Annotated in this window: 104 protein-coding genes (1 of these 104 running past the window's edge); 50 read left to right on the top strand and 54 right to left on the bottom strand. The window is 38.3% G+C overall.

Annotated elements, in window-relative coordinates; all coding sequences use genetic code 11:
• From N7931_RS05180 to N7931_RS05190, 3 genes are all read right to left on the bottom strand, one after another.
• A partial coding sequence (locus tag N7931_RS05180; protein ID WP_262792433.1) for a hypothetical protein occupies nt 1-205 on the bottom strand: 205 nt, incomplete at its 3' end.
• Nucleotides 206-324: 119 nt separating this feature from the next.
• Entirely contained in the window at nt 325-1,317 is a 993-nt protein-coding gene (locus N7931_RS05185; protein WP_262792434.1) for a M56 family metallopeptidase, read from the bottom strand.
• Nucleotide 1,318: 1 nt separating this feature from the next.
• Complete coding sequence (locus tag N7931_RS05190) at nt 1,319-1,756, bottom strand: BlaI/MecI/CopY family transcriptional regulator (RefSeq protein WP_262792435.1); 438 nt, start codon at nt 1,754-1,756, stop codon at nt 1,319-1,321.
• Nucleotides 1,757-1,846: 90 nt separating this feature from the next.
• Here N7931_RS05190 and N7931_RS05195 point away from each other — a divergent pair, with 90 nt between their 5' ends.
• Complete coding sequence (locus N7931_RS05195) at nt 1,847-3,895, top strand: TonB-dependent receptor (RefSeq protein WP_262792437.1); 2,049 nt, start codon at nt 1,847-1,849, stop codon at nt 3,893-3,895.
• Between the two features lie 113 nt (nt 3,896-4,008).
• On the opposite strand, the gene glpQ is transcribed toward N7931_RS05195, so the two are convergent.
• The 10 genes from glpQ to cyaY form a co-directional block, all read right to left on the bottom strand.
• A complete protein-coding gene (gene glpQ, locus N7931_RS05200; RefSeq protein WP_262792438.1) occupies nt 4,009-4,998 on the bottom strand; it encodes a glycerophosphodiester phosphodiesterase in 990 nt (329 codons plus the stop codon).
• A gap of 138 nt (nt 4,999-5,136) precedes the next feature.
• Nucleotides 5,137-6,747, bottom strand: coding sequence for an alkaline phosphatase D family protein (locus N7931_RS05205; RefSeq protein ID WP_262792440.1), 1,611 nt, complete (start codon nt 6,745-6,747; stop codon nt 5,137-5,139).
• 8 nt (nt 6,748-6,755) lie between these two features.
• Nucleotides 6,756-9,620 carry a TonB-dependent receptor domain-containing protein gene (locus tag N7931_RS05210; protein ID WP_262792442.1) on the bottom strand — a complete coding sequence of 955 codons (2,865 nt, stop codon included), beginning with the start codon at nt 9,618-9,620 and terminating at the stop codon, nt 6,756-6,758.
• Nucleotides 9,621-9,804: 184 nt separating this feature from the next.
• Nucleotides 9,805-13,107 carry a TonB-dependent receptor gene (locus N7931_RS05215; RefSeq protein WP_262792443.1) on the bottom strand — a complete coding sequence of 1,101 codons (3,303 nt, stop codon included), beginning with the start codon at nt 13,105-13,107 and terminating at the stop codon, nt 9,805-9,807.
• A gap of 19 nt (nt 13,108-13,126) precedes the next feature.
• Nucleotides 13,127-14,110: a FecR family protein gene (locus tag N7931_RS05220; protein ID WP_262792444.1), complete on the bottom strand. Its 984-nt coding sequence runs from the start codon at nt 14,108-14,110 to the stop codon at nt 13,127-13,129.
• A complete protein-coding gene (locus N7931_RS05225) occupies nt 14,107-14,667 on the bottom strand; it encodes an RNA polymerase sigma factor (protein ID WP_262792446.1) in 561 nt (186 codons plus the stop codon). The genes N7931_RS05220 and N7931_RS05225 overlap by 4 nt, the downstream gene beginning before the upstream one ends.
• Before the next feature lie 72 nt (nt 14,668-14,739).
• The gene (locus tag N7931_RS05230; RefSeq protein ID WP_262792447.1) at nt 14,740-16,233 is read right to left on the bottom strand and encodes a glycoside hydrolase; all 1,494 of its coding nucleotides are present in this window, start codon (nt 16,231-16,233) and stop codon (nt 14,740-14,742) included.
• Nucleotides 16,234-16,513: 280 nt separating this feature from the next.
• Nucleotides 16,514-17,992, bottom strand: coding sequence for a sensor domain-containing diguanylate cyclase (locus tag N7931_RS05235; RefSeq protein WP_262792448.1), 1,479 nt, complete (start codon nt 17,990-17,992; stop codon nt 16,514-16,516).
• Between the two features lie 87 nt (nt 17,993-18,079).
• Nucleotides 18,080-18,754 (bottom strand): alpha/beta hydrolase, encoded by a 675-nt coding sequence (locus N7931_RS05240; protein ID WP_262792450.1) that lies wholly within the window; start codon nt 18,752-18,754, stop codon nt 18,080-18,082.
• 14 nt (nt 18,755-18,768) lie between these two features.
• Complete coding sequence (gene cyaY, locus N7931_RS05245; RefSeq protein WP_262792451.1) at nt 18,769-19,098, bottom strand: iron donor protein CyaY; 330 nt, start codon at nt 19,096-19,098, stop codon at nt 18,769-18,771.
• A 69-nt stretch (nt 19,099-19,167) separates the two neighbouring features.
• On the opposite strand from cyaY, the gene lptM reads away from it, so the two are divergent.
• The gene (gene lptM / locus N7931_RS05250; protein WP_410369334.1) at nt 19,168-19,299 is read left to right on the top strand and encodes an LPS translocon maturation chaperone LptM; all 132 of its coding nucleotides are present in this window, start codon (nt 19,168-19,170) and stop codon (nt 19,297-19,299) included.
• 12 nt (nt 19,300-19,311) lie between these two features.
• Nucleotides 19,312-20,565, top strand: a complete 1,254-nt coding sequence (lysA, locus tag N7931_RS05255; protein ID WP_262792452.1) for a diaminopimelate decarboxylase — start codon at nt 19,312-19,314, stop codon at nt 20,563-20,565.
• Between the two features lie 72 nt (nt 20,566-20,637).
• Here lysA and N7931_RS05260 read toward each other — a convergent pair whose 3' ends face one another.
• The gene (locus tag N7931_RS05260) at nt 20,638-21,162 is read right to left on the bottom strand and encodes a GNAT family N-acetyltransferase (RefSeq protein ID WP_262792454.1); all 525 of its coding nucleotides are present in this window, start codon (nt 21,160-21,162) and stop codon (nt 20,638-20,640) included.
• 112 nt (nt 21,163-21,274) lie between these two features.
• Here N7931_RS05260 and N7931_RS05265 point away from each other — a divergent pair, with 112 nt between their 5' ends.
• Nucleotides 21,275-21,736, top strand: a complete 462-nt coding sequence (locus N7931_RS05265) for an MgtC/SapB family protein (protein ID WP_262792456.1) — start codon at nt 21,275-21,277, stop codon at nt 21,734-21,736.
• A 51-nt stretch (nt 21,737-21,787) separates the two neighbouring features.
• Here the strand turns inward: N7931_RS05265 and N7931_RS05270 are convergent, their stop codons facing one another.
• Complete coding sequence (locus tag N7931_RS05270) at nt 21,788-23,008, bottom strand: MFS transporter (RefSeq protein WP_262792458.1); 1,221 nt, start codon at nt 23,006-23,008, stop codon at nt 21,788-21,790.
• Nucleotides 23,009-23,242: 234 nt separating this feature from the next.
• Between N7931_RS05270 and N7931_RS05275 the strand changes: the two genes are divergently transcribed.
• The 8 genes from N7931_RS05275 to ilvA all read left to right on the top strand — a co-directional run bounded on the left by N7931_RS05275 (nt 23,243) and on the right by ilvA (nt 34,248).
• The gene (locus N7931_RS05275; RefSeq protein ID WP_262792460.1) at nt 23,243-24,265 is read left to right on the top strand and encodes a hypothetical protein; all 1,023 of its coding nucleotides are present in this window, start codon (nt 23,243-23,245) and stop codon (nt 24,263-24,265) included.
• A gap of 68 nt (nt 24,266-24,333) precedes the next feature.
• Entirely contained in the window at nt 24,334-26,412 is a 2,079-nt protein-coding gene (recG, locus tag N7931_RS05280) for an ATP-dependent DNA helicase RecG (protein ID WP_262792461.1), read from the top strand.
• A gap of 257 nt (nt 26,413-26,669) precedes the next feature.
• Nucleotides 26,670-27,374, top strand: a complete 705-nt coding sequence (locus N7931_RS05285) for a TetR/AcrR family transcriptional regulator (RefSeq protein ID WP_262792462.1) — start codon at nt 26,670-26,672, stop codon at nt 27,372-27,374.
• Between the two features lie 346 nt (nt 27,375-27,720).
• Nucleotides 27,721-29,370 carry an acetolactate synthase 2 catalytic subunit gene (gene ilvG / locus N7931_RS05290; RefSeq protein WP_262792463.1) on the top strand — a complete coding sequence of 550 codons (1,650 nt, stop codon included), beginning with the start codon at nt 27,721-27,723 and terminating at the stop codon, nt 29,368-29,370.
• On the top strand, nt 29,367-29,636 hold the full coding sequence (ilvM, locus tag N7931_RS05295; RefSeq protein ID WP_262792465.1) for an acetolactate synthase 2 small subunit: 270 nt from the start codon (nt 29,367-29,369) through the stop codon (nt 29,634-29,636). Before ilvG ends, ilvM begins: the two co-directional genes overlap by 4 nt.
• Nucleotides 29,637-29,652: 16 nt before the next feature.
• Entirely contained in the window at nt 29,653-30,582 is a 930-nt protein-coding gene (locus N7931_RS05300) for a branched-chain amino acid transaminase (RefSeq protein ID WP_262792466.1), read from the top strand.
• A 184-nt stretch (nt 30,583-30,766) separates the two neighbouring features.
• Complete coding sequence (gene ilvD, locus N7931_RS05305) at nt 30,767-32,608, top strand: dihydroxy-acid dehydratase (protein ID WP_262792467.1); 1,842 nt, start codon at nt 30,767-30,769, stop codon at nt 32,606-32,608.
• An 89-nt stretch (nt 32,609-32,697) separates the two neighbouring features.
• Nucleotides 32,698-34,248: a threonine ammonia-lyase, biosynthetic gene (gene ilvA / locus N7931_RS05310; protein WP_262792468.1), complete on the top strand. Its 1,551-nt coding sequence runs from the start codon at nt 32,698-32,700 to the stop codon at nt 34,246-34,248.
• A 110-nt stretch (nt 34,249-34,358) separates the two neighbouring features.
• Here the strand turns inward: ilvA and N7931_RS05315 are convergent, their stop codons facing one another.
• The 3 genes from N7931_RS05315 to N7931_RS05325 all read right to left on the bottom strand — a co-directional run bounded on the left by N7931_RS05315 (nt 34,359) and on the right by N7931_RS05325 (nt 40,445).
• Nucleotides 34,359-36,290, bottom strand: coding sequence for an alpha/beta hydrolase family protein (locus tag N7931_RS05315; protein ID WP_262792469.1), 1,932 nt, complete (start codon nt 36,288-36,290; stop codon nt 34,359-34,361).
• Between the two features lie 69 nt (nt 36,291-36,359).
• The gene (locus N7931_RS05320) at nt 36,360-38,294 is read right to left on the bottom strand and encodes an alpha/beta hydrolase family protein (RefSeq protein ID WP_262792470.1); all 1,935 of its coding nucleotides are present in this window, start codon (nt 38,292-38,294) and stop codon (nt 36,360-36,362) included.
• 204 nt (nt 38,295-38,498) lie between these two features.
• Complete coding sequence (locus N7931_RS05325; RefSeq protein WP_262792471.1) at nt 38,499-40,445, bottom strand: alpha/beta hydrolase family protein; 1,947 nt, start codon at nt 40,443-40,445, stop codon at nt 38,499-38,501.
• 328 nt (nt 40,446-40,773) lie between these two features.
• Here N7931_RS05325 and N7931_RS05330 point away from each other — a divergent pair, with 328 nt between their 5' ends.
• The gene (locus N7931_RS05330) at nt 40,774-42,630 is read left to right on the top strand and encodes an EAL domain-containing protein (RefSeq protein WP_262792472.1); all 1,857 of its coding nucleotides are present in this window, start codon (nt 40,774-40,776) and stop codon (nt 42,628-42,630) included.
• On the opposite strand, the gene N7931_RS05335 is transcribed toward N7931_RS05330, so the two are convergent.
• The gene (locus N7931_RS05335) at nt 42,617-43,546 is read right to left on the bottom strand and encodes a 1-aminocyclopropane-1-carboxylate deaminase/D-cysteine desulfhydrase (RefSeq protein ID WP_262792473.1); all 930 of its coding nucleotides are present in this window, start codon (nt 43,544-43,546) and stop codon (nt 42,617-42,619) included. The two genes, N7931_RS05330 and N7931_RS05335, sit on opposite strands and share 14 nt — an antisense overlap.
• 153 nt (nt 43,547-43,699) lie before the next feature.
• Here N7931_RS05335 and N7931_RS05340 point away from each other — a divergent pair, with 153 nt between their 5' ends.
• From N7931_RS05340 to N7931_RS05420, 17 genes are all read left to right on the top strand, one after another.
• Entirely contained in the window at nt 43,700-44,635 is a 936-nt protein-coding gene (locus N7931_RS05340; RefSeq protein WP_262792474.1) for a hypothetical protein, read from the top strand.
• Nucleotides 44,636-45,238, top strand: a complete 603-nt coding sequence (locus N7931_RS05345; protein WP_262792475.1) for a PilN domain-containing protein — start codon at nt 44,636-44,638, stop codon at nt 45,236-45,238.
• Nucleotides 45,238-45,945 carry a type II secretion system protein M gene (locus N7931_RS05350; protein ID WP_262792476.1) on the top strand — a complete coding sequence of 236 codons (708 nt, stop codon included), beginning with the start codon at nt 45,238-45,240 and terminating at the stop codon, nt 45,943-45,945. Before N7931_RS05345 ends, N7931_RS05350 begins: the two co-directional genes overlap by 1 nt.
• Nucleotides 45,942-46,295 (top strand): general secretion pathway protein GspB, encoded by a 354-nt coding sequence (locus N7931_RS05355; RefSeq protein WP_262792478.1) that lies wholly within the window; start codon nt 45,942-45,944, stop codon nt 46,293-46,295. Before N7931_RS05350 ends, N7931_RS05355 begins: the two co-directional genes overlap by 4 nt.
• On the top strand, nt 46,296-47,969 hold the full coding sequence (gene mshL, locus N7931_RS05360) for a pilus (MSHA type) biogenesis protein MshL (protein ID WP_262792480.1): 1,674 nt from the start codon (nt 46,296-46,298) through the stop codon (nt 47,967-47,969). It begins immediately after the preceding gene.
• Nucleotides 47,970-47,978: 9 nt separating this feature from the next.
• The gene (locus N7931_RS05365) at nt 47,979-48,902 is read left to right on the top strand and encodes an ExeA family protein (protein ID WP_262792481.1); all 924 of its coding nucleotides are present in this window, start codon (nt 47,979-47,981) and stop codon (nt 48,900-48,902) included.
• Nucleotides 48,902-50,119: a tetratricopeptide repeat protein gene (locus N7931_RS05370; RefSeq protein ID WP_262792482.1), complete on the top strand. Its 1,218-nt coding sequence runs from the start codon at nt 48,902-48,904 to the stop codon at nt 50,117-50,119. Before N7931_RS05365 ends, N7931_RS05370 begins: the two co-directional genes overlap by 1 nt.
• Entirely contained in the window at nt 50,116-51,873 is a 1,758-nt protein-coding gene (locus tag N7931_RS05375; RefSeq protein ID WP_262792483.1) for a GspE/PulE family protein, read from the top strand. The genes N7931_RS05370 and N7931_RS05375 overlap by 4 nt, the downstream gene beginning before the upstream one ends.
• 3 nt (nt 51,874-51,876) lie before the next feature.
• Nucleotides 51,877-53,106: a type II secretion system F family protein gene (locus N7931_RS05380; RefSeq protein ID WP_262792484.1), complete on the top strand. Its 1,230-nt coding sequence runs from the start codon at nt 51,877-51,879 to the stop codon at nt 53,104-53,106.
• Nucleotides 53,107-53,195: 89 nt separating this feature from the next.
• On the top strand, nt 53,196-53,615 hold the full coding sequence (locus tag N7931_RS05385) for a hypothetical protein (protein ID WP_262792485.1): 420 nt from the start codon (nt 53,196-53,198) through the stop codon (nt 53,613-53,615).
• Nucleotides 53,602-54,201 (top strand): type II secretion system protein, encoded by a 600-nt coding sequence (locus N7931_RS05390; RefSeq protein WP_262792486.1) that lies wholly within the window; start codon nt 53,602-53,604, stop codon nt 54,199-54,201. The genes N7931_RS05385 and N7931_RS05390 overlap by 14 nt, the downstream gene beginning before the upstream one ends.
• 105 nt (nt 54,202-54,306) lie before the next feature.
• Nucleotides 54,307-54,747: a type II secretion system protein gene (locus N7931_RS19520; protein WP_316250566.1), complete on the top strand. Its 441-nt coding sequence runs from the start codon at nt 54,307-54,309 to the stop codon at nt 54,745-54,747.
• A 47-nt stretch (nt 54,748-54,794) separates the two neighbouring features.
• Nucleotides 54,795-55,286: a prepilin-type N-terminal cleavage/methylation domain-containing protein gene (locus tag N7931_RS19525; RefSeq protein ID WP_316250567.1), complete on the top strand. Its 492-nt coding sequence runs from the start codon at nt 54,795-54,797 to the stop codon at nt 55,284-55,286.
• Nucleotides 55,283-55,855 carry a prepilin-type N-terminal cleavage/methylation domain-containing protein gene (locus tag N7931_RS05405; RefSeq protein WP_262792487.1) on the top strand — a complete coding sequence of 191 codons (573 nt, stop codon included), beginning with the start codon at nt 55,283-55,285 and terminating at the stop codon, nt 55,853-55,855. The genes N7931_RS19525 and N7931_RS05405 overlap by 4 nt, the downstream gene beginning before the upstream one ends.
• Nucleotides 55,855-56,676: a prepilin-type N-terminal cleavage/methylation domain-containing protein gene (locus N7931_RS05410; protein WP_262792488.1), complete on the top strand. Its 822-nt coding sequence runs from the start codon at nt 55,855-55,857 to the stop codon at nt 56,674-56,676. Before N7931_RS05405 ends, N7931_RS05410 begins: the two co-directional genes overlap by 1 nt.
• Entirely contained in the window at nt 56,666-57,094 is a 429-nt protein-coding gene (locus N7931_RS05415; RefSeq protein ID WP_262792490.1) for a hypothetical protein, read from the top strand. Before N7931_RS05410 ends, N7931_RS05415 begins: the two co-directional genes overlap by 11 nt.
• The gene (locus N7931_RS05420; protein ID WP_262792491.1) at nt 57,091-60,531 is read left to right on the top strand and encodes a DUF6701 domain-containing protein; all 3,441 of its coding nucleotides are present in this window, start codon (nt 57,091-57,093) and stop codon (nt 60,529-60,531) included. Before N7931_RS05415 ends, N7931_RS05420 begins: the two co-directional genes overlap by 4 nt.
• Here N7931_RS05420 and N7931_RS05425 read toward each other — a convergent pair.
• Genes N7931_RS05425 through N7931_RS05435 form a run of 3 tightly spaced genes read right to left on the bottom strand, consistent with a single transcriptional unit; the run spans nt 60,528 to nt 62,016 of the window.
• Nucleotides 60,528-60,908 carry an ATP-binding protein gene (locus N7931_RS05425; RefSeq protein ID WP_262792492.1) on the bottom strand — a complete coding sequence of 127 codons (381 nt, stop codon included), beginning with the start codon at nt 60,906-60,908 and terminating at the stop codon, nt 60,528-60,530. The genes N7931_RS05420 and N7931_RS05425 overlap by 4 nt on opposite strands.
• Nucleotides 60,909-60,917: 9 nt before the next feature.
• A complete protein-coding gene (locus tag N7931_RS05430) occupies nt 60,918-61,604 on the bottom strand; it encodes an LrgB family protein (protein WP_262792493.1) in 687 nt (228 codons plus the stop codon).
• Nucleotides 61,597-62,016 carry a CidA/LrgA family protein gene (locus tag N7931_RS05435; protein WP_262792494.1) on the bottom strand — a complete coding sequence of 140 codons (420 nt, stop codon included), beginning with the start codon at nt 62,014-62,016 and terminating at the stop codon, nt 61,597-61,599. The genes N7931_RS05430 and N7931_RS05435 overlap by 8 nt, the downstream gene beginning before the upstream one ends.
• Before the next feature lie 107 nt (nt 62,017-62,123).
• Here N7931_RS05435 and N7931_RS05440 point away from each other — a divergent pair, with 107 nt between their 5' ends.
• Both N7931_RS05440 and N7931_RS05445 read left to right on the top strand, forming a co-directional pair.
• Nucleotides 62,124-63,011 (top strand): LysR family transcriptional regulator, encoded by an 888-nt coding sequence (locus tag N7931_RS05440; protein WP_262792495.1) that lies wholly within the window; start codon nt 62,124-62,126, stop codon nt 63,009-63,011.
• Between the two features lie 634 nt (nt 63,012-63,645).
• Entirely contained in the window at nt 63,646-64,047 is a 402-nt protein-coding gene (locus N7931_RS05445) for an MAPEG family protein (protein WP_262792496.1), read from the top strand.
• 76 nt (nt 64,048-64,123) lie between these two features.
• Here N7931_RS05445 and N7931_RS05450 read toward each other — a convergent pair whose 3' ends face one another.
• Entirely contained in the window at nt 64,124-66,934 is a 2,811-nt protein-coding gene (locus N7931_RS05450) for an insulinase family protein (RefSeq protein WP_262792498.1), read from the bottom strand.
• Between the two features lie 80 nt (nt 66,935-67,014).
• Nucleotides 67,015-67,821, bottom strand: a complete 807-nt coding sequence (locus N7931_RS05455) for a divergent polysaccharide deacetylase family protein (RefSeq protein ID WP_262792499.1) — start codon at nt 67,819-67,821, stop codon at nt 67,015-67,017.
• Between the two features lie 120 nt (nt 67,822-67,941).
• Between N7931_RS05455 and modF the strand changes: the two genes are divergently transcribed.
• A complete protein-coding gene (gene modF / locus N7931_RS05460) occupies nt 67,942-69,378 on the top strand; it encodes a molybdate ABC transporter ATP-binding protein ModF (RefSeq protein ID WP_262792500.1) in 1,437 nt (478 codons plus the stop codon).
• Between the two features lie 45 nt (nt 69,379-69,423).
• Entirely contained in the window at nt 69,424-69,906 is a 483-nt protein-coding gene (greB, locus tag N7931_RS05465) for a transcription elongation factor GreB (protein WP_262792501.1), read from the top strand.
• Nucleotides 69,907-70,005: 99 nt separating this feature from the next.
• Here the strand turns inward: greB and N7931_RS05470 are convergent, their stop codons facing one another.
• Entirely contained in the window at nt 70,006-70,836 is an 831-nt protein-coding gene (locus N7931_RS05470; RefSeq protein ID WP_262792502.1) for a DUF6279 family lipoprotein, read from the bottom strand.
• A gap of 12 nt (nt 70,837-70,848) precedes the next feature.
• A complete protein-coding gene (locus tag N7931_RS05475) occupies nt 70,849-71,355 on the bottom strand; it encodes a DUF4760 domain-containing protein (RefSeq protein WP_262792503.1) in 507 nt (168 codons plus the stop codon).
• A gap of 141 nt (nt 71,356-71,496) precedes the next feature.
• On the opposite strand from N7931_RS05475, the gene hemC reads away from it, so the two are divergent.
• Genes hemC through modC form a run of 6 tightly spaced genes read left to right on the top strand, consistent with a single transcriptional unit; the run spans nt 71,497 to nt 77,416 of the window.
• Entirely contained in the window at nt 71,497-72,426 is a 930-nt protein-coding gene (hemC, locus tag N7931_RS05480; RefSeq protein ID WP_262792504.1) for a hydroxymethylbilane synthase, read from the top strand.
• The gene (locus N7931_RS05485; protein ID WP_262792506.1) at nt 72,413-73,165 is read left to right on the top strand and encodes a uroporphyrinogen-III synthase; all 753 of its coding nucleotides are present in this window, start codon (nt 72,413-72,415) and stop codon (nt 73,163-73,165) included. Before hemC ends, N7931_RS05485 begins: the two co-directional genes overlap by 14 nt.
• Entirely contained in the window at nt 73,162-74,418 is a 1,257-nt protein-coding gene (locus N7931_RS05490) for a uroporphyrinogen-III C-methyltransferase (protein WP_262792508.1), read from the top strand. The genes N7931_RS05485 and N7931_RS05490 overlap by 4 nt, the downstream gene beginning before the upstream one ends.
• The gene (locus N7931_RS05495) at nt 74,415-75,605 is read left to right on the top strand and encodes a heme biosynthesis HemY N-terminal domain-containing protein (RefSeq protein ID WP_262792509.1); all 1,191 of its coding nucleotides are present in this window, start codon (nt 74,415-74,417) and stop codon (nt 75,603-75,605) included. The genes N7931_RS05490 and N7931_RS05495 overlap by 4 nt, the downstream gene beginning before the upstream one ends.
• Before the next feature lie 4 nt (nt 75,606-75,609).
• Nucleotides 75,610-76,302 carry a molybdate ABC transporter permease subunit gene (gene modB / locus N7931_RS05500; RefSeq protein ID WP_262792511.1) on the top strand — a complete coding sequence of 231 codons (693 nt, stop codon included), beginning with the start codon at nt 75,610-75,612 and terminating at the stop codon, nt 76,300-76,302.
• Between the two features lie 31 nt (nt 76,303-76,333).
• Nucleotides 76,334-77,416 (top strand): molybdenum ABC transporter ATP-binding protein, encoded by a 1,083-nt coding sequence (modC, locus tag N7931_RS05505; protein WP_262792513.1) that lies wholly within the window; start codon nt 76,334-76,336, stop codon nt 77,414-77,416.
• A gap of 41 nt (nt 77,417-77,457) precedes the next feature.
• Here modC and N7931_RS05510 read toward each other — a convergent pair whose 3' ends face one another.
• The 6 genes from N7931_RS05510 to N7931_RS05535 are packed head-to-tail and all read right to left on the bottom strand — an operon-like array spanning nt 77,458 to nt 84,088.
• Nucleotides 77,458-78,264 carry a symmetrical bis(5'-nucleosyl)-tetraphosphatase gene (locus tag N7931_RS05510; RefSeq protein WP_262792515.1) on the bottom strand — a complete coding sequence of 269 codons (807 nt, stop codon included), beginning with the start codon at nt 78,262-78,264 and terminating at the stop codon, nt 77,458-77,460.
• A gap of 37 nt (nt 78,265-78,301) precedes the next feature.
• Nucleotides 78,302-78,685: a Co2+/Mg2+ efflux protein ApaG gene (gene apaG, locus N7931_RS05515; RefSeq protein ID WP_262792516.1), complete on the bottom strand. Its 384-nt coding sequence runs from the start codon at nt 78,683-78,685 to the stop codon at nt 78,302-78,304.
• A 14-nt stretch (nt 78,686-78,699) separates the two neighbouring features.
• Entirely contained in the window at nt 78,700-79,494 is a 795-nt protein-coding gene (gene rsmA, locus N7931_RS05520) for a 16S rRNA (adenine(1518)-N(6)/adenine(1519)-N(6))-dimethyltransferase RsmA (protein WP_262792517.1), read from the bottom strand.
• Nucleotides 79,484-80,476, bottom strand: a complete 993-nt coding sequence (pdxA, locus tag N7931_RS05525) for a 4-hydroxythreonine-4-phosphate dehydrogenase PdxA (protein ID WP_262792518.1) — start codon at nt 80,474-80,476, stop codon at nt 79,484-79,486. The genes rsmA and pdxA overlap by 11 nt, the downstream gene beginning before the upstream one ends.
• Entirely contained in the window at nt 80,476-81,774 is a 1,299-nt protein-coding gene (surA, locus tag N7931_RS05530; RefSeq protein WP_262792519.1) for a peptidylprolyl isomerase SurA, read from the bottom strand. The genes pdxA and surA overlap by 1 nt, the downstream gene beginning before the upstream one ends.
• Nucleotides 81,775-81,781: 7 nt before the next feature.
• Entirely contained in the window at nt 81,782-84,088 is a 2,307-nt protein-coding gene (locus N7931_RS05535; protein ID WP_262792520.1) for an LPS-assembly protein LptD, read from the bottom strand.
• A gap of 192 nt (nt 84,089-84,280) precedes the next feature.
• Here N7931_RS05535 and N7931_RS05540 point away from each other — a divergent pair, with 192 nt between their 5' ends.
• Genes N7931_RS05540 through djlA form a run of 3 tightly spaced genes read left to right on the top strand, consistent with a single transcriptional unit; the run spans nt 84,281 to nt 86,829 of the window.
• Nucleotides 84,281-85,300, top strand: a complete 1,020-nt coding sequence (locus N7931_RS05540; protein WP_262792522.1) for an aminoglycoside phosphotransferase family protein — start codon at nt 84,281-84,283, stop codon at nt 85,298-85,300.
• A gap of 22 nt (nt 85,301-85,322) precedes the next feature.
• Nucleotides 85,323-86,015: an N-acetylmuramate alpha-1-phosphate uridylyltransferase MurU gene (murU, locus tag N7931_RS05545; RefSeq protein ID WP_262792523.1), complete on the top strand. Its 693-nt coding sequence runs from the start codon at nt 85,323-85,325 to the stop codon at nt 86,013-86,015.
• Nucleotides 86,002-86,829 (top strand): co-chaperone DjlA, encoded by an 828-nt coding sequence (gene djlA / locus N7931_RS05550; RefSeq protein WP_262792524.1) that lies wholly within the window; start codon nt 86,002-86,004, stop codon nt 86,827-86,829. Before murU ends, djlA begins: the two co-directional genes overlap by 14 nt.
• Nucleotides 86,830-86,846: 17 nt before the next feature.
• Here djlA and N7931_RS05555 read toward each other — a convergent pair whose 3' ends face one another.
• The 9 genes from N7931_RS05555 to N7931_RS05595 all read right to left on the bottom strand — a co-directional run bounded on the left by N7931_RS05555 (nt 86,847) and on the right by N7931_RS05595 (nt 93,097).
• Nucleotides 86,847-86,987 carry a hypothetical protein gene (locus tag N7931_RS05555; RefSeq protein ID WP_262792525.1) on the bottom strand — a complete coding sequence of 47 codons (141 nt, stop codon included), beginning with the start codon at nt 86,985-86,987 and terminating at the stop codon, nt 86,847-86,849.
• A gap of 40 nt (nt 86,988-87,027) precedes the next feature.
• Nucleotides 87,028-87,729 carry an HAD-IA family hydrolase gene (locus tag N7931_RS05560; RefSeq protein WP_262792526.1) on the bottom strand — a complete coding sequence of 234 codons (702 nt, stop codon included), beginning with the start codon at nt 87,727-87,729 and terminating at the stop codon, nt 87,028-87,030.
• 305 nt (nt 87,730-88,034) lie between these two features.
• Nucleotides 88,035-88,505, bottom strand: coding sequence for a Dps family protein (locus N7931_RS05565; protein ID WP_262792527.1), 471 nt, complete (start codon nt 88,503-88,505; stop codon nt 88,035-88,037).
• A 173-nt stretch (nt 88,506-88,678) separates the two neighbouring features.
• Nucleotides 88,679-88,960, bottom strand: coding sequence for a hypothetical protein (locus N7931_RS05570; RefSeq protein ID WP_262792528.1), 282 nt, complete (start codon nt 88,958-88,960; stop codon nt 88,679-88,681).
• A gap of 42 nt (nt 88,961-89,002) precedes the next feature.
• A complete protein-coding gene (locus N7931_RS05575; RefSeq protein ID WP_262792529.1) occupies nt 89,003-89,179 on the bottom strand; it encodes a DUF1328 domain-containing protein in 177 nt (58 codons plus the stop codon).
• Between the two features lie 244 nt (nt 89,180-89,423).
• Entirely contained in the window at nt 89,424-90,335 is a 912-nt protein-coding gene (locus tag N7931_RS05580) for a tyrosine recombinase XerC (protein WP_262792530.1), read from the bottom strand.
• A complete protein-coding gene (locus tag N7931_RS05585) occupies nt 90,332-91,036 on the bottom strand; it encodes a DUF484 family protein (RefSeq protein ID WP_262792532.1) in 705 nt (234 codons plus the stop codon). The genes N7931_RS05580 and N7931_RS05585 overlap by 4 nt, the downstream gene beginning before the upstream one ends.
• Nucleotides 91,033-91,863: a diaminopimelate epimerase gene (gene dapF, locus N7931_RS05590; RefSeq protein ID WP_262792533.1), complete on the bottom strand. Its 831-nt coding sequence runs from the start codon at nt 91,861-91,863 to the stop codon at nt 91,033-91,035. The genes N7931_RS05585 and dapF overlap by 4 nt, the downstream gene beginning before the upstream one ends.
• A gap of 112 nt (nt 91,864-91,975) precedes the next feature.
• Entirely contained in the window at nt 91,976-93,097 is a 1,122-nt protein-coding gene (locus tag N7931_RS05595) for a TIGR02281 family clan AA aspartic protease (protein ID WP_262792535.1), read from the bottom strand.
• Between the two features lie 119 nt (nt 93,098-93,216).
• On the opposite strand from N7931_RS05595, the gene cysE reads away from it, so the two are divergent.
• Nucleotides 93,217-94,026: a serine O-acetyltransferase gene (cysE, locus tag N7931_RS05600; RefSeq protein WP_410369335.1), complete on the top strand. Its 810-nt coding sequence runs from the start codon at nt 93,217-93,219 to the stop codon at nt 94,024-94,026.
• A gap of 90 nt (nt 94,027-94,116) precedes the next feature.
• Here cysE and N7931_RS05605 read toward each other — a convergent pair whose 3' ends face one another.
• The 3 genes from N7931_RS05605 to dsbD form a co-directional block, all read right to left on the bottom strand.
• Entirely contained in the window at nt 94,117-95,334 is a 1,218-nt protein-coding gene (locus tag N7931_RS05605) for a sugar efflux transporter (protein ID WP_262792538.1), read from the bottom strand.
• Nucleotides 95,335-95,502: 168 nt separating this feature from the next.
• Complete coding sequence (locus tag N7931_RS05610; RefSeq protein ID WP_262792539.1) at nt 95,503-95,787, bottom strand: hypothetical protein; 285 nt, start codon at nt 95,785-95,787, stop codon at nt 95,503-95,505.
• Nucleotides 95,772-97,559 carry a protein-disulfide reductase DsbD gene (gene dsbD, locus N7931_RS05615; protein ID WP_262792541.1) on the bottom strand — a complete coding sequence of 596 codons (1,788 nt, stop codon included), beginning with the start codon at nt 97,557-97,559 and terminating at the stop codon, nt 95,772-95,774. Before dsbD ends, N7931_RS05610 begins: the two co-directional genes overlap by 16 nt.
• 143 nt (nt 97,560-97,702) lie before the next feature.
• Here dsbD and N7931_RS05620 point away from each other — a divergent pair, with 143 nt between their 5' ends.
• Nucleotides 97,703-101,464: an AAA family ATPase gene (locus tag N7931_RS05620; protein ID WP_262792542.1), complete on the top strand. Its 3,762-nt coding sequence runs from the start codon at nt 97,703-97,705 to the stop codon at nt 101,462-101,464.
• Between the two features lie 129 nt (nt 101,465-101,593).
• Here N7931_RS05620 and N7931_RS05625 read toward each other — a convergent pair whose 3' ends face one another.
• Nucleotides 101,594-101,914 (bottom strand): hypothetical protein, encoded by a 321-nt coding sequence (locus tag N7931_RS05625; protein WP_262792543.1) that lies wholly within the window; start codon nt 101,912-101,914, stop codon nt 101,594-101,596.
• 345 nt (nt 101,915-102,259) lie between these two features.
• On the opposite strand from N7931_RS05625, the gene N7931_RS05630 reads away from it, so the two are divergent.
• Entirely contained in the window at nt 102,260-102,934 is a 675-nt protein-coding gene (locus N7931_RS05630) for a ceramidase (protein WP_262792544.1), read from the top strand.
• Here the strand turns inward: N7931_RS05630 and N7931_RS05635 are convergent.
• The 6 genes from N7931_RS05635 to gmk all read right to left on the bottom strand — a co-directional run bounded on the left by N7931_RS05635 (nt 102,931) and on the right by gmk (nt 108,735).
• Nucleotides 102,931-104,208, bottom strand: coding sequence for an O-acetylhomoserine aminocarboxypropyltransferase/cysteine synthase family protein (locus N7931_RS05635; RefSeq protein ID WP_262792546.1), 1,278 nt, complete (start codon nt 104,206-104,208; stop codon nt 102,931-102,933). The two genes, N7931_RS05630 and N7931_RS05635, sit on opposite strands and share 4 nt — an antisense overlap.
• A 22-nt stretch (nt 104,209-104,230) precedes the next feature.
• A complete protein-coding gene (gene trmH / locus N7931_RS05640; RefSeq protein WP_262792548.1) occupies nt 104,231-104,926 on the bottom strand; it encodes a tRNA (guanosine(18)-2'-O)-methyltransferase TrmH in 696 nt (231 codons plus the stop codon).
• Nucleotides 104,927-105,025: 99 nt separating this feature from the next.
• Entirely contained in the window at nt 105,026-105,418 is a 393-nt protein-coding gene (locus tag N7931_RS05645) for a RidA family protein (RefSeq protein WP_262792549.1), read from the bottom strand.
• A 26-nt stretch (nt 105,419-105,444) separates the two neighbouring features.
• The gene (spoT, locus tag N7931_RS05650; protein WP_262792550.1) at nt 105,445-107,556 is read right to left on the bottom strand and encodes a bifunctional GTP diphosphokinase/guanosine-3',5'-bis pyrophosphate 3'-pyrophosphohydrolase; all 2,112 of its coding nucleotides are present in this window, start codon (nt 107,554-107,556) and stop codon (nt 105,445-105,447) included.
• Between the two features lie 214 nt (nt 107,557-107,770).
• Nucleotides 107,771-108,049, bottom strand: coding sequence for a DNA-directed RNA polymerase subunit omega (gene rpoZ, locus N7931_RS05655; protein WP_262792551.1), 279 nt, complete (start codon nt 108,047-108,049; stop codon nt 107,771-107,773).
• A 59-nt stretch (nt 108,050-108,108) separates the two neighbouring features.
• Entirely contained in the window at nt 108,109-108,735 is a 627-nt protein-coding gene (gene gmk / locus N7931_RS05660) for a guanylate kinase (RefSeq protein ID WP_262792552.1), read from the bottom strand.
• 215 nt (nt 108,736-108,950) lie between these two features.
• Between gmk and N7931_RS05665 the strand changes: the two genes are divergently transcribed.
• From N7931_RS05665 to N7931_RS05675, 3 genes are read left to right on the top strand one after another with little or no spacing between them, the layout of a single operon-like run.
• Nucleotides 108,951-109,319, top strand: a complete 369-nt coding sequence (locus N7931_RS05665) for a DUF2750 domain-containing protein (protein WP_262792553.1) — start codon at nt 108,951-108,953, stop codon at nt 109,317-109,319.
• The gene (locus tag N7931_RS05670) at nt 109,320-110,210 is read left to right on the top strand and encodes a DUF72 domain-containing protein (protein WP_262792555.1); all 891 of its coding nucleotides are present in this window, start codon (nt 109,320-109,322) and stop codon (nt 110,208-110,210) included.
• A 49-nt stretch (nt 110,211-110,259) separates the two neighbouring features.
• Nucleotides 110,260-110,688: a tetratricopeptide repeat protein gene (locus N7931_RS05675; RefSeq protein ID WP_262792556.1), complete on the top strand. Its 429-nt coding sequence runs from the start codon at nt 110,260-110,262 to the stop codon at nt 110,686-110,688.
• A 115-nt stretch (nt 110,689-110,803) separates the two neighbouring features.
• Here the strand turns inward: N7931_RS05675 and N7931_RS05680 are convergent, their stop codons facing one another.
• Nucleotides 110,804-111,409 carry a phospholipid-binding protein MlaC gene (locus tag N7931_RS05680; RefSeq protein ID WP_262792558.1) on the bottom strand — a complete coding sequence of 202 codons (606 nt, stop codon included), beginning with the start codon at nt 111,407-111,409 and terminating at the stop codon, nt 110,804-110,806.
• A 144-nt stretch (nt 111,410-111,553) separates the two neighbouring features.
• Between N7931_RS05680 and N7931_RS05685 the strand changes: the two genes are divergently transcribed.
• Nucleotides 111,554-112,510 carry a LysR family transcriptional regulator gene (locus tag N7931_RS05685; protein ID WP_262792560.1) on the top strand — a complete coding sequence of 319 codons (957 nt, stop codon included), beginning with the start codon at nt 111,554-111,556 and terminating at the stop codon, nt 112,508-112,510.
• Nucleotides 112,511-112,930: 420 nt separating this feature from the next.
• On the opposite strand, the gene N7931_RS05690 is transcribed toward N7931_RS05685, so the two are convergent.
• The gene (locus tag N7931_RS05690; RefSeq protein ID WP_262792561.1) at nt 112,931-113,830 is read right to left on the bottom strand and encodes a tyrosine-protein phosphatase; all 900 of its coding nucleotides are present in this window, start codon (nt 113,828-113,830) and stop codon (nt 112,931-112,933) included.
• A 16-nt stretch (nt 113,831-113,846) separates the two neighbouring features.
• Nucleotides 113,847-115,343 carry the 3' portion of a TonB-dependent receptor gene (locus tag N7931_RS05695; RefSeq protein ID WP_262792563.1) on the bottom strand. The gene runs 1,038 nt beyond the window's last position, so the window shows 1,497 of its 2,535 coding nt (coding positions 1,039-2,535); the start codon falls outside the window, past its right edge; the stop codon is at nt 113,847-113,849.

The following is a 115,343-nucleotide window of genomic DNA, read 5'->3' on the forward strand; positions in this document are numbered from 1 at the left end:
GTACAAATTTTGTTCTAACTAAATGCTTTTTAATCGAGGCGCAGCATTGAAGGCCTAATGGGTTAAGTCTAAATGCTGCAACAAAGAGTAAAAAGCATTTAGGACGAACCCAAAGGGCAGCGTTTGTTTGGCATTTATTCTGCGTTGCCCCACATGGATGTGGGGTAAGGTGACTTTGCAGGAGCACAAAGTCTTTATAGCTCATTTGTGTAGCTCACTACACGTCAATCGCTATGCCTTGGATAAATACCAAACAAACTGCTGCAAAATTGCACTCAAAAGATCAACAGACCCTAGCCATTTGAGCGTGCCGGTTTCAAGCTATCACACTAACCATTCCAGAAACGGGTGGCCAAAATGCAAAGACAAAATAATCAGTATGATGTTCAGCGTAAGGTAAACCAAACTAAAACCAAACATTTTTAACTGCCAGTCAGCTTTATCTAATAATTTTATTTGCGCTGTTATGTCGGTAACTCGCACTTGCGCGGTTTTATTATTCGGCTTGATTTTGGCGTTTTTTGTTTTGTTATTCACACAATAACAACTGGCTAAATTGAGTGATTTATTTACAGAGTTTTTCAGCACTTCTACAGATTCTGCTGAGCTAGAATCCATAGCGGATAAGTCGCAGAGCAACTCGGTATTATATAAATAGTCTTGGCGAAATTGAGTTTTTACGCTGGCTGGCCAGCACCACGAACACCAGTGGATCACCCATTTTCTTAAATTATCCAACCGGCTGGCATGAATATATTCATGCTTTAATACCAAATTAAGCTCTGCTGGGGTTAATTTTTGTTTAAGCGCGCTGGAAATAAATATTTTGGGGTTAAATAATCCGGCACACCATGCCAGCGCATTCTCGGTTTCGATCACCCGATAAGCAGAATGATTGAGTGTATTTTGTTGGGTAGATGAAAACTGCTCAATTAAAGTTAAATAGCGCTTACTTACCATATATTGCTTGATTATTAGCAGTAAAATACTCAAACTTAATACAATAGCAGAAATATTAAAAATTAAACTTTCCAGATTAGAGTCATCAAAATGCAACCAGTGAGGTGAGCAATTATGGCCATGACAATGCCCCACAATCACCAATCGGGTTAAATCTGGCTGAGTGAATAAAAACAAGACTAAGCTGGCAGCAATTAACGGAAATACCGCAAAAATTAATAACACATTAAGTTTATATTTAACTGGCAGTGCATTAAGCCGTTTACCGGCAAAAGCATAACCAGCGGCGTTAATCCAGCTAAATAACAATACAAAACTAATCCAGACAAAAAGAGCGTCTGGCAAATGAGCAAGCACTTTAATCTTCCGTTTTTTGCGATTTAGCACTCAGGCTATGTTTAACCTGTTCCAATGATTCAGGTGACTCTTCACCTACATATTCAATAAAGCCAGAGATCATCGGCGCCATATCACCGCCGCTAAGCTGGCTTGCAATATCCTGCAATAAACCACTAATTATGGCACTTTGCGAAATACTGGCAGTGTATAAATAATAACGACCTGATTTTTGGCGGCTTAATAAATTTTTCCGAAATAAACGCTCCAATGTGCTTTGCATGGTGCTCAAGCTTATCTCTTCGTTTTCAATAAATTGCAAAACCTGCTGGGCAGATAACTCCCCTTCACGCCATAAAATGCGCAAAACTTCAATTTCGCGTACCCCTAAACTGGGCACTTGTGTTGTTTTTTGCCGGTTACCAAACCAGTGGCTTAATCCTTTACCCAAATTTTTCATAAAACCTAACCCTTATCGGTTTTTCTTGCATACAAGATAATGCCATTAATCACACAATCATACCAATAAATGAATACAACAGGAAAACGAATGAAAAAAATTGCAACCGCAATTATAACGGCGCTTAGTTTGCCGGCCTTGGCTGATACCCCCAAAACCGAAACAATCCAAATAGAAGGTCGTCAGGTTAATTTAATTGGCGAAGCCATTTCTGCATCGCAAGGCATTATAAGTAAACAAGAAATAGAATTAAGACCATTACTGAGAACCGGCGAAATTTTAGAGTTTGTACCCGGCATGGTTGTTACTCAACACAGCGGAACAGGCAAAGCAAATCAATATTTTTTACGCGGCTTTAATTTAGACCACGGCACTGATTTTTCTACTTTTGTGGATGGTATGCCAGTTAATATGCGCACCCACGGTCATGGCCAAGGTTATACCGATTTAAATTTTGTAATCCCTGAAGCAGTTGAAAAACTCAGCTATAAAAAAGGGGGCTATTACGCCGATGTAGGTGATTTTAGTGGCGCTGGTAGCGCCCAAATTTTTACCGCCAATAAAACGGATAAAGGCGAAGCTGAAATCACAATTGGACAAGACAATTATTTAAGGCTGGTTGGGGTGAACAGTATAAAAGCCGGACAAGGCCACTTATTTGCCGCAGCCGAATATAATCAATACGATGGCCCGTGGAAAGATATTAACGAAGATTTAGACAAAACCAATTTACTGCTTAAATTTTCTCAGCCAATGGCCGGAGGCGAATTCGCCGTTAGCTTTATGGCTTACGATAATAGCTGGAACAGTGCAGATCAAATCCCCTCTCGTGCAGTTAAACAAGACTTAATTGACGAACTTGGCTCTATTGATACTTCGCTTGGCGGTAAATCAAGCCGTTATAGTTTAAGTGCTGACTGGCAAAACAATAATTGGCATGCCTCTGCCTACGCGATTCAATACGATATGCAAATCTGGTCAAACTTCACTTATTTTTTGGACGATGACACCAATGGCGACCAGTTTGAACAAGTTGATAAACGTTCTATTTTTGGCAGCCAAATTCACTATTTAACTCAAAACAACTGGCAAGGGTTATCAGTCCAAAATAAATTGGGGATTGAAACCCGCTACGATGATATTGACGAAGTTGGCTTATATCACTCAAAACAAAGAAACCGTTTAGGTGTGGTTCGTAGTGACAAAGTTGCAGAGTTAAGTACGGCCGCTTATTGGGAAAACCGCATCGACTGGTCTGAAAACTTACGCTCTGTCTTTGGTGTTCGAGCCGACTATTACGATTTTGAAGTAACCGATTTAGCCGGAACCAATAAAAACGGTATAGATTTATCGGCAAATAATGGCGCAGCAGACGACAGTTTAACCTCAGCTAAAGCAAGCTTGATTTATACCATTAATAACGATTGGGAAAGCTATTTTTCAGCCGGACAAGGTTTTCACTCAAATGATGCCCGTGGTACAACCATAACTGTTGACCCAGTCGATGGTGCAACAGTTGAGCAAGTTGATCCTTTGGTTAGATCTTTTGGATATGAGCTTGGTTTACGCGGCTTTATTAATGAAAAACTCAATACCTCAATTGCACTTTGGTCATTAGCGCTAGACAGCGAATTATTATTTGTTGGTGATGCGGGCAATACAGAAGCTAGCCGAGGTTCTGAAAGATACGGACTGGAAGTAACCACTTACTATTATTTTTCTGAACATTTAAGCGCTGATTTTGAATATGCTTATACCGATGCTGAATTTTCAGATACAGCCCCCGAAGGAAATCATATTCCCGGAGCAATTGAGCATGTGCTGCAAGCAGGGTTAAATGCAAAATTTGATAATGGATTATTTGGCAGTTTACGCCTGCGTCATTTTGGCAAACGCCCGTTAATTGAAGATGCCTCGGTCTATTCTGGCAGCAGCTCAATTATCAATTTACGTGCGGGTTACCAATATAATAACTGGAAATTTATTGCTGATATTTTAAACCTAACCGACAGTAATGATCACGATATTGATTATTTATACGCCTCTAAACTGGCGGGAGAAACAACCGAGGTTGAAGATATTCATTACCATGTATTTGAACCAAGAAGCATTCGTTTATCGGTAAGTTATCAGCTTTAGTCCACAATTATTATTAACGCTACACTCTTTTGATATATACCCAAGCTACTGGGTATATATCATTCATTTTATTTTGAATTGTCTGGCTAAATTCAAATTCAGCATCAATTTAGCTATTTATTTTCCTGAGCGGATAAATACTTAAAAAATTTATCAGTAAAATCAGTAAACAAGCCATTTATCTCAATTTGATATACCAAAACATCAAACATATCATTTTGAGATAAATTAACAGGTAAAGTCTCTACTCTATGGGTATAAGGGTGAATTTTTAAATTGAGTGCTTTTGCGCTTTTGGCAAAATCAGTTATTTGACCTGAGTTAAAGTCAATTAAATGCTCAATACGCGGACCAATAAATTGAGTAACTTTAGCAACTTGTTTAAGTCCGGCTGGCGTTCTTAAAAAATCATAATCCGTATCTGATTCCTGCCAGCTATTTTCACCAATCAACAGGACAAGTTTTGCCTTTAGGTTTAATTCATTTTTAAGCCGCTTAACCTCATTAAAATCAAAACACTGCACATAAATTTCAGCATCAACCTTATCTAAATTATGCTGGCGTAACACCTTAATAACCGCTTTGGAAATATCTTTACCCTGCTCTTTATGCCAAAAAGGTGATTTAATTTCTGGGTATAAACCTACTTTTCTGCCTGTTTGACGATTCAGTTGGGCAATAAATGCGATTTGTTCAGCAAAAGTTGTTATTTTAAATTCGGTATTTGCCTGATAGCGATTTTTAAATACAGCTTCGCCTTTCAGGTTAGTTCTTTCATGCAGGTGTAATTGTTTGAGCTCTGCCAGCGTAAAATCTATCGCATAAAAACGCCCGTCACTTCGCCGCCTACTTGGAAAAACCTGAGCGACATTACTAACGGTATCTAAATGAATATCATGCAGCACAACTAACTGATCATCTTTAGATAAGACTAAATCCTGCTCTATATAATCTGCTCCGGCAGCATAAGCATAAGCCAGCGCAGGCAAGGTATGTTCAGGGATATAACCCGAGGCACCACGGTGAGCAATAATTAAAGGTTTAGCCAGCGCACAAACGCTAAAGCTAAGCATAAATACAAAATAAATTAGTTTTAAAAACATAAAAACTCTTATAACAGCTAATAAAAAATATGGCGGTAACCTGCGATGCAATTGAGCGTATATGCAGCAAGATTATCGGCAAATAAAACCTGCCGACAATCTTGCCTAACGCACGGGATAACTTAGTTTATATTAAGCTCAAACCTGTTTCATACCCGCTTTGCCCTGCTCTAAAACAAAACTACGGTAGGTTTGAATTGGCGAGTCAGGTGTCATTACTTTATCAACAATTTTTAAGTCTGCTTGCCAATATTCGGGGGTTACCGTACACAGTGTATAACCCCGCTTATTCACTGTCGCTTTTAAATGCGGGTTAAGCTGGTTAATTGTGTTAGTAAAGTCGTCCTGCATACTACCATCCATGCCGGAAGTAATCGAAGTCGCTAAAAACTCACTGGCAATAACTTTGTCGTCGTTATCCTGCATTAAGTCACATGCATAATGGCGATGAGAATCACCAGAAACAATAACAGTGCGGCCCAATCCATGTTTTTCTATTTGATTTAATAATCGGCGTCGGCTATGCAAATAACCAGACCAACCATCCATTCCGTACAGATCTTGTCCGGCGCTATCCTGCCCATAACTTAAATGACCGATTAACACCTGCTGAGCAAGTAAATTCCATTTGGTATCACTATTTTCAAGACCTTTAAATAACCATTTTTCCTGAGCTTCACCTAACATTGTGCGTTTATCAGAAAAAGTAGCTTTTACTTTATTTAAAGCTTTAGAGCCACCAGCAACCTGATCGCTACGATACTGTCGAGTATCTAAAATAAACGCATTAAGTAAATTACCGTATTGCGCACTTCGATATAGTTTAATTTCATTATTCATTGGCAGAGACGATAATCTCAGTGGCATATTTTCATAATATGCTTGAAACGCCATTGCTTTACGAAATTGAAAAATATGAGCTGGAGAGCCATCCTGATCAGTATCGCTTGCCCAGTTATTATCTATTTCGTGATCATCAAAACTCACAAACCAAGGCGCGGCAGCATGTGCACGCTGTAAATTAATATCTAATTTGTACAAAGCATAACGGCGGCGATAATCTTCGATACTGTAAATTTCTTGCCCGACAGTTTGGCGCATCTCCTGCCATAATTGTCCGCGGTTGGGCACGGGGCCAATGCCATGATCTTTATACTCATAAATATAATCACCATAATGAAATACAAAGTCTAAATCTTCATTCGCAATATGATTCCACGCAGTATAATAACCATGTTCAATGCTTTGACAGCCAGCAACCGCAAATTTAATTTTATCAACCGAGCTACCTGCTAAAGGCAAAGTTTTACTGCGCCCGTATAAACTTTTTTCACCGCCGCAGTTAAATCTGTACCAGTATTCACGGTTTGGTTTTAACCCTTCAACTTCAACATGCACACTATGCCCCAGTTCTGGAGCTGCGACCGTTTTACCGCTTAATACAATTTTTTTGAAATTAGGATCTTCTGCTACATCCCAGCTCACTCGAATCGGCACCATATTCATGCCCGCATGTTCAGCCAAAGGCTCTGGCGCTAAACGAGTCCAGATTACAAACCCATCAGTTGCAGGATCGCCAGAGGCGACCCCCAACTGAAAAGGATTGATCTTAAAACTCGGATATTCAAAAATACCGCGTCTTTCACCCGTTAAGGCCATCACATTAAATGGAAAAAAACTACCTATAACACCCGCACCACCTAAACCGGCGATAGCTTTTAGTAAGGTACGACGATCAATCGATTTCATACTCACTCCTAGAATGTAATAGTTGCGTTAAACTTGAATCTTTGACCGTAATCATCCACCTGTTTAACTTGATCTAATGCACCATCGGTTTGTAAATAAGTCGGCTTTTCATCCAACAAATTATACAAAGAGTATTTGAAACTAATGTTATCAGTGATGTTATGCCATAAAGACCAGTTTACGGTTGTGCGCTCGTCACGATAAACATCTTGCCAGCGACTTTCTGCTGATTGGCTATATAAATAGTTTCCGTAATAACTTGCAGTTAATCGAGTGCCACCATCAATTGCCGGAATATAATAAGTAATACCCGCATTAGCCATCCACTCTGGCTGGTCTTTGAGTCGATCTATGGTTTGGTTAATAGTTTCACCGTCATTTTCGCCATCAATTAAATAGTTCATCTCGGCTTTAATATGAGTCAGATTAAAATCTAAGTTGAATTTATGAACACCCAACTTTAATCCTTCGGTTTTAAATGCAAACTCTAAACCTTTAACCTGAGATGATTCAGCATTTCTGGGCTGTCTAACAATTAAACGGCTGTCATCTTCCAACATTTTTACGCTTTTATAATCAAAAATATCATTGCTGATTTCTTTATAAAAAGCCCCCAAGGTAACCATGGCTTTATCATCCATAAAAAACTGTCGATAAGATAAATCATAGTTAGTTGCTTCTCTTGGTTTTAAATCTGGGTTACCCATGTTAATTGAGCAAGAAGAAATGCCGTCACCTTCTTCGCCATCTTCAAAACTTTCTTCAATCTCTAACTCACCACCGGTACAACCAACAGATAATTTGGTTGCTCTGGCGATATGAGAAGGCATAGGACGCCCAATTGTCTGACTCACAGAGAATAAAACTTTCGCGTCTGAGTTTAATTTATGGGTAATATTTAACGATGGTAAAAGTTTGTCATAGCCACCGGTGAAATCACGATTTTCAGTATAATCGCCATCCAAAAACTGAGGGGTCATTGCATCATAACTCACCTCATCATATTTAGCCCCGGCTTCAACAATTGTGTTTTCATTTGCCCAGCGTAATGACGCATAAGCATCAAAAATTTGTTCATCGTATGCGTAATCATATAAAGCAGAATCATTAACCGATTTTTGAACCAAAGCATCCACTTTATTGTTTTCCATATTTGCAAACGTTGGGAAAACATCTGCCATAAAATCTTTAATGTTTAACCAAACCCACTCATGCTTACCACTTAACCACTCTGGTTTATGTCCAGAGCGCATGACATAAGGAGCAGCTAAACGTATCGCTTTACCATTTTCATCAAAATAATTGTGATGTGTTCTGTCTAAGTTCTTTTCAAGCTCTGCATCTCGGTTTTCAACCCCAACCGCAATGCCAAAGCCTTGGTCTTCATCGTCATAGTTAAATGCATAGTCCAACTTTAAATCGACCAATGTTTGCGATGAAGAGTTGCTTTGTATATAAGCTTGGCTCATTTCCCAATCTTGTAAGTTAATAACAGATTCAAACGGATCTGAACCATCAGATGCCTGCACTCCAACCGCTTTATGCGAGCCATCACTGACATAAGCATAATCGACATAAAGTGACGGATAGTCCCAGTTTGCATTTACCCGCGGGTACTTACGTATTTCAAAATAATATTGCGAGTCGTCAAAGGTTTCTTTACTCACACCTAACTTAACGTCTAACGCATGATCTCCAGTGCGATATTCAAGTGTGCTTAATAAACCTTTATTATTACGCTCCCACTGATTATGACGAGTGCGGTGATAAACACTGTTGATTAACACTGAACCTGTATCTTTGTTAATTTCAAGCGGATCATTATTTCGTGAATATAATGCATCACTGTTCATGGTACTGTCTTCCCAGTAGCGGAACTGATACGCCTGAGCAGATACATATAAATCTGCAAACCTTGGAAACCATTCTAATTTAGCAACACCGCCACTACGATGTAGTAAATTAGTATATGAACCGCCATAAAAATCGTAAGGCACTTTTGTGCCATCCCACCCCTCAGGTGGACCTTCAAGAGATGTACTCATACTTCCCATGTAGGTAGCTTCACCATTTTCAGGTAAGTTAAAATAATGGAAACGGTTCGGCCAACGTTTTTCAGCAGGACGACCACGCTCTTGATAAGTCGCTGACATTAACAAACCAAATTCTTCGTTTTCGCCAAATCGGTTACGGTATAACAAGCGGCCACCATGTCCCCATGTTGTATCTGTGCCTTTTAAAGTATTACGGCCATCACTGCCATCAAAATCAGAGTAGTTAGATTCGGTTCTAAGTTGAATGTAGTGATCATCATTTGATTTAGTTCTGCGAGTAACAATATCTAATTGACCACCAATTGCACCGGCTTCCTGACGGGCAGTAAATCTTTTATAAATATCGGTTCTGGCAGCTAAATCACTTGGGATAAGTTGCGTATTTACCCGGCGATCGCCCGAACCATTTTGACCAATTGACGCAACTGAAATACCGTCAATTGTGGTATGGTTTAAATCAGAATCCATCCCTCGAATAACTACCCAGCGAGGTTCATCTGCATCTTCAACTACACTCACCCCAACAATATTTTGCACTAACGAAGTAATGGTATCGTCAGTTAACGTAGATTCGATATCAGGAACAGAATAAGAATCAACCAAGTTAGATGTTTTAGGCGTCATCATGGTAGATTCACTACCATAAACAACCATTTCTTCTACACTGTTTGTATCTTCTGTTTGTTTTGCGCTGGCTTTAACTTTTGTTTGTTCAACTTGTGTATTCGCCTGTGCAGCATATAAATTTGCCGCCATAAAACCTGACGTTAATAACGCAAACTTTAACGCTTTAGTTAAAGGGTTTAAATTGTATCTCATGGTTATTTATTACCTTGTAAAGTTATTTAAATGTGCGCCTCAATGAGGATTCATAACCATGACGACCCGACTTTTCGATTTTTTCAGACTTTTTTAAACTTTAATAAAAGCTTAAATTAAGCTTCTGCCAAAAATAAAAATAGCTTCATTAAAATGACACAAACAAAGGGTATTTGGAGTTGAGTTAAAGCTGCTGCGAGAATTGAAGATAAAAAGTTCTGCCATCTGGATTATGCACCGCCCCAAAAAAACCATATTTCTCATCTGCCAGCGGTGCTTTTTTATCCAATAAATTTTTAATCCCTAAGGTTATTTCGGTTGATTTTTGATGGGGTGATTTTTCAAAAAAACCATTCAGATTAAATTGCGAATATAAATTTAATCTGTACCAAGGTTTTATTTGCCAATAATGTTTTTGTCCGTTTTCATCGACTCGGCTAATGCTGGATTCACTAAACTGAGCAATATAATCGAGCGATGCGCCCAATACCCAGTTATCTTTTTGCATGCTTATCAGAGCATTTCCGCGCCACTTAGGATTACCATTAATGCCAACCTGTTGAGTATTTTGAACACTGGCAATACCCAAAGCTGCAACTTTATTAAACAGCTCACCCGACTCTTGGGTGTAACTTAATAGCCGGGCTAAATTTAATCTATAGTTCACAGTCGCCAAATCATTATCTTGCCGATAGCTCAAGGTAAAATCTGCGCCTTTAATTGTTCTTAAATCTAAATTAAGGAAAGGATCATTAACATATAAAATATCACCGGCGGCTTCAATTCCTGTTCCCTGATATAAAGCTAGCTGGCTTGGTGTTGGCTCAGCCCTTTGTACATTAGGATTAAAAGACCCGTTAAGCCGGTAAACTAAATCTAAAGCGGTTTGATTACTGCCACCTAATCGCCCAACAACACTTTGCTGCTCAATTTGCCAATAGTCAGCCGTAATCGCCAACTGCTTAATATCAGCAGGTAAATAACTAAGTCCAATCGTTTTACTAATGGAGTGTTCAGGTTTGAGTTTTGCAGCCACCAGCGTAATTTCCCGTGGCGAGCCACTACACGCAGATAAATTTGCTAAACCAGAGTTAGCAGCACAAGACACATAATCAATAGTCGATGACTGACGGGCAACTCCCTGACTATTATTTTGAATTAAATTAGGTGCTTTAAATCCTTTTCCCCACATGGTTTTAATCATCCAGTCCGGTGTTAACCACCAGCTTAATGTCAGTTTAGGCACAACCACCTGACCCACATCAGATAAGCTTTCGTAGCGAAAAGCCAACTGCAAGTCTAAAGAATCAACCAAATCGAGTTTCATCTCGCTACTTAATAAAGGCACGGCTAATTCTAAATGGGCTGAAACGACATTACGTTTACCCAAAGTATCATTGGTGGCGCTGTCACCTAACGAGTCACTTTGCGAATAAAAACCGCTAACTGAATCAATAAAAGGAGACGTACCATCCAGTGCTTGCCCTCTGTTATCAAATACACTTTCGTTTCGGTATTCAGCACCAACGGCAATCCCCAAAGGCCCCGCTGGTAAACTTAAAACATTGGGGTTAGATAATTTAAAGTCGGCTAAGCTAAGTTTACTTACTCCGGTTTTATTTATCTTGGTTTTAATTGAGTCAATAATATGCACTGAATTTGGGGTTAAATCAGTTGAGAAGTCGGTAGTTTCATAATCCCAAGCACCATTAAACGGATTATAAGCATCTGGCGTAGCTAAACTTAATGCCTGCTGAAATAATGTATTAGAAACCGCATTATAAATTGTATCTTTGCTTTGCGCTCTGGAGTGCAGAATAGCGGTATCATACTCCCAGTTACCCAACCAACCACGGCTCCCCAATAACCAGCGATAACTTGAGTTTTCAACTACCCCAAAGCGATTACCGGCATCTAACACCCGGTAATGATAAAGCACTAAATCTATGCCTTCGTCTGGAATATCGACCGAGTTTAATCGATTTGGATTAACACGCCCGTCAGCAAATTTTTTTGCGCCAAACGGATTCCAATAATTGGTTTTAGGAATCACGATTCTGGCACTATCCAGTACCCGTGGTGATTCACTAAAGCGTTTTGTAATTGCTTGATAATAACTCAGTTCGGCATACAGCTCACTTTGCTCATTGAGCTGATAACTTAAATTACTAAATAAATTATAACGGGTAAGTTTTGAATATAGCTCTCGGTTGGCATCCATATCATAATACAAGCTTCTATCGGTTGCCGATGATACCAAGCCGTCATCAAAACAAAGTTGATTAATATAACTTAATCGGCAGCCATCATTTTGCTGGTGTTGAATATGCAAAATGCCATTAGCATTTGATATGTTTTGGCCATCAATGGTTGTAAGTGGCTGTTCACTTAGGGTTTGTAAACTGGCAAATCCACCAATTGGGCTTCGGTTATCAAACCCGCTTTTGCCTTCAAATAAAGTTCCGTCAACTAGCTGCATCCGGTTTGAAGAAGCCGCCTGCGCCAATTTTTTTGTCGGCACAGAGTTTCGGGTTTGCATTCCGGCAAAAAAATTAAATTTACCTTGCTCAGAGTCACCAAAATAAAGCCCTGCATTTAGCCCTAAACTGGTTTCGTTTTTATCAATTAAAGGCGCTCTGGCTCCCCTTAACGTTAAATACGCGCCTTCAACTTGCTTAGCCATATTAATATTAACCACCCCAGCTACAGCATCCGCACCATATAATGCTGATGCACTATCAGCTAAAACTTCCAGATTTTGAATCCCTAAAGCGGGGATTTCGTTAATGTTTGGTGTTAATACCGGCACTGAGTTTTCAGACTGATAGCCCGGGTGTAGCGCCATCCGTCTGCCATTAATCAGCATTAATGTATTACCACTACCGGTTGATCTTAAATTAATTGAAGCAATGTCCCCTCGCGCAGTATTAATGCCACCTTCAGTCACATTTTCATTAAATTTAACATCTCCGTTTTGTGGCAAACTCATTAAAATATCCCGTCCGTTGTTCACCCCATTAATATCTAAAATTTGACGATCCATTTTCATCACGGGTGAAGTATGGCGCTGCATAGCACCTCGGATACGGCTACCAATTACCGTTAACTGCTCAATTGTCTGCAGTGGAGTCTCTAATTTGGTATCCAGTTGATGCATTTTTTTCGCAGCAGAAAAATGCTTAGCAGTAATTAAAACAGAGTCGTTTTGCCCTTGTTTCACTTCCAGATGAGTATCAGCCAAAGCTAAAGTTAATGCAGCAAACACAGAGTCAGCCTGCGCTGCTTTTAGCTGAATATTTTGGGTAATATCAGCCGCGGCAATAATCACAACATGATACTGATTAGCGAGCTGTTGCATCGCCTGATTTAATGGTTGAGGGGATATTTTTACACTCGGCTCTGGCTTTGCATAAACCGGCAATACCCAACTAAACCAGCAACACACTAACAAGCTATAAAAATTAAGTTGAGTTAATTTTTGCTGCATAATTAGCTCTGCTGGTGATTTACATTGTCAGCCAGATAATGCCCTGACTGTCTTTGCGCCATTGAATAGAATGGGTAATCGCCAAGCCATTTAAAACTTGCTCAACCTGAGATATTGCAAATGAGGTGGTAATTTTTTGCTGGGCAATAGCCGGTGTAGCCAGTTTATATTGGGAGTCCGAATACCGGTTTAACACATCAATTAACTCACCAATAGGCCGGTTTACAAAATCAAATCTCTGCATTCGCCAAGCAGCAATTTGCTGCTGCTCAAGTTGTATAACCGGACTTAGCTGTTTCTGGCTATCTACAACAACCTGTTGCTGCTGAGTAATTTCAACCCGCTGATTTTGCGCCGTTACCGCTACCCGACCCGATTGAACATTGACCAAAGTAGCTTTGTCATGGTTTTGAATTTCAAACTCAGTACCTAATACACTAACCAGTGCATTTTGATTTTGAATATTAAAAGGTCTTAGGCTGTCATGTGCGACTTTAAAATAAGCCTCGCCAGAGCTTAAGATTAAATCTCGGCTATTTTTTGAAAAACTAACGCTTAATTGAGTGCCAGCACCTAATGTAATCACAGTTCCGTCAGCTAAATGAACTGTTTCTGTTTGTTTTCCGGCTTGATACACCATAGTTTGTGGTTGAGCTGGGGTTAACTGTGTTTGCCAGAAAAATATCACCAGTAATACACTAGCAGCAACAGCCGAAAAATAACGCCAAACATTTGATTTAACAGTTTTAGCTGCTGCTACCGCTTGTTTGGTATTGCTTTGTTCCGGCACTGGTTTTGATTTTAAATTATCAGCCAGTTTGTCAGCCATAGGCTCACTGTAGCTGGTTAGGCTTTGCGCCTGATACACCTGACGAAAAGCCTGTTCATGCTGTTTATCGGCAACTAACCACTGCTTAAATTCTGTTTTTTGTTGTTCACTGGCTTGTCCGCTTTGGATGATGCTCAGCCAGTAACTTGCCTGCTCTATATTGGCTGAGCTCATAAAGTTTTCCTGCTTAATTCCGGTTTTATTTCAACAGACGATGATTGAGATTCCCACTCCATTAACGCTTGAGTGATCACTAAGTTAGCTTTTTCTAATGTTCGGCAAATATCCGCGACCGAATAACCTAAGCTATCGCTTAACATTTGATATGTTTTGCCTTCAATTCGGGTTTCAAATAACAATTTTTGCTGTTTTGCATTCAAACCAGAAACCGCCCTGCTGACTACGTCTACTTTTTCTTGTTCAAGCACAGCTTGCTCGGTTGAGATTTGCTCAAGTGGGGCGAGTTCCAATTCGTTAAAAATATCTTCTAGCATATTATTTTGCCGCTGCATTGAACGGTGCGCGTCAATCACTAAATTACGCGCTATGGTGTAAATTAAAGCTTTCGGATTTTGAATCGGTTTATCCGTTTTATATTCAGAAAAACGAATAAAAGCCTGCTGCGCAATATCTTCAGGATCTGGCGGGCCTGAGCCAAATTTATAACGAATCTTATCGCATAATTCAGCCCAGTAGCTTTGATAAATATTATTAAAAATTGAAGGTTCCACAACATGCTCAACTCTAATACAACTCAAGCAGAATATGATATTTTAATGACAAACAAATGACAGCTCTGGAGGTTAGCTTTCAACCAACCAAAAATTAATGGTAAAAGGCTTTAACCGAGTTTCTATTGGTAGTTGAGGAAAATCGTCCAAGCTCACTTTACCTTTATTAAATTTGGCTTTTTGGCCATTTATCAGCACTTTTTTCGCATCAACACTTTTGGCGCTTAAACTATATTGTTGGTTAATTTTGCCAAATCTGCTTAATTCAATATCTGCCGGAAAGTTACCCATATTAATCAACATTAAAGTTTTTTGATGTTGATTATCCGGATTTTGCTGGCAATAAACCCGCACCCTTTTATGGCTGCTTTGCACCGCATAAACCTGCTGTCCCATTAACCTAACCCATAACCAACTTAACCAATAATCGGGTCGGGGTTTTAATGTTAAACGGTTAATTAAGCCATAGTCTCCACCAATTAGGCTTTGACGGATCATTACTTTATGGCCGGATACTGCACCGTTGCCTAATTGTTCTGCCCACCAAAAACAAGAGACAAAACGATCAGATAATTCTGGCTGACCACCGCATTGTGCAGAGCCAGTTTCGCCTGTCCAAAATTCAGCCTGAGGCTGATGTAAATGTCGCCAAAAATTTAATTTATCTGTGTATTTAGTAAAGTCCTGATATGACTTGGGTGACAACATAGCTCTGAGCGTTGCGGTTCGGGTACGCACCGGTGAGCGTTTACTTTGAAACGGATAATAGTGCCAGCTTACAATATCCAGCTCAAACGGCAGGTAAGCTAAAAATGTTTTCGTTAGGTTAGATAATGGGGTTAAAGATTCACCCAGCTTTGGCCAATAAGCACTGCCCGGCCCCATAATTTTGGTATTGGGATAATATCGCTTTAATAAATGCGCAAAAGTGGCGTAATCCTGCGCTAAGTTTTTTCCACCCGGTTGGGAGCGAATGCCATGAAATGCCCAATAAGCATTTAACTCGTTGCCCAGTTCGCACACGTCTATTTGATAATTTTGCTGCTTTGAATAATCCAGCAATTTTTGAATTTCAGAACCTTGCCAGCTACCGTGCTGACTGCGCTCAAATAATCCGTATTTAAAGGTAAATACCAGCTTTAATTGATTGCGTTGCAGAAAAGCGTGTAATTTATCCCAAATTGCCTGAGTTAAAACAATAGAATCCGGTTCATCGCTGGGTGCTTGAAAATAATGAATTTTATCCGCTTCAGAGCCGCCGATGCGTAAATAAGAGGGGCCAAGTGCTTTGACTAGCCGGTCTAGCTTTTTGGTTTGTAAATCAATTGGGGGAACACGCAAAGTACCTAAGCCACGTTTAACGCCCATGCTGCCTTCCCACCAATAGCCGCCAACTAATACAGAGATATCGATAGAAAAAGATAAATACTCAGCAGGAAGCTGACAAACCGGCTCGGCAGATATTAAAGCAACGTCAACTTGTTTAGGTTTAATTGCCCTAAAACGTAAATGTAATGCTCTGAAAGTTTTAGCGTAAATAGTCGAAAATAAACGGGAAGCGGACATAGGCCAACATAACTTTATAAAACATTAAACATTAGTGTATGACGACTTCATGGCGACTTTATGACAAATATCAGCAAATGCTTTCTATAAAGTTAAGTGTGTTTGCTTGTTCTATATCACCATTGAGATCGGCATTAATAGCGTGCAAAGCGACTACTTAAAATAGGTGTTCCTGCATTGCTCTGACACCTGCGCCCATGCAAGCAAAGCGCTATTAATAAAAAGCGCTATTAATAAAAAATAATAGCGCGTTAACCATTCATCTCTTTTTTGAAATGTACTAAGACTGGCAAACCACTTTATTACGACCTGAGCCTTTTGCTTCGTACAAAGCTAAATCGACTCGATGAATCCATGACTCTGGCGTATCCGGTTTTTCATTGTGCTGCGACAATTTAAATTCCGCCACCCCAAAACTGGCAGTTAAGGTTTCATGGTGGCTAAATTCGTAGCTACCTATATTCAGGCGAATTTGCTCAGCAATTTTAGCTGCGGCGGCTAAATTGCATTCCGGTAATAAAATCAAAAATTCTTCACCACCCCACCGGCATAATACATCCGATTCTCTAAGCTGGGTTTTAATTAGATCTACCGCCTGTTTAATCACCTGATCGCCAATTAAGTGGCCATGTTTGTCGTTGACGTTTTTAAAAAAGTCGAGATCTAATAAAATTCCGGAAAAAGTATAGCTTTTCCGCTCGGCCAAACGAATATTTTGAGCTAATAAAATATCAAAGCTATGACGGTTTAAAGCACCAGATAATCTGTCGGTTGTCGCCATGTGTTCAAGCCGCTTCTGGTAAGTTGCGATGGTAAAATAGCTCGCGGTTAATACCAAAATACTAATAATAATACTCACAACTACATTTAAAATAAGCGAATTAAACAATTTTTGAGTTTGTTCATCGTCAGTTTGTTCAATTACAACGTACCAGTTAAATTCTGGGATATATCTGGCATTAACATACACAGTATGAGGACCAGACTGGTATTGAAAAGATTTATGCTTAACCTGGGCATATTGGTGAATTAAGTCTTTAAAATCTTGTTGTAAAAGAGTTTGAGGGTTGCCAGAAAAATCACTAGTGCGTAATGTTGTTTCCCCTTCGTTATTGACAAAATACACAACTCGATTAAATTTTTGTTGGTATGTTTCAATCAACCTTTGAACTTTGTCGAGCGCTAATCCAACTCCGGTTGCACCAATAAAATTACCTTCATAATCAAACGTTTTATAATTTACAAACACAGAAAGTCTTGTAGGGTTAGCTGTATCGTGATCAATATTTATTTCATATTCATCAGGCATAGCTTTAACCCGATAATACCATTCGTTAATCGCAGGTCCTTTCTCTACGGTTCTTAATACACCGCTCGAATGGTAATAGTTAAGAGTATTATCAGACACATAAAAAGCAGTGACCGTTTGATATTTTTGTTGAATCTCAGCAAGGTAACGTACCAGCGAGCTTTGATCTTGCTCACCGGAAATAGTCCAGTCACGGACAAAAGTATCGTGCGCCATTAACGAAGATATAAAGATAGGCCGCATTAAATCGCGCTGAATTTCTGAGTAAATATTATCGCTGGTTAACGGTAATGCTGAATGAGTTATTTGTTTAGATACGGTTTGATGAGCCACTAAATAGCTCACCAAACTTGTGCTAATAAATCCGACCAAAGTTAATAAAGTAATCGATATAACAAAACGCAGTTTTTGGTTACTGCAAACACGGTTTATTAACTTGGTATTATTCATTGCTTAATTCGTAAAGTAGTGACTTATATAATTTAACAGATATTCCCTTACTCAACTCACAGCCTTGAATAAGCAAAAATCAGAATTTTAATCAGCTAAACGCTGTTGAATCCATTTTGAAATTTCTGCGATTTGTGCCGCACATACATTATGCTGCATCGGGTAATCATGCCAAGTCACATCAAAACCCGCTTGTTTAACCAGCTCGGCTGATTGTTTTCCTAACTGGCAAGGCACAATTTCATCTTGCGTGCCGTGCATAGCTAAAACCGGAGTTTGTTTGGCGGCTTCGCTCACTTCGTCCGTTAATTTATTTTGAATCGATAAATAACCGGATAAAGCCAAAATACCCGCCGCAGGATTAAGCTGACGACAACCTAAATGATAGGCCATAACAGCACCTTGAGAAAACCCGGCAATAATAAGTTTATCTGAGGTTAAGTTATCTGCTTTAAGCTGACTGTCAATTAACGCCTGCAAAGCCTGAGCTGAAGCTCTAACCCCTTTTTCATCAGCTCTTTGATTAAAATCAAAAGAGGCGATGTCGTACCATGCTCGCATAGGCAACCCATTATTAATGGTAATAGGTTGCACCGGCGCATGTGGAAATACAAAGCGGATCCCTAAATCATCACCCAGTTTAAACTCCGGCACAAGTGGCGCAAAACCATGCCCAGAGTCGCCTAAACCATGCATCCAAACCACTAAAGCTTTTACTTCGCCTTTTGGATTTACATCAATATAAGGGATTAAATCAGCCATTGTATCTCCGTTTTTTATTTAAATTTAATATCGCTTCCGGCTTGTTTGCTCGCGGCCTGATTCATAAAATGCCAGAATTCGTCGCCAAATCGTTCATCAATCCACACCCCGTTTTGATAGTTAAAATGATAACCATTAAACTTGGTCGCAACCCAAAGTTGTAATAAAGGCTCTTGTTTGTTGATGATGATTTTACTGCCGTCGGCAAATTCAATATCTAACTTTCCGCCAAAATTTTCATAATCTATATCAATTTCGTCTTCAAGTTGCTCTAAAGTTTGTTCAATTTCGAGTAAAATGTCGTCTACAAGTTGGTGATACTGAGTTTCTGTTAATTGGCTCATGAGTTTCGCTTGATTTTCCTATGATGAATGCGATTATAGTGCGCATTATTCAACAATATAAGTAGTGTTATGAGAATTCGTTTAGTTTGTTTTATGTTATTGACCATTTTTTGCCTGAATGGCTGTGGTCAAAAAGGGCCATTATATTTGCCCGAAAAACCACAAACAAGCCCAAAACAACCTTCTGATAACAATCAATAAGTGGAGTTTAGTTTGGACTTTTTTACTTATAATAACCAGCAGTTATTTGCTGAAAACGTTTCGGTTGCTGATATTGCAGAGCAATTTAACACCCCTTGCTATATTTATTCAAGAAACGCCATTGAAACGCATTGGCAAGAGTTTGACAACGCAGCGCAGTCACACCCTCATTTAGTTTGTTACGCCGTTAAAGCTAACTCTAATTTAGGGGTATTAAACGTATTGGCGCGTTTAGGCTCAGGCTTTGATATTGTATCTGGCGGCGAATTAGCACGAGTCATTGAAGCTGGCGGTGATCCGGCTAAAGTCGTTTTTTCAGGGGTTGGTAAAACTGAAGCTGAAATTGAATATGCGCTAGAAGCAGGCATTTATTGTTTTAATGTCGAATCTGAAGCTGAGCTTGATCGAATCAACAAAGTAGCGGCAGAGCTTGATAAAAAAGCACCGATTTCAATTCGGGTTAATCCAGATGTTGACGCTAAAACACATCCTTATATCTCAACTGGTTTGAAAGCAAATAAATTTGGGATTGAGCGCGAGCGTGCCATTGAAGTGTATAAACACGCGGCATCGTTAAGCAATTTAGCGGTCAAAGGCATAGATTGCCATATTGGCTCACAGCTTACCGAAGTACAGCCATTTATTGATGCATTAGATAAAGTATTAGCGCTAATTGATGAGTTAGCCGACAACGGTATTATATTATCGCATTTAGATGTAGGCGGTGGTTTAGGCGTAACTTATAACGATGAAACCCCACCAGCCGTTGAAGAGTATGTATCGGCTTTATTAGCTAAATTAACAGACAGACCTGAGCTTAAAGTCATTTTTGAGCCAGGCCGTTCAATTATGGCTAACGCAGGCATTTTGGTAACCAAAGTTGAATTTTTAAAACAAGGCGAAGAGAAAAACTTCGCGATTGTTGATGCCGCAATGAATGATTTAATTCGTCCATCTTTATACTCAGCGTGGCAAAACATTGTGAGTGTAAATACCTCGCTTGAACGCAATGCAGCAGTTTACGATGTGGTCGGCCCTATTTGTGAAACTGGCGACTTTTTAGGTAAAGACAGGGAATTAGCAATTGAATCAGGCGATTTATTAGCCGTTAAATCATCTGGCGCTTATGGTTTTACAATGGCCTCAAACTATAACTCACGTGTTCGTGCGGCTGAGATTATGGTAGATGGCGCAGACATCCATTTAGTCAGAGCCCGTGAAGAGCTAGTTGATTTATGGAAAGGCGAAGCCTTACTGCCTAAATAATTTCAACCTGTTTTATAGACCCATATCACTATAAGTCGATAAACAGACAGGTAAAATAAACAAGCCGGATTTTTAATTATAAAAATCCGGTTTAATATTTTTCTCAAGCTCTAAATCCGTTAGTACCATTTCACCCGCAGCTTCTTTATTAGTTTTTCCAGTTACACTAAACCCATGTTTTTGATAAAAATTGATCGCTTTTTGGTTGGTATCTAATACCCATAACTTAATGCGCTTGGCTTTGTGTGCACGCAGAGTTTTTTCGCAAGTTTTGTATAACTCACTGCCAATACCCGCGTTGTACCAGTTGGGTGAAATATATAATGAGCTCAGTTCATAATCAGAGGTATTTTGATAATGTTTAGGCTGACCAAAACAAATAAAACCAAGCACCTCAGTTTTATTTTCGGCAATAAACACTTGAGCTAAATTACGCTCAATAATATTAGACCAAAGTTTTATCCGCCTTTCGGCAGTATAGCTGGCGATATATTCATTAGGCATGAGCCCTTTATAGGCTGATTGCCACGAGCTTAGGTGGATCTGTGATATTGGCTCAATATCCTGTTTTTCTGCTTTTCGGATGAAGCAGCTCATAATTTATATCCTTACCGCTAACGCACTAAATCATTTCACAACAACTTTACCAAAGCCAGTGTTCTAAGCCATACTGTTATAACCTAAAAAATTAAAAATATAAAAGATAAAAATGCCGGAACTTAATATTGATTTTAATCTGATTTTTTTTCATTTCTGCCAATTAGGCATCGCTTTAGTATTATCACTACCCATCGCGCTTAACCGTGAAACTCATGACAAAGGTGCAGGGCTTAGAACATTCCCACTGGTTACCATTGCCTCATGTGCTTTTATGTTGGTTGGAATGAGTGTTTATCAGGGGTCGGATGCCGAGGCCAGAGTCATGTATGCCATAATCACAGGCATGGGGTTTATTGGTGGTGGCGCTATCTTTAAAAAGGATGATGGCGGCAGTGGTACAGCAACCGCGGCAGGTATTTGGAATACAGGTGCAATTGGGGTTTCAGTCGCTTATAGCCGCTACGAAATAGCTATTGTACTGTCTGTTATTGGATTTTTAATTTTTCAATTTTCGGGAATTGTAAAAAGTGCAGCGTGTAGAAAAGATGATTTTATTGATGGTGAAAAATAAGAGCATGAATAAACATGCTCTTACGTTATCCAGAATTTAGGTTAACTCACTTTAACAAGCATCTGGCAAAGCGTTACACTCAGCTTGTTTTGATTTAGCTTTTAATTGAAGATGGCTTAACCACCACATTAATAAACCACCGGCAAATAAAATAGCGGCCGAAGTACCGGTTTGATTTGGCAATGCACCTTGCGCAATTACAATGCCTCCAACCCAAGGGCCAATTGCATTAGCGGTATTAAACGCACATTGTACCAAAGCGCCGATCATCGCATGACCTTCAGGCGATACATCCATTAACAATGACTGGATCACAGCTCCTAAACCAACACTAAATCCAATACAAAAAATCACCGCATATAAGAGCCAAATATTATAGCTGGCATAAACATACGCAAACGAAAAAACAATACAGGCGACCAAAGCTATTCCGGTTGTTGGCATCGGGGATTTATCACCCAGTTTACCTAAAATTAAATTGCCGACAGTACAGCCAATACCAAACATAACCATAGCAATAGAAATGGTATAAGCCGGTGTACCAGTAACCGCTAAAATGGTATCGGCAACATAAGTGTATACACAAAATACCCCACCAAAACCAATTAATACTATGCCTAAAATAGACCAAACCAGTTTATTTTTAAGTACCCCAAACTCATTCATTAAGTTAGAAGGCGTTTTATTTTTTTGGTTAGGAATCACTTTAAAAACCAGCAAAAATACAACAAAAGCAATCGCTGAAGCGCCCATTAAACAATAGCGCCAGCTAAAGTTTTGGCCAATCAAAGTGACTAAAGGCACACCAATAATAGTCGCAATCGTTAAGCCCAAAAATACTTTAGAAATAAAAGTAGAGCGCTTGCCTTGCGGCGCAATATCTGACGCTAATAAAACGGCCGTACCAAAATAAGCACCGTGTGGTAAACCACTTAAAAAACGACAAAAAATAAGTTGATTTAATGATTCCGAAAATGCACTTAACCCGTTAAACACACACATCATGCCGACAAAAATAGCCAACGCATTACGCTTTTTCATATTTGCGGTTAACAGCATTAAAATTGGCGCACCTACGACTACACCAATTGCATAAGCACTAATTGCATAACCACTTTGCGATGGTGTGGTTGCAAATGTTTCACTAATCAAAGGCAACATAGGCATCATAGAAAACTCGGTTAACCCAAGAATAAAGCCACCCATTGCCAAAATGAGTAAAATAGGAAATACACTTACCTCAGCTTTCGCCGGTACAGCATTGTATGACATAAGACGCCCTAAATTGTTTGAAGTGTGCGAAGAACTCGCGGTAAATAAGTTGAGATTGAAGATTTATTACAGTAAATCTGACCATTATTATAAAGCAGCAAACAAGCGACACGCTAGCAAATCAATCTAAAAATGTGCAATAATTTCAATTATTTTGAGCTGATAACAGTTAGTTAAAATAACGATCACCTTAACTAAACAGACTGCAACTAAAGATTAAAAAACAAACAAGTTATGATTAAATTAAATTGCCCTAAATGGTTTACCAGCTACTCTTTTTTACAGTTTATCATCGCTGGTATTTTTATCTTAATCAGCCAAATAAGCTTTGCACAAAATAATACGTTAGCGTTGCAGCAACAAGCCGCTGAAACGCTGTCGACAGGAAAAATACTCGCGCTGGGTGATGTGCATGGCTCTGAATTTATTGTAAATCACTTAATCCAATTACTTGAAAACCCTCAGGTTTGGAATCAACTGGATAACCTAGTTGTCGAGGCAGGCAACTCACAATATCAACAACTGGCTGATGATTATTTTGTTAAAGGCATAGCTCACCCAAAAGCTCAAATCAGACAAATATGGCGCAACACCTTATATTTTATGGCATGGCAATATCAGGTGTATGAAGATTTATTTGATAAGCTCCATGAACTAAACCAAAAAAGAACACATAAAGTCCGCTTGGTATTAGCCGAACCGGCATTTAACTGGCAAACCATCAGCCCAGAGCAATGGCAAGCACTCACCAAAAGCCGCGAGCAAACTTATACCGATATAATAGAAGCTGAGGTTATTCACAAAAACCAAACTGCCATCTTATTATTCGGCACTTTTCATTTAATAAAAAAGCCGGTTTGCATCAGCAATAAAGCCGATATGTTCGATTCTGTAGTATCTCGTCTTGAGCAAAAATATCCAAATAAAACCCAAGTTTGGTGGCCTTATTTAAAAGCCGACCAGTTATTGCAACCGCAGCCGGTGCAACCAAAATTATTCGACTTAAAACACGCCCAATTTGGCGCTTTGCCAATTGCTAAACTTTCACCTAGATTTTGTGCCAGCAACACTAATTTATTTAATCAATTGGCTGATTTTTATATTTATTTAGGCGATGATAAAAGAAACGCAAACATCTCGCATACCGCATTAACAGATAAAAATTGGCATGCACAAATGGCTAAGCGCGCAAAAATAGTAGATAAACGCACCCAACAGCAAATTGTTAACTGGTTAAATACAGCGGCTAAAAAATAAAACTAAAGCTTGTACTTTTGCAAAAAGCCAAGCTAAGATACTGTTAATTTAAACAGTTAATTAATATTATGCAAATCAGCCGCTTAGCAAAACAACCTGTTACTAGCTTATCTGGTGTTGGCCCCAAATTGGCTGACAGGTTGGCTCATTTGCATATTCACTCAGTCGAAGATTTATTATTTCATTTGCCTTTTAGGTATCAGGATAAAACTCATATTTATCCGGTTTGTGATTTATTACCGGAGCTTCAAACCAGCATTCAGGGCGAAATTATCAGCAGCCAGATTACGTTTGGTAAAAAACGAATGCTCAATTGTGTTGTCGATGATGGCACGGGTTTAATTACGCTCAGGTTTTTTAATTTTAATGCCGGACAAAAAAATCAATTAGCCAAAGGTAAAATCATCCGTGCATTTGGGGATATAAAACGAGGCCGAACAGGTTGGGAAATTATCCATCCCGAATACAAACTTAGCAATAATCAAATCATAGAGTTAGAAGAAGCTTTTACCCCTGTTTATTCAACCACAGAGGGGCTAAAACAAAACACATTACGAAGCTTAACTGAACAAGCACTCAGCCAATTAAAAACAAGCGGTGTTGAAGAATTATTACCTTTGGTGACTGAAAACCAACAATATAGTTTACAGGCAGCTTTAGAACTGATTCATCGGCCACCGCCGGATGTCTCTTTAGAGCTACTGGAATCGGGTCAGCACCCTGCACAGCAAAGGTTAGCGCTTGAAGAGTTAATCGCTCATAACCTCAGCATGCTTAAAATACGGGAAACGGCTCAGCAAGTGCCAGCGGCAAGCATTCCGGTTGCAACAAAATTAATTGATACATTTATTGCCAGCTTGCCATTTAAGCCAACTCAAGCTCAACAAAGAGTTGTAAACAAGATCCAGCAAGATATGCAAAACCCTTATCCGATGATGCGTTTAGTTCAGGGTGATGTGGGTTCAGGTAAAACTCTGGTCGCCGCTTTAGCTGCGCTTTCGGCTTTACAACAAGGTTTTCAGGTTGCGTTAATGGCACCAACTGAAATTTTAGCAGAGCAACACGCCGTTAATTTTAGCCGCTGGTTTGAGCCTTTAGGGTATAAAACCGATTGGCTGGCTGGCAAATTATCAGCCAAATTAAAGCGCGAGGCACAACAGCGAATCGCCAGCGGTGAAAGCAAAATGATAGTTGGTACGCACGCTTTATTTCAGCAAGACGTTGAGTTTAACAACCTGACCTTAGTCATTGTTGATGAACAACACAGATTTGGCGTTCATCAAAGATTAAGCCTACGAGAAAAAGGCACTCAATCAGGCTTAGCACCGCACCAATTAATTATGACCGCCACCCCAATTCCCCGAACCTTAGCCATGACAGCCTATGCCGATTTAACCACATCAGTCATAGATGAATTACCGCCCGGCAGAACACCGGTTAGCACAGTTGTATTACCTGATACCCGCAGAGACGAAGTAATCCAACGCGTTTACCAAGCTTGCAAAAACGAAAACCGACAAGCTTATTGGGTATGCACATTAATTGAAGAGTCAGAAGCTTTACAATGCCAAGCCGCAGAAGACACAGCTTTTCAACTGCAAGCCCAATTACCGGAGCTAAGCATAGGTTTAGTACATGGCAGAATGAAAGCCGGTGAAAAGCAACAAGTCATGGATCAATTTAAACAAGGTAAAATGGACTTGCTTGTTGCCACAACCGTGATTGAAGTTGGGGTCGATGTACCCAATGCAAGTCTAATGATAATAGAAAATCCTGAACGACTCGGTTTGGCTCAACTGCATCAATTACGCGGTCGGGTTGGACGAGGCTCAACCGCCAGCCATTGTGTATTAATGTATAAAGCACCACTGTCTGATACCGGCAGTAAACGTTTGGCCGTTATGCGCGAAAGCACAGATGGTTTTTATATCGCACAAAAAGATTTAGAAATCAGAGGGCCGGGAGAATTATTAGGTACAAAACAAACCGGTGATATGAACTTTAAAATAGCTGATTTATTACGCGACAGCGAGTTAATTCCTCAAGCCAGAAACTTAGCTCGCCAAATCATTAACCAACAGCCAGAATTAACCGCTAAATTAATCAAACGTTGGGTTGGAAGCAAAGAAATTTATACTCAAGCCTAAATAAACTATAATCGCTCATAAATAACCAAAAATGTGATGGATATAACATTTTATTTTATTGGCTTCATTGACCTAACCAAAAGTAAACCACTAGAATCAATTTAATTGAATATTATTCATATTAGGCTATTTTATAAAAATCACAGGGTTAGCTGAATAATTTTAGATTTTTAGCAGTTTTTTTATAGTCTAATTTTAGGATTTTTATAAAATCAAGTTAATAAATTTTATTAACTCACCATGGAAAGGAGTTTGTTATGCCACTAAAAAAGCAAAAGCGAGCCCGCTCGGCAGCGGATAAATCACTCAAGCGGGAGCTTATACTTGAAACCGCTGCTCAACTGTTTGACTCTAAACCAGATTCATTACCAACAGCAGCTGAAATTGCAAAACAGTCTGGCATCGCAAAAGGAACAGTCTATCTATACTTTAAAAGTAAAGAAGAAATTTTTCTTGCCCTACTTGAGCAACACTACCAAAACTGGTTTCGTGATATTCGCTCAGCGATTACCGCAGATAAACCTAATGCCGACGATATTATTAATGCCATTTGCCATTATATTGAAAGCCAGCCACAATTTTTCCAACTAGCCAGTTTGAGCAGCTCAATTATTGAGCAAAATGTGAATAGTGGTGTATTGCTTGCATTTAAAGAGCGCTTGGTCAACATGGTTAACTCTACTTCACATGATTTAGCTGAAAAACTAAATTTAGAAGAGCATGATACCTGTGCTCAACTTTTAATGCGTAGCTATGCTATGCTCTTGGGTTTATGGCAAATCAGCCACAACCCAGAAAACCTCTCAGATTTATTCGACCAGCCAAGCTTATCAGTCATTCAGCCTGAGTTTGGCCTAGAAGCTCGAGATGCACTCGCTCAATTATGGCAAGGTTATGTCGGTCAAAAAGATTCAAAATCCTCTGGCCGCTTTTGGAAAATTGGTAACTTATTTACCAATTAAATTTTCATTTCAGGTGAGCTAATATCAACTTATATTATCTCACCTTTTATCAAGCCTAGGCCAAGCCTTAATATTCCTGTTTTTTAGACTAAACCCAAGTATTTTCTTGTCTCTGCTTCAATTGTATGCTATTTATACGTCCTCTAAAGCAAACCTCTTTTTGCAAGGTTAGAATTTAAGATGAATTTTCGTATTATGATTGAATTAGTCGTCGTCAGCGTGGTGGTGCAACTCACTTCACTGCGGGGGGATTATTTGGTTTAATCATAATAAAGCTGACTTAACAAACCCCCGCGTCGCAAGGCTCGGGGGTTTTTTGTTATATAAGATAGATAAAGGGTAGATTATGACCGGCGCGGAACTGGTTTTAAAAGTTTTACAACAACACGGCATAAAACACATTTTTGGTTACCCAGGCGGTGCCATCATGCCAATTTACGATGCACTTTATGACTCTGACGTAGAACACTTTTTGTGTCGTCATGAGCAAGGTGCAGCATTTTCTGCTATCGGTTACGCGCGCTCAACCGGTAAAGTAGGTGTCTGTATGGCAACTTCTGGTCCGGGAGCAACCAATTTGGTAACAGGTTTAGCCGATGCCATGATGGATTCAGTTCCTGTCGTTGCGATTACCGGTCAGGTATTCAGCAGTTTAATTGGTACTGATGCGTTTCAGGAAATGGACGTATTAGGCATGTCATTATCTATCACAAAACAAAGCTTTTTGGTTCAAAGCTTAGATGAACTTGCAGATATTTTGCATCAAGCATTTGAGGTTGCACAGTCTGGTCGTCCAGGTCCGGTTTTGGTTGATATTCCTAAAGATATTCAAGTGGGTTCAGTTGATTTTGAACCTTACCCAATAGCACAAAAACAAGTGCCTGATTTTGATGCACAAGTATTAGCCGATGCACAAGCATTAATTAAAGCAGCCAATAAGCCTTTATTTTATATTGGCGGTGGTGTGGGTATGGCTGATGCTATTGACGAGATGCAGGATTTGTTAGCAAAAACAAAAATTCCGGCTATTTCTACCTTAAAAGCTTTAGGCACTGTACCGGCTGATTATCCGTATAATTTAGGCTTAGTTGGTATGCATGGTAATCAGGCAGCTAACCATGCGGTGCAAGATTGCGATTTATTAATTTGTACCGGTGCGCGATTTGATGACAGGGTAACAGGTAAATTAGATACCTTTGCGCCAAATGCAAAAGTTATCCATTTAGATATAGATCCAGCCGAAATAAGCAAATTGCGTCAGGCGGATATTTCAATTTTAGCCGACTTTAAAAAGCTGTTACCTGAGCTGGCTGTCACAACAGAAATTAGCCCTTGGCAACAACAGGTTGCAGAGTTAAAAACGCAGTATGCATGGCGTTATGATTATCCGGGCGATAGCATTTATGCCCCTAAACTATTAAATTTATTAAGTCAGAAGTTACCGTTTGATCATGCAGTAAGCTGCGATGTTGGCCAGCACCAAATGTGGGTTGCCCAACACATGCTATTTAGCTCGCCACGCAATCATTTATCGAGCGGTGGTGCTGGTACTATGGGCTTTGGTTTGCCTGCGGCAATTGGTGTTCAGGTTGCTCGCCCAGATTGTATGTCGGTTGTGGTTTCCGGTGACGGTTCATTTATGATGAACGTTCAGGAATTAGGTACCATTCGCCGCTTTAAACTGCCAGTTAAAATTGTATTATTAGACAATCAGCGCTTAGGTATGGTTAAACAATGGCAGGAATTATTTTTTGAAGAGCGTTACTCTGAAACAAATTTAAGCGATAATCCAGATTTTGTTACACTTGCAAAAGCATTTGATATTCCGGCTTTAACAATCAGTCAGGACGATCAAATTGAAGACGGCATAAATCAATTAATTAATACTGACGGGCCGTTTTTATTGCATGTACAAATAGATGATAAAGAAAACGTATGGCCATTAGTGCCACCAGGTAAAGCAAACCACGATATGTTGGAGGGTGAAAAAGTATGACGCATACCATTAAACTAAAGGCGAACTCAAGACCAGAAGTTATGGAGCGAATTTTACGAGTCGTCCGTCACCGTGGTTTTAACCTTGAAGAAGTGTTAATGAAACAATGCCAAACCACAAACAGCACAAAAATCACGCTGAAAGTATCTGGCGATCGTCCAATTAGCAACTTAGAAACTCAATTAAATAAATTATACGATGTATCTCAGCTTGAGTTGCATCAGTCCACCGCAACCGCAGACTCTGCCGTTGCTATGAATGCGTAAACAGGATAAGCAAATAATGAGCAAGACAAACTTCCCAGAACTAATTTGGTTTAACGGCAAAATCATCCCTTGGCAAGAAGCAACAGTGCATATTGTCTGCCATGCAATCCATTACGGTTCATCAGTGTTTGAAGGTGTGCGTTGTTACAATACACCAAAAGGCCCAGCTATTTTTCGTTTAGCTGAGCATACTCGTCGTTTATTTGATTCAGCTAAAATTTACCGTTTTGACATTCCTTATAGTGCAGACGAGATTAACCAAGGCTGTAAAGATATTGTTCGTGAAAATGGTTTAAAAAGCGCTTATTTACGACCTTTCGCATTTATGGGTGCACACAACTTAGGTTTAAACCCACCAAAAATGCCACTTGAAACCTCAATTATTGCATTAGACTGGGGTTCATATTTAGGTGAAGAAAGTTTAGAACAAGGGGTTGATGCAGCTATTACTTCTTGGAATCGTTTAGCACCAAATACAATGCCAACAGGCGCAAAAGCTGGCGGTAACTATTTATCATCGATTTTAATTACCACCGAAGCTAAACGTCATGGTTATGTTGAGGGTATTGGTTTAGACCAAAATGGTTGTATTTCTGAAGGTGCAGGCGAAAACATCTTTGTCGTACGCGATGGTGTAATTAGCACACCACCAACAACCAGTGGTATTTTACCGGGTATTACCCGTAGCACTTTAATTACTTTATTTGAAGAAATGGGCTACACAGTGCGCGAACAAGCGATTCCGCGTGAAGCACTATACTTAGCAGATGAAGTATTTATGTGTGGTACTGCGGCAGAAGTTGTACCGGTACGCAGCGTAGATCAAATTAAGGTAGGTAACGGTAAACGTGGCCCTATCACTGAGATGATCCAAAAAGCTTATTTTGGTTTATTTAACGGCACTACTGAAGATAAGTGGGGCTGGTTAAGTTATATCAACGAATAATCGTTTAAAAACCATTATTCTTTTGTATGAAGTTGTGAGTATAGCTGCTAACTATGGCGATAAATTTTTGATGTGGCAATTACATTATCCACTCAATCTCACAACCTCAACCAGATGTTAATAAGCAGGCTCTCGCCTGCTTTTGCATTTAAAAATAAATGCAAAAAACGAATTGGAGATTATTATGCCAAAACTTAGATCCGCAACAACAACACAAGGCCGTAATATGGCTGGTGCCCGAGCATTATGGCGCGCAACGGGTATGAAAGATGAAGATTTTACAAAACCAATTATTGCAGTTGCCAACTCATTCACTCAGTTTGTACCAGGTCATGTGCATTTAAAAGATATGGGTCAATTAGTTGCCCGCTCAATTGAAGCAGCAGGCGGCGTAGCAAAAGAATTTAATACAATCGCCGTAGATGACGGTATCGCTATGGGTCATGGCGGTATGTTATACAGCTTACCATCTCGTGATTTAATTGCTGATTCTGTTGAATATATGGTTAATGCACACTGTGCTGACGCCATTGTATGTATCTCAAACTGTGACAAAATCACTCCAGGCATGTTAATGGCTGCGATGCGCTTAAACATTCCAGTCGTATTTGTTTCTGGCGGCCCAATGGAAGCTGGTAAAACTAAATTATCAGACCAAATCATTAAATTAGACTTAGTCGACGCGATGATTCAAGGTGCTGATCCAACCGTGTCTGACGAGCAAAGCAACGAAGTAGAACGCTCAGCCTGCCCTACTTGTGGTTCGTGTTCTGGTATGTTTACGGCTAACTCAATGAACTGTTTAACCGAAGCATTAGGTTTATCATTACCGGGTAACGGTTCATTATTAGCAACTCACGCTGATCGTGAAGGTTTATTTAAACAAGCTGGTCAACGTATTGTTGAGTTATGTACTCAATATTATACCAATGACGATGATTCGGTATTACCGCGCAACATTGCTACCCGCGAAGCGTTTGAAAATGCAATGGCGCTGGATATTGCTATGGGTGGTTCAACCAATACCGTTTTACACTTATTAGCAGCGGCTCAAGAAGGTAATGTGGATTTTGACATGGCCGCGATTGACCAAATGTCTCGTAAAGTCCCTAACTTAAGTAAAGTGGCACCGGCAACTCAAAAATACCACATGGAAGATGTTCACCGCGCTGGTGGTGTAATGGGCTTATTAGGCGAGCTAAACCGCGCCGGATTACTTAACCAAAATGTAAACCATGTTTTAGGCGGTAAATTAACTGACGTACTGGCTAAATGGGACATTATGGTAACCGAAGATGAAGCGGTTAAAACATTTTATTCAGCAGGTCCTGCCGGTATTCGTACAACTAAAGCATTTTCGCAAGACTGCCGCTGGCCAACCTTGGATGATGACCGCCAAAATGGTTGTATCCGCAGTAAAGAACATGCCTATAGCCAAGATGGCGGCTTAGCTGTACTTGAAGGTAATATCGCGCTAGATGGCTGTATTGTTAAAACCGCAGGTGTAGACGAAAGCATTTTAAAATTTAAAGGTCCAGCTGTTGTATTTGAAAGCCAAGAAGATGCTGTAGACGGCATTTTAGGTGACAAAGTAAAAGCGGGTGATGTAGTGGTTATTCGCTACGAAGGTCCTAAAGGTGGTCCGGGCATGCAAGAAATGCTTTATCCAACCACTTTCTTAAAATCAAAAGGCTTAGGTAAAGCTTGTGCGTTAATTACCGATGGCCGCTTCTCTGGCGGCACATCTGGTTTATCTATTGGTCACGTTTCTCCAGAAGCGGCCAGTGGCGGTACAATTGGTTTAGTAGAAAATGGCGATATGATCGCAATTGATATTCCAAACCGTACGATTGAACTAGACGTAGCGGAGGAAGTATTAACTGAACGCAGATTAGTACGTGATGCCAAAGGTTGGAAGCCACAAAACCGTGAGCGTGAAGTATCTTTTGCATTAAAAACTTTTGCTATGTTTGCAACCAGCGCGGATAAAGGCGCGGTACGCGATCGCAGCAAGTTAGAAGATTAATCAGCTATAAACTCCAATCATCAGGGTTAACTCAGCTTAACCCTGATGATTTAATAAATTGCTTTTCCTAAATTTTGGTAAACAAAACCATGACAGACACACAGCAGCACCTAAGCGCACAAGATTATTTGCGTAAAATACTGGTCGCGCCTGTTTACGATGTCGCAAAAAATACAGATCTCAACTATTTGAGTTCTTTATCAAATCGTTTACAGCACGACGTTTGGTTAAAACGTGAAGACCAGCAACCGGTAAAATCATTCAAACTACGTGGTGCTTACAACAAAATTGCTAATTTATCGAGCGATGCTAAAAGCCGTGGTGTAATTACCGCCTCAGCGGGTAATCATGCTCAAGGCGTCGCTTTATCTGCTAATCGCATGCAGGTAAAAGCTACCATAGTTATGCCAGAAACCACACCTGATATTAAAGTAGACGCGGTGCGAAATTTTGGTGGCGACTGGGTCGATATTATTTTAATTGGCCGCAGTTTTGATGTTGCCAGCAATCACGCCCAACAACTGGCAAAAGAGCACGGTTATACCTATGTACCACCATTTGATGACGAAGATGTTATCGCCGGACAAGGCACCATAGCTAAAGAGTTATTTGATACCAAACGCGACTTAGACATGGTTTTTGTCGCTGTGGGTGGTGGCGGTTTAGCTGCCGGTATTGCTGTATATTTAAAACAGCTAAAGCCAAATATAAAAATTATTGCAGTTGAATCTGACGAATCAGCTTGCCTTAAAAAAGCACTAGAATGTGGTGAACGCACCCCACTTGATCAAGTTGGTATTTTTGCAGACGGTGTTGCGGTAAAGATTATTGGCGAAGAAACATTCCGCCTGTGCCAGCAATATATAGATGAAGTGATCACAGTTAACAGTGATGAAATCTGCGCTGCGATTAAAGATACGTTTGACGATACCCGTGCAATTGCCGAACCGGCCGGAGCATTATCTGTTGCCGGTATCAAAAAATGGTTAAGCCAGAATAAACCAGATAAAAAACTGCAAATAGGCGGCATTTTATGTGGGGCTAATATTAATTTTCACACTTTAAGGTATGTCTCTGAACGAGCAGAACTGGGTGAAAAGAAAGAAGCCATTATCGCAGCAACCATTCCTGAACAAAAAGGGGCATTCCGCCATTTCTGCGAAACCTTAGCAGGCAGAACCATTTCTGAATTTAATTACAGATACGCACCGGCTGATAACGCCCATGTTTATGTTGGTTTAAAGCTCAGAAATAGCGAAACAGAGCTGCCTCAGGTATTGGCTGAACTCAAAAAACGCGATATTGAAGGGTTTGATTTATCAGACAATGAAGTTGCTAAACTGCATGTGCGCCACATGGTAGGTGGTCGGGTACAAAATTTAATAAACGAGCGTTTATTCAGTTTTGTTTTTCCAGAATATCCGGGCGCCTTAATGAATTTTTTAAATACATTAGGCACTCAATGGAATATCACACTGTTCCATTACCGCAATCACAGCGCAGCTAGCGGCATGGTCTTAGCCGGTTTTGATGTACCAGAAAACGAATTACCCGATTTACATAAACATTTAGACCAAATCGGTTACCAATATACAGACGAAACCGCTAACCCTGCGTATCACTTTTTCTTAAAAAGTTAATCAGCCTGCGTTTAATTAACGGTTAGATAAAACAAAATAAAAAACGAGTTTTTAAAGTGACCCCATAAAGTTGGATTCATTTTAAAACTCGCTTTTTTGTAGGCTAAGATTTACTTCATATTCTCGGCTAAAAAAGGTTCAATTTCTTGTAATAGCTTTAGTCTGGATTCAGCTAGTTCTAAATAATGCCCTTCGTCTTGTAAAGTCACAAGCTTAACTACTTTATTAGCATCTTTTAACGCACTTTCCATATCTAACGATTGTTTGTAGGGAACCACCCTGTCGTATAAACCATGCACTAATAACACTGGAGCTTGAAATTGTTTTGCAAAGTTAACTGGTGATATTTGACTTAATAAATTTTTATCATTTTTTCGGTTCAGTAAAAACCTTTCCCAATAAAAAACCGTTGAGCTTTCTTCACCATAATCACGCGTTTTATCATCTAGCATTTTAGATAAATCACTAATCCCCGCACCAGCAATAATACAGCTGTACTTTTCTGGTGTATAAGCACCACCCGCTAACGCGGCATAACCGCCATAGCTAAAACCAACAATACAGACTTTACTCTTATCGACTAAACCTGTACTGACATAATAATCTATGGCATCAGTTAAATCATTCTGCATTTTGCCGCCCCATTCTCCGTGGCCAGCAACAATATGATTCGCACCAAAACCTTGCGAGCCTCTAAATTGGGGCTGAATCACCAGGTAACCACGATTCGCAAAGTATTGAGCTAACCAGCCAAATCCGACCCGGTCATATGCTTGAGGCCCACCATGCGGAAATAAAATAGTAGGTAGATTCTTTTTAATATCTTTATTAACGGGGTAAGTTAATAAAGTAGGAATAGTTAAGCCATCTCTAGCTTTAAATTGGGTAACTTCAATTGGATTAAACGACTCTAAAGAAATTAGAGGTCTAGCGTCAGCTAAAAAAGAAAATTCATTATCTGAAAACAATAAATATTGGCTAATCGCCTCCGGTCCTTCTATTCTAAATACAACATCTTTCCAGCCCGGATGAAAGTCAACAATACTTAATGCGTGATCTGCTGGAACGGCAGCTTGAATAGCCTGATAAATCGCTTGCTGTTTTTTATCAAAAAAAGCATAACTGGGGTAAAACCCAGAATAAGACACACCATAAACAATTCGTTGCACATCGGTCAATACACCCGAAATATCAGTGCCTTTCTTAACTAGAACTGGACCTTCGATTTTGCCATCTGACAGTGACATGGTGTAATAATTATTTCGGCCTGATTTATCATAAGTTAAAAATACTAATTTTGTTCTATCAGGTGTTAACCCAGTAAACTGCTTTTTAACTAATGGCGTAGTCTCTCTAAAAATTTCAACCCATTCGTCATTACGTCTAACTTCTATTCGATGTAGATCTTTATCTTGACTGAAAAGCTCCTGTACTAAAGGATGTCCATGCTCATCTACAAAAAAATCATAAGTCCCATGACCACTTTTTGAGAGCGGTCTATGACCTTTTTTTCCAGCTAAATCCACAGCTAGTAAGTTAAGTTGTGTTGTTCCTGATTTTAACCTGTCATCTCTTTTATAAAACGCAGCCATCAAAACCCGATTATTTTTATAATCAATACCAACAATTTTCCCATAATTTCCTTGGGTGGAAACACCATTTTCTGGTTTTAATAACTGATGTAAATCTTGATTCTTAAGATCATATAAAAAAGCAGCACCAGCACGGTAATGGCGCCCAGTTTGTGCAACTTTAAAAATAAGTCTGTCATTATCAATAAAGAAAATGTGGTAAGGCTCTATATTTTTAATATCAACAGCCCGAATTAACTTTCCTAATTTAAGATCCATCACCACTAAGTAATCTTTATTAGACTGAACATAACGATAAGCAATCCGGTTTCCATCAGGTGAAATTCTAACTAAACTGGCTTCAGGCAAAGCAGCATAAGCTTCAAGCGGCAACATATCATTAGCAAATACAAAACTAGAAATGAAGGCAGCGGTAGCAAATAATGAACGAAATAAATAAATCAGCTTCATTTAATAAACTCTATATAAAGTGGCCGAAAATATTTTCGGCCACTTACTTATAAACCCTGAAAAGGTTTGTTACTTCATATTCTCGGCTAAAAAATCATCTATCGATTTTAATAACAACAATCGGGATTTTTGATAATTCAAATTGTGGCCTTCATCTTCTAACTTAACCATAGTTACTTTTTTGCCTGCTTTTTTAAGGGCACTTTCCATAGCTAAAGATTGTTTATAAGGTACCACTTGATCATACAAACCATGCACCAATAACACTGGCGCTTTAAACTGTTTAGCAAAATTAACTGGCGATATTTGTTTTAAATAGGCGTTTTCATCACCTTGCCCTTTTTGCATAAATTTTTTCCAGTAATAAACAACAGAGCTGTCTTCACCATAAGCCATAGTTTCATCATCCATCATTTCAACTAAGTCGCTAATGCCCGCACCGGCAATAATACAAGTATATTTTTCAGGCGTAAAAGCACCGCCACTCAGCGCAGCGTAACCGCCATAACTCCAACCAAAAATACAAACTTTGGCTGGGTTCACCAAACCCGCTTTGACATAATGATCCACAGAATCAGTTAAATCATCTTGCATTTTTTTAGCAAATTCACCATAACCAGCACGCAAATGCTCAGCACCAAAGCCTTCTGATCCTCTAAATTGAGGTTGAATGACTAAGTATCCACGACTGGCAAAATATTGAGCGAACCAATTATATCCAGCTCTATCGTACGACTGAGGGCCACCATGCGGCATTAAAATAGCTGGCAAGTTTTGTTTAGCTTTGCCATTTGGATAAGTTAATAAAGTAGGAATAGTTAAACCGTCTCTGGCTTTAAATTCAGTAATTTCAATTGAGTTAAACTTATCCAATGGAATTTGTGGCGCGGCATCCCCTAAAAATGAGAATTCATTATTAGCAAATAATAAATATTGGCTAACAGCCTCCGGCCCTTCTATTTTAAAGACAATATCTTCCCAGCTTGGATTGAAATCCACAATTTCTAAGGCATGCTTTTGGGGCATAGCACCTTGAATAGCTTGATAAATCACTTCTTGTTTTTTATCAAAAAAGGCATACGTAGGGTAAAATCCTGCATATTCAACACCATAAACAACCCGCTGAATATCGACTAAAGCGCTTTCTATATCAGCATTCACTTTAGCAAACAAAGGGCCTTCTATTTTGCCATCAGCTAATGACATAGTATAAAAACTGCGGTTTTCTGAATTTTGATAAGTTAAAAATACCAACTTATCTCTGTTAGGTGTAAAACCGACAAAATCTTTATAAATTTCAGGCGTTATTTCACGATAAATCTCAACCCATTCATCATTTTTACGCACTTCAACTTGATGTAGATCTTGCTCATTGCTATACAGTTCACGTACCAATAACTCGCCTTGCTCATCAACAAAAAAATCAATTGCATTATGCACACTACGTGAAAATGGTCTGGCACTTCGCTTTCCGTCTAAATCGACTGCCATTAGTGTATTTCGGTGACCGCCAGTGTATTTTCTATCGGTTTCCGGTTTTTTATATAATGCGGGCATTAAAATTTTATTATCATCCCAATGCACACCCACTATTCGACTATGGTTTGTACCGCCAACACCTTTTTCGGCTTTTAATAACTGTCTGAGCTCTTGCTGTTTAATGTCATACAAAAAAGCTGCACCTAAAGTTTCACGACGGCTGATCTGGTAAACCTGTAAAACAACCCTATTATTATCGAGAAACATTATATTATTAGGGTTAATTTCGTGAATATTGATTGCGCTAATCGCTTCACCTGATTTTAAGTCAGCAATAACCAATAAATCTTTATCCTGAGTAACATAACGATAAGCTGAGCGGCTTCCGTCTGGCGAAATTCTAACCAGACTAACTTCAGGCAAAGTCGCATAAGCAGATAAAGGTAAAGCTGCTTGGGGATTAGCTGAAGCAAACCCGCTCAAGAATAAAGTTAATAAAAATAAAAATTGAGTAAAGTAGCGCACTTAAATAATATCCTTATATTATCATATTATTAATAAACACCAGAATTAAAACACAAAATTAACAAAAAGTCATTGCAAATTAGCCAGTATTAAGAATGAGAATAGTTCGGAAAAGCTAAATAAAACTAAGGTAGGGCTTTAATCAGCACAGCCTAATTCTGTAATCGAATCGGCTGTGCCGCTAAAATAGTACGAGTATGTAAGCTACATATATTTATTTAAAAATGCATCTATCTCTTTTAACATTAATAAACGAGATTTGGCATAGATTAAGTTATGGCCATCTTCTTCCAACTCGACCAACTTTACATTTTTACCTGCATCTTCAAGCTCATCAAACATGTCATCCGATTGCTCGTAAGGTACAACCTTATCTCTTTCTGAATGAATTAATAACACAGGAGCTTTAAATTGCTTGGCAAAATTGATAGGTGAAATGCTTTCTAAAAACTCATCCGGATCTTTTTTATTTAATAAAGACTTTTCCCAATAAGATACAACCCAGTGATCGCTGCCATAGTTATATTTTTCAGTATCCAGCATTTCTTCCAGATCACTTACCCCATTAATCGAAATAACGCAGCGATATTTATTAGGGGTAAATGCACCGCCAGCCAAAGCCGCATAGCCGCCATAACTGGCACCAGCAATACACACTTTATCTTTATTCACTAAGCCTGTTTTTATATAGTGATCAACCGCATCAGTTAAATCATCCTGCATTTTACCACCCCATTCGCCGTGTCCAGCGTTAATATGAGCAGAACCAAATCCATCAGAGCCTCTAAATTGAGGTTGAATAACTAAATAACCTCGGCTGGCAAAAAACTGGGGGATCCAGTCAAACTCGACTCTATCGTAAGAGCGAGGACCGCCATGCGGTAATAAAATAGTGGGTAGCTGCTCTTTTGATTTATTTTTAGGGTAAGTTAATAGCGTTGGAATGGTTAATCCGTCTCTTGCTTTATATTGCGTAATTTCAATTTGATTATAATCTTCAATATTAATTTCTGGCCGTTTCACTTCTAACACTTGAAACTCATTATTGGCGAATAATACATAACTACCAATAACTTCAGGTCCTTGAATTAAAAACAAAATATTCTTCCAGTCAGGTGTATAATCTATTACGGTAAAAGAGTGATTAGGTAAAGCTTGTTGTATAGATTGATAGGTTTTTTGTAGTTTTTCCTCAAAAAATTGGTAAGTTGGGTGAAAACCAGAATATTGAATACCATAAACTACACGCTGAATATCAGTTAGTACATTTTCAACATCTGCATTTTTATTCGCAAATAACGGGCCTGTAATTTTGCCATCAGCTAATGACATGGTGTAATAATTTGAACGACCTTCTTCCCCATACATCAGCATTACTAAATTTTTACGATCTGGTGTTAATCCAACAAAACTGCGTTTTCTGATCGGTACAGTTTCTGAAAAAATATCTACCCACTCATCGTTTCTTCTTACCTGGACTCGGTGTAAATCACTATCATTGTTATAGCGTTCCTGAACTAATAATTCGCCTTCCTCATCGACAAAAAAATCAATCGCATCATGAGTGCCTTTTGTTGCCCTGCGAGGCTCTCTTTTTTTGTTCATATTAACTTGCATTAGGGAATACACAGGTTCAGCATACTGAACATTATCATCGCCAAAAAAAGCAGGCATAAGTAACTTTTGCTCTTTTTTATTTACACCGATAATATCGCCTAATTGAGTTTGTCCACGATAAATACCGTATCCAGGTATCAGCAGTTGCCTAATATCTTGCTCATCAATATCATAAATAAAAGCTGAACTAATATTATGACGCCCACGATATCCAATCATCCCCATATAAGAAGATACTTTCAGAACAATTTGATTATTATTAACAAAAAGAGCGCTTTTAGGATCGATTTCGGTAATATCAATTAAGCGTAACATTTTTCCGGTTTTAACCTCTTTCACCACCAATAAATCTTTATTATCTTTATTGTAGCGAAACGCATATCGACTGCCGTCAGGCGAAATACAAAACATACTGGTTTGAGGTAAAACTGCATAGGCATCTAGCGGTAAAGGTTTTAATTGCTCTGCTTCGACTGAACAAAGCAATAACACTGGTAAGGTGAGGCTTAGCAAAAATTTTAATAAGTATTTCATAATATCCTTATTCTTGTTTTATATTTTTATAATTCCATATTATAAACTGATAAATTTATTTATGTAAATTTTGTTAAATACTCAAATCCATACGTAACAATTGTTAGAATGATAGTAGGTAAATTTTATCTCTCATGGCAATAACAAGCTTTTAATATTTTTATATGTAGAATCAAACTAATTAGTATAAAAATACCAATAAGTTACTGGACTGCCTTTTGATACTTGTAAAACACAGAACTGCTTGCAATCTGATATACTTACCTGTAAAAGTCTCGTTTAGAAGCTTCAATTCAAATTAATTATAATCTTCTTTCTGGGTTAATGGATGGCCGAATTACCACTAAAAACAACAGCCCGTAGCTTATTTGCTTGGCAGCGAAAAATTGCAGTCATTATCAGTTTATTTGTTGTTTTTTGTGTTGCGGTATGGTGTTTTACCGTTTTGCATTCTGCTACAACTCAATTCGAGCAAATCATTGAGCTCTCGATACATGAAAATCCGGATATTACTCCCCCTGAATTAGATAACTTACTCTCAAAACTCGATATTGCCACTGAGATTTATTATATCGAGGAACAAAAAACGTTAACTCTAAATACTGTAATCTGGTTTGATTGGCAAAGCACTACAAGACCGTTTTACCTATCCTCAGGCCAAAGTTTCCAAGTTAAGTTTATAGTTTTATCAACATATCACTTATTTTTTATTGGGGCCTCTTTAAGCTTATTTTGGTTTATTGTGTTATCAGTTCTTTGGTCATTAGGAAAAGCTGGAGAACGTAATTTATCAGCCCTAGAGCGCAAAGCACGCAGAATGCAGATTGCGAGTCGTCATGAAATCACCAAACATCCCAGTTTATTTACCGTTTTAGATAACTTATTGGATGAATTAAATTGGGCAAGACAAGAACAAAGTAGAGTTGATAAGTTTATCCGAATTCAAACTTTTTTAGATCCAGAAACAGGTATTGGTAACAGAATTTATTTTAATAACCGACTTGAAGCATTGCTTAATATTGAGGAACAAATTGAACAAGGGGTTGTAGTTGGTATTAGGATTAATGAATTAGCAGAAATTGAAGAAGAACATGGCAATGATGCTATTATTGATGTTTTAAGCCAATTTACAAATATTACAGAGCAAGCTTTACAAAGATATAATCATGCTATTTTTGCTCGTTACTCTCATAATGACTTGGCGATTATCATTGCTAATATTTCAATCAAAGAAATAGAGCAGCTATGTAATCATTTAGTTCGTTCTTTAGCTCATGTCAGAGTACCCAAAAATACAGATGCAGATAACCTATACCATATCGGGGTTTCTACTTTTAAATCTGGGGATCATATTGCCCAAGTTTTAAGGGAAGTTGATATGGCTATTCGTTCGGCTGAATTACAAGGACCAGCTAGCTGGTTTATGTATCAAGAAGAAGACAATGTTAAAACAATGACAATGGGCTCGCTCCAATGGCGTACATTACTAGAGAATAAATTAAATAATGAAGGTTTTTTGATTAGCTTTCAGGCAGTGATGAAAATCTCACCTTATACAATTCATCATCAGGAGATAGTATTACAGCTACAAGACAATCAGGGAAAAATTTTACCTAGTAACTTATTTATGCCAATGGCTCATAAATGTGGTTTAGCCGTAAAAATAGATAAACAGATTATCTCAAAGCTTTATCAACAATTAGTCAATTCAGAAAACCCTGTATGTACTAGTATAAACATTAGTTCTGATGCTTTATTGGACAAATCGTTTAGAACCTGGTTTACCACAATACTTGCTCAAGACAAGCAATTCGCCTCTCAAATTATTATAGAAATAAGTGAATATGCAATAGTCAATTATATTGATGAGCTTAGTTATTTTATTCAGCAATTAGATAACCTCTCAACGCACGTATTAGTCGATCAAGTTGGTCAATATGTTACTGCATCTAATTACATCAAACAGTTACCAATACGTTATTTAAAATTACACCCAAGCATAGTAAAAAACATTCATAATAAAAGTGAAAACCAACTTTTTATCAGAAGCTTGCAAGGCTCATGTGCAGGTACAGGCATAAAAATATTTGCTTATGGGGTAGAAACTTTAGAAGAGTTCCAAGAAATTAAACACCTAGGGTTGGCTGGGGTACAGGGTAGTTATAATAATTTTAATCAAGATTAGTCAAAAAATAGTTATCTGGTAATAGCCCTCTTTGAGTAAACCCTCTCCAGCCTTGTAATCCTCCTGTATGTAGCGCAATAACTTTGCTGTTTTCAGGCATCCTCCCCTCATCTATCGCACTAAATAAAGCAAACATCATTTTTCCTGTATATATAGGGTCGAGAATAATTTGGTAGCGGAAATAAAATTCTTCAATAAATTTTAATAATTCAGGGGAGGTTTTGCCAAATCCGCCAAAATGATTATCTTGCCAAAGTTCCCAATAAGGTTTGATACCCGCTATTTTCTGACTTTGCTCCAAAATGGTATCAATCTCACTTACTAGATAACCGGAGTTAGCTAGAGCTGCCACACCTATTGCTATTTGTTTTGGTTTTAACTGTCTAATAATTCCGGCCAATGTCGTACCACTACCAACAGGACAGACCAAATGACTAAAATCTAAATTAATTTCATTGATTAAATCGGCTACACCTTTGAAACCGAGTTCACCATAACCCCCTTCTGAAATAATCAAACTTTCAGGGAAGCGAGACTTGAGCCAAGATAAATATTCTGGTTCATAACGTTTGCGGTAAGTTTTTCTATCAACACACTCAACCGTCATTCCGAATGCAATACAATCTGCTAACGTTTGATTAGCAGGATCAATAAAATCGGCACGAACGATAGCATGTACTTTCCGTTGAAAATAATGACAAGCATACGCTAAAGCATGTAAATGATTACTATAAGCTCCACCAAACGAGACAATTGAGGTTTGGGAATCCTCACTTAAGTAATACTTTAGCTTTCGCCATTTGTTGCCAGAAACCTGAGGGTGAATTAAATCATCTCGCTTTAACCATACTTTTATACCACGATGATGTAGGTGAGAAATATCTAACAATTCTAAAGGGCTAGGTAAAAAAAACACTTAACAACCTGTTATAAGCAAGATAAAAAATAATTAATAAAATGAGTAGCGCTAAACGCTGGCAGAATATGCAATAATATTGTAACTTGTCTAAAAACTTACATAAAATCGTCTTAAACCCAATAGCGATTAGGAAATATAAAAACAGGTGCTATGGTTGCTATTATAAAACAACTCGCTGCCAAATACAGAACGAGTAATACCACAAAATATACAGCTAGCCTAATGCTTAGCAGCGTAGGTTTTTATTTGCTTGTATATCAAAAAGGCCATAAAAAACCAGTTTATGCATCCCAACATATATTACAAGATAAACACAACTGGCAGTTAGAACTGAACCAGCTATTACAAAATGAATTTTTAAAACAATCTACGCTCAATATTATTTTACCACATGAGCATTATCAATTATTAGTCGTTGACCGCCCAGAAGTAAACGAAGAAGAACTAGCGCAAGCTATTCGCTATTCGGCAAAAGATTACCTAAATACAACTTTAGAAGAGGTAGCAATTGATTATTTTGATATCCCAATTCAAATTTTTGGTCAAAACAAAGTCAACTTAGTTGCTGCCAGACTTAAGTTTTTACAACCACTGATCAAAGTTTGTTTAGAAAATTGTCAAAAAATACATCGAATAACAGTTAGTGAACTAGCCTATCAGGATTTATTTGCAGGAGATCAAGATGCCTCTATGCTAATTATCCATCAGCCAAATGAAGAGCTATTAATTCAAATAGTAAAAAACGGGCAACTTTATTTTTTCCGTAGAATTAGAGGTTACAGTAAACTCAACGAATATACTGAATTTGAAATTAATCAAGGAGCTGTCGATAGCCTAAGTATTGAGATCCAAAGATCTCTAGATTATTTTGAAAGTCAATTACGCCAAGCCTCTGTCAAAAGAATATATATTTCTGTAAATTCTCATTTAGAATCAGTGTTAATAGATAAAATCGGTGAAAATTTTACCATGCCCGTACTGCCATTAAAAAACCGAGTTGCGGATCTGCTTCCTGAAAAGACAGAAAACGATCATGGCTATTACCCTGCTGTAGGTGCGGCACAAGAGCTTATCAGGGAGCAATAAGTGAAGCATAATATTAATTTTTACTTTGATGAGTTTAAGCCAAAAACGGAATTACTCACATTATCTAACCTACTAGTACTTGTTATATTCTTGAGCTTACTAATTGTAGGGTTTTCAATCTATAGCACATATACTAGAGTTCAAGTTGAACAAAACACAAACGAGCTGAGCTTACAGGTTAAAAACCAGCAAGCCACTGTTAAAGAGTTAGAGTTTGCATTAAGTACCCGAAAACAAGATCCAAAACTAACCAAAGTAATTGCCACACTACAAAATAAAATACAAATAAGACAAAAAATTATAGAGCAGATCGATAAAGTGACGAATAGTCAAAAAAAGGGGTATTCTAGGTTAATGGCTGATTTATCCAGTACTATTCCAGCCGGTATCTGGTTAACTCAAATCAAATTTGATGATAATCATATTGAACTAATAGGACAAAGCCAACAAGCTCACCTTTTGCCTAAATGGTTACAAGTATTGGGAGAATCAGATTACTTTCAAAATAAAGAGTTTAATAATTTAAAACTCTTAGATTTACCGACACAAAATTTAATTCAATTTTATATTATCAGTAGTCCTCAGCCTGAGGTAATACGTTAATGGCAAATAACCTTAGTTCTCAATTTAAACTTTATAGTGAAAAGTTTTCAAATCTCAATCAAAGAGAAAAAAGCTTTATTAGCTTTGCCAGCCTTTTTGCAATTGTTTTTATCAGTTATACCATTTTTATTGAACCAAACTTGATAAAAATTGAGCAAGCTCAGTTGAAGACTCAAGCTCTACAAACTGATTTGGCTCAATTATCCCAAACTGCTGATGACTTTCGTAATGCTCTACAAGTTGATATAAACCTACCTTTAAATAAGAAAATTCAAGAACTTGAGCAGAGACTAATGCAGACTAATTCGAATATTGCAAAAGTCAGTGATCAATTAGTAACAGCAAAACAAATGAGCGAAATGCTAGAAGCTATGCTCAGTCAAACTGACTCATTAAAACTTGTTCAGCTAAAATCTTTACCAACAGAGAATCTACTTGAGCAAGTTTATAATAATTCAAACAGTGGAATTGCAACTTCCCCTGATAGTGACTTTAGACCTGAAAATATCAGCTTATATCAGCAAGGTATTAGCTTAACGATTGAAGGGGATTATCAATCCATTTATCAATTTTTGCAGCAAGCAGAGCAACTACCATGGCATTTTTATTGGCGAAAATTTAATTATAAAGTCACCCAGTATCCATTAGCCAGACTCGAGGTAGAACTCATCACCTTAAGTTTAACTCAAGGGTTTGTCGGTCTATGAAAAAAAAATACAAGCTGTTAATTTTTTTATTAAGTCACTTCACTATCAGTATACAAGCTGCTGATATTATAAAAGACCCAACACAGCCAGCAGGGGCTATCCCCCACAATATAAAACTTGATGAGTTAACAGATACACAATGGCAACTTCAAGCTGTGACTTATACAGATAAAACGAGAAGAGCCATAATTAATGGTAAATTTTATCAGACAGGGCAAAACTTAACTGAGCAAGTTAGTGTTTATCAAATTTTACCTAATTCAGTCATCTTATTGGTTAACGAACGAAAACATACTTTAACCTTACGCAATACAAATATAAAAACTGAAGTGAACGGAGCATTTAATTAAATGCAAAGATTATCTAAAAAAATTCAACAAACACCTTTAAAAACTTATCTAGCTTTCAGTTTGCTAACTGGTTTAATTGGCTGCCAATCAACCCAACTGGAACCTCAAATAGAACAAAGTTTAAATGAGCCAGCTCCTGTAGCTGAACAAGCTGTACCGGCAGCCGTTTTGGCCGATCTAGTTCCGAAATTTGATGAGTTGGCTAATCAGCCTCAATTACAGGAAAAAAGGTACGATATAGATACTAATGAAGTTCCTGTAGGAGCTTTCTTTCAAAGTTTAGTACAAGACACTCCGCTTAATGTGGTTGTTCATCCTAATGTTGGTGGGCAGATCAGTTTAAGTTTAAAAGGTGTCACACTTGCAGAAGTAATCGATGTTGTCACAGATATGTATGGCTACGATATCAAACTAAAAGGCCGCTTATTACAAATCTATCCTACAGGCATGCGAACCGAAACATTTTCAGTTAACTATTTAGCCATGCAACGTAACGGAATTTCGTATACGTCAATTCAATCTGGTGGCGTAACCAATCCTGCCAATAATCAAAATGGTAGTGGTTATGGTGCAAACAATCGCTATTCTGATTCACCATCCACTTTAGGATTAGCTGGGCAAGAATACCAAAATTCTAGTCAGTATGAATCTGGTAATACCTTAAATAACGGTACAAGAATTGTTTCTTCCAATAAAAATAATTTTTGGGATGATTTAACAACAGCATTAAGAACCTTAATTGGCGAAGGCGAAAATCGTAATATTATTGTAAATCCACAAGCAGGTTTGGTCACAGTTAAAGCTTTACCTGAAGAACTCAGGAGTGTTAAAGCTTTTTTACAGTCAACCGAACAGCAAATGCAGCGTCAAGTTATTCTTGAAGCCAAAGTAATTGAAGTTAGCTTAAGTGATGCCTATCAGCAAGGTATTCAGTGGGAAGCCATTTTAGGTCGCATTGATTCTACAGAGGTAGGAACAAGTAGATCAGGAGCCACCTTAGGGAACACAATAACCAATACGCTTGCTGGTGTAACTAGCTTAACTTTTAACAATGGCGATTTTACTGGTTTATTACAACTTTTAAAAACACAAGGTAATGTACAAGTTCTGTCCAGCCCAAGGTTAACAGCCGCTAATAATCAAAAAGCAGTTATTAAGGTTGGTACTGACGAGTACTTTGTAACGAATGTATCCACTACAACAGTTACAGGCACAGCAACGACCTCATCGCCAAATATAGAGCTAGAGCCATTTTTTAGTGGGATAGCTTTAGATGTTACACCTCAAATTGATTCTGCTGGCAGCGTTATTTTACATGTACACCCCTCGGTTATTGATACAACAGAGCAAGTGAAAGTAGTCACCTTAAACGAACAGGATTTCACTTTACCTCTGGCACAAAGCAACGTGAGAGAATCAGATACAATTATTAAAGCAAATTCAGGCGAAATTGTAGTAATTGGAGGGTTAATGCAGACTATCACTTCTGATAAAAACTCAAAGGTTCCTCTATTAGGAGATATTCCTGGGTTAGGATCATTATTTACCTCTCTATCTCAAGAAACCAAAAAGAAAGAGTTAATTATTATGATTAAACCTACCGTTGTAGGTCAAACCACATGGCAAGAGCAGAGACAGCGCTCTTCAGAACTGCTAGAGCAGTGGTATAAATAGAGAAAATTTATGTATTTATACCATTTTGGTTTACGTGAACTCCCTTTTACACTTACACCAAATACCCAATTTTTTTTAGGTTTACCAAGTCATCATGAGGCTTTACAAACTTTGTTAACCGCATTAAAAATGGGTGAAGGGTTTATTAAAGTCACAGGTGAAGTGGGTACAGGTAAAACCTTATTATGCCGAAAATTAATGAATGATATCCCTAAGGAATTTGTCACGGCTTATATTCCAAATCCTTATCTACAACCAGATGAATTAAGACTCGCCGTTGCGCACGAATTAGGAATCAGTAGCGAACAGGCGAACCCGGCAGCTTTAACCCAACTTATTCAGCAGGCATTGCTTGATATTTCAGCTCAAGGTAAAACATTAATTTTAATTCTTGATGAAGCACAAGTTCTGCCAGATGAGAGTTTAGAGGTACTAAGGCTATTTACTAATTTAGAAACCGAAAGCCGTAAACTCATTCAAATTGTATTATTTGCTCAACCGGAATTAGATGAACGTTTAGCCCAACATAATATGCGTCAAATAAAACAAAGGGTCACATTTTCATTTACGTTAGAAGCCTTAACAGAGACACAAGTGCAGCCATACTTGCAACATAGGATGACGATTGCCGGATTCAAAGGAATGCCTGTTTTTTCAACTGCAGTATCGAAGGTTTTATATAGTGCTTGCAATGGGACACCAAGAATATTAAATATCTTAGCTCATAAATGTTTAATGTTAGCTTATGGCGAAGGTAAACGAGAAGTTGAACTCAAACATGTTCACCTGGCTATCAAAGACTCTGAAATTCGTCAATCTCAACACCAGATAAACAATCAAAAACTACTGAATAAAATGAGTAAATTAGCTCTAGCCAGTATCTCACTAATTGTAATAATTTTAATGATAAGCAAGTTCTTTGGAGCACTTTGATGAGTGTAATTAATCAAATGCTAAAAGATCTGGATAAACGCCAGCAACCACCAGAAGTAATCAATACAGATTACCCAACTATCGATAGCGAAAAACAACAACTATCTTCTAAAAATATAAATTTAAAGTGGTTACTATTTGCATTATTAATTCTAATATCTGCATTTGTGTATTGGTATTTAATCCACACCTCCAATCATGTGCTGCCACCAAAAACTCACCAAGTTATTGAGACTGTATCTGCTCCACTTGAAGATAAACCTCTCCAACAATCAGTACCGAGTACTAAAGATAATGCCAATCCAACGCAGGAGCCACAATCGATATTGAGTCAGCCAACCGTTTCTAGAATAAATCAAGATATAGAGCAACCGGTTGCAACAACTTCACAAAAATTACCAACTTTAGGAGAACTCCACTCTCAAAAAGCGCACACAGTTCAAAAGCAAACAGTAGCTCAAAAAAGTAATCATCAAAGAGCAACTCAACAAATTAAAGAGCAGCACTCAACCCCTGTTGAACAGTCTCCAGTGCAAATTGAAAAAACAACTCAAAAAGTACAAACCACCAGCACTCAAACAGCACCTGTTGAAAATACTCAAAATTCAAGCCCTTATCTTGCGATTAAACCGACACAAACCTCAAATATTGATATTGCAACAAATCAACTCAACCAGGCTATTGCACTGTTGGATAAAGGGCAATTTATAAAAGCTGAACAGTTACTTCACTCTGCGTTAAATTTAAACCCAGAGTTACACCAAGCAAGAATAACATTAATGAGTATTCGCTATGGTGAAAAAAATTACCCATCCGCCTTAGCGATTTTACAGCAAGGTATTGAGTCCTTTCCTGAGTATTTAGCTTACCGTTTATTAGCCGCCAACATTTTGCTAGAAATAGATAAGCCACAAGTAGCATGGAGCTTAATTAAAGATCAAACTCCCAATCCACAGCAGGAACATACTTTTTACCAATTCAAAGCGAGTTTAGCCCAGCAGTTACAACACTGGCCCATCGCATTAACAAGTTGGCAACAGCTTCTAGTTGTTAATCCACAAAATGCTAAGTGGCAATTGGGGGCTGCGATAGCAGCTGAACAGACTAAAAATCAAACATTAGCAGCTAAACATTATCAACTTGCACTTGAGTTACCTGGTTTAAGTCAGGCATCAAGAGAATTTGCTCAACAAAAAATAACGAGACTCAGCCAATGATGAAACCTAAATTAAAAAAACGACTGGGTGATTTATTAGTTGAAGAAGGCATTATCACCGAAGGCCAGCTAACTGAAGCTTTATCTCAGCAACAGCAATCAGGGAGAAAACTCGGCACCACATTAATTGAGTCAGGAGCCATTTCCGAGCGTCAGCTATTAACGTTTTTAGCTCAGCAATTACATGTCCCTTATTGGGATATTTCACAAAAACGTATTCAGCCTGAACTCGTTCAAAAAATCCCAGAAGTTCAAGCAAGACGTAATCGAACTCTACTCGTTGAAGAAACAGATAACACTTATACAATTGGAATGAGTGATCCGGCAGATATAAATGCTATAGATGCGATTGCGGCTATCTTAACAGATAAAGAAATACAAATCGTAGCTGTACGAGAAAGCCAGATATTAGAAGCATTTGACAGCTTATATCGGCGTACAGCAGACATAAAATCATTTGCTTCTCAATTAGAAGATGAATACAACGAAACAGAAGATTTTGACTTTGCCGGATTTGCGAATGCAGGCGACGAAGAAGAAGCTACGGTTGCTAAATTATTAAATACCATTTTTGAAGATGCGGTTCAGGTAAAAGCATCTGATATTCATATTGAACCTGATGAGAAAGTATTAAGAATTCGTCAACGAGTTGATGGTGTCCTACAAGAATCAGTTTTAAACGAAGCACGCATTGCGCAAGCATTAGTTTTACGTTTAAAGCTAATGGCTGGGTTAGACATTTCAGAAAGGCGCTTACCCCAAGATGGACGATTTAATATTCGTATCCGTGGTAAAAATATAGATATACGTATGTCAACTATGCCAATACAACATGGCGAGTCCGTTGTAATGCGTTTATTAGATCAATCCGGTGGCGTTTTATCATTAGAACAAACTGGTATGCCGTTAGAAATTTTAAAACGGGTCAGAAATGTCATTCAGCGTCCACACGGTATGATTTTAGTCACGGGTCCAACTGGTTCAGGTAAAACAACTACTCTTTATGGGGTTTTGAGCGAATTAAATCAGTCGAGCCATAAAATTATCACAGTAGAAGACCCTGTGGAGTATCGCCTTCCTCGCATAAACCAAGTGCAAGTAAGTCCAAAAATCAACCTGACCTTTGCGAGTGTACTAAGAACAGCTCTGCGTCAGGATCCTGATATTTTAATGGTTGGTGAGATGCGAGATACGGAAACAGCTGAGATAGGGCTAAGAGGTGCATTGACTGGCCATTTAGTATTATCAACTTTACATACCAACGATGCTATCAGCAGTGCAATACGTTTAATCGACATGGGGGCTCCCGGATACTTAGTCGCGAGTTCATTACGAGCAATTATTGCACAAAGGTTGATAAGAAAAATTTGTCCAGACTGTAAAGCAGAGCATCACCCTGAATCACACGAAAGAGTTTGGCTCACAGGAATAGGCAAAACAGATATGAGCCAGCAAGTGTTTTTTGAGGGCAAAGGTTGTCAAGCATGCAACTATGTAGGTTACCGTGGTCGTATCGGGGTATTTGAGTTTCTGGAAATAGATGAAAATATGATGAATGCGTTAAAACGCGATGATACTGAAAGTTTTTCTCATTATGCTAAATTGAGCCCCAGCTTTAAAAACTTAGCAGCCAGTGCACTGGATTATGCAATCTCTGGGACAACTTCAGTAGCAGAAGTTTTAAAACTGGTTGAAAATATTGCAGAGCTAGATAAATACGCCAAAGAAGTTGCTCAACAGGAAGAGGACAGTTAATTCATGGCAACTTTTTCTTATCAGGGTAAATCTTCAGGGGAGACAGTATCTGGGAAAATTGAAGCTGCGAATGAAGCGGCGGCAGCAGATAATTTACTCAAGCGTAATATTACCCCATTACAAATTAGACAACTCAAAGCGGATAACAGCAACAAAAGTAACTCGATAAACTTATCTGACTTATTTATTCCCAGAGTTAAATTGGATGACTTAGTTATTTTTTCTCGCCAGATGTATTCACTGACAAAAGCAGGAATTCCAATCATTAGGGCCATAGGTGGGCTAGCAGATACCACCAGCTCAGTCAGGTTAAAACAGACATTAGAGCAAGTAAATAATGATCTTGAAAAGGGTCGCTCCTTATCTGCCTCAATGTCGGCACACCAAAAAGTATTCTCAAAGCTCTTTGTCAGTATGATTAATGTCGGAGAAAGCACTGGTAAACTTGAAGAGGCATTCTTACTTTTGGCTCAATATTATGAACAGGAGCAGGCAACCAGAAAACAAATAGCTTCGGCGATGCGTTATCCTATGTTTGTTATTTTGGCTATTGTTGTCGCTATATTTTTAATGAACTTATTTGTTATCCCTACTTTTGCCGCCATGTTCAATAAGTTCAATGCAGAACTTCCATGGACAACTCAATTTTTAATTAACAGTTCCAATTTTTTTGTAAACTTCTGGCCGTTTATTATTGCAGCTATAATTGCCAGTATATTTATGCTAAAACGATATATAAATTCAAAAGCAGGCCGTTACAAATGGGATAAGTTAAAACTCAAACTCCCAGTAATAGGTTCTATTATTGAACGCTCTACTTTATCTAGATTTGCTCGTTCATTTTCGATGATGCTGCAATCAGGAGTGCCCCTCACCCAGTCACTTAATTTAGTATCTGAATCTGTAGATAATGCTTTTATGGGTGACAAGATTTTAAATATGCGTAAAGGTGTTGAACGAGGTGAAAGTTTATTAAGAACAGCCCATGCCAGCCGCTTATTTACGCCTTTGGTTATGCAGATGATAGCGGTTGGAGAGGAAACTGGACAAGTTGATATAATGCTAAACGAGGTCGCTGACTTTTATGAACGGGAAGTCGATTTTGATTTAAAAAGTTTAACAGCCAAGATAGAGCCTATTTTAATTGCAATTGTCGCTGTTATGGTTTTAATTTTAGCTTTGGGTATATTTATGCCAATGTGGAATATGATGGGCGCAATTAAAGGGCGTTAACTTTGAACCGGAATGATTCAAAAAAAGCTAAACAAAACCATTACTTGCTATATAAAATAGTGCTAGCTTTTTGTATTAGTTTTAGTTTAATGATGCTCTGGATAGCTGAATTTGAAGATACGGAAGAGCAAGCAACCAGTACCAGTTTTAAATTAATTGTTAATGAGTTTAAAAACGCTGTAAATTTAACTCATGTTGAGTGGCTCAGATTAGCCAGAGCCGATTCAATTAAATTTTACAGCGATTTAAGCAACCCTGACGATTTTACTGAAATAGCTATGACCCAAAAAGGCTGGCCAAAAGTAGTACCATCAAACATCCAGGGTTGCAATTTGTTATGGCAAAAATTATTAAAACAGCCATTGCAGGTGATACATAAAAATATCATTGTTAAATATCAAAATAATACCTGTATATTTCAGCTAAATAGTCAGCAACAATTGAGCTATCAGGTAAATAACGGACAAGTGGATTATATAAATTCAGGAGTAAAAGATGCATTCCAATAAAAAAAGACAAGCTGGCTTCTCATTAGTTGAACTAGTTATTGTAATTATTATTTTAGGTTTATTGGCAGCAACGGCATTGCCTAGATTATTAAGTGTTACTGACGATGCAGAAGATGCGACAGTTGAAGGTGTTGCTGGAGGCTTTGCCACTGCAGTTGGTTTAGTACGTTCTCAATGGGAATTAGAAGGCCGTCCAGGCTCAAGTACAGGAGCCAGCTCTGCAACTGTTGATTTAGATGGTGTAACAGTAGCCGTTGATCCAAGTAGGGGTTACCCAACTGGCGGCTCGGACGATGCAAACTCAAGTGCAAATGCATTAACCTCTGCCGATTGCCAAGCTATTTTTATTAGTATTTTACAAAGTTCACCTAAGATAACATCTAGCTTTGCTGGTAATAATTCCGCTGCGTTTTCAGAAAATGATTACTATACAACAACAGGAACCAGTGGTGGCCAAAGTACTTGTTTGTATTATTTAGTGCAAACAATAAAAAGTAATAGCTCAGCGCCTAGCGGAACAACTACAGGTAATGGATTTGAGTATTTACCGCAAACCGGGCAAGTGAGTGTCTTTAGTAATAATTAATCCAACAAAAGTATCTATACTAAACTTATTGTATTTTAAAACTTTAATGGCTATTTTTAGCCATATAATTTAAATTAGTTTCAATGAATTAATACGAGGTGTTTTATGAAAAGCAGTAAAGGTTTTACCTTAATTGAATTGATCGTAGTTATTGTAGTATTAGGCATTTTAGCAGTGACTGCAGCCCCTAAATTTATTAATATTCAAGATGATGCACAGGAAGCTGTTGCTAACGGTATTTCCGCGTCTTTAACAAGTGCTGCGACTATGGCTCATGGAAAAGCTTTAATTGCCTCTCAGACGGGTGCAGAGGGAAGTGTATCAATAAATGGCGTGAGTGTTGCGCTTGTGAATGGTTATCCGTCCGAAAGTAGTATTGGTAGTTTAATTGAAGCGGTTAATGGTTGGCCAGGCACAGCTGACGCTACAGCAAATACTTACACGCTTGCACATAGTAGTGGGACCTGTGTAGTTTATACAGAAACTTCAAGCTCAAATACTGCACCTGAGGTCACTGTTGAGACTTGTCCTGACGAAGACGAATAATAATTTTCATACCGGAAAGATTAGTCTTTCCGGTAATACCTCAAAAAATGACTCGCACGCAAGGCTTTACCTTAGTCGAACTTATCCTTGTCATTATTATTATTGGCATTATTTCTGTTACTGCTTTACCTAAAATATCAATTATTGATCGCAGTTCTCACTTAATTGATGCCAGAGACCGACTTTTATTTATTTTACGTCATACCCAACTGCAATCTATGCAAGACTCGCAAAGTAGCCAATGTTATAAAGTTTTGGTTTACCGAAGCCAGCGTTTTGGTCAACATAATATCTGTTCGAGTTATACTCTTCCGGCTAGTTTTGCTCAACCTTATTTAGGCTATAGCCAAGCAGAGTACAATAATTACCGCCTATTTATTACGGTTAATGACCGACGTGTAACCAGCTATTCACAAATTTCATTTAATTCTTTGGGGATCCCTGAATTTGCCTGCACTGGAGGCTGCAGCATATCTTTAACAGCCAATGACCAGACAGAAACAATTTATATTGAACCCCAAGGTTATATTCATCTATGAAAATATCGCTCAATAAACCCCAAGAGAATGGTTTTACTCTAATTGAGCTAGTTGTTGGTATTATGCTAATAGCGATTGCTATGGTATTTTTTATTAATATGCTTCAAAACAGCAATAAATTTGTTGCTGATCCTTGGCATCAAATCCGGGCAACCGAGTTAGCATCAGCTTTGATGAGCGAAATAACAGCTAAATCTTTTGATGAAAATTCAGATCGCAGTGGTGGATTAACTCGCTGTAGCAGTAACGATGCCGGCGCACAAAGCTGTTCTGCAGCCAACAACTTACAGCCGGATACTGACGAATCCAATCAAACCGAATTTGATGATATTGACGACTATAATGCCTTTGAAAAAAGTGGCAATGAAATTGTTAGCTTAAATATACCACTAAACTCAGAATTAGAAGCTGCTTATGCTCAATTTAAAGTAAGTGTTAAAGTATTTTACGATTCAAACTTTGATGGAGTTGCAGATTCAACAATTGGCCAGTTTAAACTAATTATAATTACTGTCACTGATCCCCTCGGCAATCAAACTGAGTTTGCTAGTTACAAGGGGAATTATTAATGTATTCCTCTATAAAAATCAAAGGATTCACCCTAATTGAATTGGTCATTGTTATTGTTGTTTTAGCTATTATTAGTTTATTCTCCACCCGGTTTTTAGGTTGGGGAGCACAACATTATGTGGATGTAACAGAAAGGCAGCAAGTATTAGACGATAGCCGCTTTATTGTTGAACGATTAACTCGTGAGTTCAAGCAAGCTATTCCATATAGTATCAGAGTGCTAAACTCTGCTAGCTTTTCCTGTATTGAATTTATACCAATAAAAACCAGTGGACGATATTTATCTATCCCTATATCAGAAAGCAAAAATTATTTATCTGTTGTTGCCCCTAGTTCTAGCTTTATAGAAGCAGGAAACATAATCACTATTTATCCAACTAGCCCAGCTAAAGTATATGATTCTACCCAGCAGCAAAGCTTCCTAATTGATTCTGTTGATTCCGTCGTAGATGACTCTCAACTCGTCTATTTCACTTCTAATATTAGCTTTGCTGCCGGTTCACCTGCAAAACGCTACTATATTTGGAGTAACCCTGTAAGCTTTTGTCTTGAAGACCAAAAGATTTATCGTTATCAAAATTATGCAACCTCAGTAAATCAATTAACGCCAACCCAATTAAAGACCCAGTTAGGTGTTAATTACGCTTTAATGGCACAAAATGTAAATAATCAATTGCCGGAAGAACAACCATTTAGAATAGGGACAGCAGATTTAGTGCGTCATGCTCAAGTCGCGTTATACTTAAAGTTTTCACGCTTAACAGCAAATAGTGACAACATGTTCATGTACCATTTAGTTCAGGTTCCCAATGCACCTTAAATATAAGTCTATACATACAGGTTCAACACTGGTTACAAGCTTATTTATTATTGTTTTTATGGCAGTGTTATTAGCTGGTATTTTACGTACAATCAGTATTGGGGGCAGCAATATCAGTTATGAAGTAATAGGGCAAAGAGCACTTTTATCAGCCAAAGCGGGTTTAGAAGTTGGTTTATCACGTTTATATCCATTGGACTCAACAGCATCAACTGATTGCGCAACAATAACAGCTAGCACGGTTAACCTACCTCAACAAAAAAGTTTTTTTAGCGGTTGTACTGTTAGCTTATCTTGTGAAACTCGCTCTGGTGTAAATAATGGTGGTGATCTCTTTATTATTTCAGCTATAGGGCAATGCACAGCTGCAGAGTTAACAACATCTCGCAGACTCATAATTGAGGCCGTTGGTTTATGAAATTAAGCAAGCTCATTATTTTTTGGATTAGTATCTTTTTCCCCTCTTTTTTATTGGCAGCGCCAAGTTGTGACCAAGTATTTAGTGGTGCAATTGCTTCTAATACTAAACAAGGTACTTTAACAATGTGGAATAACGCAAAAATAATTAATGACCCTGCACCTCAAGCTTTGCCTTTTAAGTCAATTAACGATTACAGTCCAATAAATGGTTGTGGTGATAATATTCAATGTAATGTTAGCGGTAAAGCAAATCCAGAAATGGCTTTACCAACATTTTTAGCCTCAACCGCTAGTAACTGGATTCAATACGAACATGATGTAACATTCACCAATAGCAGTAATGGTAATGTCACTTTAAATGGCAATATTTCGGGAAGAATAGAGCACCCTAATAGCGTATATCGCTTTAAATCACTAACGTTTCACAATCATGCCAAGCTATTTTTGCCCCCCGGTGATTATTATACTGACTCACTAAATATGAGTAATGGTTATATTATTGTTGATACAAGTAGAGGCTCAGGCCCTGTGCGTTTACATGTAAAAAATAATTTAGTGCTAAATAATTATAGTCAAATCAATGCAGGTACTTCTCCAAATAATATGATCGTCTATGTGCATGGGCAAGATACCTATAATAGTGTAAACATGACCAGCGAAACCAAAATGTCTGCTTTTTTATATGTAGATAGTGCTGCAAATGACGGTCGTGTCACATTAGATAACTATGCAAGTTTTTATGGCAGAATGTCAGTTGGTTATTTAACTCTAACGAGTAATACTACAATTGAATATGCAGGTGATCCTAATCAAATAGACTTTGGTGATGCTTGTGAAACAACACCTATAGTATCTAGCTGCCCTGTTGCTGGAGATAATAAAGCTAAAGTCACAATAAACGAATTTCATGTCGAGAATAGAAATAGTTGGATTGAACTTTATATTCGAGATGCTAGCCGGAAAATTAATTTAAAAAACTGGAAAGTTAAAATGCATGGTAGTGATAAAAGCAGCCAGTTTGAGTTTACTTTGTTTAATAGCAATAAGTTTTTTAATCAAGGTGACTTTCTTGTTTTTGCGAAAGATCCTGATAATGAGCAGCTTTCGGGTGTTCCGACTAACTATCTTTTTGATAAAAGCGGTATAGATTGGCACAACAACTTCCAAGAAATATTATTAGTCGATGATAGGGACCAACTCGTTCATTATTTAAAATATCAACAAGGAGAAGGAGATAACAGTGAATGGAGTGACTGCTTAACAGATTACCCAGAAGCATCAACGTTAATCGAGCCCCCAGGAAATAAAGACAATGCATGTGCCACTGTTGATGGCAGTGCAGATAAAAATGAATGGGACAGTAACTGTGATCCTTCACCTGGTAAAACTAATGAAGAAGAAACAATAGATCATTTTGAAATCATTCATCCAACAACGGCTATCAGTTGCTTGGGAGCTCAGGTAACTGTAAAAGCTTGTTTAGATTCAAGCTGCTCACAACTGGCAACAACGCAAGCTTTCGCCACGTTAAATAAAACGATTTCAGGTAATACTAGCGCATTAGATAACAACGCTTTTATTGGTAGTAAAGTGGTACAATTCACCCAAGCTGGTACTTTAACCGCCCATTTAACTCTATCGGGATTATCACAAACAGCCCTAACTCAATGTAAAGATGAAAGTGGGAGTTTAAGCAATTGCGAAATTTTATTTAGTGATTCAGGATTGTTTATTAGCAACGCTTCCACAAGAAGTTGTGAGAATACCCAGTTAACAATAAAAGCACTAAAAACAGATCAAAATTTAAGTTGCTCTCCAGCTTGGCAAGGAGATAAAAGTATAAATTTAAGCTTCAGCTATGTAACGCCTAGCGCTCCTAATCCAGCTAATCCTGCTAACATAAATGGTGTATCTTTTACTCATAATCAAGAACAAAATACAATATTAAACTTTAATGAAAATGCTACCGCAACTGTAGATGTTAATTACCCAGATGCAGGCATTATCAGCATTGCGGCTGAAGACCCTAATCAAATACTTGCCAGCGGATATGGTCAGGTTATTGCGGTTCCGGCCAAATTCAATCTAGTCACTAGTGAAACAGCAGAACAAGTAGCTGCTACTAACTTCAGTTTTAGTATTACAGCTCAATGTAGTGATGATTCCATAACCCCAAACTTTGTAGCTGATAAACTACAATTTCAGTTTTTTAGAGACATCCCCTCAAGTGCAAGCTATACCGGGAAAGAAGCTAAACTAACTTATAATCAGGATGCTAATACAATAGACTCATCTTTAGTCAGTAGCTTTACGGGGGTTTCTGGTATTCACTTTAGTGATGGTATTTATCAGTTTAATAGTGCAAAAATTAACGAGGTTGGTAGCTACCGGCTTACAGTTCAAGAACCTAATTATTTAAACTCTGGTTTATCTATTTTATCAAATACAAAAAGCTTAGGCGTGTTCATTCCTAGTAATCTATTAATTTATCAATCAATAGATACTTTACCTAACGGGTTTACCGATAGTCGAATACAAGGTCAATATAAAGAAGTCATCAACTCATTTACATATCTAGGTCAGGATTTTGGTTACCAAACTCAACCTAAAGTTATGATTTTAGCTGAAAATGCCCAAGGAGAGATTGTCTATAACTATTCGCCTGCATTAAACACGGCTAATTTGAAACCCAACTACAACCAAATATCAGCTAGTAGTGTAAGTGGCCGCCCTATCACTTCTAGTTTTACTGATGGATTACTAACTGATAATAACAATGGTAGCTATAGTTATGAATTTTCAACTAGTGATGAATTTAGCTATACCAAAAATGCAGCGAATATGGAGCAAGTCCCATTTGAAAGTGATATTAGATTACAATTTAACAGTAACTTTTTTCTTGATAGCACTTATAACCAAATATCTAACAATCAAACGAAAACCATTTCGCCATATTCAGCCACAATTCGCTCTGCTCGATTGGTAACAGACAACAATTATGGACCAGAAACCGATCCACTTAACTTACCAATTTATATTGAATATTACACTGCATTAGGTTGGCAATCATTAACTGATGACAATATCACTCAGCTAACGTCTAATACTTTCACCATTGGCAGCACGACCCATGGAGTGAATGAGAATTGGCATTCATCTTACTCGATCAGTAGCGGTAACAATGTTAACTTGTTGTCGCCATCCACTGCGGGCAGCTTATTAACAAGCCAAAATGGTCAATTACATTTGAACTTTTCAGCCCCTGGTTCTGGTAACTCTGGCACATTAAATAACCGGATCAATTTGTTTGATTACCCTTATCTGCAATATGACTGGAATGCAGACGGGTCTTTAGATACCTATATAAATTCTGAATTGATTTGGGGTCTATATCGAGGTAAAGATAGAGTTATTTTTTGGCGGGAAGCTTATTAACTATCCTGCCAGTTTTTTTTCATTTTTTGAATGACATCTGGCGCTACATTGTGAATATTAGCCCACTCCCCTTTGCAAGTTATGATCTCTAGCTTAACCTGATACTTTTCAGCTAGCTTTCGATAAGCCCTCATTTCCCAGTAGCGAACAAAGGTATTGGCGACAACCACATTTTCTTTACGTAACAATGCTAATTCGGTTTGTTTTAAACACCAGTTATGTGCCTGCTCAAGCAAACTGCTATCAAAGCGATACTCACCTTGTTTGTTAATAAAAAACTGATCTGCCTCCAAATGCGTCGCATCCAGTGTTTTAGCTAAAGTAGATTTACCTGATCCGGGTAATCCACGAATTAGGGTGAGTATTTGTTGTGTCATAAAATGGTGTCATAAAAAAGTAGCGAATAAAGGTGCGCCTAATACCATAGCCACACCGGTAAAAATCATAGTTAAACTGGCGATAACGCCTTCCTCTTGTCCAATTTCATACGCTTTGGCAGTCCCAGAACCATGTGATGCAGCACCTAAAGCTGCGCCTTTGGCCAATGAAGTTTTAACACCAATCATTTTAAAAACCGGCTCACAAATAACCATACCAATAACACCTGTCATTAATACCAGCATAGCGGTTAAATCAGGGATCCCGCCAAATTTAACCGTTGCTTGCATCGCAAATGGGGTAGAAACTGAGCGAGTTAACATACTATTTGCCAATTCGTCCGGCATTGGAAATAGTTGCACCAAAATCCATGAAGACAATAAACCCAAAGTTAATCCGGTAATCATACCTAAGGTTAAGGTAATTGGGTAACGACTGATAATTTTTCTTTGCTGATAAATCGGCAAAGCAAATGCAATCGTTGCAGGGCCAAGCATCATCACTAAAAAATGGGTATATTTAAAGTAACTGTCTAGTGGAATATCCATTGCCAAAACAAAAATAATAACCGCAAAAGGGGCTGCTAAAATAGGCGCTAGCCAAAATACCTTTTTGTATAAATAAGCCCATTTACTTAAATAATAAAACCCAATGGTTGCCAACAAGCTCATGATTGCCAGAGCAGTATCAGACATGGGCTGCTCCCTTTATTAAACGATCAAGACGCTGATTTAATTGTTTTTCAAGCTTAAAAACTTTATCAACCACCCATGCAGTGCCAACCAGCGCAATTACAGTGCCGATAATAACCGTAGCAACAATGGTCAAACCATCCTGACGCAAAAGCACCTGATACTTTAAAACAGAAATAACCGGCGGCACAAAAAACAATAATAATTCGCCAATTAACCAGTTTGCGCCGGTTTTAATTGCGCTTTCCGGTATAACTTTAGTCGCCAGCAAGATAACCAAAATAGCTAACCCTAAAATACTACCCGGCACCGGAAAATTGACTATTCCAACCAGCCAATTGCATAATAACAACAAGCCACAAATAGCAGCGAGCTGAACTAAACAACGCAATACAGAGTTAATTTTGCTGGTCATAATTGCTCCAACTGATCAGTTTAAATAATGATGTGACCAGTATAAATCTCAACAAAATATAGTTAAAATGAATGTTAAATATGAAATCAATAACTTTTGGTTAATTAATGGATTTACGTGTTCTCAATTATTTTACTGCGATTGTTGAAACTGGCAGCTTTGGTAAAGCGGCTGAGCAAGTTCATATTTCACAACCGGCATTAAGCAAAGCAATTAAACTGCTTGAAGATGAACTGTCTGTAATTTTGCTGGAGCGGGGGAAACGCGGTAGCCAAATAAAACTCACACCAGCGGGCAGTTTAGTGTATCAACACGCCCAAACACTGCTCGACAATAAACACAAAATGCTCACCGAGCTAAAAATGCTTAAACGGCTAGAATACGGCCATTTAAAAATAGGGTTATCGCCGCTTGGCAGTGCTGAGTTATTTGCCCCAATAATTGCCAAATTCAGAGCCAACTACCCTCAAATTGAAATTGAATTATTAGAGCGTGGTGGCGCAGCGCAGGAAAACGCACTGCGTAATAGTGAAATTGAACTGGCAATGAGCTTAATACCGGATGATCAGGATTTTGAATGGCTGCAAGTGTGTAATGATCCTATGATGGTTGCTTTGCCAAACAGTCACCCGTTAACCCAATTACAAGAATTAAGTTTATTAGACTTAGCTGATGTTGCTTTAGTCACTTATGAAGAATCTTTTATGTTACACAAAGTGATTTTAAGTGAGTACGACAAAACTGGCATAAAACCGAAAGAAATAACTAATGTATCACAAACCGATTTTGGTTTGGCGCTAGTGGCGGCTGGTGCAGGCGTTATGCTCTTGCCTAAATTAATTGCGGAAAGACATATCACTCAAGGGGTTACATTAAAGCCTTTAAAAAGCTCAAGCCTACGCTGGCAACTGTGTGTAATATGGCGGAAAAAAGCCGTGCTATCGTTTGCGGCTGAAGCAATTCTTGGACTAATTAAAGCTAAATTTTCAACTTAACTAGGGCCTGTTAACGTTTGATATACAAATTTTGTTCTAACTAAATGCTTTTTAATAGAGGCGCAGCGTTGAAGGCCTAATGGATTAAGTCAAACGGCTGCAAAATTGTGCTCAAAAGATCAACAGGCCTTAGGTAATGGCATTATTGATTATACTACAAACTTGGAGTCGACTTGATTCGAGAATAGAATCAATTAATAATGGGTCTTCTAGTGTCCTAAAAATAGCAATAGCGCTAATGACTAAAGAAGTAAAGACAAGGCTCACTATTGCATTATCTCCGGTTCCTAACTCTAAATCATCACAAATAAACTCATTCATTTTTTTCAAATGATCGAGTATAAATATTTTTGGTTTGGCTTTCCTTAAAAACGATATCATTGACCAAAAATGCTAGCGGACAAGGTTTTACACCTTTCACATGACCTTGTCTCAAATACTAATTTAATAATTTTTCTATCCAGGCTCTATTTGAAAGACCCTGTGGCTTTTACTGCATTAACATATTATTTCTGCGCCGTAACTAACGGCACTTTTAAAATATGTTCTTTATCATATTTTAAATCTCATTAAGATGAAGTTTTGAATGAAACTCAAAATGTATGACTATTAACTATCTAAGTAAGGACTAAATATGATTATAGCTATGTTTGCAATGACACTGCTTACAATTATTGTTGGCTTGATAGCATTAAAAGCAAGGTTTGCCAGTGTAAAAAATGGCTCTTTGCCGATTAAATATTTTCGTCTAATGCAAGGTGAAAATACACCTGAAATAGTAATAAAAACAACTCGCTGCTTTAATAATTTATTTGAAGTACCTATTTTATTTTATGTTATTTGCCTGTTATATTTGGTGACAAACTCAGAAACTATTAGTGCACAAATTATTGCTTGGCTATTTGTTGGTTTTAGAGTGTTACAAGCTTATATTCATCTTTCTTATAATAATGTTAGACATAGGATGCTTAGCTTTTTTGCCGCAATAATATGTATTTTATTATTATGGATAATACTACTGGTTAAGATTATTTAATCGATGCCACCCATAGTTGATATTTAAATAGGGTATTCTAGATAAAGCCGCCAGATCAGCGGCTTTATCATAAATTTTAGTTCAGCCCAGTCCCTTTTAGCTGAATTAACAATTCCATTTGCTGTTTACCCAATAACATCTTCTGGTAAACCGGCATTAAATCGCCAAGCTGAATTGACTCTAACGCCTCAATCGCTTTTTGCTTGCTATCAAATGTCAGCTTATCGTCGACAAAGTCATTAAAATAAGGCTGAGCTTCGCCAATTAAATTATCCGGCTTTTGGGTATATTCAGCCAATAAGCTCTGTTTAGTTTGTAAAAAGTCTTGTTCACTCAAATTAGCTAAACTGGCTTGGTACTCGGTTAAAAACCGGTCAAAGCGGGCTTTTAAGGCATCGGTATCTGTATTGTTACTTTGCACCAGCATGAGAAAAATTGGATGATCTGACCAAGCAAAACTCATGCTTTGCACTTGATAACCCAATTGCTCTTCGGTTCTTAACTGACGGAAAAATTCACTGCGTAAGTGAGTATTAATCAAATTCAGAATCTGATTCACTTTTTCTGACTTTTCAGGATAAATATAAGCATTAAGCACAGCTTGATCGCTATGCTCTACTTTTTGCTGATAAACCAATTTCTCCCCCGCCATAATGTCAATAAGCGGACGGCGATAACGTTTAATCGCTTCTCGGTTTTGGGCTAAATAAGGTTTAATTTGCTCAACCATTTCACTGACAGTTGCCGTGCTGTAGGCACCATAAGCGAACAACATAATATGGTTACGTTGTAATAAATCCTGTTTGTATTGATTAACCATATTAAGAGAGACATATTCGCTGGCTTGCAATAATTGCTCATCCGTTAACGTTTGATACATTAACTGAACTAATAAACGATTGGTTTGCTGCGCTGGCGTTTGTTTAGCCTGATTGCGCAAGCTTTCCTGATATTGAGCTAAAGCCTGTTTAAATTTATCTGGCTGCGCGGTAAATTCAGCTAACTCGCGCATTATTTTTTCAATCAATAAACTTTGATTACCCGCTTTACCTCGCATTCTAATCCGCAGGCTACCACCAGAATATTGTAAAACTTCAACCTGAGTTCCGGCTCTGCCCGCTTTATCTAACAAAGCAATTAAATGTTGCTCAAATAAATTTTTAAATAGATTAGAGGCAACTTTATATTGTCCGTCTCTGTCGCCAATATATGTATTAATAATTAGCTCAAGCCAACCTTTATTGGTTTGAAACTCTGGGCTATGAAACGCCCATGCTTCAATGCCTTGCGTTTCAACCACCAAAGTAGGCTTATCTAAAGTAGCCGGTACATTTATGTCTAACTCAGGATTAAATAAATCGTTAGTGGCGGGTAATTCCAGTTTAATTTGCGCAGCCAGTTGTTGCCAAAGTGTTTGTTCGGCAGGTGAAATCGGTGCCGTTGCATATTGTCCTAAATAATAAGGGATTGGTGTATCAACCTGAGCCGTGGGATAAATGTGCCAAAGTCGCATATTATTCACATTTAATTGTGCAAACAATTTGGCTATTTCTGCTTTATCAAATTCGGCAAAAGTTGCGGTGTAATCCAATAAATGCGCGGGCGGATATTCATACATAGCTCTGGCTAGATAAGTAGAGGTTTGCACCAATGGGCTTTTACTACGGGTATCAAAAGCGTCCACCGATAATGCTTTTAATTCATCATAATATTTTTGCTGAATACCCTGATTTTTTAACAAGTTAATGTAAGATAAAGTCGCTGCAATAATTTGGTTTTGTGCCTCAATTCCCTTGTCTGTTAATTGCACTCTAAACTGCACAAAACCATCTTGACCATAAAACTTTTCATCAACATTAACTGTACTAGAAACCGCTAAATCATTATTACGCAAATATTCGCCAAGCGTATTTGGCTCTTCCGAGCTTAATAAATAACTTAAATAGCTGTTTGCTTTTTTCTGCCATTGTTTACTGTTATTGCCAATCGGAAATTCAATTAACAATAACTTTTGCTCTTTTTGTGGTTGATAATAAATATGTTGATTGATTTGCTCTGGCAAAATTCCGGCAACATTAACTTGTGGCCGTTCAATATTTTTATTTTCGATTGAACTGAAGTGTTTTTCAGCCAGCGCTTTTAGCTCAGGCAAACTTTGTTTACCGGCTAAAACTAAATTCATAATATTGGCTGAATAGTAAGTTTGATAAAACTGTTTCATTTCCGCCAATAAATTGGAGTCTGGCTTATCTGATAAAGTTTCTAAATTGCCGACACTCATCTGACTTAAAGGGTGGGCCGGATTACCAGTTTCCCCTCTCACTCGGCGTAAAATCCAACCATCTTCACCACGGCCTTTACTCCACTCGTTATCAACCGCAGTGCGCTCTTTATCGGTATAGGTTGGATCAAATGTCGGTGTTTTAAAATAGTCACTAAACCTATCTAATGCTGAATCAAAATATTCCTGATTAATCGTAAAATAATAGTTTGTATGATCTGTGCTGGTATAAGCATTGGTATAACCACCTTTAGATTCAACAAATTTAAAAAAGCCAGATGGCTGCGGGTATTTTTCAGTGCCTAAAAACAGCATGTGCTCTAAAAAGTGGGCAAGTCCAGGTTGGCTAGCCGGATTTTGATTACTACCAACGCCAACAGCCAGCGAAGCAACCGTTTGTTCACTATCAGGATCAGAAATCAGCACCACCTGCATGCCGTTATTTAAAGTCAGGTACTGATAACTACGATTATCTAGTGCATTGGTGCGAATATCTGTATTTTCGACCACTTTAGGCTTTTCAGCCGTTGTTTGTGTTGCTGCACAATTAACCAAAATAAAACCTACACAACAATAAATCAGAGAACGAACTATCCCAACAGACACTTTTAATTCCTCTTAACAAATCAGCAGTCCAACCAACCGCTGTAAATAATTTTAAAACAGAGACAAAATAAACCTGCATTTTAGTCAGCTTTATAGTCGTTTGAGTTCAATTTAGCATAACGACTGCTGGCAGGTTCAAGTGATGACACTTTAGTTAACTCAATATTTTTAGCCGAGTTTTCTGCAAAAAAAGCGTGTAACGCGGCAATTGTTTGTGGATGCGGATGACCTATGGCGATCACCGTTTGTTTTTTTTCAGCTAATTTTAAAACCAAATCCAGCTGCTTTCTAATTGCTTGCTCGTCTAATACATTATCCAAAAAAACATGGCGACGATAAGCGGTTACACCTTGCTTTTGTGCAACTTCTAATGCAATTGAGTGGCTGGTTGTTCGGCTATCAACAAAATATAAATTTCGCATTTTAAGCGCCTGCATAATCACATTCATCGGCTCATATAACTGAGTTAAACGACTGCCCATGTGGTTATTAACCCCGGTTGCATACGGAAATTCAGCTAAAGCCGAATCTAATGTATTTAAAATTTCGGCTTTATCCATGTTTGCTTCAATTGTACCCGGCTCTAAAACTCGGCCAGATATAGATTCCATCGGCAAATGCAGCATAATTTCTTGCCCCCGACGATAAGCTTGTTCAGCTATTTTTTTGCTAAACGGGGTATGGGGTAAAACAGATAAAGTAACTTCGGCAGGTAAAGTTAATAGCTCAAAATCGCGCTGATTATAGCCAACATCGTCAATAATAATCGCAATTTCAGCATGAGCTAACACACTGTAAAAAAATAAGTTTAAACCTAAAAAAAGCGAGAGCAAGACAGCAACAAGCTGTTGATTAGCGCGATTTATTCTTGTTATTAGTAAATTCAAAAACGTGATCCCTGATAAATTCTAAAGGCAGTTTAACAAACCTTAAATAGCCATCCAAATATATTTAACCCGCTTTTTTTATCAGGTAAACTCATCTTTTTAGCAATCACTTAATTGAACATGACTCAGCCTCTAATTTCCCTAAATCAACTTGATGCCACTTTATTTAAAACATACAAAATGCATAACCTTAACTGGCAAGTCAATGCCGGTGAACACTGGGTTTTGCTGGGGAAAAACGGCTCGGGGAAATCAGCCCTAACTCAAATAATTGCAGATGACGCTCAAATAACGGCTGGTCAATTAACAATAAAAGCTCAGCATATTGAGCATATCTCTTTTGAGCTACAAAAAAAATTAATTGAAGCAGAACTCAAAAAAGATGATGCCGATATTTTAGATGTAATTGCAGAAGGCACAGACGTTAAAGACATTTTATATAGCGCTGAACTTAAACAAGACTTAACACTTGCTCATTCATTAATTGAACAATTTGATTTTGCTAAATTATTAGATAAAAAATTCAGAGACTTATCGACCGGAGAAACCCGCAAACTGCTATTAATTAAAGCGTTAATTAATCAGCCGGATTTATTAATTTTAGATGAACCTTATGACGGCTTAGATGTAAAATCATGCGCCCAACTCACGCAGGTATTAGCCAATTTAAGCGATAAAATAACCATGGTTTTTGTCTTAAACCGGTTTGATGAGATACCTGAGTTTATCAGTCATTACGCTTACCTGAATCAAGGTCAAATTGAATTTAACTTTGAAAAATCGGAGACCGAAAAATTAACCACGCTTGAAAAATTACTGCATTTAGACCATTCAGATTTACAAACCCCACCGGCAGGGGCTGAACCATCTTACCAACCTCAAGCTGATCAAGCTTTAGTTAAACTGAATCAGGCTAAAGTCGCATTTGGTGATAAAGTTATTTTTCATAACTTAACCTGGAATATTATGCCGCAACAACACTGGCAACTCACAGGTAAAAATGGTTCAGGCAAAACATGCCTGTTAAATTTAATCACCGGCGATAACCCACAGTGTTATCGCAACGACATTTGGTTATTTGGGTTTCAGCGTGGCAGCGGCGAAAGCATTTGGCAAATAAAACAACACATTGGGTTTATTTCAAATAAATTGCATTTAGATTATCGAGTTGGAGTAAGTGCGCTTAATACCATTATTTCTGGTTTTTTCGACAGCATAGGTTTATACCAGCAACCTAGCCCAAACCAACAAAAAATAGCCAAACAATGGCTTGAGTTATTAGGGCTAAGCGATAAACAAACAACGCCTTTTACACAACTTTCATTTGGTGATCAGCGTTTATTGCTTATTGCCCGAGCTATGGTAAAACACCCGCCACTACTCATTTTAGATGAACCTTGTCTAGGGCTAGACGAATTAAATCGGCAACGGGTACTGGCGCTTATTGAAAAAATTTGCCAAAGCCAAACAACTACTGTGATTTATGTAAACCATCATGCGGGCGATAAAATTAATGGCATTAATAACCATCTCGCAATGGAAGGTTATCAAGCATAAAAACGACAACAAGCTAAACAAATAACACACTGAATAACCTAAAAGATGAAAACAAACTTAATTACCCGCGAAGGCTTTAACCAATTACAACAAGAACTGGATCAACTCTGGCGGGTTGAACGCCCAGAAATTACCAAAAAAGTAGCTTGGGCAGCTAGTCTCGGAGACCGCAGTGAGAACGCAGATTACAAATATAATAAAGCTAAATTAAGAGAAATTGACAGACGAGTCAGATACTTACGAAAACGCTTAGAAGTATTAAAAATTGTAGACTACAACCCACAGCAAGCCGGAAAAGTCTATTTTGGCGCTTGGGTTGAAATAGAAAATGATGATGGCAAAACCTTAAAATTCAGAATCGTCGGCCCAGATGAAATTTACGGCCGCAAAGATTATTCATCAATCGACTCCCCAATGTCCCGCGCCCTACTCGGCAAACAAATAGATGATGAAGCCATAGTACAAACACCCGAAGGCAAAAAAGTCTGGTATATCAATGCAATTAGTTACGATATAGAGATTAAATAATTTTGTAGAACCCATTTTCAGGAGGCTTAAACAACATTCAAATATAGGCTGAACTTTATATAAGTAGTAACGCGTAAACCACATATTATATTAAAGTGATTACCGAACTAACTCTGCTAACTCAGTTTTATAATCCGCAATTTTTTCTAATAAATGTTGTTTTTGTTTATCGCTGCAACCAGCAATAAAACGGGGTAAAAATTCTGCGTACAAAGCTTGGTTATATTTAAGCGTTTGCTGTAAAGCTGCGCTACGCATTTGTTCTGGCTGGGCTAATAAGTTGTTCAATTTAACCGTTTGTACAGGATCATCATTGGCAAATAATAAGCTTTCAAATTGCTTAATATAAGCAAGCCGGTATTCAAACCAAAGTGTACGATCAGCCTGATAACGCAATAATTGTTGTTTCAACTCCGCAATTTGTTTATCTGTTAAGCGGCCAAACCAGTTTTCATAATCTTCAATGTGATGCTCTTGGGCATCTTCCCGTCTTTCAGCATCGGTTTTATCGGCAAATTTCTGGTATTTTTCTTCTATATTTTGTTTTAAGTTTTCAATTAATGACTGTTTTTGCGCTGCTGACAAGGTTAATAACTGGCGTGTCACATCCGGTGCTATATGTGCCAATAAATTATGCCAATGCAATCTTGCCGCATTAGAGTGCTGAGTGACATCTTCGGCAGATATGCCCTGTTTAATATCTGCTTCTATTTCGGTTAATAATTGTTGATAAAGTGGTAGCTGGGTTTGTCTGTGCCAGTTATGCCAGCGCTCAAAATGCTGCTCAAAAATCTCGGCCTGCTGGCTATGTAATTCAACATAATCATCTAAATACCATTTAGCGAACCAATCTAATTTGTTGTAATAAAAAGATAAACTACAGCCGGTTAATAAAGGCCAGCAAAGTATTAACCAGCAAATTCGTTTCATAGGTACATCCTTTTATTTTGGTTGATTAATCGGTTTATTTTGTTGCCAGAGTTTAACCACCTGCTCTGTTTTTTTATACAAATTAGGACTTAAATCGGTTCGCCTTTGTTCAATATAATCTTTAAAAAATTCAAAAGCATAACTAATTGTATTGCCCATGCTATCTTTTATTAGTTTTTCTTCATATACCCCATTTAACATGCCTGCACATAAAATTTCTATTTGATTCAAATACATGTGGGCATCGGCTCTGAGTTCTGAGTCTTTATCAAATGCTTCATTTATTTTGCTTAAATCGGTTGAATGAGTTTGTGATAAATAATCCAGCTTAGTGCTGATGGTTTTTAAGCTCTGATTTTTGCGAAAATCGACAATCGCATTTTGGGTTAACATCATTCTTTCCCATTCATGTGAACGGGCATGTAAGTTAAATTGTTTACGGGCATAAATAAAACCTAAACTAATGATTAGGATCATTAAAGCCTGCACTAAAATATTTAAAAATTCATAAATGGTCATAACAATACCCGAGTTTAAAAACTTGAGTATACCTTAATCTCGTATTTGGGGATTAATCGCTTTTAAGCTAAGATAGCGTTTATCTAATCCTGAAATCCGTTTTCACCCTTTCAGGCAAGCAATTAAAGGTTATAAGTCTATATGAAACAACATCTTCGCATTGCAACACGCGATAGTTTATTAGCCCTCTGGCAAGCAGAATACGTTCAGCAGGAACTACAAAAACATCACCCTGAGTTAACGGTTGAGCTGGTAAAAATTAAAACCAAAGGCGATAAAATTTTAGATACCCCTTTAGCAAAAATAGGTGGAAAAGGCTTATTTGTTAAAGAGCTTGAAGTAGCTATGTTAGAAGGCGAAGCAGATATTGCCGTGCATTCAATGAAAGATGTACCAATGGAGTTTCCACAAGGTTTAGGTTTATCAGTTATTTGTGAAGGTGAAGACCCAAGAGATGCATTTGTATCTAACCAATACAATAGCTTAGATGAGTTACCGCAAGGCGCAGTAGTTGGTACATCTAGCTTACGCCGCCAATGCCAATTACTCAGTATTCGTCCAGATTTACAAATCAAAAGCCTGCGCGGAAATGTCCAAACCCGCTTACGTAAATTAGACGATGGCGAATTTGATGCAATTATTTTAGCTTGTGCCGGATTAATTCGTCTTAAATTAACTGACAGAATAAAACAATCAATTGCCCCAGAAACTATTTTACCTGCGGTTGGTCAAGGTGCTGTTGGCATTGAGTGCAGAACAGACGATACTCAAACCCAAGCTTTATTAGCCTGTTTGGGCGATCAATTAACAACAACCCGCTTAACCGCAGAGCGAGCCTTTAATACTAAGTTAAATGGCGGCTGTCAGGTACCTATTGCGGGTTATGCAACCATTAACAATGGGGAAATGTTTTTACGTGGTTTAGTCACATCATTAGATGGCAAACAAAGATTTTATACCGAAAAAACCGGTCCGGTAGAAAATGCCCATGCAATGGGTGAAGCTGCTGCAACTGATTTATTAAATGCTGGTGCAAAAGCTGTACTTGACGAAGTATATGGCAACCAATAAGCATTATGTATTTCATACCCGCCAAGGAGAACGAGCTGAGCAGTTAAATTTACTGCTCAGTCAGGCTGGTTTTATTTCGCTAAACCCTGAGCTTTATAAAATTAGTCAGGGCATAGATTTACCACTTATCCAATCAAACTTGTCTGTCACCCAAAGCGATTGTTTAATTTTTACCAGCCAGTATGCCGTACAATTTTTATTGGCAAATCTTACAGACCAGCAACTTTATGCTCTAAAGCAATTAGCGTGTGTAGCTGTTGGACAAGCAACCGCAGATTATTTAACACAACACGGTTTTAATCAGGTAGCCGTGCCGCAGCAACATACCTCTGAAGGCATTTTAGCTTTAGCTCAAATACAAGCTTGTAAACGCGCCTTATTATTTAAAGGAGAACAAGGCCGGGATCACATTCTGCAAAGTTTTAAACTAGCAAACAAAGACTTAAAAACCTACAATGTATATAAACGTGACTGGCAGACCCTTACAAACATAGAGCTGGAAAATATAACTCAAGCAGATTATTTTGTATTTACCAGCGCAGAAGCCGGACTCACTTTAATCAAACAAGCACCAGAAAAGCTACTGAAAAAACTAAAAACAGCCCCTTGTTTAGTTCCGTCAGAGCGTGTAAAAAACCAAGTTGAGCAGTATGGTTTAACTCAGGTTAACAATATTCACAGTGCCAATAACCAAAGTATTTTAAAAGCACTGAACATAATAAATGGTAATCAATTATGACAGATAAAGCCGACAGCAATAACACCATTGAAATGGCAGCCAATAAAGAATCAGACAAAGTTTCAGCTCAGCCTTCGGCTCATTCAACCTCTGCCAATAAAGAATCAGAGCAAACTCATTCAAGTAGCGCGAAAGCAGAGCCAAGCGCCGATAAAATAACGGCCAGCAAAACTGAAAAATCAACCCCACCACCAATAAATCCACCAAAGGTTAAAACTAAATCGAATGCTATAGCCTGGCTGGCTTTGTTAATTGCTTTGGCTGGTTTAGCTCTAGCAGGCTGGCAGTATTGGTTAACTTATCAAAAAGGTGAACAAAAAGATTTACTCAGCGAGCAATTAAAACAGCAGCAAAACCAGTTTATTCAGTCTGCGAACCAACAACAAAACACCAATACTCAGACATTAAAAAATGAGCTAAACCAGTCGCTTAGTCAATTTAAAAATCAGTTTGAACAAACATTAAATCAACGACAAACTCAACTTCAGCAAAGTATCGACAATGTCACCGCTAGCCTAAATAAAAGCCAAAGCCAAGCTGCATTGGCTGATATTCATCATCTTATTCAACTAGCCTCACGTAAACTTTATATTGAGCAGGATAAGACAGGTGCGGTTACCGTGTTAAAATTAGCTCAGGCTGATTTAGCGCAACAAAATAACAGCCAGTGGTTTAATTTAAGTAATCAAATATCGACCGACATCGCCAATATCGAAGCATTAAAAGAGGTCGATGTACAAACTTTGTATTTACGGCTCACAGAATTAAATCAAAAAGTAATTCAACAACCGCTAAATCAGGCATATATCCCAAAAGCGACAGAGCAAAGCCAAAACCAAACAGCCAGCTCAACCATTGGTTGGGATAATCTTTATATCATTTGGCGCGAATTTTTAGATTTGTTTTTACCAAAACAGCGCGACGGCAGTGTCGAAGCTTTGTTATCACCGGCTCAGGTAACTAACTTGCAGCAAAACTTAACCAGTAAATTTAATCAGGCGCAGTGGGCTTTGCTTAACAAGCAAGCGAATGTATATCAAACTGCAATCAGCCAGATTCAAACTTGGGTAGCGCAATATTATCAGGTTGATTCTGAACAAATTGGTCAAATCCAACAAACGCTGGACAATTTAAAACAGCAGGATTTATCTCAGGACTTTTCAGCATTAGAGCTAAATTCATTATCAACTGCCAAAGCCTTGCTACAGCAAGCTTCTCAAACGTCATCAACAAATGATCAGGTGGCATTATGATAAAAATAATCCTGTTTTTTTGTTTTGCCTGCGCCTTAATTGCATTGGGGGCGGTGGTAGTTGAAGAAAAAGGTTATGTGCTAATCTCAGTTGCTAACTGGACTTGGGAAACCAGTCTGTTTGGTTTTGTTTTAATGCTGGTTGCGCTTTATATTGCTTTTGTGATTATAAAACTAATCATCCGCTCGGTATTTAATGTACGCAAAAACTGGCGAGAGTGGCGCACCGACAGAAAACACAGCCGTAGTTTAAAAACCTTACAAGGCGCGATTGAAGCTTTATTAAATAACCAATGGCAAAAAGCGGAGCAACTCAGTTTAAAACACGCAAAACATAGTCCAATTGCCAGCAGCCACTATTTAATTGCGGCGGAGGCAGCTCGTCAACAAAATCATAATGATGACAGCAGCGTTTATTTATTACGCGCCCAACAAACAGGCTCTGAAACCGATAAACAATTTGCCCTGTGTAAAAGTTTAATGCAGGAAGGAAAAGCAGAACAGGCGATTGAAAAGTGCGAAGTTTTATTAACAGCAGAACCTAAACACAGCGAAAATTTATTACTGCTTGCCCGCCTTTATCATCAGACCGGACAATTTGAAAAACAAAGGGAGTTATTAAGCAGAGTTAAACGCTATACAGACATTAGCCAAGCCGAGTTTAATCAATTAACTTTAGCAGCATTCGCCCCGTTATTTAAAGCCGCAAGCGAACAAAAAGATTTAAAATCGCTTCAGCTCTATTATAAAGCAATGCACAAATTGATTGAGCCAATTCCACAAAGCACCCAGCTTTATTTATTAGCGTTACACAATGCTGGTTTTGAAAAAGAAGTTGAATCCAATTTAATAAAATTGTTTGAGCAAAATATTAGCGACTCTAATCTAGCGTTGTTGCACCAGCTAGAATTGAATCAACCGCTTAAACTAACCGCGTGGATTGAAAAACAAATTAAACGCCAGCCTGACAACGCTCAATTAAAAGTTTTGTTAGCGATTACAGCCTGTAAAAATAATGATTTACAACTGGCTCAACAAGCTATGGAAAGTGCTCTACAGCAGTCAGAGCAAACGGCTAATCCACAAAATTATGGTATTTTAGCCGATATTTATCAGCAACAGAACAATACGACAAAAGCAATAGCCTGTTATCAAAAGGCTTTAGCTTTAACTAGCCAAAAAGCATAAACTCATGTTGGAACTCAATCAGGCTGATTATTCTGCGATAATATTAACGCTTAAATTAGCCGGTTTGGTTACCCTGATTTTATTGGTGCTTGGCACTCCACTAGCTTATTGGCTGGCAACTAGCCGATCCCGGTTAACCCCGGTAATTAATGCAATTGTGGCTTTGCCTTTAGTTTTACCCCCCACGGTTTTAGGGTTTTATTTATTAATTGCAATGGGGCCAAATGGCCCGTTAGGGCAATTAACGCAAATGCTTGGTATAAGCGGACTCGCTTTTAGTTTTGGTGGTTTGGTTGTTGGCTCGGTTTTTTATTCTTTACCTTTTGTTGTCCAGCCTATTAAAAATGCCATTCAAGCAATGGGCTCCCGTCCGCTAGAAGTAGCAGCAACGTTAGGCGCATCCCCGCTTGATCGCTTTTTCAGTGTAGTTTTGCCAAATGCTAAACCGGGGTTTTTAACGGCGGCTGTACTGGGGTTTGCGCATACCGTAGGCGAATTTGGTGTTATTTTAATGATCGGCGGTAATATTCCCGGTGAAACCAGAGTGGTTTCGGTACAAATTTATGATCATGTAGAAAGCTTAGAATATGCACAGGCACACCAATTGTCTGCATTAATGATGATATTTGCATTTGTTGTGCTCTTACTGGTATTTCAACTTAATCGTAAACAAAGCCGTGTAAATCATGTTTTTTAACTCTCTCCACAAACACCAAGATGCAGATTCAATGCGTTATTTATCTGTGAATGTACGGATAAACCGCCCACAATTTAATTTAAATCTGAATACTAAAATTTTATTAAGCGGAGTAACCGCAATTTTTGGTCATTCGGGTTCAGGGAAAACCAGCTTATTAAGATGCATAGCTGGATTAGAAAAACACAGCCAAAGCAGCATCCAATTTGGCCAAACATATTGGCAAAACAAACATACTTTTTTACCGACTCATAAAAGACAAATTGGTTATGTTTTTCAAGAACCGAGTTTATTAGCGCATTTAACCGTTCGTGATAACTTAAATTACGCCATAAAACGAGCCGGAAAAAACAGACATATCAGCGAATCTCAGGTTGTTGAACTTTTAAAACTAACACCTTTATTAGCTCAGTTTCCGGCAACTTTATCTGGCGGTGAAAAACAACGGGTTGCGATAGGCCGAGCGTTATTGGCTCAACCTCAACTATTATTAATGGACGAGCCACTTGCTTCGCTCGATTTAAAACATAAATACGAAATACTGACTTATCTTGAGCAATTAAAACAGCAATTAAATATTCCGATTATTTACATCAGCCATAGCCCGGAAGAAGTTGCCAGATTAGCAGATCAGCTGATTATGCTGGAAAAAGGGCAAATTATTTCACACCAATCTATCGAGCAATCTTTTGATTTATTAAATCAGGCTAATCGCCAACTTAATGAACAAGCTGTATTTTTAAGTGCAGAGTTAATTGAAACGGCACAGCAATGGCAACAAATGAAAGTAGCGTTAAAGTCGGCCGGAAAAAAAAGTACAACTTACCTTTGGTTAAGCCAAATAAATGTCCAGCCAGAACAAGAACTCAGACTCAAAATTATGGCGAAAGATGTGAGTATTAGTTTACAGCAAGCTCAAGGCTCCAGCATTCAAAATATTTTGCCTGTGGTCATCGAAAAAATAGAGACTTTAGATTCCGGCATGCAGTTAATTACCTTAAATGCAGGTGAGCATCTGTTATATGCCAAAATTTCTAATAAAGCTGTGCATGATTTAAAACTGTATGCGGGCATGCCGGTTTATGCACAAATTAAAGCGGCGGCGTTAATTTAAAGTGTGACCGCTTTATAAGCTTGCAGGTTGCTTAATTTGTATTAACTCAAACTTTGTTGAATAAAAAACTCTCTGGTTTCTGCTTTATACAAAGTTAAATGATTTCCCCACACACACCCTGTATCTAAACCAATAAATTGGCTATTGCGGGTATGGCCTAATAAAGCAGCCCAATGGCCAAATACAAAAGTTTGTGGATTATACGTTTCAACATCAAACCATGGCGATAAATCCAACGGAGCTTGTTCTGGCGGTAGCTTACATTTAAAATCTAAACCGCCTTCGGCATCTATATAACGCATTCTAGTTGTTGTATTGATAATAAAACGAAAAGCTTCTTCTTCGGTCAAATGCGCACGCCATTTTCTCGGCTCATTGCCATACATCCGCTCAAGCCATATTTTATAATCTTTTGAATTAATTTTTTGTTCCGCATGAGCGGCTAAAACGAGCTGCTCAGAAACCGGTAAACTCGGGTGCATACCCGCATGGCTCATCACAATATCAAATTGAGGGTATTGTCTAATTAACGGTTGTTTACGCAGCCATTTAGCATATTTTTCAAGGTAGCTCGCATTCAGGAGCTTTTTAAGTTTATCGTTTTTTTTAGGTTCAAAAAAACCAGCATAAATCGATAATAAATGTAAATCGTGATTACCTAAAACTGGCTCTACAGCCGAGTCCAGCTCCAGCATTAACTTAGCAACCTTTTCAGAGGCGGGACCACGAGCCACTAAGTCACCAACCGGGCATAAAATATCTTGTTTAGGATCAAACTTCACTTTGTCCAACAAGCGCATTAGCTCATCGTAACAACCTTGAATATCACCAACAAAATAATGTGCCATTTACCTCGACCTGACTCTGCTTAAACTTAAAATTGGATTAATTTAGAATATTAGGCTGCGCTAATCTAAATACATTAATTGGCGCTTTAAATGATTGCTCGTTTTCAACTTCAATCATATCGTAGTGGCCTTCCATAGTTGCAACTGGCGTATCTACCACGGCTCCACTGGTATACTGGAATTTACCATTGGGTTTGATCACTGGCTGCTGACCAATAACCCCATCGCCCTGCACTTCGACTTTTTTGCCATTACTGTCCGTAATTAGCCAATAACGGCTTTTAAGTTGAACAGCTTGATTTCCTTTGTTGTGAATCGTAATTGTATAGGCAAATACGTAGCGGTCTTCTTTAGGATCGGACTGCTCATCAACATAATAGGTTTCAGTTTGAATTTGAATAGCATCTTGCGGATTGATCATTTTTGAATTCTTAACTACTTTTGGCTGACAAATTGAGCAATAGCGATAAACTCATCCAGAGTTAAAGACTCTGCCCGTAAAGTTGGATTTAACCCCAGAGTTTCAAAATCTGCAACGTCTAATACATCTTTTAAGCTATTACGAATGGTTTTACGTCTTTGATTAAAGGCGGCACTGGCGACTTTTTCTAAAGTTTTAGTATCAACATCAGCGCGAACTTGTTTTGGCATTAATCGCACAACGGCAGACTCCACCTTAGGCGCTGGCGTAAAACAATTAGGGTCAACTGCCACAACCGGCTCTGCATCACAATAATATTGTGTCATCACACTGAGTTTGCCAAACGCTTTACTACCAGGTTCAGCACACATGCGATCAACTACTTCTTTTTGCAACATAAAATGCATGTCCGAAATTTGGTCACAAAACTCAAATAAATGAAACAGCAAAGGAGTTGAAATATTGTACGGCAGGTTGCCAAACAACTTCATTTTTTTATCGCCAGTTATCAACTGAGCAAAATCAAATTTCATTGCATCAGCCTGATAAACCGTTAGTTTACGTTTAAGTAATTGATCTTCTTCAAAACGCTGCACTAAGTCTCGGTCAAGCTCAACAACATTTAAGTGTTCAACTTGCTCCATTACCGGAAACGTTAACGCCCCTAAACCCGGCCCAATTTCAACCATTACAAAGTTATCATCCGGTGCAATTGCATCAACAATTTCACCAATAATATAGTCATCGGTTAAAAAGTTCTGACCAAAACGTTTTCTGGCTCTGTGCCCTAAATGTACTTTATCTGTCATGTTTTGAACGTTCCGCCAGCGTAATTGCTTCGTTTAATGCCACTAAAAAGCTACCCTCTTCTGCCAATCCTGTACCGGCTAAATCTAAAGCGGTACCGTGATCAACCGAAGTTCGGATAAAAGGCAAACCTAAAGTAATATTAACCGCTTTGCCAAACCCTTTATATTTCAACACAGTTAAACCCTGATCATGATACATAGATAATACTGCATCAGCATGTTGCAGGTATTTATCTTGAAATAAGGTATCTGCCGGCAGCGGGCCAACAATATTCATACCGCGGCTACGCAATTCATCTAATGCGGGGGTGATGGTTGTTAGTTCTTCTGTACCTAAGTGACCATCTTCGCCCGCGTGGGGATTTAACCCACATACATAAATAGTTGGTTTATCAAGACCAAATTTAGACTGGAGTTCACTGTGCAATATTTCAGTGACTTTTATTACTCTGTCATAAGTAATTGCTTTAGATACATAAGCCAGCGGGATATGAGTTGTCATTAGTGCAACTCGCAATCCTTCGGTTGCCAGCATCATAACAACATCAGCCGTATTCGACTCACTAGCAAAAAACTCGGTATGCCCGCTAAAAGAAATCCCTGATTTGTTAATAATGCCTTTGTTGACCGGCCCGGTCACAATAGCAGCAAACTCACCATCCATATTCTTTTGACAAGCAATGCGCATGGTTTCAACAACATACTGGCCATTTTTAGCATTCAACTCGCCACAAACAACAGGCGCTTTTAGCTCCACTGGTAAAATGGTTAGAGTGCCTTTTTTCTGTGGCAAGGCTGCTTGATTTGGATCATAAGTAATTAGCTCAATATCCAAACCTAATTTTTCTGCCCGTTCACGTAAAAGCTGCTCAGAACAAACAGCAATAAGCTGAGCAGGCCAGTCGTACTGGGCTATTTTTAATACTAAATCAGGGCCAATACCAGCAGGTTCACCCGGTGTAATTGCAATTCTAAAAGTCATTAATTGTTGTTACCTAAAATCTCGATATAAGCCTGATCGCGAATTTCTCTAATCCATGCTTCGGCTTCTTCATTAAATTTACGGTTAAACAGCATACGGTAAGCATTATCCTGATAAGCAGATTCTGTCGCGTCTTGCGTTCGGCGATCAAGTAATTGCACTATGTGCCAGCCATGTGCTGTTTTAAATGGTTTTGAATATTCGCCCGGCTCTAATTCAGCCAAAGCATTTTTAAATTCAGGAACATACATTGACGGATCAGCCCAGCCCAGTTCACCACCTTTTACCGCTGAACCAGGGTCTTCTGAGTATTCTTTAGCGAGTTCGGCAAAATCTGCGTCACCGGCTTTTACGTCAATTAAAAATTTGCTCAGCATATTTTTAGCTTTTTCATCACTCACAATAATCGATGGTTTAACTAAGATATGACGGGCGCTTACTTCTTTAACTTCAACAGATTGGCGACCACGGATGTCAAAGATTTTCAAAATATGGAAACCCGCACCACTTCTAATCGGACCAATAATCGCGTCTTTTTTCTGATCTACGACCGCTTCGGCAAATAAGGTTGGCATTTCGTTTACGTTCATCCAACCTAAATCACCACCATCTAAAGCTCTCGCACCAGATGACGCACCAATCGCAACTTTTTTAAAGTCGCTGTCTTCTTCTTTTAACAGCGCTAATACTTTTTCAGCGCGAGTTTTGCTGTTTTCAATTTCATCGGCAGTCGCATCTGACGGTAAACCAATTAAGATATGGCCTAGATTATATTCTTCGTTTTTCTGCCCACGCTCTTTTAATAAAGTAACTAAACCTTCAATTTCCTGCGGTGATACATAAATACGTCTTGATACCATAGCGCGGCGAACTTCGCTTGCGGTTAATTCCTGACGAACCTGCTCTAAATAAGATTCATAGTCGCCGCCATTATTAATGATTTGTTGGCGTAAGTTTTCAACTGAAGTATTTTGTTTGGCTGCAATTTCCTGCACAGTTTGTTGCACCTGTGCATCACTGATTTCTAAACCAATACGCTGGGCAAATTGCTGCTGTAACTCATTGGTAATCAAACGTTCAGTTACCTGTACTCGCAAAGCCTGATCTGACGGTAATTCCTGACCGGACTGACTTGCCTGAACTTTTAGCTCTGCCGTCATGGTTTTAATTTCGTTTTCTAAAATTACCCCTTGATTTACAATCACTGCAACTTTATCTAATAACTCTACCGCCTGCGCATTGGTTATGATTATCAAGCTAGCGCATAACATGGTTATCATTTTTTTAATTTGTTTCATGAATCACTCACTGGTTTAAAAAATTAGGAGTTCGGTAGCCGAAAATCCCCGAGTTTAGCACTTTTAGGCCTTGATTGTTACTTTGTCCAAAACCGGTAATGGTAAAGGTAAACATTAGACCTGAATCTCTTTCATCTGTTGGTACTGATGTTTGGCTATCTATCGCAGCTAAATTAGATTTAACTTTAGTTTGCCAGCCAAATTGTAACTGCCAACAACAAGATTCGTATAATAGACCGACTCTGGCTTCAACAGTTCGATCTAGCTTTAAATCTTGATGCATACTAGCAAAGGTTTGCCACTGCGGCGTAATTTCCCACAAGCTGGTTACACCTAATTGCTGAATAGGGTTACCTGAAATATCTTTTACGTACCTGTGGCTTAACTGCAACAGGTGAGTTTCGTTTCTGTGATAATCCACTGTTAACTGGCTTTTTCGGGTTTCTCCCTGCTGGGTGTCAAACTGCAACCCATAATGCAAAAACCAAGTTTTACGAATATCAAAGTCCAGCTCTGCCGCTAATGCAGATTCACCTTTTTCGGTCGTTTGTTTAAAATCAACAAAATCGGTTCGGGACTCTTTTAAATAAAAAATTTGGCCGACACTAAATCTAAACTTTTCCCTGTTTTCGTCACTTAATAAACGGGTTGTCATCCCCAGCGTAACTTGATTCGACTCAGGTATTCTGTCAATGCCGCTAAAACGATTTTCTCTAAACAGGCCAAAATAGTCATCCTGCAATAGCGCGGTATCGTATAACCCAATATTAGATTGATCTGTGTATGGCACTCGTAAATATTGCGCTCTGGGCTCAAGCGTTTGTTTCATTGCGCTGCCAAACCAGTCCAGCGGTCTTTCTAAAATTAAACGTCCACTGATTCTGAATCTCGGTAAAACACGGCCAATTTGCTCATATTCATCTTGCAGAAGTTGACCGTTTTGTGTTTTTTCCTGAACATATAAAGTAGAGGCGAGTGAACCTTGTGCAATAACTTCCCATGCTGGCCGATAAATTGACCAAGTGACTTTAGGTTCGCTATGAAATCTAAATGCCTCAGTTAACTGGCTATCATCAGACTGAAACCAAGCAAATTCAGCCGGTAAATCCACCGACCAATATTCGTCATCAACTAAACCACCGTACCAAAACTGCATTTCAGGCAAAGTACGGTATGGCTGGGTATGCTGACCAAATACCTCAAAATCTCTTACCGTTAAATCAAACGACCAATCTTCATGTTGCTGGTAGAGTTTAATATATCGCTCAACATGCGTATCAACCTGACTATAATCCTGAAATCCCAAATCGCTGATATAACCATCATCGCTTAGCAACATAATATCAATGTCGCTTTTCCAGCTTTGGTAAACATCTGCTTGATGTAGCCAGCGAATTGCGCTTCGGGTTTTGCTATTGTTATTACCGCTATCCTGATCAGGCTCAAAGGCTTTATCGTAAGACATCCATTCCATATAAAATTCGCCCTGATAATTAGGTTGCAAGTATCTGAACTCAGTTCCTAATTGGCCGCCACGCTCTGTCATCATCCGAGGCGATAAAGTTAAATCAAAATTTTCAGCGATATTCCAATAATATGGCGTGGTTAAGTCAAATCCTCTTTGACTCGACGTTGATACACTTGGATATAACAAGCCAGATTTACGTTTATCACTTAACGGGAAAGAAAAATAAGGCAAATATAAAACCGGCACTTCAAATACTTCAATCCGACTGTGCCATGCCTCACCCCATTCTTCATCCATAGATAATTTAATTTCGCTAGAAATAAGTTGCCAGTCTGGCGCATTTTGAGGAGGGCAATTGGTAAAGTCTGCATTTTTTAATTCAATGCTTTTATTTTTTTGATCAACTCGAAAAATTTCAGCCTGCCCGTGGCCTAAAAAGTTAGCTAACTGATATTTTGATTGATTCAGTTGCACAGCGGAGGCATCAATTTCTGCTTGTAAAGATTCACTATAAACTTTGGTGCCGCCGCTTGAAAATACAATGCCGCCAGAAGCTGTCATGGTATTTCTATCATTGGAAATTTGGGCGGAATCTGCCGTAATTGAATTGGTTCCCTGAATAATACTGACTTCACCAAAAAACTGAGCTGAGCTATCTAAACCAACTTCGGTTCTGTCAGATACAATCATCAAAGATTGATCATTTGTTTTAAATGATGACCATAATCCCGGCACATCATCATGCTCAGATTCGTCACCCAACTCAACAGCTTGATAGCATTGCAACTGGGCCGCAACTAACGGCGGGCAAAATAAAAAAATAAAAGTGGCTAAAATACGGATCACAAAAATAAAAACCAAATTCAAAAAATTGAGGAATTGTCCTAAAACCGACTCACGCAACTTACTTAAAACCATTCAAAGCGGTATGATAAAACAAAATACCTCGCTCGGCTATTTTTAAACCCGCTTATATTGGGCTTAAATAGCGATAAAATGAGAAAATAAAACAATATTTCACAAATTTGAAAAAACTATATGGAACAAAAAAGCTTACGCGAGCAATGCCTTTATCAATGGGTAAACCAGCAGCTCAACAATTATGAACAAGCTTGTCAATTTGAGTTGATTTCCGGTGATGCCAGTTTCAGGCGTTATTATAGAGTCACTCAGAATAATCAATATTTTATTGCAGTAGATGCTCCTCCTGCTACAGAAAACAATCCATTATTTATTGAGTTAGCTCAAATTCTGCACCAGCATGATATTGCGACACCAGAGATAATAGCCGCAGATTTAACTCAAGGGTTTATGTTGCAATCTGATTTAGGTGATTTGCATCTTGCCAATATTATTAATGCAGGCAACTATTCCAGCTTATACCCTTTACTTTGGTCTAGCATTTATAAAATACAAAACATAAGTAAAAACTTACTTACTTCAATAGACAAATATAACAAAGCTTTTGTATTAACTGAACTCGCTATATTTTCAGACTGGTTTGTTGAGCACTATTTGGCTCATTCACTCACCAACGATGAAAAAAAGTTACTGGAAGAAACCAATTTATTTTTAACCCAACAATTTTTAAGCCAACCTCAAGTTGCCGTACACAGAGATTTTCATTCTCGTAATATTATGCTCAAAGCAGGCGATATTAATCAGCCATTAATCATTGATTTTCAAGGTATGTTAATTGGCCCAATCTGCTATGACTTAGTATCACTGCTAAAAGATTGTTATTTGGTCTGGCCACAACAGGTTGTAAACCAATTGAGTGAAGATTACAGAAGCCAATATTACCCTAATATTGAAGCTCAACAATGGCAAACTTGGTTTGATTTAACCGGCCTTCAGCGACATTTAAAATGTGCAGGTATTTTTACCCGTTTAGCGCTAAGAGACAACAAAACTGGTTATTTAAAACACTTAGCCGATGTGGTTAATTATATCAGGCAAGCTGCGGGACAATATCCAGAACTTAAAGCTTTTTCTGATTGGTTTGATGAAGTGATATACCCTGAATTTATTGCCAAACAAGCGGCTGAAAATAACTAAAAAAGATAAAAGAAGATAACAAATGAAAGCGATGATTCTGGCAGCAGGCAAAGGCACAAGAATGCAGCCGCTCACCCTGAGCCGCCCTAAGCCTTTGCTTGAGGTAAACCACAAAAGCTTAATTGAATATCAAATCGAAGCGCTTGTTAAAGCGGGTATTAGCGATATTATTATTAATCATGCTTATTTGGGTGAACAGATACCAGCAAAATTAGGCAACGGATCAAACTACAATTGCCGGATTCAGTACAGTCCCGAAAAAGTAGATGAGTTTGAAACCGCGGGCGGCATTATCAATGCGCTTCCTTTGTTAGGTAACCAGCCATTTGTTGTCGTTAATGCTGATATTTGGTGTGATTTTAATTATGCCAAATTAACTCAAATAACACTGCATGATAAATTGGCGCATATTGTATTGGTAGATAATCCTGAACATAATTTATCTGGTGACTTTGGCTACCAAAACTATCTTGCCACCCAGCTAAACCAAACTAATAAGAGTTATACATTTTCAGGTATTGCTGTTTACCACCCAGATTTTTTTAATGGTGAACACGAAATGCCATTAGCCTTGGGTAAATTATTGCGAAAAGCGATAAGTTTAGGCAAAGTAAGCGCCGAAATACACAATGGTCAATGGTCAGATATTGGCACACCAGAAAGGTTAGCACAGATAAAACAAAGAGTTGAAAAGGGTTTAAATGAGAAAAAGTAATTGGGGCAAAATTCTGGGGTTAATTTTTGGCTCTATGATGTTTAATATTCCTGGTGCCATTATCGGGTTTATAATCGGCTATTATTTTGACAAAGGCTATGCCCAAGCTTTATCTGACAGCGGTGGTTTTTCAAGCTTAATGCGCCGTAAAGTCAGTTTAAAAAACAGAGCGATTTTCTTTCATAGTTTGTTCTCAATTATGGGGCATATCGCCAAGTCATCCGGCAGAGTAACCGAAAATGATATTGCACTGGCCTCTGTTTTAATGGATAGAATGGGGTTAAATGGTGAATTAAGAAAAGAAGCGCAAACCGCTTATCGAGAAGGTAAACAAGCTCATTTTCCAGTAGAAGAAACCGTTATTGAGTTTAAAAACTATTGTTATGCCCGCCGCGATTTTATGCTGATTTATTTAGAGATCCAAATTCAGGCCGCATTAGCAAATGGCCAGTTGCATCCTAAAGCCCGTGATATTTTATATTCTATTGGGGCTATTCTCGGGTTTAATAAATTAACTATAGATGGCATTATAAAACAAAACGAAGCAAGCACTCACTATCACCAAAAAGGTCGACAAAAAACAGCTCAACCAACTGGCATGAGCTTAAATTATGCCTATCAAATATTAGGTATCAAAGAATCAGATGATGCTAAAACAATCAAAAAAGCTTATAAAAAATTAATGGCTCAACATCACCCAGACAAACTCAGCGCTCAGGGGTTACCGGAACAAGCATTAAAGTTAGCGAAGGAAAAAGCGCAAGATATTCAAGCTGCTTATGAAGCAATTAAACAGCATAAAGGGATAAAATAACCTGAGGGGAATTTATTTTAAGCCAGCGAAAGTGGCATAGCAGCCATTACTTTTTCTGTTTCTATATTGGCTATCTGAGCGGCTTGCTCAACATCTTTCAGTTCGATACAAAGCGTTTTGTAAACAGCCTGATGAAGTAAAGTTGAAAGATATACCATCAGGCGCTAACCTAACTACATTCATAAAATAAGTTTTAACTTAAATTAAACTTAACAAATCCTGCGTATTTGTATATTCAAAGCTAGGTAAAGTTTGTCCTTGAAGTAATTCACCATGCGGATTAAACCAGCCTGCAATCATTTTACTATGCACCGCGCCTTTTACATCTGTGATATGGCTATCGCCCACATGAGCAATATTCTGGGCTGGTAAATTTAATAACTCACACGCTTTTAAAAAAATGCCTTGATCCGGCTTCATTAATAATTCATCTTGCGGGCGAATCACATAATCAAAAATACCACCCAAACCAATTAATTCTGGTTCAGCATTACCATTGGTAATAGCTATTAATGGAATATGTTTTTTGAGTTCCAGTAAAATATCAATACAGTTTTGAGACACCATAAAGTTATTTCTGTGTTGATGAAAATATTCATACGCTTGCAGCGCTTTGCTATTTGCACCACCTACCCCTGAGTTGGTCAATAAATCGGCTAAAAAACGTTTTCTTAACAAAGATACATCATGAGCAATTAATTGGTTTTTAGCGATAAAGTCTGCTTTTTTCTGCTGCCATACTTCAGCATCTAAGTTCAGATAGGCTGAATATTTAGAGTTAAGATAAGCTAACAGGCTAGATTCGGCTTTATTAATAATAGGGACATTATCGTATAAAGTATCATCCAAATCGAAACTGATTGCGCGAATAGCTGGCGGGCGTTTATAAAACTTTAGCATTTGAATACATAGGTTGTTTTACACTAAATCCAGCATAAAGCAGTTTACTCAAAAGCAAAACTAAATTTTTTAAAAAGTTAGGGCCGATTGACATTCGGGGTATAAATTTTGTCCTAACTAAATGCTTGTTAAGCGAGGTGTAGAGTGAAGGCATAATGGATTAAGTCAAACTGCTGCAAAACTGCCCTCAAAAGAGCAGCAGGCCCTAAAATACGGAGTTTAAATTTTGATTTAATTAATATAAAAATTGCCAATAAAAAAGGCAGCTAATTTGCTGCCTTAGTCATCAACTTTAAAATGCGAAATTATTTACGAGTTGCACGTAGCATCCAAGCTGTTTTTTCATGTATACGCATACGGTCTGATACTAATGCCGCAGTTGATTCATCATCACCATCTTGAGCCAATTTTAAAACTTCTCTAGATGTACGAACAACTTGCTCATGGCCTTTAGTTAAAATATCGACCATTTCTTCTGCAGCCGGAACACCGTCAACTTCTTTTACTGAGCTTAATTTTGCAAATTCTTTGTAAGTGCCCGGAGCAACTACATCCAATGTACGAATACGCTCAGCAATATCATCTACAGCTGTCGCTAGCTCTGTATAATGTTCTTCAAACATCAAATGTAATTCACGGAAAGAAGGACCACTCACATTCCAATGGAAGTTATGCGTTTGCAAATAAAGTGTATAAGAATCAGCTAATAAACGTTTTAAACCTTCTGCAATCTGATTACGATTTTCAGTGCTAATACCAATGTTGATATCTGTCATAACTCTTCTATCCTTTTTATTTAAAATCTGAATATATACTTGGGATGCCGATAAAAAGATCAACCCTAGCTAATAAAATAAATAGTTAAATTAAACTCGCTAATTTAAATCAAAAACGTGAATGTACAATTTAACACCCACGTTTTATTAAAAGCTAATTTAACTTACAGATATTAGCAATCTGTATCTTTAGCATTGGCAGACTCTTTTGCATCCTCACATAAGTCTTCAATTTCATTACCAGTATCTTGCATAGCGTCTGCCGCATCATCTTTGAGATCTTCTGCCGCATCTTTAGCATCTTCTGCTGCATCTTTTGTTGCATCAACAGAATCATTCCATGCATCTTTAACATTCTCTTGAGCTGATTCTTTGTCTGAATCTGAGCAGGCAGCTACACCAAGAGTCAGTAAAGTAGATAAAATTAATATTTTTAAATTTGATAACATTTTCATTTTTTAGTCTCCTTGTTAAATTGAATACCGAATCCTTAAAATTTATGGTCTCGGTGCACGCCCTCTAATTGCATTAGCAACCAATGAGATTAGTAATAATACAATAAATACAAAAAACAGAATTTTAGCAATGCCTGCTGCTGCACCAGCTATACCTGAAAAACCTAATACACCAGCAATCAATGCAATAATTAAAAATACAAGACTCCAACCTAACATAATATTTCTCCTTTAAAAATTAGCATAATTAACTGGAACCATTACTGCTTTAAGTTCGAGTTAAATAGGTTAATGCCAGACTTGTGCCAACTTAAAAATAAAATTGCAACCAAATGAAATTTATATAAAAAATAAAATTCACTAAAAGAAAAATTAAGAAAAAGTATAAAACTCATTGTAAAAAATTCAGTAATACTTTCACGTATACTCTGTAATTATTACCACTTAAAGTATTTGTAAGTGACTATTTATCAGATTTGCGTTTTGCTCTGGGATGAGCCTGATCATACACTTTAGCTAAGTGTTCAAAATCAAGGTGGGTATAAATTTGCGTCGTTGATAAATTTTGATGGCCTAATAATTCTTGTACCGCGCGAAGATCTTGACTGCTTTCAAGCATGTGAGTTGCAAAAGAGTGGCGCATTTTATGCGGATTTAAATGCACATTGAGCCCGGTTTTAACTCCGGCTTGTCGAATCCGTTCACGTACGTATCGCGCGCTTAAACGGCTACCTCTGGTACTAATAAATAAAGCTTGGTCGGTATTTGGCTTAATATAGTTTGGGCGAATCGCCAGCCAGTCACTAATTTTATCCAGTGCGGTTTGGGTAACAGGGACAACTCTGTCATTACCACCCTTACCAAATTTTACTTCAAAGGTTTTAGTATCAAATTTAACATGCTTAATATCAGCATTGATGAGTTCTGATAAACGTAACCCTGAGCTGTACAACAGCTCCAACATTGCGTTATCGCGCAAATTAAGCGCCACCTCATTATTGCTGTTGTCTAATAATTGATTAACCTGATCAACATCTAAGTTTTTTGGCAGACGTTTATCTTTTTTAGGTGCACTCACCGCATCCGCCGGATTTAGTGGTAAAGCTTCTTTTTTAACTAAATATTGGCAAAATGAGCGCAATGCAGACAAACGTAGATGAATACTGGCAGATTTAAGTTGAGCCAGCTTAGCCTGACTCAATATTAAACGCACAAACTGAACATCTAATTGGCTCAGTTTTAATTTGGGGTGTTTGCTAAAGATAGCGGTAAGCTGTCGCCGATAAGCATCTAAAGAGTTTTCAGATAACCTTTTTTCGTTATTTAAATAATTGTAAAACGCATCTAAATAATCGACGACTAAAGCTTGGCTCATACCGGCTCAGGTTTTGGCTCTTCAATCGAAAAGTCTAACAATAAACGATTAATCAACTTAACCATAGGTGCTAAAAATAAAGTATCCATATCGCCCTGGAAATGCAGCTCATCAATGCTGCCAAAGGCTAAAATACCCATATCTTTTTGCCCGCCTAACCGAATTAACGCCACTGATTTAATGGCTTGTTCATCGGTAAAAAACAAATCCATTTCCTGTTTTTTTAAGCGACCAAAATAATAATCATCACGCGCCAGCCTTTGCTGCAAAATATCCTGATAAATATTGCGTGGTTCAACTAAATTAGCCGCGTGTTCATCGCTACTGGCAATAAATAAAACGAGTTTCATGCCATCTAACTGAATTTGCTCAAGCAAAATAGCACGCAACAAATAAATCATTTGTTTGCTGTTAGGACACTCCAGCAAAGCCATATATAAATTAATAAATGCTTTGTAGATATGCTCATTTTGTTTAGCGGTTGAAATTAAACGGCTAATGTCTTTTTCTTGCAAAGAAACTTTTTCGCGTAAAACCTGTAGCTGACGTTCCACCAGCGAAACCGTCCCCTGACTGCTATGCGGTAAAACCATCTGGCTTAATAAGTCTGGATGGTTTTTAAAAAAGTCAGGATTCTCTGTTAAATAAGCGACAATATCCGCTTCATTTAAATTAATCAGTGGAATTTGCTGCTCACTCATAAATTAATTTGTCCATCAAAAACATGCTCTGCCGGACCGGTCATTTTGACTGGTGTGCCTTCGCCCTGCCAGCTAATATTCAGTTTGCCGCCCGGTAATTCAACTTCCACCTGATTGGCTAATTTGCCCTGTAAAATACCCACCACAACCGCAGCACAAGCACCAGTACCACAAGCCAACGTTTCACCTGCGCCACGCTCATAAACTCTCAGTTTAATGGCGTTAGGATTTAAAATTTGCATAAAGCCAATATTAGCGCGCTCAGGAAAACGCTCATGGCTTTCAAGCTGCGGACCTAATGTTTCAACCGGAGCAGTAATCACATCATCAACCAATAACACACAATGCGGATTACCCATAGATACTGCCCCAGCTAACACATTATGTTCGCCGGCTTGTAAAAGGTAAGTTTTTTCAGCGCTATTTGCTTTAAACGGAATTTTTTGCGGTTCAAGTTGTGGAACACCCATATTCACAGTGACCTGACCATTGTTTTCAATATATAAAACAATGTTGCCGCTTTGAGTGCTCACCGCAATTTTATTTTTGTTGGTAAGCCCTTTTAAGCGCACAAAGCGGGCAAAGCAACGTGCGCCATTACCACATTGTTGAACTTCGCTGCCATCGGCATTAAAAATCCGGTAGTGAAAATCGATCTCTGGATCATACGGCGCTTCAACCACTAATAATTGGTCAAAACCAATACCAAAGTTTCTGTCGGCTAATTTAGTAATTTGCTCAGGTGAAAAATAAATATTCTGAGTGATGTTATCCACCACCATAAAATCATTGCCTAAGCCGTGCATTTTTGTGAAATTGAGCTGCATTTAGCTTTATTCTTAATCTTAAACTTTCAATCCGTACAAAATACAAATTAATGCGCTAACAGTCGAGCGCTAATCGCAAATATCTCTATTTTTTTGTCATTTTTAATGCGACTTAGTGTTTGGTAAATCTTAAAATGTTTTTTTGCTGATCAATCACAAAAGGGAATTGAGATAAAAAGTTCATCCCAAGTAAACCATCGCTCCCACCAAAAGAGGGTACATCCAGCACCGCCAACTGAAAATCTGCTAATACTTTATTGCCCACCGAAAAATTCTCTATTTCAACTAACTCAGCCTGAGTTAAACCACCGGCAGTCGCCAGCGTTTTATAACCTAACGAGCGATACAATAAAGCAAGGCTGTCAAACTTTGTCCTGCTAATACTGGTAATAGACGCGCCGGTATCTATCATCAACGCGACTCGTTTATTTTGGTTTAAGTTCGCCTGCACAATAAAATGCTCCCCCACTTTAGCCACTGGCACTTGTTCATCTGGCTTTTGCTGCATGTTTGCTAATAATTGATTCGCTTGATGCTGATAATCGGGATCGGCCAACAGATAAATTAATTGCTGCTCAGCTAATTGGAACTCTTTTAACTGAATATAACACTGGCTAATAGCTAACAAATATTCAGGCTGAGTATTGTCGTACCAAACCAGCATTTCTAGGGTTTCGATAAATTGCTGGCACGCCTGCTGAGCTAACACATCCGGCATTAATTTAGCTAATAACTGATAAAGCTTATTTAGCTCTGCTTGCTGCGCGGTTTCAGGAGAAATTTGATTTAACAGCGGATAAATAATATCGGCCGCTTCAGCCAGATTATGCTGATTCAATAGCCAATAATAATGTAATAGTTTTACCTGAATTAAATCGGGCGCGGCAGCCTGCCATTGCTCCAGAAAATTCAAATAAGCCTGAGTTTGTCCCTGATTCAACCAAACTTGCGCTTGTGCTAACCAGTTATCCTGCCAGAGATTGGCTTGTTCAGGATCTTGCTCAAGTAAGGCTTGCCAAAGCCGGATATGATGAGCAATACGCTCCGGTTGGGGTGATAACGTTTTAAGCTCTGTCTGGGCTGGCAGATTTAGCTCAGGCCGCACATTCACTTTAACACCCTGAATTTGTTTGCTTTGTTGCCAAGCATTAAACAGCAACCAATTAGCTACTAACGAAACTGAGCAGATAACCACCAAAATGATACTGATTTTTCGCCAAATCTTATCTTGCATTGTTTAATACCCTTAATCCTTTTTAAACCTGAGATTAAAACAAGCCAAACACTTGATATATCCGGTCTGCGTCCCTATTCTGAGCCTATTGAAATTACAAATGCAACTAAATTTATATGATCAGCCAAGCTATTTGGGCAAAAATTATTGCCGAAGCCAAAACCATGCAAGCCAGCGAACCTTTATTAAGTGACTATATTCGTTTATGTATTTTACAACATCAGAATTTAGCTCAAGCTTGTGGTTTTGTCTTTGCACAAAAAATGGCTTCAGATGTTATGCCAGCAGATAAACTCGAACAGTTATTTGCTGAGTTTTATCAGGCTGAACCAACCACAATTGAAACCTTAGCGTTTGATATTCAGGCGGTATTTGAGCGTGACCCTGCGATTCATTCATTTTTAACTGTATTGCTTAATTTAAAAGGCTTTCAGGCTATTCAAATTCATCGGCTGGCCCATTATTTGTGGCAACAGGACAGAACCGATCTGGCGTTATTTATTCAAAGCCGCAATAGTCAGGTCATGGCTGTCGATATTCATCCTGCTTGCCAAATCGGTAAAGGCGTGATGTTTGATCACGCAACCGGAATAGTAGTGGGTGAAACCGCTGTAATTGAAGATAATGTATCTATTTTACAATCAGTTACTTTAGGCGGAACCGGTAACGAAAGTGGAGACCGCCACCCTAAAGTTCGTCACGGTGTTATGATTGGCGCGGGCGCAAAAGTGCTCGGCAATATCGAGATTGGCGCTAATGCCAAAATTGGTGCTGGTAGTGTTGTTTTAAAAGATGTCGCACCACACACCACAGTGGTTGGTGTACCAGCAAAACAAGTTGGAATCCCGAGATGCAAAGTACCTTGCCAGTCGATGGAGCAAAACGTTTGGGACGATGCCGATTCACAAATCGCCACAGAATCAGAATAAGCTTAACCTAAATGACCTAAGCCTCAGCTCTCAGCCTCATCAACTAAAAATAAAGCGCGGTTAAATTAGCGCTTTATTTTTATATGGCTTTTATAATAAACGAGCAGCAAACTCATCATCTATCTGGCTATTCATCTCGGCCTGCTCTTTTCGTTTCAAATACACAAATAAAACTAGACACCCCAAGGCACAGGCAGCCGCCAATAAAGAGCCGATTGCTGCGTATCTAAAACTAAAAAACTGAGCAATTAAACCTATCCCTGTTGTCCCAAGCATCATCCCGATTTTAATTGCATTAGAATAAACAGCAGAGGTAAAACCAATTTTTAGCGGTAACTCTTCTTGCAGAATCGTCAGGCCAATTCCGGCAAATACCCCATAAAACAGCGCATTAATAAATTGCAACGCAATTAAATGCCAAACTTGAGTCGCAAAAAATACGCCGCAGTAAAACACCATAGCGCAGCAAAATGCAAAACCTATCATTTTAACTTTACTGTGTTGTTGAGCCAATTTACCAGCATATAACATAACTGGAATTTCAAGGCAGGCAACCAGCCCCATAAAAATACCCGGTGTATGTTCGGCAAACCCAAGCTCTTTAATTGCATATAATGGCAAAGCGGATGAATACATAATATTACCAACTGAACCAAGGGTTACAGCCAAAGCGAGTATCCAAAATGAGGTTGGGGTTTTATAGCTAGTCTGCGCAGCTTGATTTTGCGTTTTATTATTCACTTCGGGGATAAATTGATAAGCAAAAATAAAAGCTAATAACGCACAAAAAGCCGCTACATAAAATGAACGATCGAAACTCACCCCGGCAGCCAAAGCATAAGCCAACGGCGGTCCACCAATCCACGCAAATGAAATCGCCGCGCGTAAACCAGAGTTAAACTGGGTCACATTAACCTTGCTTTGTTGTCCAGCCCATTGCCTGCCAATGGTTAATACCTGAGGAATAGCCGCATTTCCCATCGAAAACAATAAAACACCCGCAATTAACACTGTCCAAAATGAATCTGCATTGGCAAAAATTAACAGCGCAGCAGCCATTCCAGTAACCGCCAGCATAAACATTTTACGCGCGCTCACGCCTTTATCTGCAAGCGAGCCAAGCCATTGACTAAAAACTAATCCGGCTAAAGTGACCGATACAGTGTAAATACCAATATACGCAGGCGGACTTTTTAAGCCCTCAACAATAAATAAACTCATCAACGGATTAACAAAAGAGCCAATTAATCCGGTTAACATGCTTAATATTAAAAAGAGAAAACCCTGCTGTTTCAAACCTGATAACAAACTAACAACCTACTACAACGACTTATTTTTTTGCTGATAACAGCATTAATCTGTATTCAACAAAAAGCAGTAAAAAATGAGGGCGCGTATTATACAGCCAAACCCACATAAATTGCGAGTGTCAGGGTTTTAATCGATGCTTGACTAACTTCTTATCCAGAGCTGAGGTTAATAACCAATAATGACAGTTAAATCAGTATAATTTGGCGTATTACAGCGAGTAAATTTGACAGGGTTAACCAACACTAGCGATTGCTTAACCGCTTCGGTTATGTAAAGAATTAAATGACAATGCATACCAACAGACTGGTGACGGTATGCTGCAATGCAAAGCTCAGGCGTTGCACTTTGTTTTGGGCAAGCTTTTAATTGAGGAATTAAACGAGCTAATTCTGACTCGGCCAGCATAGCATCACCCAAATCGAGCTGATACCAATTTAGCGCGCCAGCCATTGTTTGAACTGAGCTAAATTAAATTCGGCCTGATAGACAAATTCTGTGTTTTTTGGCATTTCACCTTTGGCAAAAATTAATAATGCTGGCGGACCAAATAATTTATGCTGGTTTAAAAAGTCCTGTTTAGGCTGAGTCATTTCAGTTAAATCAAGCTGTAAAAAAACATATTCAGGATAATCAGCAGCCGATATTTTACCAAACACTTCATGCTCTATAGTTTGGCAACTAGCGCACCAGTCGGCATATAAATCCACAACAACTTTTTTTCCGCTTGCATTTGCCATCGCCTGCTCAAGCCCTGCGACAGTAGAAATTCTAGTCACCAGCTGCTTGGCATTGGCTTGCGTGGTTGAACCCGTACTAGTTGAATATTGCTGAAAATAGTTATGTGCCAGCCAGCTAAGCGATGCGACAAAAATAATCAGCGCGATTGCTTGCTCATTTTTACCCGCAGTAGTTGTTTGCCTGCTGATTAAATTCATTTTAACGGCCAGCCAAATTCCTAAAATCGCCCATAGTACAGCGCCAATAACCGGATCAAATAATCGCTCCAGCATCCAAACCGCCATCGCCAGCATCATCACACCAAAGACTTGCTTCACTTTAACCATCCAGCCACCAGCTTTAGGCACTAATCCTGAAAAACCAGCACCAACAGCTAATAGTGGCAAGCCCATACCAATGCTCAGCGCAAATAGAGCCAAACCACCTAATACCCCATCTCCGGTTGTTGAAATATACAATAACGCACTGGCAAGCGGTGCAGATACACAAGGCGACAATGCAAGTGCCGAAATTCCGCCCATTAAATAAGTAGCAGCTAAACTTTTTTTATCCTGACCACCTGTTGCACTTTGCAGTTTAGACTGCCAACTTGCAGGCAAGGCTAAGTCGTAATAGCCGAACATAGCAAATGCCAAAGCAATAAAAATAGCGGTAAATACAATCACTACCGCCGGAGTTTGCAAATAAAGCTGGAGATTAAAACTCGCGCCAAAATACCCAACCAATACACCGCTTAACGTATAAAAAGTAGCCATTCCTAATACATAAGCGATAGATAAAATCAGTCCACTTTTTACGGTCGAATTTTGCTGACCAGTTACAATAGCCGATAAAATTGGCACCATAGGTAAAACACAAGGCGTTAAAGACAAACCAACACCTAAAATAAAAAAGCCTAGAATAATCAATAGACTACTCTTATTGCTAAACAGGCTTTGAATATCATTTGATGCATTTTGTGAATTGTTTTGTACTGCTTGGTTATCTGTTGAAGCTGGCTGATTTTTAGCTGGTTCAGCGCTTCCCCCTGCGTCAGCTAAATTTAATAACGGCACTTCAATTAACTGTGGCGGATAACATAATCCAGCATCGGCGCAGCCTTGGTAAGTTAATAAAATTTTATCTGAGGTAATTCCGGTTAAATCGATTTCAATATCTGAACGTTGATGAAAAACAATGACATCACCAAAATATTCATCATATTTTTCATCGCCTTGTTGTAAAAACTTGATTTCTAACTCGGCATCATTATTTTCTGCTAGGGCTTTGGCTTTAGTTCTGTGTTTATATAAATAATAACCGTCAGCAATCTGCCAGCTTAAATGCAAAGTATTGGCTTGTTGGTCAAAATCAAAAATAAATGCCTGTTCAACCGGCAAAAAATCAGGCTCACTATTTAACTGTGAAAAATCCAGCGCTTGCCCAGCAAAACTAAACAAGCTCAAAATTAAAGCCACTAGCTGTAAACGAATTGATTTAAACAAACCACAACCCTTTAATAATAATTGATGCCAAAGTCTAGATACACAGACCCAGCTAAACCCAATTTTGTTTCAAAAACAGATAAATATACAATTTATTGTATAATAACCACCAGCTACGACGAATCAATATTGCACGATTTATTATGAAAATCCTAAGCTTAACATTAAAAAACCTCAATTCATTAAAAGGCCACTGGCATATAGATTTTCAGCAAGAACCTTTTTTAAGTAATGGTTTATTTGTTATTACAGGTGCAACTGGTGCCGGAAAAAGCACCCTGCTGGATGCAATTTGTCTGGCGCTATATCAACAAACGCCGCGCTTACAAGTTTCTGCCAGTAATAACGAGATAATGACTCGCCATACCGCCGAATGCATGGCCGAAGTTGAATTCTCGGTAAAAGGTACAGCTTATCGTGCAAACTGGCAACAAAGGCGCGCCCGTAACTTAGCGGACGGTAATTTACAGCCACCTAAAGCCAGTTTAGCTTTAGTCGAAAGTGGCAAAATTGTAGCGGATAAACTCAACGAAGTTAAAACCCAAATAGAAACCTTAACCGGACTTAACTTTGAACGCTTCACCAAATCAATGTTGCTATCGCAAGGTAAATTTGCCGAGTTTTTAAATGCCAACGGTAAAGAGCGAGCAGAGCTATTAGAAGAACTCACCGGAACCGAAATTTATAGCCAGATTTCGCGTCAGGTTTTTCAAAATTATAAAGACAGTAAGTTTGAATTAGAAAAGCTGGAACTACAGGCAAAAAGTGTAGCGCTATTAACAGCTGAAGAAAAATATAACTTACATCAAAAAGAGCTAGAGTTAGCGAGCGCCAACAAACAAACATTAATACAATTAAATCAGGCGAATCAAAACAAGCATATTTTAACTCAAATCGAACAAGCTAAAGCTTATTTTCAAACCGCTCAAAATGAGTTAAACCAAGCAATTGAACATGAAAAAAACTTTGCCTCACAGGCAGAAAAATTAGCCCAAGCTAAACCAGCAGCCAAATTAAAACCTTTATATGAACAGCTCAATAAATTAAATCAGGATTTAGCTAGTTATCGCCAACAAGCAACTGAATTAAATAACCAAAAACAACATGAGCAAACTCAATTTAATCAGCTTCAAGACCAATTAACCCACTCAAAAACCAAGCTAGCTGAATTAATTAATACTGAAAAAACACAAACTCAGTTTATCGATGATCAAGTTGAGCCGTTAGACAAACAAATTACTCAATTACAAAGCGAACTTAAACCTTTACAACAACAGTTGGCTCAACTCAATACCGACAAAACGCAAAATCAACAAAGCCAACAAAATTTAACTGAACAATTAAATCAGCAACAAACGCAACAAGCAGAATTAAATAACTGGTTAGCTCAGCATCATCATCTAAATAATTTAAGTGTAGACAAACTGGATTATTGGCAGCAGCAAAATAAACAGCTTAATCAACTTCAAACGGAAATTAACCTAACCCAGCAAAAACTGAATAAGGTTCAATTATCAATTGAGCAGGACAAACAAGCTCAAGAGGAATCAAAGAAAACACTTAATACCCTGACTGCTCAAGCACAAACCCAAAAATTAACGCTTGCCCAGATCGAACAAGCGTTTAGCCAAAAAACATCTCAATACGATATAAACGAACTCAACCATAAAGTTGAAGCGTTTAATAATCAGCAAAAAAACCGGCAAAACTTAGTTTATTCAACCGAGCAATATTTAGCACTTACGCCAAAGCTAACTCAATTAAAACAAATACAAGCTGAGCTAACAGCTAGAACAGAACAACAAGACCAACAAGTTACCCAGTTACGAGCCGACTATAAACAAATAAAACAACAAGCTGATGATGTGAATCAGCTATTAAAACAACAAGCTGTTATTGCCTCGTTAACTGAACATAGAAATGCTTTAAAACCAGAGCAACCCTGCCCTTTGTGTGGCGCGACCGAGCACCCTTTTATTGAGGATTATCAAACGCTTGATCAAAACCAAACCGAAATACGCTTAGCCGAGTTAACGGCTCAGTTAACTCAACTGGAAAAACAAGGCCAAAATGAAGCGCAAAAACTGACTCGCTTGCAGCAGGATCTAACCCACAATCAAACACAACAGGCTGAAATCACTCAGCAAATAAACGAGTTAACAACCAATATATTTCAGACAAGCCAGATGTTATTGGCAAAGAATAGCGGCTCTGAGTTAGTGTTTTTAAATGAATTACCGCTTTTAAATGATCGAACAGATAAATTAACCAACGAGCAGGCTAAACAAATTATTGCTGATGTCACACAGGCAGAAAACGCACATAACCAATTAAAGCAGCAGTTACAACAAGCGCAAACGCTCCAGCTAAATTTAACTCAACAACAGCAAAGCCTAACTGACTTAACTAACCGGATAACTCAGCTTGAATTAACTTTATCGCATCACCAACAAAACGAGCAGTCACAACTAAAGCAACAAACTGAGCTAACTCAAACACTGGAAAAATATCAAACCGAACAAAGTGAATTATTAGCTGCATTAGCTCAGGCGTTTGAGTTATATCAACTAGATAAAACCTTACTCGAAAAAAGCAAGTTAACTCAATCGAATCAACACATTAGCGATTATTTGTATAGCCAAATCAGCTTGGTAAATCAATTTACCGATAAATCTAAACAGCTTGAACAGCAAGCGCAGCATATTGAAAAGCTGAATCAGGAGTTAAGTTATTTAACTAACCAGGCGCAAAAAGTCACCCTGCAACTTAATCAACTAGAACAGCAAGTTAAGCAATTAAGTGAGCAACAAACCCAGTTGCAGCAACAAAGGTATCAATTATTTGCCGACAATCAGATTAAAACGGTGAAACAACAACTGCGCAGTAATGTTGAGCAACAACAAAATCAACAGCAACAAATTGAGGATGCTTTTTATCAGTCGCAATCTAAACTCAACAGCATCAGTGCTCAGCTTGAGTTAATTAATACACAAATCACCCAAACTCAGCATCAGGCTAATCATCAACAACAAAACTGGTTAAACGCACTAAAACAAAGTGAGTTTGCCGATCAAACAGATTGGCAACAAGCTTGTATAACAGATGAATATTTTGCCGAGTTAGAGCAACAGAGTGAACAAATTAAACATAATAAAATTCAGGCAAACAGCAAATATCAAAATAGCCAGCAACAGTTAAATAACTTACTGGAGAGCAATAAAAAGTTAGTAAGCGAAAACTTACCAGCAATAGAATACCAACAACAAATTGAACAGCTAGAGCAACAATCACAACAGCAACAACAAGCTTTAGGTGAAATAAAACAAAGCTTAGCCAACGATGCTTTGCAGGTTAATAAACAACAAACTTTGTTAAAGCAATTAAATCAGCAACAAACTCAACATTTAGATTGGGCAAAATTAAACGATTTAATTGGCAGTGCCGAAGGTGATAAATTTAGAAAATACGCTCAAGGTTTAACACTAGAGCAGCTGGTTTATCTTGCCAATAATCAGCTCAATCGCTTACATAGCCGTTATCAGCTTAACCGTAAAGCCAGTGAAAATTTAGAGCTTGAAGTAGTTGATACTTGGCAAGCCGACACTGTACGCGATACCAAAACCTTATCTGGCGGTGAAAGTTTTTTGGTAAGTTTAGCTTTAGCCTTAGGTTTATCTGATTTAGTCAGCCATAAAACCAGCATTGATTCGTTATTTTTAGATGAAGGTTTTGGTACTTTAGATGCCGATACTCTCGACACCGCACTCAATGCCCTAGATATGCTTAACGCCAGCGGCAAAATGATAGGTGTGATCAGCCACATTAACGCCTTAAAAGAGCGCATTCCGGTACAAATTAAAGTAATCAAAAGTAATGGCTTAGGCGTCAGCAAAATTGAGTTTTGATTAAATCATTATTGTAGATATGGTTACAATACTTGGTTTAATCTAAGCTATACAAAAACGGAAATTTATTGCGGTCGATATATAGATCCGCTTTACAAATTAAGCAGGAATTTAAACCAGAGTCTCTTGTTAATTTTGCACATATTTATTGAAAACATACTGAGGTTTAGAGCCTGATTTTGACAGCACTTTGAGTTGTACAGTTGCACCACTCACAATTTTCTGTGAATAAGGTAGTTCAACAATAACCACTTTGTCACTTGCGGTTCGAACATATAATAAATGCTCCGAAGGGCTGTCATCTCTCAAGACTGTTCTCCGCTCTTCAACAACACCATTAATATATGTTACTTGCGTTTGATTCTCAAAATCAGCGTTCAGATAAAAAATGACACCCGTAATAGCAAAAATGATGAAATATTTTAAATACCTAGAAAAATCTATATACATAAAAAATACTGTCCATTTAAAACTAACGCTGCAATAAATTACTGCTTTATAGTTGATTATTTTATAGTAGCGTAAAGCCACAAAACAAGCGACGGAAGCCGTCAATTTGATGGCTTTACTGCCTAGCCAAATAGCCGATAGCTATTACTGGCATGTTAAAGATCGCTTAGCTCAAACTTATACAATTTCTTGTTGCTCATGTACCTATAGCCTAAAACCAACTGATGCAAAAATTATCTAACTACACAGCCACCAATCTTTTAAATAATCCATGCTAAAATAATGCCTTAACAATCAAAGGTGAAACAGTTAAATGCCTGTTAGTTATTTTAGTTAAGGAATACGATGGATTATTATTGCGAGCGCATCGATTTTAGCTTTTGGTCTGAGCCGGTTAATGCGATGACTAATTTGGGGTTTATCTTAGCTGGTTTATTGGCCTTTTATTTATTGGCCCAGGCTAACATTAAAGTTAAACATAACCACCCGCATATTAACAAAACGCCGCTGCATTTAAATTTATTAGCAGGTTTTATGATAATCATTGGCATTGGTAGCTTTTTATTTCATACCCTTGCGAACTTTTGGTCGATGTTGGCGGATATTATTCCCATCTACATTTATCAGGTTATCTTTTTATGGTCGTATTTAAGATACGCACTTAAGTTTAGCAAAATGACATCTATTGGCGTATTTGTGGTTTTTATTATCACAGTGATTGCCACCAAAGTGATTCCGTTTAATATTAACGGCTCTGAAATGTATTTGCCCAGCATATTGATTTTACTGGTATTTAGCGCAATTACAAAAATAAAAACCGGCCGGTTTGATAAACCGTTATTAGCTGCCAGCGGATGTTTTTGTATCTCGTTAACGATGCGGACAATCGATCAACAAATTTGCCCGTCATTTCCACTCGGTACTCATTTTGGCTGGCACTTATTTAATTCAGCGGTATTATTTTTAACTTGGTATAGCTTATACAAAGCCGAGTTTTATCAAACAAATAATCAATCTTAGTCTGTTACCGCATCTAATGCCTGACTCACATCGGCGATAATATCGTCGATGTTTTCAATTCCGGCTGATATACGCACCAGTTCTTCACTTACCCCTGCGGTTTTAAGCTGTTCAGGATTCAGTTGCCTGTGGGTGGTAGACGCTGGATGACAAGCCAGCGATTTAGCATCACCAATATTTACTAAACGCAAAATCATTTGTAGTGCATCAATAAATTGCGCGCCAGCTTTAGCGCCGCCTTTTATGCCAAAACTTAAAATGCCAGATGCTTTGCCGCCTGTGATTTTTTGGCAATTTTGATAATAAGGACTAGTTGGTAGCGCTGCATAATTCACCCAATTCACTTTATTATGCTGCAATAAAAATTGAGCTAATTTTTCAGCATTTTGGCAATGGCGCTCAATCCGTAAACTGAGTGTTTCTAACCCCTGTAGGATTTGAAAAGCATTCATCGGTGAAATAGCTGCGCCGGTCACTCTCAGTGAAACAACCCGACACTTGGTAATATAAGCCAGTTCACCCATCGCTTCGGCAAAGTTTAAGTTATGATAAGCCGGATCTGGCTCATTTAAGCTTTTAAACCGAACCGGATCATTTGCCCAATTAAATTGACCCGAATCAACGATAATGCCCCCCACAGAAGTGCCATGACCACCAATATATTTAGTTAGTGAATGCACTATAATATCAGCCCCAAATTCAAATGGCCGACATAAAAACGGAGTGGCGACAGTATTATCTACAATTAATGGCACGCCATGCTTATGTGCAATTTCAGCGAGCTTTGCAATATCAACTACATTACCTGCCGGATTACCGATAGATTCGCAAAATACTGCTTTGGTATTTTGATCTATCGCATTTTCAAAACCATTAAAATCATCCGCAGACACCATACGCACATCAATTCCCTGACGGGGTAAAACATGAGAAAACAAGGTGTAAGTGCCGCCGTATAACTGGCTGGTACTAACAATATTATCACCCACCTGAGCCAAACTCTGAATTGAATAAGTAATTGCAGCCATGCCAGATGCAAGCGCCAAAGCACCCACGCCACCTTCCATTGCCGCGATTCTTTGCTCCAGCACATCTGTCGTTGGGTTCATTATTCGAGTATAAATATTCCCTTTTACCTTCATGTTATTTAAATCAGCGCCGTGCTGAGTATCATCAAAGGTATAAGATGTGGTTTGATAAATAGGCACAGCAGCGGCTTTGGTAGTGGCCTCTGATTGATAACCGTAATGTAGCGCAATTGACTCAAGTTTCATTGTAAGCTCGTATTTTTTTAACTTATAACCATGCAGATTTATGAGTTTGCATTTTTTGCCACCAATTGTCATCGGCTTCAATTTCGCCAAGCTCATTTACAACAGGGTAAGCCAAGTTTTTCTGGCGGCAAAGTTCCGCAAAAACCGGATAACCACGCTCAAACAAAATTCTTTGCTGCTCTTGCAAAGGCAGTTTAATTTGACCATACATACCTTTCGCCTGCCGCTGGCGCATTGCTTCGTACAAAATAAGTCCGTTAGCAACAGATACATTTAATGACTCAGCCATCCCAAGCATTGGTATCACTATATGTTTATCGGCCAGTTCCAAGGCTTTTTCTGAGATCCCGTATTTTTCCTGACCATAAATAATTGCAGTCGGCTGGGTATAATCTATTTCTCGATAATCGACTGATTTTTCACTTAAATTGGTTGCTAGAACCTGCATTCCCTGAGTTTTAAAACTATCAACCGCAGATTCAATGTGTTCATGGGTGATGAGTTTTACCCAGTTTTGACTGCCTTTGGCTGTACCGGAACGAACTCGGGAATCCTGACCTTTTAAAATAGCGTGCGCATTATGAATGCCAACAGAGTCGGCTGTGCGGATAATAGCTGAGAGGTTATGTGTTTTATGTACTTCTTCCAAACATACTGTTAAATCCGGCTGGCGGTTTCTCAGCATGTTTAAAATGCGTTCTAATCTTTCTGGAGTCATGTTTATAAAATAAAAGAGCAGCCTGCGCTGCCCTTTATCTCTTTTTAGTTTTATTACCCAAGTTATTTGGGGATTTAAATTTTCTTATCTGTAGTTAGATTAATTGATGCCCGGAATATCTAAAATGCCATCAATTTCAATTTGTGCACCTTTAGGTAGCTGGTTAATACCAATTGCCGCTCGTGCCGGATATGGTTCAGCAAAATATTGCGCCATGACTTCGTTAACTTGAGCAAAGTTAGCTAAATCAGTTAAATAAATATTGACTTTAGCTAAGTCATTTAACGAACCACCAGCCGCTTCGCATACTGCGCTTAGGTTTTTAAATACTTGATGCGCTTCATCAACAAAACCCGTTGTGACCATTTCCATTGTTTCTGGGATAAGCGGGATCTGGCCAGATAAATAAACTGTACCACCTACTTTTACAGCTTGGCTGTAAGTACCAATTGCAGCAGGTGCTTTTTTAGTAGAAATAACTTGTTTAGACATATTGAATCCTTAATAAAATTAGAAAATTAGCTTCGGTGACGAACTATCCGCTGAACTTCATCTATGTGGCGTACTTTTTTCATAATTTGGGCTAAATGAACCCTGTCACGCACAGTTAAAATTAAATCAACGGTATAAATATAGCTGTCTTTTTCTTCTGAATATAAGCTTTGAATATTAGAGCCGAGCTGTGCAATTGCACCTGTGACTCTGGCTAATGCACCATGAACATTTAGCATTTCAATTCTCAGTGCACAAGGAAACTCTTCTTCTGGGCTATTGTCCCAACTAACCGAAAAATATTTAGAGGGTTCAGCATGATGATCGCGCACATTGCGACAGTTTTCCATGTGAACAACAATGCCTTTACCCGGGCTAACATGCGCAATAATCGCATCTCCCGGAATTGGGCGACAACATTTACCAAACGATACCAACATACCTTCAGCGCCACGAATCGACACTGTTTTTTCTGCATAGTTTTCCGTGTTGTTTTCTTCGTTTTCTTGCTGGAGCAATTTACGGGCAATCACTATGCTCATTAAATTACCTAAGCCAATTTCAGCCAATAGCTGATGCATGGTTTGCAGTTTGGTTTCTTCTAATACTTTGGCGATTTTTTCATCATCAATGTCATTAACATCAATACCGCCCAAGGCGACTTTTAATAACCTGCGACCTAAATCGACAGACTCTTCGCCTTTTAATTTTTTCAGGTAATTGCGAATACTTAAACGCGCTCTTGGCGTAATAACAAAGTTAAGCCAAGTTGCATTTGGTCGGGCGCGTTTTGAAGTAACAATATGAACCGTTTGCCCGTTAACCAAAGGTTGATTAAGTGGCATTGGGCGTTTATCAACTGTTGCACCAACACAGGTAAAACCAATATCTGTATGTAATGCAAAAGCAAAATCAACTGGTGTTGCCCCTTTTGGTAATTCAATAATTTTACCTTTAGGGGTAAATACATAAATTTCGTCAGGGAATAAATCAGATTTAACGTTTTCAATAAATTCAAATGAGTTACCGGCACTTTGCTGTAAATCAAGCAAGCTATTCATCCAGCGCTGCGCTCTCACCTGAGCCGTTGTACCACCAGCATCTGAACCACCTTTATATAACCAGTGCGCCGCAACCCCACGGTCTGCGGTTAATTCCATATCATGAGTTCTGATTTGAATTTCTAGCGGAATGCCATGCGGTCCAATTAAAGATGAATGCAACGACTGATAACCGTTCATTCTTGGGATCGCAATATAATCCTTAAATCTGTGGTCAATTGGTTTATATAAATTGTGCATCACACCTAAGGTGCGGTAGCAAGTATCAATGCTGTCTACCAAAATACGAAAAGCATAAATGTCCATTACATCATTAAACATTAACTCTTTGTTTTTCATCTTTTTATAGATGCTATACAAATGCTTTTCACGGCCTTTTACCACACATTCGATATTGGTTTCCTGAATGCGCTGGCGAATTTCGTTACCAATTTTTTCAATAACATCTTTACGATGTCCACGAGCCTGTTTAACGGCAGCGCCCAATGCCCGATAACGCATTGGATACATAGCTTTAAAACCAAGGTTTTCAAGCTCATTTTTTATATCGTGAATACCTAAACGGTGGGCTATGGGGGCGTAAATTTCGAGTGTTTCTGTGGCAATGCGGCGGCGTTTATCTGGTCTGAGCGAATCAAGCGTTCGCATATTATGGGTACGGTCGGCTAATTTAATTAAAATCACCCGAATATCCTGCACCATAGCCATCACCATTTTGCGGAAGTTTTCAGCTTGAGCTTCTTGTTTGCTGTCAAAATTCATTTTGTCCAGCTTACTCACACCTTCCACCAAATCGGCAATAATAGGACCAAATACTTCAGCTAAATCATCTTTAGTGGTTTCGGTATCTTCGATTACGTCATGCAACAAAGCGGCACAAAGCGTTTCATGATCCAAATGCATGTGCGCCAGTATTTTTGCAACCGCAACCGGATGCGTAATATAAGGCTCACCACTGCTACGCATTTGCCCTTCGTGAGCATCGCGCGCAACCACGTAAGCATGCTCAATTTGCTCACATTGTTCTGGCGATAAATAAGATTTTGCTAATTCACCGAGATCTCGAAAAAGTTCCACAGACAGTTATTCCGCTTAATATTGGTAACACAATAATTCTTAACAATAAGCATCCTAATATAATTGATGAATACAAATCAATTAACAAATAAAGCCATTAATAATTAGCTTAAATTTTAGAATTGCTTGAGAGATGCAATAAGTTCTATGAAATGAAATTATAAGCCGCACAGAGTCAGTACGGCTTATAACCACTAATTAGATGATTAGTGGATTATTCTTCGTGGTTTTGAGAAAAAGCAGCTACAGCAGCAATTTCAGCAGCTTCCTGCTCTTGAGTTTCACGACGTTCTTGCTCGTCCATAATATCAGCGCTCATTAAGCCCGCTTCAATTTCACGTAAAGCAATAACGGTTGGTTTGTCGTTATCAATATCAACCAAAGGATCTTTACCTTCTGAGGCGATTTGACGTGCACGGCGTGAAGCAACCAAAATTAAGTCAAAGCGGTTACCTACTTTTTCTACTGCATCTTCTACAGTTACGCGAGCCATATTTACTCCGCTAAAATCTATTGTCTAAAGTGTATAGGATTGCGTAGTTTACTTTATGATCAGGCTTTCGCCAAGAGCTCAGCAAACAATGCGTGATATTTTTTTGCCTGTTTTGCCTGAGTTAAGCGATTTGCGGTTAAGATCGCAGTTAATTCACTCAAGGCTAATTCAAACTCATCGTTAACTATGACGTACTCAAACTCACTATAATGTGAAATTTCACTTTGAGCCTCAGCCATACGTTTGTTAATCACTTCTTCGCTGTCTTGGCGGCGATGCAATAAACGAGTTAATAATGCAGCTTGTGATGGCGGCGCAATAAAAATGGTTTTGGCATCCGGCTTTAATTTTTTAACCTGACGCGCCCCTTGCCAGTCAATATCTAAAAATACATCTAAGCCTTGCTCAAGTGTTTTTTCAATTGCGGCTTTTGAGGTGCCATAATAATTGCCAAATACTTTTGCCCACTCAAAAAAAGCGTCTTCTTCAATCATTTTTTCAAATGTAGCATGATCAACAAAATGATAATGCTCTCCATTCACTTCGCCCGGACGAGGCGAACGAGTGGTATGAGAAACAGACACAGCAGCATTTGCAATATCTTGTTTTAGATAAGCTTTTATCAAACTTGATTTACCTGCACCACTTGGAGCAGAAATCACATATAAAGTACCGGATGCGGACATATTTAATTGCCAAACTAAAAATTTTAAATTAATCGTTTATTTTAACTAAAAATACGCAAAATAAAAAACCAAAGCACAAAATAAGCCGCAACCTATAATTTGTTAGCCAAGCCAAGGTGATTGCCGTTACAATATACCCGTGCCACGGGTATACACTTCTAAGCTTGATACTTTTGGCTTAGACTTAACTCTCTCACCAATTTATAGGATTTATTATGAGCGATAATCAACAAGCTTTAATCGACTTTGCTGAAGCAATTCGCGGCGATCAAAAAATGTGGGCATTAACAGCAGGTAATGATGAAGACTGGGTAGTTGTTGACTCACAATTTAACCCGGAAGATGAAGTATTTTTAGTTTGGGATACCCAAGAAGCAGCACAAGCAGCCTGCACCGAAGAGTGGGAAATTTATACACCAAGTGCAATTCCGGTACAGGAATATTTAGATTTTTGGGTTGAAGAACTAGGCGCAGAAGGCGTGTTATTAGGCTTAAACTGGTTAGATGATCAAGAAAATATTGAAGTAAAAATGATAGATTTAGCCAAAGTATTATTAGATACAGGTGTTTATAAAGATCAATAAATGTCTGCCAATGCATTAATCCAATTAGGGTGTCCACAATGGAGTCACCCTAATTGGCAAAACAGCTTTTTCACCGCCAAACTAGCTCAAAATAAGCATTTATCTGAATACGCTCAGTTTTATACCAGTGTAGAAGGTAATACAACGTTTTATGCTCTGCCTTCAGCGCAAACCGTTTTAAACTGGTCAAATCAGGTAACTGACGATTTTAAATTTTGTTTTAAGCTGCCCCAACTGGTTACCCATAAGCAAGGTTTGGCCGCCAGCCATACTGAAATAAAACAGTTTTTTCAGTTATTTGAGCCTATGTTAAACAAGCAACAAATTGCCGCATTTCAGGTACAGCTTCCGCCTTATTTTTCAGCGCAGCATTTACCTGAGCTCACTCAGTTATTAGCAATTTATAGCCAGCAAGTGCCGCTTGCGGTGGAAGTTCGTCATCCCGACTTTTTTAATAAAGGTGAAGCAGAAAAGGCGCTTAACCGTTTATTAATTGAGCATAATGTTGACCGCGTGATGATAGATACCCGACCTGTACATAGCCAGTCGCCCGATAACGCAGCGATTATTGATGCTCAACAAAAAAAGCCAAAAGTGCCAGTTCATGTAATTGCCACCGGCGCTAAACCTATTGTTCGTTTTATTGGACAAACTGATATTAATGCCAATATTGAGTTTATTAAACCTTGGTTAAAACACTTTAAGCTCTGGCTACAACAAGGCAAACAACCTTATTTATTTGTGCATACTGCGGATAATGCTCAGGTACATTCTTTAACTAAAGTTTGGTTGAATATGCTAACTGAAACATTAGGCTATTACCCATTTAAAAATAAACTGACCCCACAGGAGTTAGCTGAGCGAGCACAACCACAGGCTAATTTGTTTTAACAGCCAAAACCCGTACAATTAAATTTACTAAATCAAAAGAGTAACCATAATGACAGATCAAACCAGCCAAACATTAGAGCAAACGCTGGAAACCGCATTTCAGCTTATCGAATCCGGCCAGCAGGATGAAGGAGATAAATTGATCCAGCAGGTCGCTAAAACGCATCCTGAACATTATTTAAGCTTATATGGTTTAGGGCTTATTTCTGCTTTTATGGGTAAACACGAACAAGCCAAACAATATTTTGAACAATCCATAAAAATGGAGCCGGAATATGCCCTATCGCATTATAATCTTGGCTTTTGTTACCAAAAATTAAATCAAACCGATTTAATGATTAAACACTTTTATTTAGCCCTAGAGTCAGCAACAGACGAAGAGTTAGAGTTATTAACTCATGTTGAAGCGGCAATGCAGGAATTTAAAGAGAATTTACCGGCAGGCATAACACTGGAAAGTTTTATTGCGCAAATATAGCTTTTATAACAGGAAATAAAAAAGCCTGCCAAGGGGGTTGGCAGGCAAGGCAGGGTCTTGGGACACCTAATATAGAACTTTTACTAAAACAACAAGTTATGTATAAGCAGATTGGTTAAGAGTTATTTAGCTCTTCAATCACTTTAGTTAAACCAACATCTGAGATACGGCGAACAATTTCTTTTTGTTTTGCACTTAATAAAGAAATCCCTTCGGCAACCATATCATATACTTTCCATTCGCCATCTTGATTTTGGCGCAGCTTAAACTGTAAATCGATTTCAGGCGCGCTTGGGTCTAAAATTTTAGCTTTAACCGTGGCATATTTACCGTCAATTTGCTGAGCGGCCTGATCAAATACCACTTTTTGCCCTTTATAAGCCATTAAAGCATTGGCATAAGTGCTACTTAAATTTTCTTCAACCGCAGCAACAAAAGCTGTAATTTCAGTTTTATTAATCTCACGAATATGTTTGCCCAATAATTTAAATGAGACAAAATTCATATCGACATAAGGGAATAAATCCGATTTAACAATCGCTTTTAGCTCAGCTCGTTTTTGCACTTTGTCGGTTGAATCCAGCTCTGCAATTTGTGCAAATAGCTGCTGACCAACCGTGCTTAACAATTCATTTGGAGATTGTTGGGCAAAACTAAAAGATGAAAACATTAATGTGAAAATTAATGAGGCGCTAGTGAAGAATCTTTTAATCAATTGCATTCTACCTAATAACTAATCAATAAAATTGATTATACGCGATTTATAGATGTTGATTTACCCATTAAATAGCAATTGATTAATGCCAAATAGGCAACAATAAACTATAATTATGCCCTTGAAATATTTTTGTAATAGTGTGCACGTATGGATTTAACCAGCAGATTACTGATTTTTTTAGAAGTGGTAGAGTTAGGCTCGTTTGCGAAAGTTGCTGAGCGGCGTAATATTGATCGCTCTGTGGTGTCAAAACAAGTCAATAAGCTTGAACAAAGTTTAGGGGTCAGGTTATTAAACCGTTCCACCCGCTCTTTTTCGCTAACAGCTGCCGGTGCAGAAATGGTTAAAAAAGCACAGGAAATGCGATTTATTTTAAGTGAAACCGAACAAATTGCTGAAAACTTTCATACAGAGCCTAAAGGATTATTACGGCTAACTAGCTCTTCTATTTTAGGAAAGCGTTATATTCAGCCTGTTATTAACGAATTTCAAAAAGCTTACCCGGAAGTAGACATAGAATTAAGACTTGAAGACCGACTAGTTGATATTATCAGCGAAGGTTACGATTTAGCTTTTCGAGTGGGCCCGCAAAAAGATTCTAATTTGATTTCAAGGCCGCTCGCACCTATCCGTATTTTAATTGCCGCCTCACCTGAGTTTATAAAAACCTATGGCGAGCCAGCTACTATGCAAGATTTAGCCAAACTACCGGCAGCAACTTACGCTGGCGAAACTAAACGCATGGTTGAAATGCCATATATTACTGACAAAGGTGAAGAAACCAGTATTAATATGCGCTGTGTTTTTCAGGCAAACGATGGCGAATTAATTTTATCAAAAGCATTATCTGGCACTGCTTATGCGCCGGTTCCGGCATTTGTGATTGATCAAGAAGTATTAAAAGGTGAATTAGTCCCTATTATGCAGCATGTGAAATTACCGGATTATTATTCAATTAACGCTGTTTACCCGCACCGTGGTTTACCTGTGCGTTCGCAACTATTTTTAGATGCAGTAATGGATTATATTGGCCGTGATAAACCTGTGTGGGAAAAGAATATTCCTAATTTTGATAAAATGTATGGTTATTCTAGGGTCTGTTGACGTTTGATGTACAAATTTTGTTCTAACTAAATGCTTTTTAATCGAGGCGCAGCGTTGAAGGCCTAATGGGTTAAGTCAAAATGCTGCAACAAAGAGTAAAAAGCATTTAGGACGAACCCAAAGGGCAGCGTTTGTTTGGCATTTCTTCTGCGTTGCCCCACATGGATGTGGGGTAAGGTGACTTTGCAGGAGCACAAAGTCTTTATAGCTCATTTATGTAGCTTACTACACGTCAATCGCTATGCCTTGGATAAATACCAAACAAAACTGCTGCAAAATTGTACCCAAAAGATCAACAGACCCTAGTTAAAATAGTTATTTAAAGTTGAGTTTTCAATTACAAAAAAAGCAGCAAATTTTCACTTGCTGCTTTTTATTACTTGCACTTTTTTGGTTACATTAAACCTGAATCAGGGTTAATTATTCCAAAAAATTCGCTCTTAGCTGGGCAATTTGAGCATCTGTTACATTGAGTTCTTGCTTAATGTAATTTTCAACTGAGCCAGCTTCACTTTCCATTTTGGCAAATGCTGCGCGAATATAACTAGGACGCGCACCAGATAATGCTTCTAACGCTGGTTTAGGTAAGCGGGCAAAAGCGGCATACATAGGATCTTTTTTCTGTTCTTCTGTCATACCGTGGATTAAATCCATCTTTAAAACAGATTCAGTTAATACATAATCCTGTTCGATAGTTGCTCTGTCTACCCCTAAAGCAGTTAAGATTAACGCAGCAGCAATACCGGTTCTGTCTTTACCTGCGGTACAGTGAAACAATAAAGGTTCATCTGATTTAACTAACTGTGCAAACATCGCTTGATAATGCGGCTTTTGTGAATCCAGTATGCCCGGATACATATTCGCCATTACATTTTCCATATCTTGCGCTGTGACTTCGCCTTTTTTAAATAACTCAGCAAATGCTTTGGTATCTACATCTAAGTTGTAGTCCCATGCCATTTGATTGACCGGACCAGCCTGCCAATTAGTCACTTCTTTTTGTCTTTCGTGTGTTGCTCTAAAATCAACAATTGTCGCAATCTCTAAACCTTTCAGCTTTTGATAGTCCGCATCTGTTAATTGATGTAAAGCACCTGAGCGATAAATTTTACCCCATTTTACGGTGTGACCATCTGTAGTTTGATAACCCCCTAAATCGCGGAAGTTACGACCACCTTTTAATGCTAATACGCGGGTAAACTCTGACGGCTGACTTTTTTGAACTTGCTCTGCTTGCGCGACTTCAGTAGTTGAACAAGCTGATAATGTGCCTAAAGATAATGCCGTACCTAAAACCATAACTGTATATTTTAATTTCACTTTTTATTCCTTAACCTTAGTAATTTACGCGTACGCCAACTAAATAACGTTTGCCGTATCTTTCTGCTTGATTTGGTGTACGTAAAGTACCTACGTATCGCACATCCGTTTCATCGGTTAAGTTATTAATATTTGCGTATAAAGAAACTCGGCCATCAAACCAATGTAGAGGTAAATCGTAACTTGCTGATAAGTCTACACGTTTTTGAGCATCCCAATATTCGCCCATAGAGTCATTTTCGGTTGTTGATAACCAAGCGTCACGGTGTTGGTAATTCAAACGAATAGATAATGAATCATTTTCATAAAATGCAGAAGCATTAAAAATTGAATCTGAGGTACCCGGCAATGAGAACTTATTGCCCGTTAATGTTTCAAATTCGCTATCGAGGAAAGTTGCATTGGCACTAAAACCAAAACCATCAAACCAACCGGTAGCAAAGTCAGAAAGTTGCACAATAGCGTTTAATTCAATACCACTTAATTTACCATTGTCACCATTAACATAACCTGTGTATTCCCACTGTTCGCCCTCTGCACCCGGTAAGTAGTTACCACCATCAACAAAAGATGAATCAGCATAAATCACATTATCGATACTGCGAGTAAATGCGCCGGCAGAGAATAAGCTAGCATCACCAGCATACCATTCTAAAGCTATATCACCGCCCCAAGCTTCTTCTGCTTCTAAAGCTGGGTTACCACCTTGAACTGTTACCGGAGTATTAGTTAAATCATAAGTTGCTGAACCACGCCACTCATTGTAAGTAGGGCGACTAATTGCAGAAGTTAAAGACATTCTTAATTTAACGTCTTCTTCCAGATTAATATTTAAATGTGCGCTTGGTAACCAGTGAATCACATCATCGCTAAAGCTGGCTTCTGAGCCTTGGCTGGTGTAATCCGTTTGTTCAGCTCGTAAGCCAACAATCCAGTTACCCCAAGTTTGTTCGGTGGTTAACATTGCATAACCAGTCGTAATTTTTTCTTCAATCACAATTTTTTGGTCGTCTGATGGTGTTACGGATAATTCACCAGATGCAGCTTCCCAGTCTTTACGTAACTGTGCATTATTATAATAAGCACCACCAATTGAGTTAGTAAAATCAGTTTCCCAACCAGAATTAGTTAAATATTCTTTAATGTTGATACTTTCTGGAAATGAACCATAACCAGCACTTGCACCAAAACCCTCAGCTTCTTTATCATTCATACTAAAACCAAGGTTTACATAAGAAGATAAGCCAAATAAATTCATATTTCGTTCAGCATCAATTTTGATTTGATCTGACGTAATATCTAATTTTGATTGATAAATCAAAGCCATGTTAACTGCATAGTTATCTACATCACCAATTGTTATAGCTTGGTCTGTGCCCATTTGCGTGAGTGATACTTTAGGGTCATAGATATTGGTTAGATCATAACTCGCGCTAGCCATACCAGCTCTGCTCATTGGCATAGGCAATAGCATGTCATTTTCGGTTTTAGTATGGTTAATACGAGCCTCAAC

Origin of the sequence: Catenovulum sp. 2E275, from assembly GCF_025515275.1 — a bacterium.
Taxonomy (GTDB): domain Bacteria; phylum Pseudomonadota; class Gammaproteobacteria; order Enterobacterales; family Alteromonadaceae; genus Catenovulum.

Coding starts and splice junctions, on each gene's coding strand:
- N7931_RS05210 (WP_262792442.1), bottom strand. CDS start 9,620: ATGAGATACAATTTAAACCCTTTAACTAAAGCGTTAAAGTTTGCGTTA.
- N7931_RS05425 (WP_262792492.1), bottom strand. CDS start 60,908: ATGACACAACAAATACTCACCCTAATTCGTGGATTACCCGGATCAGGT.
- N7931_RS05420 (WP_262792491.1), top strand. CDS start 57,091: ATGAAATTAAGCAAGCTCATTATTTTTTGGATTAGTATCTTTTTCCCC.
- N7931_RS05685 (WP_262792560.1), top strand. CDS start 111,554: ATGGATTTAACCAGCAGATTACTGATTTTTTTAGAAGTGGTAGAGTTA.
- N7931_RS05340 (WP_262792474.1), top strand. CDS start 43,700: ATGGTTGCTATTATAAAACAACTCGCTGCCAAATACAGAACGAGTAAT.
- ilvM (WP_262792465.1), top strand. CDS start 29,367: ATGACGCATACCATTAAACTAAAGGCGAACTCAAGACCAGAAGTTATG.
- apaG (WP_262792516.1), bottom strand. CDS start 78,685: ATGATCAATCCGCAAGATGCTATTCAAATTCAAACTGAAACCTATTAT.
- N7931_RS05315 (WP_262792469.1), bottom strand. CDS start 36,290: ATGAAGCTGATTTATTTATTTCGTTCATTATTTGCTACCGCTGCCTTC.
- N7931_RS05195 (WP_262792437.1), top strand. CDS start 1,847: ATGAAAAAAATTGCAACCGCAATTATAACGGCGCTTAGTTTGCCGGCC.
- N7931_RS05680 (WP_262792558.1), bottom strand. CDS start 111,409: ATGCAATTGATTAAAAGATTCTTCACTAGCGCCTCATTAATTTTCACA.
- N7931_RS05495 (WP_262792509.1), top strand. CDS start 74,415: ATGATAAAAATAATCCTGTTTTTTTGTTTTGCCTGCGCCTTAATTGCA.
- N7931_RS05350 (WP_262792476.1), top strand. CDS start 45,238: ATGGCAAATAACCTTAGTTCTCAATTTAAACTTTATAGTGAAAAGTTT.
- N7931_RS05670 (WP_262792555.1), top strand. CDS start 109,320: ATGTCTGCCAATGCATTAATCCAATTAGGGTGTCCACAATGGAGTCAC.
- N7931_RS05595 (WP_262792535.1), bottom strand. CDS start 93,097: ATGCAAGATAAGATTTGGCGAAAAATCAGTATCATTTTGGTGGTTATC.
- N7931_RS05330 (WP_262792472.1), top strand. CDS start 40,774: ATGGCCGAATTACCACTAAAAACAACAGCCCGTAGCTTATTTGCTTGG.
- N7931_RS05375 (WP_262792483.1), top strand. CDS start 50,116: ATGATGAAACCTAAATTAAAAAAACGACTGGGTGATTTATTAGTTGAA.
- N7931_RS05285 (WP_262792462.1), top strand. CDS start 26,670: ATGCCACTAAAAAAGCAAAAGCGAGCCCGCTCGGCAGCGGATAAATCA.
- N7931_RS05435 (WP_262792494.1), bottom strand. CDS start 62,016: ATGACCAGCAAAATTAACTCTGTATTGCGTTGTTTAGTTCAGCTCGCT.
- N7931_RS05260 (WP_262792454.1), bottom strand. CDS start 21,162: ATGAGCTGCTTCATCCGAAAAGCAGAAAAACAGGATATTGAGCCAATA.
- N7931_RS05575 (WP_262792529.1), bottom strand. CDS start 89,179: ATGTTAGGTTGGAGTCTTGTATTTTTAATTATTGCATTGATTGCTGGT.
- N7931_RS05470 (WP_262792502.1), bottom strand. CDS start 70,836: ATGAAACGAATTTGCTGGTTAATACTTTGCTGGCCTTTATTAACCGGC.
- N7931_RS05365 (WP_262792481.1), top strand. CDS start 47,979: ATGTATTTATACCATTTTGGTTTACGTGAACTCCCTTTTACACTTACA.
- N7931_RS05635 (WP_262792546.1), bottom strand. CDS start 104,208: ATGAAACTTGAGTCAATTGCGCTACATTACGGTTATCAATCAGAGGCC.
- N7931_RS05380 (WP_262792484.1), top strand. CDS start 51,877: ATGGCAACTTTTTCTTATCAGGGTAAATCTTCAGGGGAGACAGTATCT.
- greB (WP_262792501.1), top strand. CDS start 69,424: ATGAAAACAAACTTAATTACCCGCGAAGGCTTTAACCAATTACAACAA.
- ilvA (WP_262792468.1), top strand. CDS start 32,698: ATGACAGACACACAGCAGCACCTAAGCGCACAAGATTATTTGCGTAAA.
- N7931_RS05620 (WP_262792542.1), top strand. CDS start 97,703: ATGAAAATCCTAAGCTTAACATTAAAAAACCTCAATTCATTAAAAGGC.
- N7931_RS05555 (WP_262792525.1), bottom strand. CDS start 86,987: ATGGTATATCTTTCAACTTTACTTCATCAGGCTGTTTACAAAACGCTT.
- murU (WP_262792523.1), top strand. CDS start 85,323: ATGAAAGCGATGATTCTGGCAGCAGGCAAAGGCACAAGAATGCAGCCG.
- N7931_RS05205 (WP_262792440.1), bottom strand. CDS start 6,747: ATGAAATCGATTGATCGTCGTACCTTACTAAAAGCTATCGCCGGTTTA.
- N7931_RS05300 (WP_262792466.1), top strand. CDS start 29,653: ATGAGCAAGACAAACTTCCCAGAACTAATTTGGTTTAACGGCAAAATC.
- ilvG (WP_262792463.1), top strand. CDS start 27,721: ATGACCGGCGCGGAACTGGTTTTAAAAGTTTTACAACAACACGGCATA.
- djlA (WP_262792524.1), top strand. CDS start 86,002: ATGAGAAAAAGTAATTGGGGCAAAATTCTGGGGTTAATTTTTGGCTCT.
- lptM (WP_410369334.1), top strand. CDS start 19,168: ATGAGAATTCGTTTAGTTTGTTTTATGTTATTGACCATTTTTTGCCTG.
- N7931_RS05190 (WP_262792435.1), bottom strand. CDS start 1,756: ATGAAAAATTTGGGTAAAGGATTAAGCCACTGGTTTGGTAACCGGCAA.
- N7931_RS05570 (WP_262792528.1), bottom strand. CDS start 88,960: ATGAAAATGTTATCAAATTTAAAAATATTAATTTTATCTACTTTACTG.
- N7931_RS05625 (WP_262792543.1), bottom strand. CDS start 101,914: ATGTATATAGATTTTTCTAGGTATTTAAAATATTTCATCATTTTTGCT.
- N7931_RS05665 (WP_262792553.1), top strand. CDS start 108,951: ATGAGCGATAATCAACAAGCTTTAATCGACTTTGCTGAAGCAATTCGC.
- rsmA (WP_262792517.1), bottom strand. CDS start 79,494: ATGACAGATAAAGTACATTTAGGGCACAGAGCCAGAAAACGTTTTGGT.
- mshL (WP_262792480.1), top strand. CDS start 46,296: ATGCAAAGATTATCTAAAAAAATTCAACAAACACCTTTAAAAACTTAT.
- trmH (WP_262792548.1), bottom strand. CDS start 104,926: ATGACTCCAGAAAGATTAGAACGCATTTTAAACATGCTGAGAAACCGC.
- N7931_RS05410 (WP_262792488.1), top strand. CDS start 55,855: ATGTATTCCTCTATAAAAATCAAAGGATTCACCCTAATTGAATTGGTC.
- N7931_RS05485 (WP_262792506.1), top strand. CDS start 72,413: ATGGCAACCAATAAGCATTATGTATTTCATACCCGCCAAGGAGAACGA.
- gmk (WP_262792552.1), bottom strand. CDS start 108,735: ATGTCCGCATCCGGTACTTTATATGTGATTTCTGCTCCAAGTGGTGCA.
- N7931_RS05415 (WP_262792490.1), top strand. CDS start 56,666: ATGCACCTTAAATATAAGTCTATACATACAGGTTCAACACTGGTTACA.
- N7931_RS05240 (WP_262792450.1), bottom strand. CDS start 18,754: ATGGCTGATTTAATCCCTTATATTGATGTAAATCCAAAAGGCGAAGTA.
- ilvD (WP_262792467.1), top strand. CDS start 30,767: ATGCCAAAACTTAGATCCGCAACAACAACACAAGGCCGTAATATGGCT.
- N7931_RS05565 (WP_262792527.1), bottom strand. CDS start 88,505: ATGACAGATATCAACATTGGTATTAGCACTGAAAATCGTAATCAGATT.
- N7931_RS05370 (WP_262792482.1), top strand. CDS start 48,902: ATGAGTGTAATTAATCAAATGCTAAAAGATCTGGATAAACGCCAGCAA.
- N7931_RS05645 (WP_262792549.1), bottom strand. CDS start 105,418: ATGTCTAAACAAGTTATTTCTACTAAAAAAGCACCTGCTGCAATTGGT.
- N7931_RS05560 (WP_262792526.1), bottom strand. CDS start 87,729: ATGCTAAAGTTTTATAAACGCCCGCCAGCTATTCGCGCAATCAGTTTC.
- N7931_RS19520 (WP_316250566.1), top strand. CDS start 54,307: ATGAAAAGCAGTAAAGGTTTTACCTTAATTGAATTGATCGTAGTTATT.
- N7931_RS05440 (WP_262792495.1), top strand. CDS start 62,124: ATGGATTTACGTGTTCTCAATTATTTTACTGCGATTGTTGAAACTGGC.
- N7931_RS05540 (WP_262792522.1), top strand. CDS start 84,281: ATGGAACAAAAAAGCTTACGCGAGCAATGCCTTTATCAATGGGTAAAC.
- modB (WP_262792511.1), top strand. CDS start 75,610: ATGTTGGAACTCAATCAGGCTGATTATTCTGCGATAATATTAACGCTT.
- N7931_RS05490 (WP_262792508.1), top strand. CDS start 73,162: ATGACAGATAAAGCCGACAGCAATAACACCATTGAAATGGCAGCCAAT.
- glpQ (WP_262792438.1), bottom strand. CDS start 4,998: ATGTTTTTAAAACTAATTTATTTTGTATTTATGCTTAGCTTTAGCGTT.
- N7931_RS05220 (WP_262792444.1), bottom strand. CDS start 14,110: ATGAGCTCAGCCAATATAGAGCAGGCAAGTTACTGGCTGAGCATCATC.
- N7931_RS05630 (WP_262792544.1), top strand. CDS start 102,260: ATGGATTATTATTGCGAGCGCATCGATTTTAGCTTTTGGTCTGAGCCG.
- dapF (WP_262792533.1), bottom strand. CDS start 91,863: ATGCAGCTCAATTTCACAAAAATGCACGGCTTAGGCAATGATTTTATG.
- N7931_RS05230 (WP_262792447.1), bottom strand. CDS start 16,233: ATGTCCGCTTCCCGTTTATTTTCGACTATTTACGCTAAAACTTTCAGA.
- rpoZ (WP_262792551.1), bottom strand. CDS start 108,049: ATGGCTCGCGTAACTGTAGAAGATGCAGTAGAAAAAGTAGGTAACCGC.
- N7931_RS05610 (WP_262792539.1), bottom strand. CDS start 95,787: ATGGCTGGCGCGCTAAATTGGTATCAGCTCGATTTGGGTGATGCTATG.
- N7931_RS05355 (WP_262792478.1), top strand. CDS start 45,942: ATGAAAAAAAAATACAAGCTGTTAATTTTTTTATTAAGTCACTTCACT.
- N7931_RS05430 (WP_262792493.1), bottom strand. CDS start 61,604: ATGTCTGATACTGCTCTGGCAATCATGAGCTTGTTGGCAACCATTGGG.
- N7931_RS05385 (WP_262792485.1), top strand. CDS start 53,196: ATGATGCTCTGGATAGCTGAATTTGAAGATACGGAAGAGCAAGCAACC.
- modC (WP_262792513.1), top strand. CDS start 76,334: ATGCGTTATTTATCTGTGAATGTACGGATAAACCGCCCACAATTTAAT.
- cyaY (WP_262792451.1), bottom strand. CDS start 19,098: ATGAGCCAATTAACAGAAACTCAGTATCACCAACTTGTAGACGACATT.
- N7931_RS05580 (WP_262792530.1), bottom strand. CDS start 90,335: ATGAGCCAAGCTTTAGTCGTCGATTATTTAGATGCGTTTTACAATTAT.
- N7931_RS05275 (WP_262792460.1), top strand. CDS start 23,243: ATGATTAAATTAAATTGCCCTAAATGGTTTACCAGCTACTCTTTTTTA.
- N7931_RS05215 (WP_262792443.1), bottom strand. CDS start 13,107: ATGCAGCAAAAATTAACTCAACTTAATTTTTATAGCTTGTTAGTGTGT.
- pdxA (WP_262792518.1), bottom strand. CDS start 80,476: ATGACTTTTAGAATTGCAATTACACCGGGTGAACCTGCTGGTATTGGC.
- N7931_RS05270 (WP_262792458.1), bottom strand. CDS start 23,008: ATGTCATACAATGCTGTACCGGCGAAAGCTGAGGTAAGTGTATTTCCT.
- modF (WP_262792500.1), top strand. CDS start 67,942: ATGACTCAGCCTCTAATTTCCCTAAATCAACTTGATGCCACTTTATTT.
- hemC (WP_262792504.1), top strand. CDS start 71,497: ATGAAACAACATCTTCGCATTGCAACACGCGATAGTTTATTAGCCCTC.
- N7931_RS05265 (WP_262792456.1), top strand. CDS start 21,275: ATGCCGGAACTTAATATTGATTTTAATCTGATTTTTTTTCATTTCTGC.
- N7931_RS05585 (WP_262792532.1), bottom strand. CDS start 91,036: ATGAGTGAGCAGCAAATTCCACTGATTAATTTAAATGAAGCGGATATT.
- N7931_RS19525 (WP_316250567.1), top strand. CDS start 54,795: ATGACTCGCACGCAAGGCTTTACCTTAGTCGAACTTATCCTTGTCATT.
- N7931_RS05675 (WP_262792556.1), top strand. CDS start 110,260: ATGACAGATCAAACCAGCCAAACATTAGAGCAAACGCTGGAAACCGCA.
- N7931_RS05405 (WP_262792487.1), top strand. CDS start 55,283: ATGAAAATATCGCTCAATAAACCCCAAGAGAATGGTTTTACTCTAATT.
- N7931_RS05235 (WP_262792448.1), bottom strand. CDS start 17,992: ATGAATAATACCAAGTTAATAAACCGTGTTTGCAGTAACCAAAAACTG.
- recG (WP_262792461.1), top strand. CDS start 24,334: ATGCAAATCAGCCGCTTAGCAAAACAACCTGTTACTAGCTTATCTGGT.
- N7931_RS05510 (WP_262792515.1), bottom strand. CDS start 78,264: ATGGCACATTATTTTGTTGGTGATATTCAAGGTTGTTACGATGAGCTA.
- N7931_RS05325 (WP_262792471.1), bottom strand. CDS start 40,445: ATGAAATACTTATTAAAATTTTTGCTAAGCCTCACCTTACCAGTGTTA.
- N7931_RS05475 (WP_262792503.1), bottom strand. CDS start 71,355: ATGACCATTTATGAATTTTTAAATATTTTAGTGCAGGCTTTAATGATC.
- surA (WP_262792519.1), bottom strand. CDS start 81,774: ATGAAACAAATTAAAAAAATGATAACCATGTTATGCGCTAGCTTGATA.
- N7931_RS05445 (WP_262792496.1), top strand. CDS start 63,646: ATGATTATAGCTATGTTTGCAATGACACTGCTTACAATTATTGTTGGC.
- N7931_RS05390 (WP_262792486.1), top strand. CDS start 53,602: ATGCATTCCAATAAAAAAAGACAAGCTGGCTTCTCATTAGTTGAACTA.